Origin of the sequence: Paenibacillus sp. BK033, assembly GCF_004345425.1 — a bacterium.
In the GTDB taxonomy this organism is placed as follows: Bacteria; Bacillota; Bacilli; order Paenibacillales; family Paenibacillaceae; genus Pristimantibacillus.
Map to the genome: position 1 here is coordinate 115,344 of NZ_SLVP01000010.1, position 83,385 is coordinate 198,728.

Below are 83,385 nucleotides of genomic sequence, written 5' to 3' on the forward strand. Positions count from 1 at the left end.
AAGCGCGGCTCCTGCCGCGGCGTCGCCGTCATTGCCGCCTTGCAGCAGCGCTCTCGCGTCGGCGAGAATACGCGCCCAGTCCGCGCTGGCAACACGGTCCAGCGCGATAAAGTCGGCCGTGCGGAAGATGCTGCGCACGCCTTCGATGGCGAGGAGGGCTTTCAGCGGCTCCGGTGCGGATTCGATTTCTTTTTTCGTATAGGATTGTCTGATGCCGCGCGGTAGCGATTCATCCACGTTCAGCTTCATGGAATTCGGACTTGGAGTCGGTTCTATTGAAATAAGTTTCATTTTCATTATGCCTCCCGTTCACTAACTTGAGCTTATAATCATAGTGTACATGAAAAAAACAGCTTACGCGAATACAGCTCCGCAGCAGTTGATTGGACATTCCCAAGTTGGTATCTTTAAATAACAGGGCTAGACAATCTGGGAGGGATGTACGGTTGAAGCAGAATAAATTTACGAAATTTACGAACAGCGAGCCGGTACAGCTGCAAAATTCCATGAAGCATCTACAACGATGGCGCCAGGAGCGTCTCCGTAAAATAAAAACGAAGGATTATTCCTATTCCGTTCCGAGCGTTGAGCCTGACCTTCCATTTTTGCATGAGAATCGGGCAAAGCCAGCTTTGACATGGGTTGGGCATTCCACTTTCTTTATTCAGCTTGCCGGAAAAAATATCATCACCGATCCGGTATGGGCCGGGCAGATGGCTTTTCAGAGAAGATTGGCACCGCCGGGGCTGCCGATTGAAGACGTACCACCGGTTGATATCATCCTTATCTCTCATTCCCATTACGATCATCTTCATATCCAATCGCTCCGGCGTCTTCAGGGCAACAAGCTGCTGCTGGTACCCGCAGGGCTCCGAACGAAGCTCAGGCTGAAGGGATTTACGAATGTAAGGGAGCTGCATTGGTGGGAGTCGGTTGTTATGGACGGCATCCGCGTTACGTTTGTTCCCTCGCAGCATTGGACCCGCCGCAATCTGTGGGATATGAACAGCTCCCATTGGGGCGGTTGGGTTATGGAGCCGATTCGGAAGGATTCCTTGGATCCAACGATCTATTTCGCGGGTGACAGCGGTTATTTTTCCGGTTTCAAGGAGATAGGCAGCCGTTTCGATATCGACGTCGCTTTAATGCCGATAGGCGCTTACGAGCCGGAATGGTTCATGGGACCTCAGCATGTGACGCCGGAAGAAGCGCTGCAAGCGTTCGGGGATACGGGTGCGAAATGGTTTGTGCCGATGCATTACGGGGCGTTCAAGCTTGCCGACGACACGCCTCGCGAGGCTCTGGACCGGCTTGCTAACGAGCGGGAACGAATTGGGCTGGATAAAGAACGCGTCCGAATTCTCCTTCATGGCGAAACTTGGCGCTGCCCAAGCCGCGAAAATAACAAACGAGAACAAGAGTAAGCCAAATAAGCACAGTGACTCTCCGGGGCAGGAGAGCTATACTTATGGATATATTGTTGCAATCGATTATGGCCCATGCCTTCGCAGCATGAATCAGCAGAAATGGCCAGAATATCGCCATTATGGTGATAATTCATTTTAGGAGGAAACTAGAGAACATGAGTCAGCCTATTCGTCTTGGCATAATTGGAGCAGGGGCTATCGGCAAGGTCCACTTGGAAACATTCGCGAAGGTTGGAGCGGAATCGGTCTACGTTGCCGCGATTACCGATGCTTATTTGCCGCTTGCCGCGCAAAGAGCGGAGGAGTTTGGCGTAAGAACGGTTCACGAGAACCCGCAGGCCCTGCTGGAGGATCCGGAAATCGATGCCGTGGTTATAGGCGTTCCGAACCAGTTTCATGCACCGCTCGCCATTGAAGCTTTAAAGCAGGGCAAGCATGTCTTGCTGGAAAAACCGATGGCGATTGATGCCGAGGCGGCCCGTACCATTTATGAAGCGCAGAAAGCTTCGGGCAAAGTGCTCATGATGGCGCAGCAAATGCGCTGGACCGGCATTAACCGTGCGATTAAAGCCCGTATAGAAAATGGCGATTTAGGCCGCATATATAATGTGAAGACGGGATGGTTCCGCAAAAAAGGAATCCCGGGCTGGGGTTCCTGGTTTACCCGCAAGGATATGGCGGGCGGCGGACCGCTTATCGATATCGGCGTTCATATGCTTGATCTGGCCCTTTATCTGATGGGCAATCCCAAGCCGGTATCCGTATACGGCTCCACTTATGCCGAGTTTGGTCCGGAACGCCGCGGTATCGGTACCTGGGGAACGCCAAACTGGGAAGGTTATTATGACGTTGAAGACCTTGCATCCGCGCTTATCAAGCTGGACAACGGCGCAACACTTTCGCTAGAAGTGAGCTGGGCGGCACATGCGGCTGGCTTGAGCCAAGATCCTTTCGTTCACCTTATGGGCAAGGAAGGCGGCGCGGCGCTTATTGGCAATGACGGGAAATTCGTAACCCATGCAGGCGACGAGGTTGTCGAGTCGAACATCGAGCCGCTTGAGGGCGAGGAAGACCGCGTCTTGCTGAGCAAGCATTTCGTGGAATGCATCAACGAAGGCAAGGAGCCGATTTCCTCCGCGCTGTCGGGCTACACCAACAGCCGCATTTTGGACGCGATTTACGAATCGTCCCGCACCGGCAACGAAGTGAAGCTGAACTGGGATTAATAGTAGCATTAAAAAGGCTGCCGAAAGTGGCAGTCTTTTTTGTTTATCTTTTGCCACAAGGTGTAATTGAACGTTCAGACTGTGGTATAATGGTTCGAGATAAATTGAGTTTGGAAGAGAAGGACGGGATTAAATACAATGATTAGTACAAGCGGCATAACGCTTCGCTTCGGGAAGAAGCCACTATTCGAAGATGTAAATATTAAATTTACGCCTGGCAACTGCTATGGCTTGATTGGCGCGAACGGCGCCGGTAAATCGACGTTTCTGAAAATTTTGTCCGGCGAGGTTGAACAGTCCAGCGGCGAAGTTCACATTACCCCTGGCGAGCGCCTTGCGGTACTCAAGCAGAACCATTTCGAATACGATGAGTTCAACGTCCTCGAAACGGTTATTATGGGTCACAAGAAGCTGTATGACGTCATGAAGGAGAAGGACGCCCTTTACGCGAAAGCGGACTTCACCGACGAAGACGGCATGCGCGCAGGCGAGCTGGAAGCCGAATTCGCCGACATGAACGGCTGGGAAGCGGAATCGCAAGCAGCTGAGATGCTGAACGGTCTTGGCATCACTCCAGATCTTCATGATAAGAAAATGTCGGAGCTGGGCGGCAACGAGAAAGTTCGCGTCTTGCTTGCGCAGGCGTTGTTCGGCGAGCCGAACATCCTGCTCCTCGATGAGCCTACCAACCATTTGGACATCGAATCGATCCGTTGGCTGGAGGATTTTCTGTCCGGCTATGAAGGCACCGTTGTGGTAGTCAGCCATGACCGTCACTTCCTGAACACCGTATGTACGCATATTGCGGACATCGACTTTGGCAAAATCCAAATGTACGTGGGCAACTACGACTTCTGGTACGAGTCTTCTCAGCTGGCTCTCGCGCTTCAACGCAGCGAGAACAAGAAGAAAGAAGACAAGATTAAAGAGCTCCAAGCGTTTGTCCAACGCTTTAGCGCGAATAAATCGAAGTCCAAGCAAGCGACTTCCCGTAAAAAATTGCTCGATAAAATTACGCTTGACGACATTCGTCCGTCGAACCGCAAGTATCCGTTCATCCAGTTCAAAGGCGAACGCGAAGCGGGCAAATCTTTGCTGCTTGTTGAAGGTCTGACGAAGACAATCGACGGCGAGAAGGTAATTGATAACTTGACGATTGCCGTGAACAAAGGCGACAAAATCGCTTTCGTTGGACCTAACGGCCTTCCGAAGACGGTGCTGTTCCAACTGCTGATGGGAGAGCTGGAGCCGGATTCCGGTTCGTATCAATGGGGCGTTACAACAACCCAAGGTTATTTCCCGAAAGACAATTCTCCTTACTTCGATGGCGTTGAGCTGAACCTCGTCGAATGGCTTCGTCAATATTCGAAGGATCCGGACGAAACGTTTATCCGCGGCTTCCTGGGCCGTATGCTCTTCTCCGGCGATGATGCGATGAAGAAAGCATCCGTTTTGTCCGGTGGCGAGAAAGTTCGCTGCATGCTTTCCAAAATCATGCTGAGCGGCGCAAACGTGTTTATCCTCGACGAGCCGACTAACCACTTGGACCTGGAGTCCATTACGGCGCTTAACAACGGTCTGACGGAAACGGATTGCACGGTCCTGTTTACTTCGCATGACCATCAGTTTGTGCAAACCATTGCGAACCGGATTATGGAGATTACGCCTAACGGCTTGATCGACAGAATGATGACTTACGACGAGTACCTTGAGAGCGAGGAGATTAAAGCTCTCCGCGAGCGTATGTACGCGGTATAATCGCATAGAGAGAGCTGTACAGTCTTTCCTGTACGGCTCTTTTTTTTCGTGTATGCATAAAAGCGCGCATAGGGTAAACACTGTTTCTTTAGACCCTATGAAATGAGGCCTGTTTACCGCAATGAATCAGTATGAAGAGATCAAGCAGGGCGAGAAGGGAGCCTTGGTGAGTATCGGGGCTTATATCGGGCTGTCGGCCATCAAGCTGGGCGCCGGTTATTGGTTTGCCTCCGGAGCGCTTGTTGCGGACGGTTTTAATAACCTGACGGATATTATCGCTTCGGTTGCCGTATTGATTGGCCTTCGCATCTCCCAAAAGCCGCCCGACAAGGATCATCCTTACGGGCATTTCCGGGCGGAGACGATCGCCGCTCTTATTGCGTCGTTTATCATGGCAACGGTAGGCTTGCAGGTCATTATCAACACGGTACGTTCTCTATTCTCCGGTCAGGAGACCGTGCCTTCGCTGACTTCGGCATGGGTTGCTTTGTTTGCGGCAGCCTGTATGGGTGCCGTATACCTCTATAACCGCAGGCTGGCAAGCCGAATCAATAATCAGGCTTTGCATGCGGCCGCAAAAGATAATTTGTCCGACACGCTTGTCAGTATCGGCGCGGCAGTCGGGATTATCGGCGCCCAGTTCGGCCTGCCTTGGCTGGATCCGGTGGCCGCGCTTGCGGTTGGCGCCATTATATGCAAAACCGCCTGGGATATTTTCTACAGCTCGACCCATGCGCTGACGGATGGCTTTGACGCCAAGGAGCTGATGACGCTGCGCTCCACGATAGAGGGGACGAAGGGCGTCAAATCCATTAAGGACATTAAGGCCCGCGTACACGGGAGCAATGTGCTCATCGACGTGATCGTGCAGGTTGATCCCGGTTTGACGCTTATTGAGAGTCATGGGATCAGCGATGAGATCGAGCGGCGGATGGAAGGCAAACATAATATCATGAGCGTCCATGTGCATGTGGAGCCGCATGAGGAGCCCTATCCCGGTTCCGGGCCTCTGCATTAGTCAAATAACCTTAGCCAAAGGGGCTAAGGTTATTTGGGTTTGAATGCATTATGACTCTAGCCGACTCTCCGGTTGAACCGGTTGTAACGGGCGATTCTGCTTCTTGGGAAGGTTACCGAAGGCGATCCAGTTAAACGGCACATAACGGGCGAAGAAGCCAACAACGATCCAGGATGCAACCAGAGCGATAAAGAAGCCGCCTAGATACCACAGATGAAGCAGCCAGGCTGTACCCGTATCAAGCGGATGCTGTCGGTAGATCAGCAGGAAAAACGGATGAATCAGGTAAACGCCAAACGATAAAACACCAAGTCTTGCGATCAGTCCGCTTAAAACCTTCGGCAGTTTACTGGATAGAATAAATGCCAATTGCAATAAAACAATGGTTGTCAGTATACCGTGAACGTTCCATACAAAATCGAACAACGTAGTATTATACGCAGCCCGGTTAAGCCTAGTCTCATAATACAGATACGCATGCGTTAAGCCGGCAGCGATCCAGCATGTCCACAGGACGGTCCAGGTAACGATCCGGACTGCAGTGGCATGATTCCTTGCGATGATAATCCATGCTTTAAGCTTTGGATAATAGATTCCTAGGGCAGCGCCAAGCAAATAATACGAAAAGTAGGAAAAGGACCAGCTGCCGCGATTCGCCACCGGCGTCTCCAAGCCGTATTTGTTGAGCAGGATGAATCCCCATTGGAGGACAAAACCTGCCGGAACCGCCCATATGACCGTTCTGGAATATTTTTTCATCAGCCATAAGAAAAAGGGGAACATCAGATAAAATTGAATATTGATAAACACGAAATACAGATGCGTATAAGCCTTTCCGGTAAGGATTTTATCGATAAAAAGATGAATTTCTGTCGATAGAGAGCGGTCCGAATAATATAGGTAATGAGATATCGTAAAGTAAAACAAGGAGAAGACCAAATACGGAATAATAATGTACAGCAGCCGCTTTTTATAAAAGCTCGCCAGCAATTGCTTGTCCAGCGGCCTAGAATAATAGTTATAAAAGAGAACGAAGCTGCTGACAAATATAAAGGTGGTTGTACCAATCTTCATGAAAATATTGAAAAAATTATACAGGAAAAAGTAATTCGAATTCACCATTTCGACAGTGGCAAACGAAGTGGAGTGGACGGACAGGACACCGATAATAGCCATCGCCCTTACAAGCGACAGTTCGGGAATAGGGTCTCTTTTCTGAAGGTCTAGTGACATGTGAACATGTATCCTTTCATAATGGCATGCTGTCGACCTAGCCAGTATAGTATAGGAAAGTTTAAGCGGACAACTTATTTTAATCTTAAAAACTTAACTAAAACTTAAGTGGATTTTAAGTATTAAAAGGGATTTCTTCTCGAATTAAGCCTTCATGAAAGATTAAAAGCCCTTGGTCCTTCCGATTGGAGGACCAAGGGCTTTAAGTTTTACAGCTCTGTTTCTTAAGAGATTATCCGTATTTCTTCAACATCGCGAGGAATTTGTTGCCCGAGAGTGCCGGCGTTCCGGCGTTCAGGCGGAACGCCTCGTCCGATCCCGGTCTGTTAATGCCGGGATGCACGGTGAAGAATAAAGTGACGCCTGCATTTTTCTCAAGCTGCTTCGCCGTCGGGCTGAAAGCGCCGTAAGGGAAGGCAAGCATCTGACGCGTATTGTTCAGCTCTTCCTTCAGCCGTTTTTCCATCAGCTGGGCATCCGCTTCAATGCGCGCCATGTATTCCTTCTTCGTCTCTACGCGGCCCTTGTCACGGAGGTAAATCGGATTGCTCAGCATAGGGCCTTTTTTCTTTCCGTTCTTATCAAGCGGAGCATAGTCATGCTGATTGTACGTATGGCTGTAGAAGCTGAAGCCTTCGCCTTTTAGCTTGCGCATCGTGTCCCAGGTCAAGTGCTTCGTGTGTACGTTTTGATTGTCGCTGCTTGAGCCAATGACGAAGTGCGTGGCCGGAAAATTGTACTTTTTCAAAATGGGAACCGCATATTGGTCAAAGCTTTCGTACCCGTCGTCAAAGGTAATAACAACGGCGTTATCCGGCACTTTCGCTTTGTGCTGCATGAAATCCTCGAACTGCTCTATGCTGATTACATGATAGCCGTTTTCCTTCAGAAGCTTCATATGAGTCCCGAAACGGCTCGGCGAAATCGTTGCTCCGCTTTCTTTCGCATCAATATGATGATACATAAGGACGATAACCTTGTTCTTGTAATGCAAAGGTTTGTTGGCGGAAGCCTCAAGCTGGTATTGGGACACCGGCCAAGTGATCGCAATGGCGATGACGAGGAGTGCAGCAATCACTTTCATTCTCACAACTTATTCCTCCTAAGGATGTATTACGCGTCCAGCTGTCTTTCCGGCATAACCGGCTTAGAAGGCCGTTTATTGGGCTTTGGCAGATTGCCGAAAGCGATCCAGTTAAATGGCACATAACGGGCGAAGAAACCAACGACGATCCAGGATGCGATCAGGGCAAGCGCGAAGCCGCCGAGATACCAAAGATGAAGCAGCCATGCCGTACCCGTATGAAGCGGGTATTCCCGGTACAGAAGCAGGAAGAATGGATGAATCAGGTATACGCCAAACGATAAAGCGCCAAGTCTTGAGATGACCTTGGTTAGGACCTTCGGCAGCTTCTTGGACATAACAAACGCTATTTGCAATAAAACAAGTGCCGTTAGCACCCCATGAATATTCCACACCAGATCGAACAATGTAGTGTTGAACGATTTCAGGTGAAGCCTGGTCTCGTAATACAAATACACGTGGGCCAAGCCTGCCGCGAACCACAGCACCCAAAGAGCAATCCATGTTGCGATGCGGGCGTTTGTGGCATGGTTCCTGGCAATAATAATCCATTCTTTGATTTTCGGATAATAGATTCCTAGAGCGGCGCCAAGCAGGTAGTACGAGAAATACGAGAACGACCAGCTGCCGCGGTTAGGAACGCCTGGAGCAGGAAGCACGTGCTTGTTGATAATAAAAAAGGCCCATTGAATGGCGATCCCCGCGGGAATGGCCCATTTGATCGTGCGCGGATATTTTTTCATCAGCCACAGGAACAACGGAAACATCAGATAGAACTGTATGTTTATATACACGAAATATAAATGCGTATAAGCCTTGCCGGTAAGTATTTTATCGATAAAATTATCGATTTCCGTTGACAGGGATCGGTCCTGATAATAAAGGAAATGCAATACCGCAAAATAAAACAAAGAGAAGACCAAATACGGAATAATAATGTACAACAGCCGTTTCTTATAGAAGCTTCCGAGCAGCTGCTTGTCCAAAGGGCGGGTATAGTAATTATAGAAGAGGACAAAGCTGCTTAGGAAAATAAAGGTTGTTGTTCCGATTTTCATGAAAATATTGAAAAAGTTATAAAGAAAAAAATAGTTCGAATCCACCATGGTCACGGTGGCGAACGAAGTGGAATGGACGGACAGGACGCCTATGATAGCCATTGCCCGTACGAGTAGCAGCTGGGGAATATTGTCCCTTTTCTGCAAGGTTGGTGAAGCCGTAGCCATTCGTTATACATCCTTCCTAAGGTTTAAGCTATTAACCTAGTAACCTAGTAACCTAGTCATTATAGTATAAACGAAAGGGCATATACAACAATTTGTCTTAATCTCCCAGTTGAGATTAAGACAAATATTGTTATATTCCTTGTTTTATTCTCTTGGTCTTCTGCGGGCTGCTCCGCTGTCCTGCGCAGCTTGAATCACTCTTTTGCGGACCTCTTCAACCACTCTTGCATTAAAGACGCTTGGAATAATATAGAACCTGCTCAGCTCATCCTCGTTGATGACCGAGGCGATCGCTTCGGCTGCGGCAAGCTTCATCTGCTCGTTGATCGTGACGGCACGGCTGTCCAGCGCCCCCCGGAAAATGCCGGGAAAGCAGAGGACGTTGTTAATCTGATTCGGATAGTCGCTTCTTCCCGTGGCCATGACAGCTACGATATCTTCGGCCAGCTCGGGCCGGATCTCGGGTTCGGGATTGGCCATGGCGAACACGATAGGCTCGGGAGCCATCGATTGAATATGCTCCCGGGTCAAAATGCCGCCGGCGGATACCCCTATAAATACATCGGCATTAGCGAGCGCTTCTGTTAGACCTCCGCTGATTCTCGCCTCGTTGGTATTCTCCGCGTACCATTGCCACATCGGATGGCTGTAGGTTTTGTCTGCCGTCAGAATCCCTTCGCGGTCAACCCCTACAATATGCTTGGCTCCGCCGGCCAGCAGCATTTTCGTGCATGCCGTTCCGGCGGCTCCGATTCCGCAAACGACAAACCGCGTATCTTCGATTTTGCGTTTCGTCAGCTTAAGGGCGTTCAAAAGCCCCGCGTACAGGACGACGGCCGTCCCGTGCTGATCGTCATGGAAAACCGGGATATCAAGCTCTTCCCGCAGCCTGCGTTCAATCTCGAAGCAGCGAGGCGCGGATATATCCTCCAGGTTAATGCCGCCGAAGGCCGGGGCAAGATGCTTGATCGACGCGATAATCTGCTCGGTATCCTGGGTGTCGAGGCAGATCGGGAAGGCGTCCACGTCCGCAAACTGCTTGAACAGCATGGCTTTGCCTTCCATAACGGGCATGGCCGCATAAGGGCCGATATTGCCAAGGCCAAGCACCGCGCTCCCGTCGGAAACGACGGCAACCGTATTGCGTTTGATGGTGAGAGTGAATGCCTTCTTGGGATCGGCTTCAATGGCTTGGCAGACCCTCGCGACATCCGGCGTATACACGCGGGATAAATCATCCCGGTTTTGGATGGGGGTTTTGGGCTGTATCGTTATTTTTCCGCCAAGATGCAAAAGAAAAGTGCGGTCGGATACATGCCGGAGGCGAATGCCCGGCACGCTCTGAAGAGCGGCTTGCAGCCGTTCGGCAGCACCGGCTTCCGCAATCTTGACCGTCAAGTCCCGTATGCTGATCTGCTTGTCGGTTTGAATGACGTCAATGGCTACAATATCCCCGCCTGCCGCTTCGATGGCGGAGACGGCTTTGCCGAAATACGCCTGCTGGGTATCGATCTCGAGACGCAGAATGATTGTTTTTCCGTCCATGCTCCGTTCCTTCATCCTAATCCGCTCCCTTTGCTATTCGACTGCGATTCACGTATCCTTCTCTATAATAACAATAACCGGAAAAGGTTTGTACTATTCGAGCGGGGGAGGATTTGTGCAAGCAAAAAGCCGTCATTGCAACAGCTGCAAGACGGCTTTAGGACAAGTAAGCGGATTATATTCTTCGTTTCTTTTATTGATCAGGGTCTGGCGGTAGCTTGCCGAAGCTTCGGGCTGCTGAATGACGGCCATCCATTTGTCAACCGTTTCGGTCGTCTCCAGCATTTCGCCGAAGCCGTGTTTGATGAAATATTCGCAGTTCTGCTCTTCCTGCCCGGGAATCGGCTCGTAGAACAGCATCGGAATGCCTTTGCTCATCCCCTCCGTGCAGGTCATCCCGCCGGGCTTGGTTACGAGAACATCCGCCACATCCATCAGTTTGCTGACTTCTTTGGTGAATCCGATAATCCGGATGTTGTCATGCCTGAACCTGGGATTCGAAAGCATTTTCTCTTTCACCTTGTCGTTATTGCCTACGCAAAAAATAAATTGAACGCGTTCGCGCCACTCCGTCATATATTCCAGCAGGCTGTCTTCATACATAAGACCCCAGCCGCCGCCCATAATAAGGACGGTAGGAAGCGCCTTAAGCCCAAACTGTTCTCTGATCTGGGCCTTGTCGTAGGTTTTCCAGAAATGAGGATGGACGGGAATGCCGGTTACGGCAATCCGGCTCTCCGGCACGCTGTGTTTAATGAGCTTGTCCTTCACCAGGGAAGAGGAGACAAGGAACTTGTTCACTTCCTGGTTCACCCATGAACCGTGCGCATCGTAATCGGTAATGACGGTGCATAGCTTTATGTCCAGCCCAAGCCGCTTCAGGCGGCTGACAACCGCATTCGGAACAGGATGAGTACAAATAACGAGATCCGGCTTAAGTTGGGCGATAACCTGCGAAGTATGGGTATAGAACATACGGTGGAGCGCAAGCTGCATGAATCGGTTTAGCGATTTTTTATAATTGCTGCGGTACATCAGGCCAACCATCTTGGGCTGTCTGCTCACCGTTTTGCGATAGGCGGAAATAATTAAAGGTCCTAGCACGGGATTAAGAAAATTGCCCAGCTCCATCACGCGGGTCTGTATATCCGGGTTGAGCTGGCGCAGGCCTGCTGCCAAGGCATGCGCGGCTTGCGTGTGCCCTGATCCGAATCCTTCGGAGAGCAGGAGCACTCTTTTCTTACGCATAATGTCACCTACTTTTCTAGTTCCATATTACGACTCTGCTCGATTTAAAACAAGTCATCCTGCTATTGAAGTTGCAGGGAGATAGTCCTACCCTAGGGCTCTCTCCGCCGCAAACGGGAAATCGCGGGTTGCTTTGCAAGAAAACATTCTTATATGATATGGTGAATTTCTGTCGGATGAAGAAAAAGCCGATCAATGTACTAAGCGGTATTATAGCACATTGGAAATAAGTAGCGAGCATTCGAATGTGCAAAATAGGCTAATCAATTTTTTGGGAGGAATCATACATATGCAAGAAAATCGAGATTTTGTCGTTCCGGGAGCGCTGGCCAAGGCGGATGTCAGATCCGGGCAATATATTGGCGAGATTGTCGAAGTAAACGGGCCGCGCGCGGTCTTCAAGGTGCTGGCAGTATCGAAGCATCCGGAGCAGGGAGACCTGCATCATCCTTATAATCCGGACGTGGCGATGTTTCATGAGCGCAGGGCATTGAGCTATACGGAAAAAACGAATGTGCTGCTTCGCGATTTGAAGCCGTTTGAAGGGGAAGTGCCGGACTACAGCGCCTCCCTGCAGGAGGCGGTTGCAGCCCAGATCGCCGCGCTGGACCGTCTGATGCGTTGGTCCGCGCGCGGGCTGGAAATTTTGAAGGAATTACGGAAGGAATATAAGTAACTAGAATAATTTCTTCTACTATAGTGGGAGAATGTCAGCTTGCCGTCTTGTTGATTTATTTGTTTATAAAGGCGGTTTGCAGGGTGCCTCGGTATGTGACCTGGAGGCCAAGCGCTTCGGACAGCGCGGCGAGCGGAAGGTAAGTTTTCGATTCCTTTCCGGATTTCAGCAAAAATGCGGGAGGCGTTGTCAGCTTGACCTTCTTGCCGTCGATCGTTGCGTATGCGGAACCGATCGTAAAGGCAACCGCGTGATTGTTATAAGAAACCGTCGCGCTCTGAGCCGCGTTATTCCAGCTCAGCTTTGCGCCTAAAGCATCCGTTATATCCCTCATGGCGACAAAGCTGCGATTGCTGCGAAGGACGGGCGGGGCTGCCGAGGCGGGAAGCTCCTTGCCGTCAACGACAACGGACATTTCAACATTGGCCTGGCGCGGGCGGACGGCCCTGTAATCGCCCCAAATCGCGGTAGCGAAAGCGCGTCCGATTGCCGCGTAACCTTGATGGTTCGGGTGAATGTCGCCTTGAGCGATGGAGGTGTATTCCAGCTCATGGCCGACAAACAAGCTGCTGACGTCCGCTACCTGAAGCTTGATGCCGTCGGCAGCAAGACGGGTGCTTACCAGATCTAGCTTGCCGCGGAGCTTCGTTACACCGTCGAGCAAAAGCTTTCGCTTTGCTTCGGGATACAGCTCAATGGTCGTCGATCCGAATTGCAAAGGCGCGGGAACCGGCAAATATTGATCCGACATGACGATTTGCGTTTTGGGGTTCAGGGCGGCAATCGTTCGGATTGAAGCTTCGAGATCTTTTTCGTATTGATCCAATATCGTTTGGATGTAAGCGGAAATTTCGTCGTCGGCTGCTCCGGAATCCAGCTTGGCCATCACCGGCAGCAGATCGTTTCCTCCGATCGTTAGGATGATCAGGCTGGCGGAACGTATGGATTTAGCCATTTGGGCGGTTTGCCCTGCAAGGGTCTCCTTGCGGGGATCCTGCAGCTCCTTCTGAATGTCGTCCGCCTTCACGGTACGGCCGTCGGAAACAGCCTGGAGCAAGCGGTTCAAACCTTCGGCCTTTAGTCCGAGAATCCCGTAATTGACGTATTCCGCGCGGAGTCCATGGAACAGCGACTGCTCGTACACTTGCTCCACATACCCGTAGGGAACGGATTTTTCGGTATACCCATGCTCGTAACCCGCAGTTAAGGAATCGCCGAGAGCAACGATCCGATAAGGCTCCGGCACCCCCGATTCAGCCCTAGCCGGCGACCCTCCCCAGGCCGATGCGGCCAAGATCGCGAAAGCCAACAGCGCCATAATAGATTGGATTTTCCTTGATTTGCTATACAAATGTTCATCCTCCTTTTGATAAAATGTTAGGCATAGTATAAGAACACGAACAATGTGCTGTAAAGTAAAGTTTTATCACATTCATAAAAATATTAAATTGATTCCCTTTTGGCCTGATGTTAAAATAATATAATAACCGCAATGGCGGAACACGGCCCGGAACATGGTCAATCTTAAACGAAAGCTTCATGCAGCTAATCATTTTCGACCAGATACGAACGATTTCCTTTAAAAGCTTCGGAAAAGTTTGTGTCCGCGGATAAGATGCCATAAAGCCATCACGTTTAAGCTCGCAAGAACGGCAAGCAACAGGCCGGTGCGCCTCGATTGCTGCCGTTCGATACCGTTATTGAGCTATGCTTGCCCAAAAATCTTCTGATAGAAAGGTTGCACACGATGAAAGAGAAAATTTTTGGATTACCGCCGAAACAAGGTCTATACGATCCGCGCTATGAAAAAGACGCATGCGGCATGGGATTTGTAGCAAACATCAAAGGAAGAAAATCGCATACTGTCATTCGTCAGGCGCTGACATTGCTCGAGAACATGGAGCATCGCGGCGGTCAAGGCAGCGAACCAAATACGGGGGACGGAGCAGGCATCCTGATTCAAATCCCGCATGATTTCTTCGCACGTGAATTGAAAAAGCTTGAGATTGACCTTCCGCAAGAAGGAGAATATGCCGTCGGCCTGCTGTTTATGCCCCACGATGAAGCGATCCGCAGCTCGTTCGAGCGCGAACTGGAGAGCATCATCCGCGAAGAGGGCCAATCGCTGATCGGCTGGCGTACGGTTCCTACGAACGATTCGAAGCTTGGCCAATCCGCTCTGTCGGTGAAGCCGTTCGTTCGCCAAGTGTTTATCGCGAAGAATCCTGGCATTCAGGACGAATTGTCCTTTGAGCGTAAGCTGTACGTTATCCGCAAGCGCGCCGAGATCGCAATCCGTTTCGGTGGCAAAGAAGGCGGGGAAATGTTCTATTTCACCAGCCTTTCGAGCAAGAAGATCGTCTACAAAGGGATGTTGACTACCGAGCAGGTACGCTCGTTCTACCAGGAGCTGAACGACGAAGCTGTCGTGTCGGCTATGGCGCTTGTTCACTCCCGTTTCAGTACGAATACCTTCCCGAGCTGGGAGCGCGCTCATCCTTTCCATTATCTGATCCACAACGGCGAGATCAATACGCTGCGCGGCAACATCAACTGGATGCATGCCCGTCAGACCTTGTTCGAAACCGAACTATTCGGCGAAGACATGGAGAAGGTAAAACCGATCATCAGCCCGGACGGTTCCGATACGGCGATGTTCGACAACGCGCTTGAATTCCTGCATTTGTCCGGCCGTTCCCTGCCGCATGTTGCGATGATGATGGTACCGGAGCCTTGGTCGAACCATGAGAGCATGGACGACAAGAAGAAAGCATTCTACGAATACCACGCGACTCTGATGGAGCCGTGGGACGGACCTGCCGCAATGGCGATTACGAACGGTACGCAAATCTGCGCTTACCTCGACCGTAACGGCCTGCGTCCAGCCCGTTATTATGTAACGAAAGACGATCATATCATCCTCGGTTCCGAAGCCGGCACTGTCGAAATCGCTCCGGAAGAGATCGCGTACAAAGACCGTCTGCGTCCAGGCCGCATGCTCGTTGTGGATACGAAAGAAGGCCGCATTATTTCCGACGAGGAAGTAAAAGCGCAAATCGCGGCTGAACAGCCTTACCGCGAATGGCTCGACGAGCATCTCGTCGATCTCGAAGCATTGCCTGACGCGCCGGAGCTTCCTGAACTGGATCACGCTACCGTGCAGCAGCGCCAGCAGGCATTCGGCTATACGTTCGAAGATGTTCGCAAGGTGCTCGAGCCAATGGCGAGCAGCGGCCAAGAGCCGATCGCTTCCATGGGTTACGATGCGCCGCTTGCCGTATTGTCCGAGCGTCCTCAGCGCTTGTTCAACTACTTCAAGCAGCTGTTCGCGCAAGTGACGAACCCGCCGATTGACGCGATCCGCGAAGAGATCGTTACATCGGTAAGCACCACAATCGGGCCTGAGCGCAACCTGCTGAAGCCTGAACCGGAAAGCGCTCGTCATATCAAGCTGGATACGCCGATCCTGTCCAATGAAGAGTTCGCGAAGCTTCGCCACGTACGCCGTCCAGGCTTCAAGTCGATTACGCTTCCGATCTTCTTCCCGGCTGCCGAAGGCGAAAAAGGCCTGCGCGCAGCGCTTAAGCTGATGTGCGAAGCAGCAGACCGCGTTATTGATAAAGGCCATAATATTCTTATTTTGTCTGACCGCGGTATTGATAAAGACAACGCTGCAATTCCGTCGCTGCTTGCCGTAGCGGCCCTGCACCATCACCTGATCCGTCAAGGTACGAGAACAAAGGTAGCGATTCTGCTTGAATCCGGCGATCCGCGCGAAGTGCATCATTTTGCACTCCTGCTCGGCTATGGCGTCAATGCGGTAAACCCTTATCTCGCGTTCGAGACGCTGGACGATATGATCCGCCAAGGCATGCTGAGCAACATCAAGCATGAGAAGGCCGTTAAGAACTTCATTAAAGCGGCAACTAAAGGCGTAGTAAAAGTACTGTCCAAAATGGGTATTTCTACGATTCAGTCCTATCGCGGCGCGCAGATTTTCGAAGCGCTTGGCCTGCAGGAAGAGCTGATTAACGAATACTTCACATGGACACCGTCGCGTATTGGCGGTATCGGTCTCGATATCATTGCTCAAGAAGCACTGAAGCCTCATAACAAAGCTTACGCCGACCAAGAGGGCGGGGAGAAAGAACTTGACTCCGGCGGCGATTACCAATGGCGTAAAGACGGCGAAGACCATTTGTTCAGCCCGCAAACGATTCACACGCTGCAAATGGCATCCCGTAAGAACGACTATAACCTGTACAAGAAGTTCTCGAACATGGTTCAGGGCGAAGACAAGAAGCATATGATGCTCCGCTCGCTGCTCAAGTTCAAGGAAGGACGTCAATCGGTACCTATCGATGAGGTTGAACCGATTGAATCGATCTTCAAACGTTTCAAAACAGGCGCAATGTCGTTTGGTTCCATCAGTAAAGAAGCGCATGAGAGCCTCGCAATCGCGATGAACCGCATTGGCGGCAAATCCAATACCGGCGAGGGCGGCGAAGATCCTGCACGCTTTATCCCTGATGCGAACGGCGATTCCCGCCGCAGCGCGATCAAGCAGGTCGCATCGGGCCGTTTCGGCGTAACGAGCAACTACTTGGTGAATGCCGACGAAATTCAAATCAAGATGGCGCAAGGCGCGAAACCGGGTGAAGGCGGCCAGCTTCCGGGACGCAAGGTTTATCCTTGGGTTGCGGAAGTTCGCGGTTCCACTCCTGGCGTAGGTCTCATCTCGCCGCCGCCGCATCATGATATTTATTCGATCGAGGACCTTGCCGAGCTGATTCATGACCTGAAGAACGCTAACCCTCGCGCACGCATCAACGTGAAGCTCGTATCCGAGGTTGGCGTAGGCACGATCGCAGCAGGCGTTGCGAAAGCCCGTGCCGACGTGATCATGGTTAGCGGTTATGACGGCGGTACAGGCGCATCTCCAATGAACTCGATCCGCCATGCGGGTCTGCCATGGGAGCTTGGTCTTGCGGAGACGCATCAAACGCTGATGCTGAATAACCTGCGCGACCGCGTCGTAATCGAAACGGACGGTAAAATGATGAACGGCCGCGACGTTGCGATTGCCATCCTTCTCGGCGCCGAAGAATACGGCTTCTCGACTGCACCTCTTGTTGTACTGGGCTGCGTCATGATGCGCGTATGTCAGCTGGATACTTGCCCGGTTGGCGTTGCAACGCAAAACCCTGAGCTTCGCGCGAAGTTTATGGGCGATCCTAGCCATGTCGTGAACTACCTAACCTTCATTGCGCAGGAGCTTCGCGAAATTATGGCCGAACTGGGCTTCCGCACGATTCAAGAGATGGTCGGCCGCGTCGACATTCTCGAATCGAAGAACCTGGTTGACCATTACAAAGCAAAAGGCATCGATCTTAGCCTTCTGCTGCATACGCCGGACGTACCGCAAGACGCAGCGCGTCATAACGTACAAGAGCAAAATCATGGCCTCGAGCTGTCGCTCGACATGCAGGAGCTCGTTCCGGGTGCGCAAGCAGCTCTGGAAAACGGCGAACGCGTTCGCGGCACATTCCCGATCTGCAACACAAACCGCGTAGTAGGTACTATTCTGGGCAGCGAAGTAACCCGCCGTTACGGCGCGAAGGGCTTGCCTGAAGATACGATTTCGTACCACTTCGTTGGTTCTGCGGGCCAAAGCTTTGGCGCGTTCGTACCGAAAGGCATTACGCTTTCGCTCGAAGGCGACTCCAACGACTATGTTGGTAAAGGTCTCTCCGGCGGTAAAATTATCGTAGCTCCGTCTCCGAAAGCTACGTTCGTAGCCGAAGAGAACGTTATTATCGGCAACACGGCGCTGTACGGTGCAACGGATGGCGAAGCCTATATCCGCGGTATCGCAGGCGAACGCTTTGCGGTACGTAACTCCGGCGTGAAGGTTGTTGTCGAGGGCGTAGGCGACCATGGCTGTGAATACATGACCGGCGGACGGGTTGTTGTCCTTGGCGGCACAGGCCGCAACTTTGCGGCAGGTATGTCCGGCGGCGTTGCGTACGTGTTCGATGAGAAAGGCGATTTCTTCAACAACTGCAATATCGAGATGGTTCTCCTTGAGCGTCTGGAGACAGAAGAAGATGTTGCCGAGCTTCGCGGCCTGATCGAGCGCCATGTCGAGTACACCGGCTCAGCAGTTGGCTCGCGCGTTCTGAACGATTGGGAAGGAAGCCTCGCGAAATTCGTAAAGGTTATTCCGAAGGATTACAAGAAAATGCTGGAGCATATCCGCAAAGCGGAGGATGCCGGCTTGAAGGACGATAAGGCGCTTCTCGCTGCTTTCGAAGAAAGCATGAAAGAGCTGGCTCGTACCGGAGGATAATGGGTAACAGGCTGGGCAATTGCTCAGCCTGTTTTTTGTTATTTGGAGAGTGTGGGATGATCGGGAATGACGGGAATGTATCTCCTTACGGCCGCTGTTGAAATCGTGGGGCTTTGAATCAATTAGGCTAAGGTAATCCCACGATTTCAAAGGCGAACGCTCCGCTCCTCCAGGAGATACATTCCCTCTATTCCCTCCAACCACATCACAAAAAACAAAAATAGCAGGCTGCGCAAAATGCCGCTCGCCTGTTGAAGGGAGGGGCAGGGAAGGGCGAAGAGCAAGAGCAAGAGCAAGGGCAAGGGCAAGGGCAAGGGCAAGGGCAAGGGCAAGGGCAAGGGCAAGGTAAATACTTTGCCCAACTCCAGGAGACAAAACGATTAAAATATATTGTAAAACAATAAATGAGGAATTATAATAACACTGAATCTAGACGATGAGGTGGTTATTATGAACCGCGTGCCCACTTTTTTTCTAAAGATGGCTGTGTTATTAATGGCAATACCTGCGATCGCGGTATGCGTATTTGCGGTAATTGCTTTAATCCGGGATAATCCAAACCAATTTCCAGGCAGGATGCATCCATCGGATATCGGCTTTTTCGCTGCTATGATCCCGTATTTTATTGCTTTAGATACGGCCATGAAGCTGCTTGGATATATCGATAACAACACTGCGTTTTCGGAGCTGTCCTTACGGGCCTTAAAGAAGATTAAGTATTGCGGTGTATGCATGGGGATTCTATTGTCGGCTATGATGCCGTTCGTATTTATCATGGCCAGGCAAGAGGACGCGCCGGGTATTATCCTAATAGGGTTGGCTGCAGCTTTTGCTTCATTCGTAATCGCCGGGTTTGGCGCATTGCTCGAGCGTTTGCTGCGAAATGCCATACAACTCAAGTCGGAGAATGAACTCACCGTTTAATCTCAGGGCATCGCCCAACATAAAATAACCGTCTCCACGGAGACGGTTATTTTATGTTTTGGACTTGCATAGGATGAAAGCAGTAGGAAACAAGCGCCCAAGAATACCTATCTATGAAAAAAAGGTTAGGAGCCCGCTATCTGTCTCTAACCTATTTCTAACCATTTATTATTGGATCTTACAAAGGCTTCCAAGAAACCGAAGCTGGAATTTTACGAAAAAATGGGCCGATATTCCTATTTTCGACAAAAAAAGAACTAATCTTACCACACTTTCCGACATATTCCAGTCGTACTGTTAGGTATAATAACGTTATTGTTTTACTTTATTAGAAGTAGGGAGTCGGATAAAATGAGAGATGCAGAAATGCAAGTAGCAAGCACCGAAGATACACGTACGGAGCTAAATATTAGGGAGATATTAATTCAACTCAATATTCCGCCGGAAAAATGGCCAGCGGATCTTATCCAACCCTAACAAATTATCCCGATTCTAATTCATCATTCGTTCCGCGCGAACGAATGCAATAAATCGTTTCGTCTCTTCAGCCGTAAGCTTACGACCGTCCACGCTTAAATTATACTTCTCCAGCAGCTCTTCGTCGGATAGCTCCAGATGATCGACAAAGCTACGAATATCTTCGCTTAACGCCGCCTGTGTATTCGTCGTTCTTCCTACCAAATAATCTATGGTAACTTGATACAGGTCAGCAAACTTCGCCAAGGTCTCCGTATCAGGCTCTCTGCGGTTTTTCTCGTAATGAGATAATGCAGCCCTTGATATGCCGAGCTTTGAGGCGGTTTGCTCCTGTGTCCATTTTCTTTCTTCCCTCAAGCCAGCAATTCGGTTTCCTATATTCATCCTTATATCCTCCTAAAATGACTGACTTCCGCTACACCTATATTAATACGTAGAAGTTAAAATTTCATTTGTTGCAACAAAACGTCGCAAAATATCCACGTTATCTTTATTTCCACTTGACATGTTACAAATCGTATCGTAAAGTGAAGGAAATGCTAGATACGTATTGTATCATCAATCCTCAGTATTCACACGTCTCGCCGCCTTTATTCCTCTCTGCCAGCGTAACCGAAAGTTTAGGTCTCGCGGGTGAAAATCTGGTAAGGAGATGCTTCCGCTATGGGTGCCGACCCGTTTATACCACGGTCTAATATTCGTATTCACCTGAATGAAGGGATAACCGCCATGGCCGGTCTGCTGGATGAGCAGGGCCTTCTGCTTACGGCTTCGACATGTCCGGTGTTGATTCTGAACATCAGCCGTCATGGACTGTGCTTTTTGTCGGGACTGCGCTTTCCTGTGCATAAAGGCTACATGCTGGATTTCCAGATGAAAATCTCCGGCGTGGCGATCAATCTTCGCGGCCATGTCGTTTGGCGCAACGCGAGGGAGAACCAATATGAATACGGCATCATCTTTCATCCTCCGGGCAGGCTACGGGCCGTGTTGGTCCGCATGCTGAATCAGGAGCTTCTGCGTCAAAGCCCGCGGCAGTACAAGATTCATGCATTATATCGGGCATTAAGTTATAAGGCAATTCAATAATAGCTGGCAGGTGGTAAACCCGTGCAACAATCCGTATTGGAAAATAGCAAGCTGATCACGACGAGCAATCCCGATTCCCCTATTGCCGAAGCGTACCGTTCTTTACGCACGAATATTCAATTTTCTTCAATAGATGTACCTGTGAAGACGTTGATGGTAACGTCCTGTCAGTCCGGCGACGGCAAAACAACAACGATTGCGAACCTTGCGGTTGCATTCTCGCAAGAAGGCAAACGTGTTCTTTTGGTTGATGCGGATTTGAGACGGCCTACCCTTCATACGGTATTTATGCTGTCCAATCAGTCCGGATTGACGAATGTTCTGGCAAATCAGATGGATTGGCAGGATGCGGTGCATTCCACCTCGGTAGATAATTTGTTTTTTATCGGCTCCGGACCTACTCCGCCTAACCCGTCGGAAATGCTGGGCTCCAAAAAAATGAATCAGCTTATCGAGGAGCTGTCCGCCCATTACGATATGATCCTGTTTGACGCTCCGCCATCTCTGGTTGTTACCGACGGTCTTGTGCTTGCTTCCAAGTGCGACGGCGTAGTTGCCGTCATCAGCGTTGGAATGACCAAGCGCCAGCAAGCGAAAAAGTTGTACGCCAGTCTTGAGCATGTAAAAGCGAAGCTGCTCGGAGTCGTGCTCAACAATAAGAAAAAGAAAAGCAAGGAACAGTTGTATTACACCTATTACGGAACTAACGGGAGGATGTAATGGGAGAGCAGCAAGTAAGACTCGTATTATTAGCCGGCGGTCAAGGCAGACGGATGTGGCCGCTTTCTCATGCGAAGCGCGCAAAGCAGCTTCTGCCCCTGCTGTCTGGACCGAATGGTGAAAGAGAGTCTTTGCTGAACAGGCTGTGGCGGCAGCTGGACCAGGTTGGTCTGCAGCAGGATGCGTTTATCGCGATCAGCCGCAATCAGACGGATATCCTGCGCGACCAGCTCTCCATCAATCTGAACGTGATTCAGGAGCCGGAAGCGAAAGGCCGTTATCCCGTGGTTGCCCTTGCTGCTTCCTATCTTTATTCGGTTGCTTCCATTCCTCTCCACGAGACGGTTGCCGTGTTGCCGGCGGACTTGTATGTGGAGGAAGAAGACTGGCTTGAAACGCTGAAGGAGCTGCCGGAACAGCTTCGCAGACATCAATTAGATCGTGCGTTGACAAGCGATGAGAGCGGCATTATCGTCTTCCGGTTGGAAAGCGTAATTTCCGCTTTGACGGAAGAAGGTCTTCCCGTCCGGTATGAGCAGCTGTTCCGTCATTACGGGGAGCTTCATAGCCGGCTGGAAAACGGAATGACCCGATTATTTGAAAGAAGCCCCACCTTCCGGATGCCGGAGCAGCCCTTCTGCCGCATTGACAGCTGGAGTGCTCTTTCTGCCGCGTTCCCGGAAAACGCTTCTATTTATAATGATTCGGCAGCTCCCGTAATTATGATGGGGCTGAGCAATATTACGGTGGCGGTTTCTTCCGCGGGCATTCTCATTGCCGATCAAACAGCCTCTATTCCTGATGAACAGGTACGGAACCTAAGCGCGGAGCAACAACCGCTGGTCCCCGGTTATGAGGCAGGCAGGTGGGGGAAGGCAATCGTGATAAGCTGCATGTCCAGCGAGGAAGGGCAGCAAGCCATCACGAGAAAGCTCGAAGTGGTGGAAGGCGGGTTTCTAAGCTATGCCTTTTATCTTCGGCGGAAAATCGTCTGGACAGTGCTGGCCGGTGCCGGAGAGCTGATCCGCAATGAGAAGAGAAGCATCATTAAGACAGGCGAAGTCGTCGAGCTTCTGCCGGGAGAGCGGCATACCGTTGTGGCCGGATCCGGACTGACGCTTCTGGAAGCGCATATCGGAACGGATCTAACCGAAGATGACCGGATTGTGCTCGGAGATTTCGGGGAGGAAGTCAGCACGGCCATCTAGGTGCAGCGGTCATGAAGAAGGGGGAAGAAAAGGGTGAGACGGGGCTGGAGAAGAGCGCTAATCGGCATTGGGGCGGGATTAGTTATCCTTGCTGTCGGGACGGCCGGCTATGCCTGGCATCTGTACGGTTCGGTGAAAGAGACGGCGGGCAAAATCTATGAGCCGATAAAGCCCACGGTATACGTAAGCAAGGATCCGGAGGTAACGGTCAAACCGCAGCAGGCGGCTCAGGCTTTAATCGAGAAGCGGCATCCTTTTACGGTATTGGTTATGGGCGTTGACGAGCGGGAGAACGATAAAGGACGCTCCGATACTTTAATTGTGCTTGCGGTTAATCCGGAGAAGAAATCCATCCTCATGTTCAACATACCTCGCGATACAAGAACCGAAATCATCGGTCACGGCACAACGGACAAAATCAATCATGCGTATGCCTTTGGCGGCGTATCGATGGCGAAAAACACGGTCGAGCATTTTCTGGATTATCCCATCGATTATTACATCCGGATCAACATGGAAGGCTTCGCCCATCTGATTGACATTCTCGGCGGCGTCGAGGTAAACAATCCGTTTGCCTTCTATTATGAGGATCACCAATTCGATAAAGGCACGCTTAAGCTGAATGGCGAGCTTGCGCTCAAATATTCCAGAATGCGTTACGACGATCCAAGAGGGGATCTTGGCCGGAATGCCAGACAGCGGGAGATTCTGACGGAGGTCATGAAGAGCTCGCTTCAGTTCTCCAATATTACTCAGATTCAAAAGATACTGAAAGAGCTGGGGAGCAGCGTCAAAACAAACATTACGTTTGACGAGATGAAGACCTTTATGACCGATTACCGGGAAGACCTCGGCAGTATCGATACCGTTGAGATTAACGGTTCGGGAAGCATGATCAATAAAGTCTGGTACATGCTTGTAAGCAAGGAAGAGAAAGAGCGGATTCACGAGCTGCTAAAAGAACAAATGGATACCAATCAGACGGCGTCTTAACAGGACGCTGTTTTTTGCAGCCGAACTGTAAACGCTTACACGTTAAAAGGCGACAAATTGCATACAAGTATTGACAACTTTCGCTAAATCCAATAAAGTAAAGATACGAATTGTAACAACTATTCGATATTGATACAAATAGTATTGTGAGCGGGGGAGTAATGATGATGCAATTGGAAGAATGCTTTTATTGCGTGGGCTGCGGAAAAATGGTAAAGGTGCATGATGCAAAAGCGCTTTTTCGGACCGGCTTTTTCCGTGTTGTCCTACCGTTAGGCTGCTGCTCGGATTGTTCACGGGTCTAAGCGCAAACGGCTGCGCCGTCCTCTAAATAAAGTCTTAATAGGCTGTTCACTTTCCCTCCCCCTTCTAATTCGCTATAATAGACGGACGATACATAGAACTAGATTTTGGAAAATCAAGCAATGATTCATCAAGCGATGATTCATTCAAAGGGAGGGTATCATGGAGCAACCGATCGTACAGCTGCAGCAAGTGACGAAGCGAATCGGGCAGAAGACGATTATAGACAATCTGACGCTGGATCTGCCTTTAGGCGAAGTGTTTGGTTTTCTTGGGCCCAACGGCTCCGGCAAAACGACCACGATCCGCATGATGGTCGGCCTCATGGCCATGACCGCGGGCGAAATCAAAATCGGCGGCTACAGCATCCGGACCCAGTATCAACAGGCTATTCGGAATGTGGGAGCGATTGTCGAGAATCCGGAAATGTACAAGTATTTGACGGGTTATCAGAATCTTATCCATTTCGCGCGGATGATCGAGGGTGTGACGCCCGAAAGGATTCAGGAGGTCATTACCCTTGTTGGGCTGGAATCCCGCATTCATGACAAGGTGAAAACTTATTCTCTCGGGATGCGCCAAAGACTGGGGGTCGCTCAAGCGATTCTGCACCGTCCTAAGCTGCTTATCCTTGACGAGCCAACCAACGGATTGGATCCGGCCGGTATCCGCGAGCTTCGCGATTACCTCCGCCAGCTGTCCAAGGAAGAAGGCATCGCCGTATTCGTCTCCAGTCACCTTCTCTCCGAGATGGAGCTGATGTGCGACCGGGTTGCGATTATTCAAAGCGGCAAGCTGATCGATGTGCGGACTATCCACCAGGGAGGTCTGGATGCCGCTAGCAATGTGAATATGCTCTTTGAAGTAGACAAGCCTGCGGAAGCATCCGAAGTTGCGGCGGGGCTTGGCAAAGCTGCGTTCAGGGAAGGCGACAGCCTTATTATTGAAGCGAATCGCGAGTTCGCGGCGGATTTTAACGCCCGATTGGTCGCCGCAGGCATCAAGGTGTACGGCATCCGCGTCCAAACCAAGTCGCTTGAGGATCAATTCCTTGAAGTAACGGGGGGTGAGCGCATTGTTTAATTTTTTCAAGCTGGTTCAGAATGAGAACATGAAAATTTACCGCCGCCCTCGGACGTATGTCATGCTGGGCATCTTGCTTGCGTTAATCGCGGCAATATCGATTATCGGTTATTTCGTGGATCAGAATCATACAACCTCCGCATGGAGCATGATTATGACGGAAGTGATGATCTCGTATACGCTGATTACCGTATTTACGATCATAATCGCTTCCTCGGGCGTAGCCGACGAGTTTACGAGCGGCACAATCAAGCTGCTGCTGATTCGTCCGTGGACAAGGTCCAAAATTCTGCTGTCCAAATACATTGCCGTTCTCCTGTATGCGCTAGGCATGGTTATCGTTATGCTGCTGTTTGCCATCGTGCTGAATTTGATTCTGTTCGATGCCGGCGATAATACGGCAACCGATATCATTTCCCCGCTTGTGTCGGGATCCATGGCGGCTTATTTGATTAAATACGCCCTGCTGAAGTACGTGTCGCTGATCGTCACAACAACGCTTGCCTTTATGCTGGCGACCGTGTCCCGCAGCGGCGCGCTCGCTATCGGCTTGTCGCTGTTCCTGATTTTGGGGGTTAATTCCTTTACGCCATTGCTGGCAGCGCTCAAGTATAAATGGGCGGATTACATTCTGTTCATCCACCTTGACCTTACGCAATATTTGAACGATACGCCATTGCGCGACGGTTCAACGATGGGCTTTTCCATCGCCGTCCTGGCCGTCTATTACGCCATCTTTGTCGCTCTGGCCTGGTATGTCTTCAAGAAGAGGGACGTAGCGGCTTAATAGCGAAAAAACTCCCATTCGGTTCTTCCTTCCGGAAGAGCAGAATGGGAGTTTTTCGTGACCGGCCGTATAGGTCCGATCAGACGGCCTGGCGGGCTTTTTCCTTCTCGCGGCTTTGTTCTTTGGCTGGCTCGGACAACGGGCGGGTACGCTCGGTTTGGCGCTCCATGTGGCAGGTACCGTTCAGCATGCCGCCGTCCTGTACAATAATGCCTTGAGCGGATAAGCTGCCGGTCAGCTGCCCGGTTGCGGTAATGGTCAGCCTTCCTTTGGCGGTTACCTCGCCGTATACCTTGCCCGCAATCGTAATGTCCCTGGCGGTTATGTTCGAGCGTGCCATACCGTTTTCTCCGATAATGACATCCCCCAGACATTCAATGTCTCCGCTATGTTCTCCTTCAATGCGGAGGTTCGCCTCGCAGACCAGCTTGCCCTCGATATGCGTTCCGAGACCAATCAACGTATCGGTCGCCGAAACACGCTTGTTATCCTTGAACATGGGATGGGTTGATCCTCCTTCCGCTCGGCCGGATTTGACGTTCTATTGACTTTTATTCTCGCAAAGCTCGAAACATGCCAGAATTATCTTTCGGCGATAGGAGAAAAGTGGCGTATACCTACGGGTCAGTACGAGTTTGTCGAATATAATGATAGTGCCAGAGTTCTGATTGAACAGGATGGTGAGGCATGAACGTAATGGAAACAAGGCTGCCGGGAGTGAAGCTGCTGGAGCCGCCTGTATACGGCGATCACAGAGGATTTTTTACCGAAAGCTATAACGAGAAGACGGCACGAGAGAATGGCATCCTGCATGCTTTCGTTCAGGATAATCATTCGTTGTCGGTCGAAGCGGGGGTTCTCCGCGGCCTGCATTATCAGCTTCAGCCGAAAGCGCAGACCAAGCTGGTCCGGGTTACGGCGGGGGCGATCTACGATGTCGTTGTGGACATACGCCGCGGCTCGCCAACCTTTGGGCAATGGCAGGGCTTTATTCTGAGCGCGGCCAATAAGAGACAGCTGTTAGTTCCGCAAGGCTTCGCCCACGGCTTCTGCACGCTGGTGCCAAACTGCGAGGTGCAGTATAAGGTGGACGCCTTGTACGCCGCGGAGCATGACAGGGGGATTGCCTGGAACGATCCTGCGCTTGGCATTGACTGGCCGGTATCGAAACCGATTCTGTCGGACAAAGACGCTAAGCATCCCGTGCTTGCCCAGGCGGAAATCAATTTTGTCTATGAGGGGTGAGCATTCCGCAATGAAACTGTTAATTACGGGCGGAGCGGGGTTTATCGGGAGCAACTTCGTTCATTATATGCTGAGCCGTTATCCCGATTACGAGATTATTAACGTCGATGCCTTAACGTATGCGGGCAACCCGGAAAATCTGCGGCAGGTGGAGAAGCATCCGAACTATACGTTCGTCAAAGCGGATATTGCCGATCAGGCGGCGCTTACCCCGCTGTTTGAATCGGGTATTGACGCGGTCATTAACTTTGCCGCGGAATCCCATGTGGACCGCAGTATTTTGCAGCCGGGACTGTTTGTGCATACGAATATCGTCGGGACGCAGACGCTGCTTGATTTGTCCAAGACTTTTCGAGTGCAGAGATACGTGCAGGTGTCGACGGACGAGGTATACGGTACGCTTGGGGCAGAGGGACTGTTTACGGAAAGCACGCCGCTTGCGCCGAACAGTCCGTATTCGGCAAGCAAAGCCGGGGCCGATCTGCTTGTCCGCGCTTATCACGAGACCTACGGCCTGCAGGCTGTCATTACGCGTTGTTCGAATAACTATGGACCGTATCAGTTCCCGGAAAAGCTAATTCCGCTGATGATCCTGAACGCGCTGCAGGATAAGCCGCTGCCGGTTTACGGCGACGGTCTTCAGATCAGAGACTGGCTGTATGTCGAGGATCATTGCAAAGCGATCGATCTGGTGCTTCATCGGGGCCGGATCGGGGAGGTGTACAACGTTGGCGGCAGCAATGAACGAACCAATCTTCAAGTCGTGCAGACCATTCTGCAAGAGCTGGGCAAGCCGGCTTCGCTGATCCGCCATGTGCAGGACCGTCCGGGCCATGACCGGCGTTACGCGATTGACGCGAATAAAATCAAAACCGAGCTGGGATGGACACCGGAGCACAGCTTCGAGAAAGGCATTGCCTCTACGATTGCCTGGTATCTTCGCAACGAAGAATGGCTGGAGAAGGTTGTATCCGGCGCTTACATGCGCTATTACGATACGCAGTATGCGAAAAGGCTGGAGTCCGAATGACCGGAACGGAGGAGAATAGAAGGCTGAAGGTAGCCGTCACGGGAGCAAACGGACAGCTGGGACGCGAGCTCGCGATGCTGGACACCGGAGGCCGGTTCGAGATTATTGGGCTTAGCCGCTTGGAGCTCGACATTACGGACCTGAAGCAATGCCGAAGCGTAATGGCAAGGCTTCGTCCGGATGCCGTTATTCACTGCGCGGCCTATACCGCGGTGGACAAAGCGGAAGCGGAGCCCGATGAAGCCTTCCGCATTAACGCTGCCGGTACGCGTAATATAGCGGTTGCAGCAAGGGAGATCGGCGCCAAGCTGTGCGCGGTGAGCACCGATTACGTGTTTGACGGAACGGGCACGGTTCCGTATAAGGAGCATGACCGGACCAATCCCCGGACGGTGTACGGGCAGTCCAAGCTGGCCGGCGAGCAGGCCGTGTCGAGCCTGCATGACCGTTATTATATCGTCAGAACCTCCTGGGTATTTGGGGCTCATGGCAATAACTTCGTAAAAACCATGCTCAAGCTTGCTTCGGAGCGGGAACAGCTTAAGGTTGTGGCGGATCAGTGGGGCTCGCCGACCTACACCAGGGACTTGGCCGTCTTCCTGCTGGAGCTGGTCAGCACCGATTATTACGGAATTTATCATGCCTCCGGCAGCGGATTCTGCTCCTGGTACGAGTTTGCGCAGGCGATTATGGAGGAGAGCGGCAGCAGCACCCGGATCGAGCCTTGCGCGACGGAGGAGTTTCCCCGGCCGGCTCCCCGCCCGCATTATTCGGTCATGGATCATGGCGCGATTCGCAGCAATGGCTTTAAGCCGCTCCCGCCTTGGCGGGAAGCGCTCCGCCGTTATTTATCCAATGTCCAATCATCGTATTGAGGGGTAACTGCCTGTCTGCCGGAATCACCGGGCAGACAGGCGGTTTTTGCGTTCTTCTAGTATACGCTTAAGGCGGGTCGACCAAACTAAATGAATGGGAATTTTAGCAGCGGGGTGAGAGGATGATCGGTTGGTATATCGGAATAATCCTATTTTTACTCCTGTATAGCGCTCAATCTGCTGTCATTGTATGGATCGAAAGGCGTCTTCCGGCCAAGGCGGCCGCTTGGATTGTCATTGCGCTGGCCGTTCCTGTTCTTGGTTTTGCGGGATATTGGATGATTGGCCGCTCGAGACGCGTTAAGAAAGGACAGGCCGTCTCGAGAGAATACGAACAGGCTGCCGAGCGGTTGTCCGTTTGCGCCGACGGTCCGGGCGAGCTGGGGCAAGCAGGCCTGCTGGAGCGGGAACAGCTGCTTCGGGTCCTGCGCGTATCTTCCGGCAGACCGGTTACGTTAGGCAACCAGGTGAAGGTGCTGACGAACGGGAGGGAGACGTTTGCCTCCATATTGGAAGAAATGAACCAGGCCAGACATCATATTCACCTGGACTATTACACGATCCGCGATGACGGGATTGGCCGTGAATTTTTGAAGATCCTGACCGCCAAAGCCCAGGCGGGCGTTGAGGTTCGCGTATTGTATGACGGGATTGGAAGCGTCAAACTAAGCAAGCGGTATGTCCGGGAGCTGAAGCGTTCTGGCGTGCAGGCAAGCTGTTTTTCCCCGCCGGGGACCGCCTTGCTCAATCGGCTCCTGAACAGCCGCAATCACAGCAAGATTGCCGTGATTGACGGGAAAGTCGGATTTGTAGGCGGCATTAATATCGGAGACGAGTATCTGGGCAAGGACAAGAAGCTGGGCTTCTGGCGGGATACGCAGCTTCGGCTGGAAGGGGACGCGGTTTATTTTCTGCAGGAGCTGTTTATGAAGGATTGGGAGCTTGCCGCCAAGGAGCGTCTGCCGGTGAATGCCGGTTACATGCCCGAGCATGATCCGGATGAAGCCAAGCAAGAGCCGGTAATGATTGTTTCCAGCGGTCCTGACCGGAACGGGGAGCCGATCCTGGAGACGGCGTTCGCCGCCGTGAAAGCGGCCCGTACAAGCGTCTATATTTCAACGCCTTATTTTATTCCGGATGAGAGCCTGCTGGCCGTACTCGGGAGTGCCGCGAAAAGCGGGGTAGATGTGAGGCTGATTATCCCGGGCGTGCCGGACACGCGGTTCGTTCTATGGGCGACCTTGTCGTTCGTGGAACGGATGCTGGAAGCAGGAGTCCGGGTGTACCGTTACCAGAAAGGCTTCATTCACGCGAAAGTGATGGTCGTGGATGATCTGCTTGCGATAGTGGGAACGGCCAATATGGACATGAGAAGCTTCCACAGCAATTTCGAGCAAAATGCGGTGTTGCTCGACGCGGAAACGGTCAAGCGTTTGAGGCGGGATTACGAGCAGGATCTGCTTGACAGCCGCGAGCTGGAGCTGGAAAGCTTCCGGCAAAGAAGGAAAAAGGAAAAGGCAGCGGAGGCCGCTGCCAGACTGTTGTCGCCGCTCTTGTGAGGGGCGGCTTATTTTTTTGCTTGAATAAAGCTGAGGACGTGGCTCAAATCCTGCGGCTTCTCCAGATCGATCAAATCGCCGTAACGCTGCAAACGCTCCCCGATGTTCAGAAGATGGAAGTCAGCCGGCTTAATGCCCCCGGCGTATACTTCTTCCCACTTGAGCGGCGTCGAGACGGGAGCGCCATAGCGCGCTCTTGGCGTATAGGGGGCTGAGATGGTTTTGCCCTTGTAATGCTGAAGGTAATCGACATAAATCAGATCGCCGCGGTTTTTGGTCAACCGCTCCACGGTGAACAGCTGCGGGTAGGCGCTGGACAAATAATCTCCGACAAACTGGCCCAAGCCTCTCAATTCATCGAAGGTGTATTTCTGCTGCAGCGGCACGACAATCTGGACGCCCGTTGCGCCCGAGGTTTTGGGAACGGAGCGGATGTTCAGCGATCCCAGCAGCTTTCCGACAAGCGCGGCGGCTTCGATGATGCGCGGTTCCTCCTCGCGGGAAGGATCAAGATCCAGAATCCATTCGGTCGGATAGTCCGGATTGCTGATCCGGTCGAACGAAGCATGGAACTCCAGGCAGGCCAGGTTGCCAAGCCATAGCAGAGTCGGAAGATTATCGAGATGCACGTACGAGATCCCTTCGCTTGCTGCGATACGGACAAAATCCGGCTTTGGTTCGGGACAGTTTTTCTGATAAAACGATTTGCCCGAGTAACCATGGGGATAGCGGATGGTCGTCAAGTAACGGTCTTTGCAATGCTTGAGCAAAAAAGGCGACAGCATGGCAAGCTTCTCCAAATACATCAGCTTGGTAATCCCGTGCTCGGGCCAAAGCGGTTTTTCCGGATTGGTGACGGTGATTTCCTGTCCTTCCACCGTAACGGTTGCGGGCCGCTTGGCGGATGAGCTTGTCTTGTTCATGAGTGTCCTCCTAATGGTTTTAGGCCAAAGGATACAAGCTTGGGATGTCTTAATAATCCGGCGGATGTCAGCTCGAGTCCGGTAACCCGGCAAGGAAGCGGGGAGGGCAGCCAAACGATGCTCTCGCCCTTAAGCTCCGCCGGCAAAGCCGGAAAAGGCATCGGCCACGAGGGAGCGTCGCTTCTCCGCAGCTGCAGCGTTTGACCTAGCGCTTCCCGCATCGCTTCGTCAAGACCAAGCGAGACGCTGCCGATAAAACGGCCCTGATCGGACATGATCAGGCTGGCTGCGCGGCCGTCTCGGCGCTTTACGCCTACGATGCCGACGTCAAGCAGGAGCGCCCTTTTCTTTTTCAGCCAATCGCGATGGGCTTTGCCTTCCTTATAAGGACTATCAAGCCTCTTGCTGACGATTCCTTCCCACTGATGCTCATCGACCCATTTCCATAAAGCATCCGCATCCGTATAGAGATCGGTTATGAGAAGCCGGTCGGACTGGACGGGCTCCAGCTTGGCAACCAGCCGTTTATGCCGCTCCGCATAGGGAAGCGGGCGCAGGTCCTCCTCGCCGTCCTGCAGCAGGTCGAAGAGAACATACAGCACCTTCCCTTTGCTTGAGGAAGAAGAGAGGTCCCCGCCGAAGCTGCGCTCACGGCTAAGCACCATTTGAAAATTCGGGCGTTCGCCATCGTAATAGACGATCTCGCCGTCCAGCATGCAGGGACCAAGCGCTTCCGCCTGCTCCTGCAATGTCCGGCGGATTTCCGGGTAAACGGCATTTTTGTTCAGCAGCTTGCGCGAGAACAGGTCTATTCTTCCATCCTCATGAACCGTCGCGACGATTCGGACGCCATCCCATTTGATCTGATAGATCCAGCCGGACTCCTTAGGGATACGGTCATCCGCGACAGGAATCATCGGCTCGGCAGGAAGCGTAAAGACCGTCATTAAGAGACGGTCTCCTCTGCTTTAGGCTTCTTGGTTCTAGGTTTGCGCGGCTTTACAACCGGTTTGTCCGCGGCGGCTTCAGGAGCTGCGGCCGCAGGTTTGCCGGCACCGGTATCGAGACCCACTCCGCCCGGAGGCAGCTTGGCCGCGTCAAGGCTCGCCTGCAGCGCGGCCATCAGATCAAGCACGTTGGTTTGCTCCTGCTGCGGAGCTACGCGTATTTCCTGGCCCGCCACTTTATTATGGATGGCCTGAAGCATGTTGGCCCGGTAATCATCGGTATATTTGGACGGTTCGAACGGAGTGGACAGCTGCTCGATCAGAAGCTTGGCCATCGTCAGTTCTTTATCGTTGATGGCAAACGATTCGGGAATTCCGGGAACATGGGAGATCGAGCGGATCTCATCCGGATAATAAATCGTCTCCATTGCCAGACAGTTATCAATGACCCGAATAGCGGCTAAGCTGCTTTTCGAACGGATCGATACTTTGGCTACGCCGATCTTGCCGGTATCGGACATCGCCTGAAGCAATAAGCCGTAAGCATTGCTTCCGGCCTGATCCGGGGACAAATAATACGTCTTCTGGAAGTAGACGGGGTCGATTTCCTCGAGCGCGACAAAATCAAGAATTTGAATCGTGTGAGACTTTTCCCCGGCCAGCTGCTCCAGCTCTTCCTTCTCGAACAGCACATAACGGCCTTTCTCGTACTCGTAGCCTTTAATGATATCGTCCCATTCCGCCTCTACGTCGCAATTCGGACAGCGCCGTACATAGGCGATCGGACTGCCGCAAGGCTTGTGGATCATGCGAAGCGAAATATCCTTATCCTCCGTAGCGGTAAACATTTTCACTGGCACATGGACAAGCCCGAAGCTGATTGCGCCTTTCCACACCGTATGCATCTGGTTACTCCTCCTAAAATGATTATTTATTTTTATGCCTTCATCTATTTCTTTATTGTTCCCGCAATGCATGAGAATCAATCAAATCGGGCATATTTTGCTTGAACCAACAATGCTTGCCGCAGGGAGGAGTGAAGCGACTATGATGGAATTCGACGACTTGGAAAACAAAGAAAAGGCGCCGGCTGACAAATGGGACGAAGGCCGCGACAATTACTTTATGGATATTGACCGTATGGTGAATGAAGGCTTGGGCGGGGGCACCGTGTCCGAGCATAACGGGCTAATCGATGAATCGACAACCGATTACATGGTTCCCGAAACGAAGGACTGACCTGCAAAGGCAAGTGCGAAGGAGGCCGCGAAGCCAATGGACGTTAACCGTGCCAAACAAATTTATCAATCAGAGGAATCGATCAAGGTCCATCTTGATGACGGGAATTCCGTATGGATTGAACATGTAGACGAAGCAAGCGGTACAGCGACCGTACAGGTCGGAGGACATTCCAAGACGGTACCCGTAGACCGTCTGCAAGAAGGTTAATGGCTTGAAATGAAGGAAGCCGTCTGGGTCTCGGGACCCGGACGGCTTTTTTATTTTGCCGGAAGCATAACCTTTTTGGCGGGGATGCCATTTTATATTTGTAAAAAAATTGAAACCTTTGCCCCTTTCCCATCGTCTATACTAAGGTGTATTTTTGGAAGTGATTTCTATTTTAGTGAAGGTGAGGAAAAGGGATGAGGAAATCGATGAAGGGCAAGCTGCTTGCCACGGTCCTGGCGCTCAGCTTGCTTCCGGTTGGAAGCCTTGCTTATGCGGCGGATTCAGGGACAATGACAGTTGTTGCCTCCACTGGCACGGGAGCAAGTACAGCCCCGGGCGGCATTCTGGACGAAAGCCTGGCGAAAATTTCAAAGGATGAGGCCGTTGAACGCTTCAGGAAGCTGTTCCCTGAGCTGAAGGATGCCGAGGTGACAAGCATAGACCTTGGTAATCCGAATCAATACCCGCCAAGCAACGAAATGGTCTGGACCATTCAGTGGAACGTAACCGTCGAGAACGGAAGTTATGGCTTTGATTCCAGAATCGATGCGATTACCGGAGACATCATTAACTATTATAATTCGCTCCCTAGGGAAGAAGCTTATTATCCGGCTAAAGTATCGAGGTCAGAAGCCGAGAAAATCGCCAAGGCGTTCATTTTGGTTGCTTCCCCTTCCATGAAGTCGACGGACAAGCTTCAGCTTAAGCCCGTAGAGAGCGATTATCCGCAAGCTTTGTTTGGCCCGGTTCAATACAGCTTCAGTTATCAGGCACAAGTGAACGGCATTCCGACAACCAGCAATCAAATTCAGGTGGTTGTTGACGGTAACGGGAATATTATTAATTATTACGGTTTTAGCACGGGTAAAGATTACCCGTCTCCGGATACAAACCTGACCGCGGAACAAGCCGCCGACAAAATGAAAAAAGAATTGAAACTGCAGCTGGCCTACGTTCCGGGCGCCGATTATTACGTGAACCAAACGAATACATCGGCTTACCGCCTTGGCTATGTTGCGGTAGGGGGGATCGGCCTGATTGATGCCAAATCGGGCAAGTTCCTTGATGATCAAGGACAGGCTATCGATTCCTTTCCGGCAACCGGCTACTCCTCTATTTCCTCTTCGGCAGCTGCTTTCAAGCCTCATACGGGAGGGGAACTGACGAAGGAGGAAGCGATTGCGGTTGTAACCTCGGTTGTCGGCAAGGACGCCTTTGAAGGAACCCAGCAGGCTTCCTCCAGCACGGACCGCGACGGCCGCAAGACTTGGTCGATCTATAACGGCAGCCCGTTTGGCGGTATTCAAACCCATGCTACAGTGGATGCAAAAACGGGCCAATTAATCGATTACTCTACTTTTTCATATCCGACCGGTGATTCCTCCGCCGCCGATGAAACGGCAGGAAAGCCATCGATTACGGAAGCGCAAGCGAAAGTTAAAGCCCAGGATCTCATGACTTCGTTATATCCGAATGCCTCCGGCAGCCTGAAGCTGGTCGAACGCTCTGGAACGGGCTCCTATAGTCCGGATACGGCCTTTATTTACAGCTTCCAGCAGTTCTACAAAGACAAGCCGATTCAGCCGGCAGCTGTTCAGATTAATCTGGACGGACAAGGAAATCTGACGAACTATTATAATATGACTTTACCGGAGGATAAGCTTGGGAAGCTGGATTCCTTGACCGCGAAAATCACGGAGGAACAGGCCCTTAAGCTATACCGTGACTCTATTCATGCCGAACTGCAGTACACCACGGTCGGAGGCAGCTACGTGGATGGCAAGCTCCAGGAGCAGCAAGTGAAGCTTGTGTACATGCCCAAATTAACGAATGACAATAACTGGGGCTTCCTTGTAAATGCGGTTACCGGCAAGCTGGAGCAGCAATATATTTTCCCTGGCACAACGGTGCAGAAGGGTGAAATTCCGGCGGATGCCAAGAAGCATTGGGCGTCCAAATCGCTGCAGGTCATGTTCGACTACGGCATTATCAAGCCGGAAGCGGACGGACTTATTCACCCGGACCAAACCGTTAACAACGGAGACTGGGTGAACATGCTGCTGGACGGCTTTACGGGGGGACAAAGCTATACGACTCCGCAGAAGCAGCGGTTTGCCGACATTCCTGTCGACAGCCCGTACGCTTCGGCGGTAGAATACCTGGTGCAGAGAGGCTTCCTTAAAGCATCTCCAACGCAAAAGCTTAACCCCGAGCAGGCTTTGACGCGCGGCGACTTGGCGGTATGGCTGACCAAACTGCTGAAATACGACAAGCTGTCCGAGTTCATGTCCGGAGATGCCGATGTGACCAAGCTGAAGGATGCTGCCCTCATCAAAAACAAAGGCGCCGTAACGGTTGCCATGAAGCTGGGACTGTTAACGGCCGAGAACGGGAAGTTTAACCCGAACGCTCCGGTTACGAAAGCGCAAATCAGTATCGTTCTGCTTAGACTTGCGACCTTGCAGGACAAAGTGGATTCGCCGATTATGAACAGCAATTATTATTGATAGCCTTTTAAATGCAACAAAAAAGCTGCCGGGAGACCGCAATGTCATTAACGCCTTAACGAAATGACATTGCGGGAAACCGTCAGCTTTTTTATTCTTATCTTTATCCCCCGAAAGCATCGCGGAATGCCCAGCGGAGCTTGGCGACATCAACCTCCCACAGCTCGGCGATGTCGCCGGCAACGTTCTCGTCCCACCAGTCGGACAGAACCTTGCGGTTTTTTTCATTCTCTGCAATAAAGATCAGATTCATGATGACCTTTTTGTAATACAAGTCCTCGGCCTGCTCCATCTTCTCTTTGGGTACCCATACCTTCAACCGTTTGACGGTTCGATACAGTTCATTGCTGCAGGCTCGGCGGATTTTTCTTGCGGACGGCAGGCCGGACGTATGCTTCTGGGTAGCGGACTTCATCGTGAACCGACTCCTCTCTAACTCATAAATATGCGCCCGAGTTTGAGACGGTCACTTCGTAAGCCGCGTATTACTGGTTGTTAATGGACCTCGATGTAGCCAACCATCGGTCCGCCATTGTTCATATCGGTATGAACCTGGCATATAATGGGGTAGGTGCCGGCTTGTTCGGGAGTAAATCGGACAACCGTGGTTTGTCCTTTTTTCACCTCGCCTTTAATGCCGAGACCTTCAATGACAAAAGGATGGCTGCTGCCGTTTACGCCGCTGATGCGAAGCTCGACGGGCTCGCCCTTGCGGAGGCTGACGGTGCCCGGATCCCAGCGGTATACCTCCAGCTTTTTGCCGTCTTCGGTCGTTGTGCTGAATTCGCCCGTTACGAGCTGGATGGTCTGTACCTTTGCCATCTGGCTGCTTGCCGTGCGCGTACGGTCCCAGCTTAAATAGACGGCTGCCAGGAGGAGGATAAGCAGGGCAAACGCAAATAGCTGTAGATGTTTTTTATTAATAATAAATACACGCGACACAGGGATTCCTCCTTGTTACTCTTTTAATGAGAACGGACTCGAAGTTATGCTAGTGTATGCGGCGGCTTGTCCCGGCATGACACCTTTCGTCGCATGGACAAGCCCGACTATAGCCGGGTGGATGCCTATCCGCTTCGTATGGTAGAATACAGTCAATTGCTATTATTTAGGATCGGGGAAGGCGGGATGGAATGGATTTGATAAAGGATATTTTGCACGAAATTCTAGTATGGATTGAAAGTCTTGGTTACTTCGGGATACTAATTGGATTGCTCATAGAGGTGATTCCAAGTGAAATAGTATTGGGTTTCGGCGGATACTTAGTGTCGGAAGGGAAAATATCATACCTGGGCGCTATTATTTTCGGCGTGCTTGGCGCCGTTGGACAGAACTGGATATTATACGCGATTGGAAGATTCGGCGGCCGTCCTCTGGTCGAGAAATACGGCAAATATATTAAAATCAAAATGAAGCATGTCGATATCGCGGAAGGCTGGTTCAAGAAATACGGAGCGGGTATCGTCTTTACCGCCCGTTTTATCCCGGTTATGCGCCAGGTTATCTCGATTCCGGCAGGGATGGCCAAGATGAACTTCACCTTGTTCACGCTCCTGACGGCGCTTGCTTCCATCCCTTGGACGATATTATTTGTTCATTTGGGCAAAACATTAGGTGAGAATTGGGAAGACGTCGATCAGAAGGCTGCCCAGTACGTACAGCCGGCTATTCTGATTGCCATAGCATTGCTGATTGTTTATGTGGTGTACAAGTTTATCCGTTCGAGAGGCAAGTCCGTATAATAAACCGATAACAGAAAGAGGGATGAACATGAGCAGAAGCGTAGCCGAAAAATTAAACAAAGGGATTAGCCCCCAGCAGTTTGTTGAAGGAATGACCAAGAACAAGGAAGCCTTCCAGGGCTGGTACGACAAATTTGAATGGGCAAACGACAGCGACCGCGAATTTTTCGAATCGCTGAAAAGCCGCAATGACCTGCGCGTCTTTATTCTGATGGCGGATTGGTGCGGCGACGTTGTCCGCAATATTCCGGTTGTATTCCGTGCGCTGGAGACGGGGGAAGTTCCGGTTGAGGTTCTTATCATGGAAGAAAATCTCGATACGATGGATCAATTCCTGACGATGGGAGGCCGCTCCGTTCCGGTTGTTATCGTAACCGACGCGGAAGGCAAGGTGATCCATGGCACATGGGGGCCAAGACCAACCTACGTCCAGGAGCCCATGGTGTCTTTCAAGAAAGAGAATCCGGACCGCGAAGCAGCGGACTACCAGGATAAGCTTGCGGAGACCCGCAAGGAAATTATGCGCCGTTACGGGGAAGGCACCGGTTACCACGCTTTGGTTGTACAGGAACTTAGAGCGTTAATAGAATCGATTTAAACCGATCGGATTGGAGTATGGCGAACATGCGCATTGAAACGTTTACGCTAGGCCCGCTGCAAACCAATGCTTATTTATTGACGGAAAAAGATGAGCAGAGCGGCGAAGAGCGCGGAATTATTATCGATCCGGGAATGGGGCCGAAGCGCCTGCTGGACCGGATCGCCGGAGTTAAAATCGAAGCGATTCTGCTTACTCACGCCCACTTCGATCACATGGGCGGCGTAGAGGAAGTAAGAACCGCTGCGGGTTGTCCGGTATACCTCCATGATCTAGAGGCGGATTGGCTGACGGATGCCCGCCAGAACGGCTCGATGCGGTGGTCGGACGTAACGCCGCCGCTGACGACAGGTCCAGCCGAATACGCGCTGGATGAAGGGCAGACGCTGGAATTTATCGGCCATACGTTTAAAGTCCTGCATACGCCGGGTCATTCTCCGGGCAGCGTCAGCTTCCTCTGCGGAAATGATATCTTCTCGGGGGATGTTCTGTTCCGGCAATCTGTCGGCCGGACTGACCTGCCGGGCGGACGGGAACGGGATTTGTTCGATTCGATTCAATTGAAGCTGTACAAGCTTCCGCCTGAAGTTAAGGTTTACCCGGGGCATGGGCCCAAAACGACGATTGGCTATGAAATGGCCAATAACCCTTACGTGAGATAGCTTTTCAAGCGAACCGCCGGCTGATTTCTGCCGGCGGTTTTGCTGCTTTTCCGGTTTCGTTTCCGGAAATATGGAAAAGCGGATTCAAATCTGAGACAATATAGTTATGGCCTTTTTGTAAATGATAAGTTTGAAGGGACGGTGCGGTTGTTTGGCGGATACTAAAGTAAAGCATGTGGAAGAGGAAGCGGCAGGCACGGGCAAGCGGACACCCGAGCAGGCTGCTGCCGAGAATGAACAAATCATAAAAAGCATGGCATCGCAGCTGTCGATTCCGATCACGAAAGTGAAATCGGCCGTTGCTTTGCTTGATGAAGGCAATACCATTCCGTTTATCGCGCGTTACCGGAAAGAGATGACCGGCGAGCTCGACGAGAATGATCTCCGGGCGATTGAAGAACGGCTGCAATATATGCGGAATCTGGAAGATCGCAAACGCGAAGTGATCCGTCTGATTGACGAGCAGGGCAAGCTGAGCGATGAGCTTCGCCGCTCGATCGAGGCTTCGGGCAAGCTGCAGGAGGTTGAGGATCTGTATCGTCCTTACCGGCAGAAGCGCAAGACGCGCGCCAGCGTCGCGAAGGAACGCGGGTTGGAGCCGCTTGCCTTGTGGCTGTGGGCTCAGCCCCGCCAGGGCGAACCGCTTGCCGAAGCGGCAAAATATACGAATGAGGACAAAGGCGTAGCGTCGGCAGAGGATGCTCTTCAAGGCGCCATGGACATCCTGGCCGAGAATATCGCGGATGACGCCGCCATCCGTTCTTGGGTGCGGAAGCATACCTTTGACCAAGCACTGCTTAAGACCGAAGCGAAAAACGCGGATGCCGAATCCGTCTACGAGATGTACTACAGTTATCAGGAGCCGGTCCGCAAGCTGCCGCCGCACCGCGTCTTGGCGATTAACCGCGGGGAGCGTGAAGATATTCTGCGCGTTTCGTTTGAGCTTTCCGCGGAACGGATCCATGAGTTTATCCAGCGCAAAGTGCTTCGTCAGCAGACTGCGCCCGCCGTTCGCGATGTGCTGGCGGCTGTCATTGAGGATGCCTACAAACGGCTTATTTCCCCTTCGATCGAGCGGGAAGTTCGCGGCGAGCTGACGGAGAAGGCGGAAGAGCATGCGATCTCGATCTTCTCCGAAAATTTGCGCAACCTGCTGCTCCAGCCGCCGGTGCGCGGCAATGTGGTATTGGGCGTTGACCCGGCTTACCGGACGGGCTGCAAGCTCGCCGTGATTGACGACACCGGCAAGCTGATGGAAGTAGCCGTCACTTATCCGACTCCTCCCAACAACAAGGTTGCGGAAGCGGAGAAAATCATCAACGGTCTGATTGACCGTTACGGCGTATCGCTTATCGTGATCGGCAACGGGACGGCTTCCCGCGAGACGGAGCAGTTTATTGCCGGCCTGATCGGCAAACGCAAGACAGCCGGACAAGCCGAGCTGAGATATATTATCGTAAGCGAAGCGGGGGCAAGCGTTTATTCCGCTTCGAAGCTTGCGGCGGAAGAATTCCCCGATCTCGACGTAGCCGAGCGCAGCGCGGTCTCGATTGCGCGCCGCCTGCAGGATCCGCTCGCCGAGCTTGTGAAGATCGAGCCTAAAGCGATCGGCGTCGGGCAATACCAGCATGACGTCAGCCAGAAGCGGCTCGACGAAAGCCTTGGCGGCGTAGTTGAATCCGCCGTTAACCACGTCGGCGTAGACGTAAACACGGCATCCGCGTCGCTGCTTTCTTACGTTGCGGGGATCAATGCGACGATTGCGAAAAATATCGTCAAGTACCGCGAGGAGAACGGCCGGTTCGCGAAACGCGGCCAGCTGCAGAAGGTGCCGCGCCTTGGCGCCAAATCCTATGAACAATGCATCGGCTTCCTGCGAATTCCGGAGGCGGCGAATCCGCTGGACAGCACGCCGATCCACCCGGAATCCTACGAGGTTGTCGGCAAGCTGTTTGCCGAGCTTGGCTTGAAGCAGAATCAGCTTGGAACGGATGAGCTGAAGGAGAAGCTGTCGGGAATCGATCCTGCAGCCCTTGCGCCTTCGCTTGGCGTAGGGGTTCCAACCTTGAAGGACATTATCGACAGCCTGCTCCGTCCTGGACGCGATCCGCGCGAGGAGCTGCCGCCGCCGATATTCCATACCGATGTCCTCAATATTGAAGATTTGACTCCGGGGATGGAGCTGCAGGGAACGGTACGGAACGTTATCGACTTTGGCGCCTTTATCGATATCGGCATCAAGAATGACGGACTTGTCCATATTTCGCAGATGAGCGACAAATTCGTGAAGCATCCGATGGATGTCGTATCCGTTGGCGACAATGTCACGGTATGGGTGCTTGGCGTTGATTTGAAAAAGGGCCGGGTTTCCCTTACCATGCGCAAGCAGGCATAATTTCGGGCTTGCTGGCTTCTCGTGAGGGATTCTATAATACAGATGTGCCTCTAAGATCCTACTAAGGAAGGAGAGGATGGACATCATTATGCAGCCCGATAACAATGCGGTGCAAACGGACAAGGAACGGAGCAGCAGCGCACCTAACCATAAATGGTTTGGTTTGTCCCTGCAAGCGCTTGTCGTGTTGTCCCATAAACCTAATGCGTGTACAAGCGCTGAACTAGCCGGCCATATAAAGTCGGAAGCAACGATGCTCCGGCGCGTATTGGCCAAGCTGGCCAAGGAGCAGCTGCTTGAGACGAGGGAAGGACGTGACGGCGGTTACCGCTTGAAGCGCGCCCCTGAGACGATTACGCTTGCCGACGTGTATTTGGCTTTGCGCGTGGGAGCGCCTTTATGCAATGGCATGATGGATACAACCGGCATTCATGATTTTGGGCAGGAGATGCGGATGGCTTTTATGGAGATAACCGACGAAGTGGAGCGGAAGACATTGGAAGTGCTGCGCCAGGTTACCATTGCTCAGCTCTCCGAGAGAATTTGCACGTTGAGACGGATGGATTTGAATAGTTGAAAAGGGCGGCGGAAAAAATAGTCACACGAACCCAGTTGACTTTCCGCTGTCACGATTTTATACTGTTATCAAAACTGTTACAGATGCGAGCGTACTTACATCATAAAAGGACCCATTTGCATATTTGTAACTGTGTTAAATTATTCGCAGTTTAATCCGCGGTTTATTTTTCGCAGTCAACCTTTTTCCTGAAGCCTTTTATTTGGTTTTAACTGAGCAATCTGGTACACAGATCATTTCATTATTGGAGGGAACCAACAATGGCTATCGAAACGCAAGCTGGCAAGGAATTTACGGAAGTACTGACATCCCGTCGCTCTGTTCGTCATTATGATCCGTCTTTCAAAATCTCGGACGAAGAAATCAAAGAAATTCTGGCGCTTGCGACGAAGGCTCCGTCTTCGGCGAATACGCAATCCTGGCGCTTCCTGGTAGTTACGGACCAAGCGCTGAAAGATCAATTGCTCCCGATTGCGAACAATCAGCAGCAGGTTGTCGACGCATCGGCCGTCGTCGTTATTCTGGGCGACCTGGAGTTCTACACTAGGCTTGGCGAGATCAACGGAGCGGCCGTTAAAGCCGGCTATATGACCGAGGAGATTGCCCAGCGCTTTACGGATCATTACACCAATCTGTTCCCTTCCATTCCGAAGGAGCGCGTGACTGAGATCGTTGCCTTTGACGCCGGTCTTGTCTCGATGCAAATTATGCTGGCAGCTAGGTCAAAAGGGTATGACACGGTACCGATGGGCGGTTACGACCGCGACAAGCTGAAAGCTTTCTTCGAAATTCCGGACCGTTACCTGCCGCTTCTTGTTCTGCCAATCGGCAAAGCAAAAGAGGAAGGCCGTCCAACCGTACGTCTTCCGCTCGACGACATTACGTTCTGGAACGGCGTGAAGTAATGCGCAAAAAAACTCCCGCAGCAGCTCGCTTGCGGGAGTTTTTTATTAAGACTTTAATGTAAAGTTATTTCGGGACGGCTTTCGTCTTCGTTTTTTGTCGTTTGCTTGCTCCGATAGAAATACCAGCATTCATTCAGCAGCTTAATCTGCCTAAGGTCCTTCTTCTGAAAAGCACGCATCATTTGATTGCAAAGCCATTGTGGCATTCGTATCTACTCCTTCCGGCCATACCTGATGTACTACTACAGTATGGAGAAGGGCGAATGTCCGTGCAGGTCCTACCACAATAGAAATTCTCAGTTCCGAATCCGCGGAAACCGAAATTCTATTCGGCGATTAATCCTACCTTTAAACGCGGTCGCTCATCTTCGAAAAGCCTCGATTGAGGATTATTCATTTCAGAGTTCTTCTTCCTCGTACCATTGTTCAAGCTGGGCTTGAAGGGCGCGAATCTCGGTGAGAAGGGCGATCAACGGGTAAGCCGATTCCTTGACGGCCGCGAAATCGCGTTCCAGTTCATTAATGTAGTCCAGACCGGAGACGATCCGGATGGAGCTGTCATGCAGCTCGACATTGTCGCATTCCGCAACCGCGTACGGCAGCTGAGGCACGTGATCGGCTGTAAGCTTGTCCATTTCTTTATGAAGGCGCAGGTTCAGCGCGCTGAGCTGGTAAGCATGGGATTCCGGCATCTCAACAAAGAAAATCCGGCTGCTGCCGTTCATAAGGACGTAACGCATTGTAGGCATGGTGAAAATAAACTCCCCTCGTAGACCATCTATAATGATTGCTACTTGACAGTGTAGCGTATGAACGCTTTAAAATTCAAGTACTGGGGGAGAATACAATGACCATGAAAATGAATGATGAACAGCTGCAGCAGTGGGTTGAGCGCGTATCGCTCGAAAGCTTTGGACGCCCCTTCATCCATCAGGCAACCTTTAACGGGCGTTTAAAGGCAACGGGCGGGCGTTATTTCACGAAGTCGCATAACATCGAGATCAGTCCTCATCAATTGGAAGCGTTTGGGGAAGAAGAAACCGAAAAAATTATCAAGCACGAGCTATGCCATTATCATCTTCATCTTATGAAGAGAGGGTACCAGCACCGGGACGAGGATTTCAAAAAGCTGCTCGCTTATGTCGGCGGATCCCGTTACTGCAAATCGCTTCCGGAGAGGGCGGCAAAGGCGCCAACCCCTTATAAATACATGCTTGTCTGCCGCAGCTGCGGTACCGAATATCCGCGTAAAAGAAGGCTTGATCCGGCCCGTTATGCATGCGGAAAATGTCGCGGAAAACTTTTTTTAAAAAACGCTTGACCTTCTGAAATGACCGTGATATATTATTACTTGTCGCCGCGGTAATCAAGCGGTTGAAAACGAAAGAAAAAGAGCAAGAAATTGAAGTATTCCCTGATAGCTCAGTTGGTAGAGCACTCGACTGTTAATCGAGTTGTCACAGGTTCGAGTCCTGTTCGGGGAGCCATGGAGAGATACCCAAGTGGCTCAAGGGGACCCTCTGCTAAGGGGTTAGACTGCGTAAGTGGTGCGAGGGTTCGAATCCCTCTCTCTCCGCCATAATTTTCTTGGTGGACAAGTCGCTCGAGAGAGATGACGATAGGAACAACAAGTAAGCGAGGCCCGTTGGTCAAGGGGTTAAGACACCTCCCTTTCACGGAGGTAACAGGGGTTCGAATCCCCTACGGGTCACCATTTCCTTAATGTAGCGGCTCTCGAGAGTTCGTTTTACAGCATGAGAGCCATTAGCTCAGTTGGTAGAGCACCTGACTTTTAATCAGGGTGTCGAAGGTTCGAGTCCTTCATGGCTCACCATTTTACTTCTCCCTCGAAGTGATGGTATGAAGGAAATGAAATTAAATGTGCGGTAGTGGTGGAATGGCAGACACGCTATCTTGAGGGGGTAGTGGGCGTACGCCCGTGGAGGTTCGAGTCCTCTCTACCGCACCATAACTTAACAGATACATCCCTTACGAGTGTAAGGGATTTTTTTATGTTTTCTTCTTGTAATCGGATTGTACTTTGGACTTTGGAACAAGCGCGACTATAATGAAAAGAATAAGCCATATAGAATGAAACCTGCCGGTGTTAAGGAAAGCCCGAACAAGGAGTGATAAATCGCATGATAAAAGTGCTTGTTGTAGACGATGAAGTGAGTATCTCCAGCGCGATCGCTTATGCATTGCAGCGTGAAGGATTTACGGTGGAGACAGCCGGCGACGGGATGGAGGCGCTTGAGAAGGTTGCTGCCTTCAAGCCGGATGTTATGGTGCTTGATGTGATGATGCCCAAGATGAACGGTTACGAGGTATGCCGCAAGCTGGAGGCGGGCGACCGACCGGCCATTATGCTGCTCACCGTAAAAAACGATATTGTAGATAAAGTGCTTGGGCTTGAGCTTGGGGCCGATGATTACATGACCAAGCCGTTTGATATCCGGGAAGTCGTCGCCCGCGTGAAGGCACTGTACAGACGCCGTCAGTTTGAATCGCCGGAACAGGGTTCGGATAAGGAAGGCAGACTGGAGCTTGGCGGAATTGCGATAGAATTGTTAAGCCGCACGGTCAGGGTTGACGATGAGATTGTGGATCTTACGCCGAAGGAATTTGATCTGCTGGCGCTGCTGGCAAAGCATCCGGACCGGGTATACTCCAGGGAAGCGCTGCTTGAGCAGGTTTGGGAGATGGATTTTGCCGGCGGTACCCGTACCGTGGACATTCACGTGCAAAGGCTTCGCAAGAAGCTTGGCGAATGGCAGGGCTTAATACAAACCGTTTATGGTATCGGCTATAAAAGCACGAGGACAAACGGATGACCCGAGCTGCCGGTTCCCGGCATCGGTTCAGGATTGGTTTAAAGGGCAAAATTACCGTTTTTCTCGCTTCGCTGCTCGCTTTCGTGGTGGTGCTGCTCAGCACGCTGGTGCTAGCGGGTATCCGAGAGGATCAGCAGAGGAGGATGGAACAAAGCTTCTCCCAGCTGGCGAATTCCGCGAATCTTCGCGTACGCGAGGAGTATTTGACGGGTGAACGGGTGTCGCCGGATGAATTTATGGAGCGCAACGGACAGAGCCTGGCGGTAGATCTCGGGGGGCAAAGCGGCATGGCGGTTACGCTGTACAGCGCTGACGGGGAATTCGCCGGGACTTCGCTGCCGGTACAACCCGTGACCGACGTGAAGGATGCGCTTGCCCATACCGCGAAAGGCCAGGAAGCCTATATTACGCTTGGCAATCAAGTGCTGTATCTGGCACCGCTATACAATGCCGATCAATTTCTTGGCAGTGTACAGTTCCATGGCTCCCTCCAGGAACAGAAAATGTTCTACGGCCATATCAGGGATTTGTTTATCGGTACGGGGGCTGCCGTATTGGCGGCCGGTCTCTTGCTTGGTTATCTGTACGTGTGGCGGCAAGCCTTTATCCTTGGCAAGCTGAACCAGGCGGCCAAGGATATCGGGGAAGGCCGTTACCTCGACAAGCCGCCCGTGCGCAGGCGGGACGAGATCGGCGAGCTTGCGGAAGGCATTTACGATATGAGCGGCAGCATCGCTTCGTATGTCGATGAACTAAACGAAGAGAAGCAGAAGCTGCTAACGGCTATCAAACGCCTGCAGGAGCTCGAGCAGCAGCAAAAGCAGTTTATCGGCAATATAAGCCATGAACTGAAAACGCCCTTAACTTCCATTCTGGCGTATTCGGATCTGCTTGGCATGTACAGCGATGACCCGGTTTTGCTGCAAAATGCCCGGACCCAGATCAGCAAGGAAGCGGAACGCTTGTATGCGCTGATCGAGAAGGCGCTTCAGCTCTCGTCGATGGATATTTACGATTTTGAGACCAACGCCGCTCACTTCCAAGTGAAGCCGCTGCTGGAGGATGCTTTAGGCCGTCTGCAGATCAAGGCGGAAAAGCAAAGGATCACGCTCTCGTCCGATTTGAAGGACGACCTCGTATGGGCGGATTCGGATAACCTCATGCATATGGTTACCAATCTGCTTAGCAACGCGATCAAGTACAACCGTCCCGGAGGATGGGTTCGGCTTTCCAACCGGTCCGAAACGGGGGCTACTGGTGAAAGACGCGTTATTATCGAGGTTGCGGACAGCGGTATCGGCATACCGGAGGAGCTTCAGAACCGGATCTTTGACCCGTTCTTTACCGTTAGCGACGACCGATCCCGGGAAACCGGCGGTACGGGGCTTGGCTTAGCTTTGGTCAGGAGCTTGGCCGAGAAGCAGCACGGCACCGTCAAACTGGCCGAATCAGGACCGAAAGGCTCCCGATTTGTCATCTCCCTGCCCGGTGAGCCCGCAGCCTTAGAGACAGGGCCGCTAGAAGAGTAAAAACAAGCCTGGACATTGCATGGTCCGGGCTGTTTTTTGATTTGGGCATTCTAATAAAAAGTTGTTACAACTTGGATACAATTCAGATATGTTTTCGACATAGAGGCCTTCTATACTGATGGAAATTGGTAAATATCCGGGGGGATAACGATGAAACAGATCATTAAATTAGGCGCCGCGTTGTCGCTCGCCGCCGCAATTGCTGCGTGTTCCTCTGTCCAGAGCGGTAATCAAGCCAGTAACGGCAATAACTCGAATAAACATGGGGAATTAACGGTTGTAAAAAGCCCAGAGAAAAAACCAAACCAGGACGTCATGGTGCAGCGGATACATCGCTTTGAGGGGGCAAGCATGGATAAATGGCTGTCCGATGATCGGGTGCAGCTCATGTACACCAAGCTTGTCAAGCAGGCTACAGCGACGGAAGAGGCCAAGTACGAGTACAATACCGCAGAAGTGGATTTAAGCAACAACGAGCAGAAATCGGCTGAGGAACCGGTGAAGAACGTTCAAACGGTCGAGAAGGAACAGCGGTCTCCGGATGGCAAGTATGCATTCGTCCAGCAGTGGAAGGATAAATATACGGCACGCAATTTTATCAAGGAAGTCAGCACCGGGACGATGACCGAAATCAAGGGCAGCAACTACTTGGAAAGCGGCGGCTGGCTGAACGATACGACGTATGTTCTAGCCGCAGGCTCGATGAGCGGGCTTGGCGATATCCGCCAAATCAAGGTAGACGGGACCGTGTCCCTGCTGAAGCTGGATGACCCTGCTCTCGGAGATCAACCGTTTGCGAATTTCGGAGTAGGCCATGGGCGTATCTATTACACGGATAATAACCAGACCGTAAAGCAGTTTGCGCCCGATGCTCCGAAGCCGACCGAGCTGGTCAAACACGCGATGACGTTCCAGGTATCGCCGGATGGCAAGCATCTCGCGGTCGAAATCCAGAAGCAAGCCGGCGAGGCAGGCAGCGAGCTTCGTATTTTCGACTCGAACGGAAGCGCGGAAGGGCTCTCCATTGCCAAGGGCGATCTGATTCCGTATATCGCTTGGGCGCCGGATTCCTCCAAGCTGGCAGCTGCGCTGTATACCGAGAATCAGAGCGGGATGAACGGGGTGTATATTTTCGACTCGGCCACCGGCAAGGTTTCGCCGATTGGTCCAAGTTATTTTCCGCAATATCCGTTAAGCTGGAATCCTTCGGGTACGCGGCTTGGCGTAACGGTCGCCGATAAGGACAGCATGCCCGTTACGCATATTATCGATTTTCAATGAAAATATCCTCATGAGCAAGGTAATCCGGATCACGCGATCCGGATTTTTTTGTGCCCATTTGGTTGGGTGAATGTTACAGCTTCGATACAAGCTCGAAATTTTTTCGATATATCTGCTTACTATACTAAGTTCATCGGCAAGAAACAACAACGAAGGAGAGAGCGGATGAAATAAAGATCATTCATATACATCAAGCAGAAATGTTTACAGGTTCGTTACAAGCCCGAAATTATTTGGAGATAACGTCACTCTATACTGAAGTCAGTAAGGAGCTTCAAATAAAGTCAAACAGGTTATAAAAAGACAAAGACAGAGAGTAAAAAGGTTAGAAGTTCGGAAATAAAAAAAATAAACTAGACTCTAAAGGAGATCATTGAAATGAACAAAAACGTGAAAAGAACAGTCGCAACAATGATGATCGCTGGCATGACCGTATCCGGAGCAGCTGGAGTGTACGCCGGTACAAACATGGAAAAAATAAGCGCGTTCCTGAACCACGGCATCGGGTTTAAAATCAACGGCAGCACGTACATTCCGAAAGACGAGAACGGCAAAACGCTTGCGCCAATCACTTACCACGACACCACTTACCTTCCGGTTCGCGCGCTTTCGAACGCACTGAACACGCCAATCCAGTACGACAGCAAAACCAATACGATCTACATTGGTACAAGCACGACGGATCAATGGGTATTGACCAACTACTCCGCAGCGCAGCTGGACGAGATCAAAAAAGCATTTGCCGGCTTTGAAGGGTTCGGAACGGCTTACGCTCCGCAAATCATGATTAAAGGCGACGCTCTGCAAAAGGTAGCGGCAACGGCTGACGGCGTAAACCTTCTCTTCAAGAACATGACGGTAAACGTATCGCCGCGCGATTACTCTTTCGAATACGACGGCACAAACGTAACGCTGTCCAATGGCGCTAAAGCAAAATGGTACAACGTAAACGGCACAGACATGCTGACCGTGAAAGTGGATGATCGCTATGTGACCGTTAGCTCGCCTAACAAAGCCTTGAGCAAAGCGCAAGCGGAAAAAGTAGCGGTTACCGTTGCCAGCGTTGGCGTCGTGCAATCCGATATGGCCGCTGCAACGTACACTGCCGCTCAGCTGGATGAAATGAAAAAGGCATTTGCCGGCTTTGACGGCTTCGAAGCAGCCTACGCGCCGCAATTGACGGTTAAAGGCGATGCCCTGCAAAAAACAGCAGCTACTGCGGACGGCGTAAACCTGCTCTTCAAAAACATGACGGTAAACGTATCGCCGCGCGATTACTCCTTCGAATACGACGGCACGAATGTAACGCTGTCAAACGGAGCAAAAGCAAAATGGTACAACGTAAACGGTACGGATATGCTCACTGTAAAGGTAGATGACCGCTATGTAACGGTTAGCTCGCCAAGCAAAACGTTGACCAAAGCGCAAGCGGAGAAAGTAGCCGTTAGCGTAGCTAAAGTAGGCGCTGCGCAATCCGACCTGGCAACCGTAACGTACACGGATGCCCAAACGAAAGCGATTAAAGACGAATTTGCGAAATTCGACGGCTTCACGGCGGCTTATGCCCCAACAAAAATGGCTAAAGACGACGCGTTCCAAAACGTAGCGAGCGGTGATTCCGTCATCTTCTGGTTCAAACACATGAACGTTCAAATCTCGCCGCGCGACTATTCGTACGGTTATGACAGCACGGCAGTAACGTTGGCAAACGGCGTAAAAGCGAAATGGTTTGCACCAAGCGGCACCGCTATGCTGAGCTTCCAAATCGACGACCGTTACGTGACAATCAGCTCGGCGGATAACAGCCTGACGAAGGCTCAAATCGAGCAAATCGCAACAGGCGTAGCGAAATTGAAATAAGCATTCTCGGCACTCCCCGCGCGGCTTTCCAGCTGTGCGGGGAGTTTTTTTGTCCTCGAAATATCCATACAGCCCGGACAAAAAGGTTTACAGCTTCGTTACAGGCTCGAAATGGTTTCGAGATAACGCGAATCTATACTTAAGTCTGTAAGGAGCTTCAAACAAAAAACAAATTCAACTCTAAAGGAGATTATAAAAATGAACAAAAACGTAAAAAGAACAGTCGCAACGATGATGATCGCAGGCATGACCGTATCGGGAGCAGCCGGGGCGTTTGCCGGAGCAAACATGGAGAAAATCAGCGCGTTCCTGAACCACGGCATCGGCTTTAAAATCAACGGCAGCACGTATATTCCAAAGGATGAGAACGGCAATAAGCTTTCGCCAATCACGTATCATGACACGACTTACCTTCCGGTGCGCGCGCTTTCGAACGCATTAAACACGCCAATCCAATACGACAGCAAAACCAACACGATCTATATCGGCACAAGCACGACGGATCAATGGGTACTGACCAACTACTCGGCTGCCCAGCTAGATCAGATCGTAAAAGCATTTGCCGGCTTTGCGGGCTTCGAGCAGGCTTACGCTCCTCAAATGATGATTAAAGGCGATGCTTTTCAAAAGGCAGCAGCGACAAGCGACGGCGTCAACCTGCTCTTCGGCAATATGACCGTAAACGTGTCGCCGCGCGATTATTCGCATGACTATGACGGCACAAACGTAACGCTGTCAAACGGCGCAACAGCAAAATGGTATAAGGTAAACGGCAAAGACATGCTGACGGTAAAAGCAGACGACCGTTACGTAACGGTCAGCTCGCCAAACGGGAAGCTAAACAAATCCCAGGTAGAAAAAGCAGCAGCCAGCGTAGCGAAGGTAGGCGTTGCTCAAACCGATCTGGTAAAAGTATTGTACACAGCCGCGCAGCTTGAGGAGCTCAAGAAAGCCTTTGCCGGCTTTGACGGCTTCGAAGAGGCGTATGCTCCGCAAATGATGGTTAAAGGCGACGTTCTGAAGAAAACCGCAGCTTCAGCGGACGGCGTAAACATCCTTTTCGAGAACATGACCGTAAACGTCTCGCCGCGCGATTACTCCCACGATTATGACGGTACATCAGTCACTTTATCGAACGGCGCGAAAGCGAAATGGTACAAAGCCGGCGACACTCTTATGCTGACGTTAAAAGTGGATGATCGTTATGTTACCTTGAGCTCGCCAAATGCCAATCTGACGCAAGCACGTTTGGAAAAGGTAGCCGTGACGGTAGCGAAAGTGGGCACCGCGCAATCCGATCTGGCAAAAGTGACGTATACGACAGCTCAAACAAACGCGATTAAAGACGAGTTCGCGAAGTTCGACGGCTTTGAAACGGCGTATGCTCCAACCTTGATGACGGAAAACGACGCCTTCCAAAAAGTAGCGGGCGGAGATTCCGTTAACTTCTTGTTCAAGCACATGAGCGTTCAAATTTCGCCGCGCGATTACTCGGTTGGTTACGACAGCACAGCCGCAACGCTGCCAAACGGCGTAAAAGCGAAATGGTTTACGCCAAGCGGTACCGCTATGCTGAGCTTCCAGATTGACGACCGTTATGTCACAATCAGCTCCGCGGACAAAAGCCTGACGAAAGCTCAAATCGAGCAAGTGGCAACTGGCATAGCAAGATTGAAATAAGCTCTTCTACAGCATTCCCCGCACGGCTTTCGTCGCTGCGCGGGGGATTTTTTATGTTATAGATCCTGCTCCTGGAATGTTTGCAGGTTCGTTACAATCCGGAAACGCTTTGGAGATAACGGCTTTATATACTGAGGCAGTAAAGAACCGAATCGCGTTTCAAGGAGGAATACGTAGTGAAATGGAAAGGGATTGCCGCACTGCTTGCTATCGCGATCGTAATCGCTTGGCCGGTGCCCGTCAACCAGCTTGACGCTGCTTCCAACAGCGCCGCACATTATAAGAATAAAGTTATTGTCCTCATGTACCACCATCTTGATGCAACGGAAAGCGGGGCAACGATATCCCCGAGCCGATTCGGCACGCAAATGAAGATCCTGAAGGATAACGGCTACCATGTCATCAGCATAGAGCAATTCGCGGACTTCATGCGCGGCAAAGGAAAGGTGCCGGATAATGCCGTTGTGATTACGTTTGACGACGGTTACGAGAGCTTTGACCAATACGCGGTTCCGATTTTGAAAAAATATAAGTTTACCGCCGCCCACTTCATCATTGGAGCAAGCAGCGACAAGCAGAACGTTCATACCAAGCATATGACCTGGGATACGATGCGGAAGCTTAAGGCGGAAGGCTTCAGCTTCTACAGCCATACGTATAACCAGCATGATTACGCCCCGCTTGATAAAAAAGGCCGTAAGACGGGGCCAAAGCTGAGCAATCCGATCTATCTGCCCGGCAAGGGCCGCGTGGAGACGAAGGCGGAATATAAAGCCCGCATTGAAGCCGATGCACGGCTGGAGGAAAAACGGCTGAAGGAAGAGCTCGGCAACACGTACCAGATTATCGCTTTCCCGTATGGCGTGTTTAACCGGACGGCCAAGCAGATTGAGAAAAACGCCGGCGTATCTTTATTTTTCACCACGCACCCCGGCATTAACAAGCCGGGATCCGATGAAGCATTCCGCCTTAATGCCGGAACGCCAACGCTTACGGGCAGCAAGTTTCTCCGGATGCTGAAGAGATACGGCTAAGAACAATTTGTCCCTTGGGCCAAGCAGGACTATAATGAAGGAGGTATTTATAGCCGATCATTGGAAACGGGGAGGGCTTATTCGTGAAATTAGTCAGTTTCAAGGAAGAGGCAGCAGCTTCCGCTTACCGTTTGGGCGTACGGACGGATAAAGGCATCATTGATGCCGGTCATGTAACCTTAAACGGTTTATTGCAAGGCGGAGAGGCTGAACTTCGCGAGCTTCAGCAATTCGTTGAAGAGGCGAAGGAGCGGCATGTCCGGTATCTGGACGAGTCGGAGGTTGTTCTTGGGCCATGCGTGCCGGAGCCGGGGAAAATCATCTGTATCGGTCTTAATTACAGGAAGCATGCGGAGGAGACGAATATGCCGCTGCCCGAATACCCTATTCTGTTCAGCAAGTTTAACAACGCGCTTGCCGCGCATGGCGAGGATGTCCCTTTGCCCCAGTCGACGCAAAAGGTTGATTATGAAGCAGAGCTGGCCGTTGTAATCGGACGCGAGGCGAAAAATGTATCGGTGGACGAGGCGCTCGATTACGTATTCGGCTACAGTGCGTCAAACGATCTGTCCGCCCGGGATCTGCAGACCCGGACAAGCCAGTGGCTGGCGGGCAAATCCTGCGATAAATTCGCCCCTCTTGGTCCATACCTCGTATCGAAGGACGAAGTAGGAGATCCCAATGCTTTGCGGATCAGCTGCACGGTGAACGGAGAGGTCCGTCAGGACTCGAATACGTCCGATATGATTTTTAACTGCAAGGAAATTGTCAGCTATATCTCGCAATGCATGACGCTGTCGCCCGGAGACATTATTCTAACCGGCACGCCGGAGGGCGTCGTGATGGGCTATCCGCCGGAGAAGCAGGTGTATCTCCAAGACGGAGATGTCGTCACGATCGAGATCGAGAAGCTTGGGGCGCTTACGAACCGGATGGTTGCGGAAGCCTAATATGCCGCGGTTAAAACAAGAAAGCCGTCTTGGCCTGAAGTTCAGGTTAAGACGGCTTTCCGCGCATCAGCTTGCTTAATTTCTCCTCCGTATCGCTGTCCGGCGCGGGGGTGTAAATGCTGCAGCGAAGATCCGATCCGCCTTGCAGCTGCAAGGACGTCAAATGGAAGAGCATTTTCCCCGCTTTGGCATGCCGAAATTCCAGTACAACCTCAGGCGCCGTCCGTACCTCGCTATGCTCCCACAGCTCCTGAAAGTCCGGATGCAGCTCCGTCATCTCCTTCAGAAACCGATCATACCAGTTATCCTCTACATATTGCCCGTAATAAGCCCGGAAGATCGACAAAAACCCGCTTGCGAACTGCTTCCAGTTAACGGCTAAGCGGCGAAGCTCTTTTCTCGTGAATATGAGGCGAATCATATTCCGCTCCTGCTCGGGGATCTGGGCGAAGTCTACAAAGACATGGGCGGCAGCTTCGTTCCAGCCGACAATCTGACAGCGGCGGTCCGAAATAATGGATGGACATTGCCGGAGCTCTTGCAGGATTTTGCGCAGAGGAGGACTAACAGCATCCGATGAGTACGCGGGCATTTCGGCCGCCAAGGACGGGCCAGCACCGGGTTCAATCGCCAGACCGTACAAATAATTGCGTTCGTCATGGGTTAAACGCAAGGCGGATGCTATAGCATCCAGTACATTCGGCGAAGCTTGAATGTCCCGGCCTTGCTCCAGCCAGGTATACCAGGTGGTGCTGACGCCGGCAAGCGCCGCAACCTCTTCACGTCTTAAGCCGGGCGTCCTTCTCCGGCTGCCGGGAGGAAAACCAACCTCCTCGGGAGTAAGCTTGGCCCGTTGCGTTTTTAGAAAGCTGGAAAGCGCAGTGAGCCGCGTTTTGTTATTCATATTAAGCCGTACCTCCTTAGGGGTGATCCTGTTACTCATTATACTAGGATAAACGACAACTTGTAATAGGATACTTCATGTGGCAACATGATTTAATATCAGGTACTAATTTTAAGGTGTACACATACATTTGAGGAGTTGATCTTAATGGAACGTGTAGTAGTTACGGGAATGGGCGTTATTTCGCCGCTTGGACAATCGGTTGACGAATTGTGGTCCCGGATGAAGCGGGGAGAGTCGGGTATTTCCCGCATAGATGCGTTTGATGCGTCAAGGCTGAAAACGAAAATCGCGGGAACCGTTCAAAATTTTGATCCGGAAGCATTGTTTGGCCGCAAGGATGCAAGGAAAATGGACCGGTTCGTGCAATTCGCCGTTGCCGCCGCGGATCAGGCGATAACAGATTCCGGGCTTAAGCTGGATGAGATGGACCGCGATCGTATCGGGGTCTATGTCGGTTCGGGGATTGGCGGATTAAGCACGCTGATGGAGCAGGACGAAATTTTGCGCACCCGCGGTCCCGAGCGCGTAAGTCCGATGCTGGTGCCCATGATGATCGCCAATATGGCGGCAGCCACGATCAGTATCAGGTACCAATTAACCGGTCCTACGCTTGCGCCGGTTACGGCCTGCTCCATCGGAAATACCGCTATTGGCGAAGCGATGAGGCTTATCCGCCTCGGTGTAGCCGATGTGGTTATCGCGGGCGGCGCAGAGGCAACGGTAAATGAACTGTCGCTTGCCAGCTTTGGCAACGCGCAGGCTTTATCCTCGCGTAACGAGGAGCCAACGAAGGCGAGCCGGCCTTTCGACCAAAGCCGTGACGGATTTGTCATGTCGGAGGGAGCGGGTATCGTTGTGCTCGAGTCTTTGACTCATGCGAAGAAGCGGGAAGCTCGGATTTACGGCGAGGTGTTGGGTTACGGGGCAAGCTCGGACGCTTATCACATTGTTGCCACCCATCCGGAAGGAACCGGTGCGTACACGGCAATGAAGACAGCCCTTGCGGACGCTGGTATTCGTCCCGATGAAGTGGACATCATAAGCGCGCATGCCACAAGCACGGGTCTTGGAGACCGTTCGGAAGGCCAGGCGATTAGCCGGGTGTTTGGCCAGAACGCCAGCAAGATTGCCGTTACGGCGAACAAGTCGATGCTGGGCCATATGCTGGGAGCGGCAGGCGGCGTTGAGGCGATTGCCCTCCTTCAGAGCCTGCGCGAAGGAATCGTGCCGCCAACCATCAATCTGGAGCAGCTTGATCCGGAATGCGCTCTGACTAATGTTCCTGCAACAGCCCAGTCCGCTCCGCTGCGCATCGGACTTTCCAATTCATTCGGCTTCGGCGGACATAACGCCGTTATCGTGCTTAGCCGTTTCGAGGGCTGACGAATAGCCGTAGCGGGCTAATGATTTCTGCGCCGCTTCGCGCATCCGGAACTTCATGTAAGGATGATCGGTTACGCGGACGCGCAGCCCAAGAAAACGGAGCTTGGACAGCACGTATTCCGTTTCGTCGCCAAGAAAAGTCAGTCTGATCGTATAGGTATCCGATAATTCATCATATTGTACCTGCTTGTCAAAGCAGGAGAAGGCATACAAAATCCGGGATAACTCCTTGTTATAATCCGGAATAATCTCAATCGTGGCGTGCTGCATTCGCTTATCCAGCTGCTGGACAAGCGTCGCAGCCGCCTGGTTGAAAAATTCCTCGCTTACCGGCATTTCTTCCACGCTATGAATACTCCGCAGCCTGGTTGTCATCAGGGAGCGCGTTCTCCGGTTATACCAGAGCAAATACCATTCGCGCTTTACCATCGAATACTCCAGTTTATACGGTACGCCGGCTTGGCTGGGAAGGAGAAAGCCGTCTTTGCGGGTATGGCTCAGCTGCATGCCCGATTTCTTCACGATCATCTGCCTTAGCGTTCTCAGCAGAGGGTGGTAGAGGGAAGGGGAGGCACTGCCTGCTTTCTCGACAATAATGGATCGCAGCGAATCATAGCGTTCATCCGAACCGTCAAGACATTGCCGGAGCTTCTCCAGCGTATCCGGCGACAGGGCAGCTGCCGCCTCCGGATGCTCCAGCATCATCAGAAGCCAGCGGCGTTCCTGAGCCGTAACCGCCAGGGCGCCATGCTCGTCAAGCTGTGCCATCATCCTGTAATTGAATATTTTTTCGAACAGGTTCATAGTATTCCGCCAGCTCCTTCCATTCTTTGATCAATTCCCGTCTTAATGAAAGCGGCTCAAGCACCTCGCAGCTTGATCCAAAGCTGCGCAGCCAAGGCTTGATCTCCTGCGTGCCGTTCACCGTAATTTCGAACAGGAATGAAGCTTCGTCCTCCTCCGTAATAACGCCCCATTGCCCCTGCAGCTGCACCCGGTCCTTGATAAAGTTTCTTTTTGCCCCTTCCGGATTAAAAAATCTAACCTTCACCGAGGCAGGTCGGCCCAAATCGACAAGCCAGCTGAAACTCGTGTTGCGCTCCAGCGCTGCCAGCTTTGCCGCATATTCGTCCTCCGTTACAAGGCTGCTTTCCTCAAGCTGCGTTATTCCTTCCATTCTAAAAATCGCGACCTGGGACCGGCCTGAGCTGTAGCCAAGCAAATACCATCTTCCGTATTGATGGTCGTAAGCGACCTTAAGCGGCAGCATCTCGGTGAGCCGGCCTTCGGAGGGCTTGAGGAACATGGGATTCGTATTATTGGAATGATAGCTCTGATTGGATTTGGGCGTGAAGTAATGGAAGCTCAGCTTCCGCCTTGTCTCAATCGCCCTCATGATCGTGTACAAATGCGCTTCGTCCAGAATGCGCGAATGGTAATGGTATTTGTATAAGAATAGATCGCCTGCCCCGTCCGGCAGCTGCCGCCGCTTCATCGCTTTCTTCAAGCTGTCGCGCAGCAGATAGCCCTGAACGGAAGGCACCTGCGTGTTAGCCATCACATCAACAAAAGCATACAGATCCGACAACTCCTCGTCGGAGAGCACATTCACGAAGTCATTGTGGGCCGTATACTTGTAGGGTCTTCCGCCCGGAAGCCGGCGGATGACGCCAGCCAGCTCCAAGTATTTGAGATCGGAGCGGACGGTCTTCTCATCCGGCAGCGCAAGCTCCTCCGGCATGCCTTCGCAGCATAGATCGAGCAGCTCCAGCGGAGTGAGCGACTGCTCCTGAAGGGCGGAGATCAGGAGAGACAAACGGTAGCTCTCGGATTCCTTCAGAGATTTGGAGCGGAACAAGAAGAGCAGCAGCGGATCGGCCGTTTCGTAATAGCTGGTTCGCAGCATGTCGGCTATCGCTTTATTTTGTTCTTCGGCTGCCGGCTGCTGGACGGTTTCGGCGATATCCTTCAGGCGCCGGATGGTCTTGTCGAAGGTATGTACGGAGATGCCAAGCCGGTCGGCGAATTGCTGCCGGTTATAAGCGCCGCTAGTGAGCACCAGCATCCTCAGAAACTGGATTTCTTTATCGAAGCTTTCTTTAGCCACGGTTCATAAGCCCCTTTCATTGCCGAAGAGGTAGTTAGCTCTATTGTAACTTGGCACGGTAAAAGAGGATAGGCAATCATTCGTTGTATAGCGAGATACTTGCTCTTAAAGTCCCGCCTCTCGCCAACGTTGCACGAAAAGCAGCATAATAGCGTGATCTAGTCCAGTAATCCAATATATCATGCACGGAATGCAGGATATCGGAGAAAAATGTCCTCAAATCGACCCTTATAGCCGCAACATCCTGCATTCTGTGCAATATAACGCGTCCATCATTTCTCAAATGGGCGAAAATCCTGTATTTCGTGCAACGATAGCTAAGTAACATCACAGGGCGGCACCTGAGGGAGCTGCGTCGATTTGAACAGAAAAAGAAATTCATTTTTTCCGTTTCGCCATACTTTTACCATGTTCCGGAAACCGAGCATCGAAGATAATGAGGATGTAAAGCAACGGCCGGGCTGAACCGGGCAGGGATTTCGGTAGGATTCCCGCAGTGCCCGTACAGTCTCTGTACGCGGTATGCTGTCGGACTGGGTACGTACTTTACGCCAAGTTAAGGAGGTTCGAATCCTCCATCGTCCTCACGGAGACGATCATGGTTGAATTTAACTCGACTGCAAATCGAGTCCAATCCAATTATTCAAGTTGCCTTGGGAAAATGCTCAGCAGGCTTATACAGCTGCACCTTGCGCCGCAGCTTTGCAGTCCGCGGATACCGGACGGGAAGAAACCTGCGCGAAAGGCCGCTGCCAAAGGCACCGCGGACAGACCGGAAGCAAGAAAAGTCTGCCGCGCTGCCGTAGGAGCTGGCCGGCCGGCAGGTAAAATGCCGTTCTTAAGCGGGTCTCCGCCGCGGGTACGGGAGCATTTTCGCCAAACAACGCCCGAAATCAAAGGAGGTTATATACCTATGACTGCATATATAAACAAAATTACGATTCAAAACGATCAACGCGGGCTGCTGTTTAAGGACGGAAGCTATGTAAGGCTGCTGGGCCCTGGCAAACACCGCTTTCCGTTGTTCTCGAAAACGACGGTAACGATCATGGATGTCACCAAGCCGTTTGCGGTGCCTGGCAAGGAGCTGGTCTTGTTCCTGCATGACGAGAAGCTGCTTGAGGAGCTACATGTCATTGACGTTGCCGATGACGAATACGTGCTTCATTACGAGGACGGCAGATGCAGCAGCGTGTTGAAAGCCGGCAAGCATGCTTACTGGAAATCCGCCATCAAGCATACGTTCAATCGAATGAATACGCAAAGCCTTGTGCTGCCTGCTTCCTTAAACGCGGCTGACCTGATGAAGCTGAACGGTCTGTACAACACGTATGAAGTAGCCGGTCATGAGAGGGGCTTCCTGTTCTACGACAATAGGCTGCAGCGCGAGCTTGGTCCGGGTAAATACCGGTTCTGGCGTACGCCGGTGTCGGTTATCGTGCAGACGATGGATACTCGCCGGCAGCAGCTCGACCTGATCGGGCAGGAAATGATGACGGAGGATAAAGTGACGCTTCGCCTTAACTTTGTCAGCCAATACGTACTGCACAATCCATTGACGGCGCTTCAGATTAAGGGCTATGAAGAGCAGCTCTACATCCAGCTTCAATTGATTTTGCGGGAATACGTAGGGACAATGAAGCTGGATGAGCTGCTGCGCACGAAGCAAGAGATTGGGGCTTTCGTGCTGGAGAGGCTGGCGGCAAGGAGCGGGGAGTATGGAGTAACGTTCCTGAACGCGGGCGTGAAGGATATCATTCTGCCGGGTGAAGTAAAAGACATTATGAATACCGTGCTTCTGGCCGAGAAAAAAGCGCAAGCTAACCTTATCACGCGCCGGGAAGAGACGGCTTCCACGAGAAGCCTTCTGAATACGGCGAAGCTGATGGATGAGAACGCCACGCTGTACCGCTTGAAGGAGCTCGAGTTTCTGGAGAAAATTTGCGATAACGTCGGAAGCGTATCGCTCACGGGCGGAGGCAATCTGGTTGAGCAATTGAACCAGCTGCTTGGCGGCAAACGTTCGGGATAGGGAGGTGAGCATAATGGATGAGCAGTACCGGTTAAAAATCGAAGCCGAGCTTGCGCGCATGGAAGCGGAAGAGAATATCCGCATCCTCTATGCCTGCGAGTCCGGCTCACGGGCTTGGGGTTTCTCGTCCAAAGACAGCGATTACGATGTCCGCTTTCTTTACGTGCGGCCGGTGGAATGGTATCTGTCCGTTCGCGAGCGCCGGGACGTGATCGAGCGACCGATCAGCGATATGCTGGACATTAACGGCTGGGATCTCCGCAAAGCGCTGGCGCTGTTCAACAAGTCCAACCCGCCTTTGCTCGAATGGCTGCGGTCGCCAATCAGGTACAAGGAGCCCTATTCCACGGCGGAACGTATCCGCAGCTTGTCCGGAGCAACCTTTTCGCCTAAGTCCTGCATGTACCATTATCTTCATATGGCTAAGGGCAATTACCGGGATTATCTGCAGGGCGAAACGGTCCGGGCGAAAAAATATTTTTACGTGCTCCGTCCGCTGCTGGCTTGCGGCTGGATTGAGAAATATAACGCGATGCCGCCGATGTTATTCGAGGAGCTCGTGGAGGATTTGATTCCCGCCAATCGTGAGCTCCATAGCATTATTGCGCATCTCCTCATCCGTAAACGAGCCGGAGACGAGCTTCGTCTGGAGCCGCGTATCGGGCGGCTTAATGATTATCTGGAGGAGCGAATCGGTTATTTTGAGCAGGCGGCCGGAGCCTTGGACACGGCGGAAGGCTTGTCGGACGAACAGCTGGACCTGCTCTTTCGGGATGCCCTGCTGGAGGCATGGGGAACAGTAAGTGTATAATGGGGGCAGAGAAGGAGGGAAGCCGGATGCCAAGGGAAGTTCGGGTCAGCGAGCTCGCCGCGCTGAAAGAAATCGCGGAGATGCTCAACACGACCAATGACATGGATCAGATGCTCAGCGATGTGCTGGCGAAGCTGCTTGAAGTAACGGATTTTACGACGGGTTGGATTTTCCTGATCGATGACGACGTGCCGGGAAATACTTGCGCTGCCCATCATAACCTGCCTCCCGCCTTGACCGCCGGAAACTATGCGCTTATGTGCGGGGAGGACTGCTGGTGCGTGGAGCGCTACCGCCAGCGCAAGCTTACCCATGCCGTTAATATTATTGAGTGCAAACGCATTACGTATGCGGTAAGCCATCAGCTTGGCAGTACGGACGGCATTACCCATCATGCCACGGTACCGCTGAAGGCCGGCAAGGACCGGTTTGGGCTCCTCAATATCGCGCAGGCGGGCAAAGAGCATTTCAGCGAGGAGGAGCTGGCGCTGCTGCAGGCTGTTGCTCTGCAGATCGGGACGGCGATTAACCGGATTCGCCTGTACCAGACGCAAGAGCGGAACGCGGTGCTGTACGCCAAGCTAGGCGATGTGATCCAGCGGATTAACGGCGTCCAGGATGTTAATCAGCTGCCGATCAAGGCCGTTCAGTATATAGGAGACGCCTTCAGCTGGCCGAATGTCTCCTTGTTTATGTATGACGGACAGCAGCTGTCGCTCCGGGCTTTGTATTCGAACGGCCAACTGACCAAGGAGTGGCAGACGCTTGCGGTTGAAGCTGCCGGTCCGATTAAAGATTCGCTCAGGGACAACAGGATTGTTATCGAGTCGTCCTGCATGGAAGGCAATGAATTGGACTCCGTCGGCATTCCGCCTTACCGGTCGGCAGCTGCTATTCCGCTTCGCGTGCGCAACCGGACGATTGGCGTCATGTTCATCAGCAGTCCGGATCAGCGGCAGTTCGACGATCTTAACGAGGACTTTATGTACTCGCTGGGGGATCATTTTACGTTATGCGTGGAAAACCTCCGTATTTACGAGCACCGCAGCGAGCTTGCCCGGATGGAGGAGCGGAACCGCATGGCGCGGGATCTTCATGATTCCGTCGTGCAAAAGGTATTCTCCTTGTCCTTCCTCGCGAAAGGGGCGGAAAACGTGCTTGCCGGGCGCGATCCCGTCGTGCAGCGGTCGCTGAGCGAGATCCAGCAGCTGTCGCAGGAGGCGCTGAAGGAAATGCGCACGTTGATCTGGCAGCTGCATCCGGCAGGCCTCGAGAATGGGCTGCTGCCGGCGCTCAAGCAATACGGGCAAGGCCTGAACCTGACCGTCTATGACCGGACGGACGGGGTGCAGGAGCTGCCGCGCGCGATTGAAGAAGCGTTCTGGCGGATTGGCCAGGAGGCTCTGAACAATGTAAGGAAGCATTCCGGCAAGGAGACGGCCTATATCCGGCTGATTAAACAGCAGGACGGGGCGGCAGTGCTGGAGGTTAGGGACGAAGGGATCGGCTTTCAGGCTGACCGGAAAAAAGGACGCCAGACGATGGGGATGCGCTCCATGCGGGAGCGGGCGGAAACGCTTGGCGGCTCGCTGACGATTACGAGCGGACGGGGAACACCGACCATTGTCCGGGCAACGATTCCGCTGGAATCGGTACAAGCGCATTGCATGGAAGAGAAGGGAAGCAGCGGTGATTACTTAATATGAAGATCAAAATTTTACTCGCGGACGATCATCAGATCGTTTTGAAAGGAATATCGTTTTTTCTTGCGTTGCAGCCGGATTTCGAATTGGTCGGCGAGGCCCACAACGGCAAGGAAGCGGTCGAGAAGGCCGGCGAGCTTCAGCCGGATATCGTCCTGATGGATTTGAATATGCCGATTATGGACGGCATTGAGGCAAGCGCCTTAATCAAGGAGCAGCATCCGCATATCAAGGTTCTGGTGCTGACCAGCTTTGCCGACCAGAGTCATATCGTCCCCGCGCTGCAGACCGGCGCGATCGGTTATATGCTGAAGGATGTGGAGCCGGACCAGCTTGCCGAAGCCATCCGAAGCGCGTACAAGGGAAATATTCAGCTGCATCCGGATATTTCGCGCGCCCTGCTGAGCCGTCCGGAACGGGAACCGGAGCAAAGACCGGAGTCGGTTCTCCGGAGTTTGAATAAGGATAAGTCGCTGGAAGCTTTGACGCCAAGAGAGCTTGAAGTGCTGGAGCTGCTGACGAAGGGGCTGAGCAACAAAGATATTGCGCAAACGCTGGTTGTAGCCGAAAAAACGGTAAAGACGCATGTCAGCAGCATTTTAAGCAAGCTGGATTTGTCAGACCGCACGCAAGCCGCCCTGTTTGCGGCACCGCTCTTTCAGAATAAGGGGCAGATGGCTTAAGCGGGTCTCAGCCTATAGTCGTAAGACCAGTCTCGCTTTATTTTTCCGCCTATTTGCCGATGCTGGCGAAAGTAAAACTCTATAAAATAAAGACAGTTACAAAAAGTTAACCACACATTATTTTATGGAGGGAATTAATAAGATGAGTACTGTACTGTTCGTAAAAGCAAATGACCGCGGGGATATCGCTGTCAGCGTAAAACTGTATGAAGCCTTCCTCGCTAGCTATAAAGCAACTCACCCGCAAGACACTGTAATTGAGCTGGATCTGTTCAAGGAGGAGCTTCCTTACCTGAACGCCAACCTGATTAACGGCGGCTTCAAAGCGGCTCAAGGCCTTGAGCTGACTCCCGAAGAGCAAACTGCCGTAAGCATTGCGGACAAATACCTGAATCAATTTATCGCCGCAGACAAAGTCGTATTCGGCTTCCCGCTCTGGAACTTCACGATTCCTGCCGTTCTGCACACGTACATCGACTACCTGAACCGTGCGGGCAAAACATTCAAATATACGGCTGAAGGTCCTGTCGGCCTGCAAGGCGACAAAAAAGTGGCACTGCTGAACGCACGCGGCGGCGTATATTCCGAGGGTCCTTTCGCGGCAGCGGAAATGTCCCTGAACTATGTGAAGAACATCATGGGCTTCTTCGGCGTAACGAACTTCGAGACGGTTATCGTTGAAGGCCACAACCAATTCAGCGACAAAGCGGAAGCAATCATTTCCGAAGGCGTTGCAAAAGCGGAGAAAGTGGCAGCAAGCTTCTAATTTAGGTTTTTGAAAAGCGTAAAGAGTGTATAAGTGTAAAGTCCCATGTATTCCTTTTTAATAAAAGGGAATATGTGGGATTTTTACGTCTAGATGCGACAAATTTTGACAGATCCCCGTAGTGGCGTTAAAATAAATTGGGACTTAAGATGCATCTAGATGCTAGTGGCGGAGAGGGTAGCGGATGAGATGAACAAAGAGTTTTTTGCGGAAATGAGAAAAATCAGCCACGAGGACGAGCTTCGATCCAAGCTGCTGCTGCATGGCGTAAAAAGGATCCTGGAGGAGAAGCAGGAGAAGCGAAAGAGCGGCTTGCTTGGTTTTTTAAGAAGAAGAGCGGACAAACAATGACGGTGTACATACATATAGGCGGTCAGGCCCTTGGCCTGGCTGATTTTTTTATTCGTCAGCACACAAACCCTTTAAGCCTCTTCTTAGTATAAATATAACTATAACCAGAAGATCAGCTGCAAAGGAGTGAGGCGTATGTTCGAGACGATCCAAGTCGATATGATTCCCGCCGGCCGTAACAATCGTCCCGGCACTCCGATTAACGGCCCTTATTTTATTACCGTGCACGATACGGCGAATCCGGGAAAAGGCGCGAATGCCCTGATGCATGCCAAATATTTGAAAGGCGAGGCCGCCGAGGCTTTGCCGGTATCCTGGCATTTTACCGTTGACGATACGCGGGTGGTCCAGCATTTGCCGATAACGGAGCATGGCTGGCACGCGGGTGACGGGAGCCGGGGAGAGGGGAACCTAAGCGCCATCGGGATTGAAATTTGCGAAAACGAGGACGGCAATCGCGCGGAGGCCGAGGCTCGTGCCGCTAGACTGATTGGGGATCTGCTGTATAAGCTGAAGCTTCCGATCGCGGCGGTTGTTCAGCATAACCACTGGAGCGGGAAAAACTGCCCGCATCTTATAAGGGCCCGGAAGAACGGCTGGGAGAGCTTTCTAGACGGGGTCCGGAATCAGCTGAATGCTCACTTGGGGGAGGAAGATGTACCGATGACGGAAGCGGAAAGAAAGCAGTTCGAAGCGTTGGCAAGCCGTGTAGCCGAGCTGGAGGCGCAGCATAACATGAAGGTTCCCGCCTGGGCAAAACCGGCGGTAGACCGGGCCGTTGAGCTGGGGCTTATCGAAGCCCCCGCGGACGGAAACTCCCGCGATTTCTTTAGAATTCTGACGATTATCTATCGCAGAGGATTATTGAAGGATGAATAGCCGTTAATTGGAGGCGCGTAAACCCCTGGCCGGAGGAGGCCAGGGGTTATTGTCGTTTTATGCCTTACGAAACTTTTCGGGCATGGAGCTTGCGGCGCTTTTGCCTCAGCTTCGCCGTGACTACGGGTTTTAATTCCAGCCGATTCATAAGCTCCTCTTGCGTGAACGGCTTTTCCCTGCCCCATTGGATGACCTTGACCATATAGGGACTTTCGGGATTTTTCATATGGTAGAACCCGGGTATGCGCATAACCCTGGATAAGTTGGTGATCATCGGATCGGACTCGAAGGTTCGGGCTAACGCTTTTTGAATAGAGACGAATTTGCTTATGTCTCCGCCTTGCATGACCCAGTAGATGTGAAAACCGTTTTTCGTTTCGACGATCATCGTATCCTTGACGCGCTCTGCGTGTTTGTTCATGAATTGTTTTTTCAATTCGGCTACTCGTTGTCTTGTCCGCTGGGCTAAGAGCTGGTATTGGCCATTTTTGTTTTGCGTGAGCGTAATGGATTGAAGCCGTTCCGAAGGGTCGGAGAGAATGGATTCTATCTTCTGCTGGATCTGTTCTTTCGTTTTGCAGCGCGCGGTAATTTTGTTGAGGTCGACATCGATGAACTGTGCTCTGATCGCTTTGAACGGGCTGTCCTTCGCCGATTCCCGGCCGTTAATTTCCACGAAAACGGCATACCCCTTCTTATTAAGCCACAATACGTTAACGAGCTTGTTCCTTCTTGAAAAAAGCTTGATTTGGGGAACCCGCTTTTCCAAGGAACGAAAAGGCTTCCGCAAGGTAATTGCGGGAAGCTCGGTAGCAAAGCTATAGCCCCGGTTTTTGCCTTTGGCGTCAGAGACTAATAAGAAATGCAATTGATCGTCCGGCTTGCAGCCAAGTTTTTCAAGAAACCGGTAGGCGTGACCGGAATAGAGCTGAACAGGTCTGGAAACTTTCGCCCGGCTTTGCGTCATTCAACCACTTCTCCTTGTAAGCTCTCGTAACCTGGGAGGTTCGTATCTAAACAATCATATTCCCATAAGAGGTTATTCGTGTGGATAGGCCGTACCCATTTTTTAATTGGGAGCCCGGCGCAAGCTCTCGCGCAGTGTTAACGCAATCGCTTGCTCCTAGCCCAAGCTCTCGCAGTGCGACCCTAAAAAAGAAAAGCCGCCATGGAAGCAGGCGGCTTACATCATTCCTTTTCAAGAACCGGGTGCGAGCGCGGAGAGAGAGCTTGAGGCTGAGGAGCGTGAGCGACCGCCTTTGTTTTTGAATCTCGACAACTACAGTCAAATTCAGGAGATTCAAAAACAACAGCGGCCGAAGCCCAAGCTTTCTCGCAGTGCGACCCTGCGGTTCAACCAGAGTTAAACTGTATCCAAGTTACAGTTCAACCTAGATCAAAAGCACAAGAGAAGCCACAGCCTCACTCCTCGCCATCACCAGGTTCGCCCCTTTAGAACAACCACAGTTAAATGAGAGTCGTTTTTGGCTCATTAGAATCAAGCGCTTTCACAATGCCGCGTGCTAGAATGGAGAAAGAGATTCCTTATTTCATCAAGCATGGAGAGGGTGTAATCATGGTACGTATCGGTATCGTCGGTTTAGGAAACATGGGGACGGGGCATGCCCATTATTTGATTAAAGGCGGCGTCAAAGGCGCTGAACTGACAGCAGTATCCGACGTTCGTCCGGAACGTCTGGCAGAGGTGAAAGCAGAGTGGGGCGAGCACATCCAAGGCTTTTTGAGCCCGCAGGAAATGTTCGAATCCGGCGCGGTAGACGGCGTAATTATCTGTACGCCGCATTACGATCACCCGGAGCAGGCTGTCGCGGCATTAAACGCGGGACTGCATGTATTGATTGAAAAACCGGCAGGCGTCTATACTCGCTCTGTACGCGAGATGAACGATGCCGCCGCAAAAAGCGATAAAGTATTCGGCATCATGTACAACCAGCGCACGAATCCGCTGTACGCAAAGCTGAGAGAGCTGATTGCTTCCGGCGAGCTGGGCGAGATTCGCCGCACGAACTGGATTATTACGGACTGGTACCGTTCGCAAAGCTACTATAATTCCGGCGGCTGGCGCGCAACCTGGGCCGGCGAAGGCGGCGGCGTTCTGATTAACCAGGATCCGCATCAGCTGGATTTGTGGCAGTGGACAACGGGGCTTATGCCCAAACGCGTGCGCGCGTTTTGCCAATTCGGCAAACACCGCGATATCGAAGTCGAAAACGACGTTACGGCTTATGTCGAATACGAGAACGGCGCTACGGGCGTGTTCGTAACTTCGACGTTTGAATCGCCGGGTACGAACCGTTTTGAAATATCGGGCGACCGCGGCAAAATCGTGATCGAAGACAACAAGCTGACCTTCCATCGCCTGCGCGTGTTGGAATCCGAATTTAACGAGACGTATACGGGCGGATTCGGCCAGCCGGAATGCTGGAAGTTCGAGATTCCGATCACGGGCAGCGGAGGCAGCCACCAAGAAATTACGCAAAACTGGGCGGATGCGATTAACAAAGGAACGCCGCTCGTAGCGCCGGGGGAGGAAGGCATCAAGGGTCTCATGATCTCGAACGCGATGCTGCTGTCCACCTGGACGGATAACTGGGTAGATCTGCCGATCGACGAAGATCTGTTCTATGAGAAGCTTCAGGTGCAAATCGCCAAGTCCGATTCGAAGAAAAACGCCAACGAATACCGCACGCTGGACGTATCCGGCACGCACTAATCAGGAGGCCTGACAATGTCGAAAGCAAACGGAATGAATTACGCGCCTCATGGAAAGCCGCGTCCTGTCGTACAGCAAGGCGAATTTATTTTTGCCGCGATGTCGCTTGATCACGGTCATATATACGGCATGTGCAACGGCCTCCGCGAAGCGGGCGGCACCTTGAAATGGGTGTACGATCCGGATCCTGCCAAGGTGGAAGTATTTTGCCGCGCGTACCCGGAAGTGAAAGTCGCTCTTTCGCAGGAACAAATCTTTCAGGATCCCGAAGTGCGGCTGGTTGCCGCAGCAGCCGTAACGAACGAGCGCGGGCCGCTTGGCGTAAAAGCGATGAAGCACGGCAAGCATTATTTTACGGACAAAGCTCCGTTTACAACGCTGGATCAGTTGGCCGATGCCAAGAGAACCGCTTCCGAGACGGGCAAAAAATATTCGGTTTATTACAGCGAGCGCCTTCACGTGGAAAGCGCGGAATTTGCGGGGCAGCTTATTAAAGACGGCGCGATTGGCCGCGTTCTGCAGGTAATCGGCTTGGGGCCGCACCGCCTGAATGCGCGTATGCGTCCCGAATGGTTCTTCCAAAAGGAGAAATACGGCGGCATCCTGTGCGATATCGGCAGCCATCAGATCGAACAGTTCCTTTATTACTCTGGCGCCAAGGATGCTAAAGTGCAAAGCAGCAAGGTGGCTAACTATAATAACAAGCAGTATCCGGAGCTTGAGGATTACGGGGACGCTACTCTTATCGGAGATAACGGGGCGACCAACTACTTCCGCGTAGACTGGTTCACGCCTGACGGCCTGTCCACATGGGGAGACGGCCGGACGATGATTCTTGGCACTGACGGTTACATCGAGCTTCGCAAATACGTGGATATCGCCAGAAGCAATACGGGCGATCACCTGTTCCTCGTGAACGGCGAAGGCGAGCATAAAATCGAAGTGAAGGATCAAGTAGGCTTCCCTTACTTTGGAGCACTTATCCTTGATATCTTAAACGGCACGGATCTCGCGATGCCGCAGGAGCATACCTTTAAGGCTGCTGAGCTGTGCCTCGAAGCGCAGAGACAAGCTGTCAAAGTCGAATAGAACAATAAAAAGCGAAAGAGGGATTCTGATCATGAAGCTGTCCATCTTTACAGTAGCAACGCCCGAGCTTTCCCCCGAGGAATTGGTGCGCGTGGCAAGCGAGGCCGGCATCGACGGCATTGAATGGCGTTACAAGGAAGCTCCCGAGAATGCGTCCGAGCAAAAGCCGTCCTTCTGGGGGAACAACCTGTGTACGCTGCTTCCTTCCGGCGGGGAAGAAATGGCGGACCGGTTCCGCGAAATCGCGGCAGCGCAAGGCCTAAGCTCGATCAGCGTAACGCCGTATTTGACGGCAGGCGATTTGGAAGCAACGGAGGATGTACTCCGTAAAGCCAAACGAGTAGGCGCGCAATTTATTCGCCTTGGCGTTCCGGGCTATGACCGTTCCCGCCCGTTCGGCGAGCTGTTCACCTTGGCGCGCCGATATTTGAAGGATGCGGAAGGCTTATGCCGCCAATACGGCATCAAAGGGCTGGTGGAGACTCACCATCAGACAATCGCTCCAAGCGCATCGGCCGCTTACCGCCTTGTCGAAGGCCTTGATCCTTCCTTTATAGGCGTCCTGTACGATCCGGGCAATATGGTGCATGAAGGCTTTGAAAATTACCGAATGGGAATGGAGATTCTTGGTCCTTACCTCGCCCATGTCCATGTGAAGAACGCTGCCTTCGCAACCGACGGCATGGCCGAAGACGGAAGCGTGAAGTGGAAATCGGAATGGAGCGGCGTCAAGGAAGGCGTCGTGCCTTGGAAACAGGTTATTGCCGATCTGAAAGCGGTAGGTTACGACGGTTATCTCGGCGTGGAGGATTTCAGCGGACAATTCCCCGAGACTCAGCAAATGCTGAAGCATTTTGTATTGTACATGCGCGAGCTGCTGCAAGCCGAGGGTTAATATGCTGGATTTGCATTACTGGTCAGACCAGCCGATCGAGCCGTTTTTTCACTCCCATATGCATTACGAGGTTTATTACTTCCATGGAGGCAAATGCAATTATCTGATCGGCGACCAGATTTACGAGCTTGCACCGGGCGATTTGATCCTTATGTACGGCATGACGCTGCATTGCGCCAAGGCGGATCCGTCGAAAGAATATATCCGTTCGATCATCCATTTCGAGCCGACCTCGCTGCAGCCCTATCTCGAATTGCCGCATGCCCGCAATATTCTTCAGCCGTTTCAGCAGCTGAACAATTACCGGCTGCGTCTTCGGGGAGAGGATAAAGCGGAGGTGGAGCGGATTCTGGCCAGAATGGACGAATACCAGAAACGCGGCGATGCGGTTGGCGACAACCGCTTCCGGCTGGCGTTTGTGGATCTGCTCTATATGATCCTTGATCATTGCGAGCAGCCGCTTCTGAACCGCAACAGGCAGGAATACAGCTCCGAGAAGGAAGCGACGGTGCAGCGCATTATTTCGGTGCTGGAGGAAAATTATACCGAGGATCTGAACATGGAGCGGCTGGAAGAAAGGCTTCACTTAAGCAAATCTTATCTTTCCAAGCTGTTTAAAGAAGTAACAGGCGTTACGATCTTTCATTATATTTATACAAGAAGGATCAATGAGGCAAAAATCCTGTTCCTCATGCAGCCGGAGCTGTCCGTTACGGAGGTATGCTTCCGACTGGGCTTCAAGCATCTGGCTCATTTCAGCAGACTGTTCAAGCAGTATGCCGGCATGCCGCCGGAGCAGTTCCGAAAGCGCGAGCAAGTGCAGGTGTGATTCTCTAAACGGCTCGCGAGCTTCTGCATAAACTAATACCTTTGAACTAAACAACATGACAGCCGATCACAAGATCGGCTGTCATTTTTATTGAAGTGTTGAATCATTATCCGATGACAATTCGATCAGCAAGACCGCGTAAATCGCAGATTTTTTATGTTATGGGCTAATGTCGCTATTCAATCACGAAATACAACTTTGTACTCAATTATTTACTAGTTAACAATCATGAAACAAAACTGATTTATGCTAGTACGGAGTCGATTAAATAGAAAGAGGAGAGAGTGAAGTTGAAAAATAGGTTGCTTATAACCACTATTATTGCGCTAACTATGATGTTTAGTCTGGCTTACGGTGCCTGGGCTGCCTCTAATCCGCAGCTTAACGACAGCTCGAAACAAGCGGAACAGGATAATCACGGACAGTCCAAGAAAATAACTCCACTTGGCTTTTCGTCTAACGCAAGAACGTCGGATACCTTTTCGTTTAAGACATCTTCAACGATAGACGTATTGAACATGACAAGCGGCAGTGTTCCTTCTTATATTTCTATAAGTGATGGAACGAATAAACTGGATTTGTCTAAAGCTAAAATGAATGTACTAAAGGGCACGGACGGAATAGCCTACGCGATAACTAATTTACCAGCCGTTAATAAAGCTAAGTCGTACAGGCTGGAAATTAATCATTCTAAAATTACATTAAAAAAAACTGACTTTAAACCGGCCAATTCCTCCAACACGGATCTCCGAATGCTGAATAACGCTATTCACCTATCAAGCATCGACAACGCCAGAAGCACGATTTACATGATACCTCAATCTGATGTGGAACAATTGCTTGCTGAAATTGACTCAACCGACCATTCGATTCAGCAGTATTCGGTGACAGATCGTTCGGGAAACGAAAAGAAGCTGTCTGATGAGATCGTAAATACGGATAGACTAACTGTAGTTGCTGAAGATGGAACATCGAGGCATTTTACAATCGAACTATCCACTTTGAAGGCCAACCTGCAGCAATATACAATAGGTCAAACTCAAGATGTAATATTAGAATACTCAATCAATAGAACCACCCCGGAAAGAAAATATTTATACGGGACGTTAACCTTTCATTTGCCGGACGGAATAAGAGCCTCCTCAACGGATACGTTCGATTTAATTGGCCGAGGCTTCGTGCAATTAAATGATGCGGCTATCGCGGCCGCAAAAGACTATAACCATTCGGGAAGAAACTGGGCTAGAGATATTGATTCAAATGAAGATTTGCGAACCAAAGTGGAAATAACGGACGGGGGAAAGACGGTTTCTATAAAAAATACGGATTTTAGCGCCTACAATGGCGTTGACGTTACGCTTGTTCTGAAGAACAAGAAAATGCCAAGTCATGGCGGAACCTTCAGCGCAACCTTTAGCGGCACGGCTTATTCAGGGACACCTCGCGAAGCTGATTATACGGAAACAGGGAAGGCAAACTTCAATGTAACTTCTAATGTAACAAATTTAGTCAGAAAAGCTGCTGATGTGTCCTATAGCACTCCTACAACTGTTGTGCTGGAAGCGGACTCTTTGACTAAACAAGCGGATGTGTATGCAAGTTTAGACAAAGGTTTAACTTGGGTGAGAACAGGAGCCGTATTCAAATCTCAACAAGCGGTACTTACGAACCTAATACCGGAAACAAATTATTACTTTAAGCTGGTAACAGCCGATGGAAGCTCCAACATAGTAAGCTATTATTCAGGCAATTATGACGTAATGGACTATGGCGCGGTTGCTGACGCAAAAGTATCGGACAGCGAGGGCGGCATTATAAAATATACCGGATCGGACAACGCTGCTGCTATTAATGCAGCCATTATTGCAGCAAGCAAAAATGGCGGCGGAACGGTTTACTTCAAAGGAGACTCCAATTTCGCCTCTAACAGCATCCATTTAAGAAGCAACGTACATTTATATTTGGACAAAAATGCTCAACTTATCGCTTTAGACCATATCGATGCAAGAGAAGCCACTTTAAATTATCCATTTGCATTGGGGCAGGATGACGGCCATGGCTATTGGGAGGACGCTCTTTTGTGGGGGGTTCGCGTAGAGAATATCAAAATCATCGGCAATTCAGCCAAAATATACGGAAATATGAATTTATACACGGGCTATAGTGAACCTTATGTTCCTGGCAACGGAACAAAAACCATTTCGCTCAAACTATCGAAAAATATCGTGATCGGTGGAACGGATGAGGATCATGTTTTGACTATCGAGCAAGGCGGCTGGTTTTCTGTACTGACAACCGGCTGCGATAACATTCGGGTTCAGAATATCTTATTGCCTGACTCTGCATCCGGTCGTCAAAGAGACACCTTTAACTTTATGGAAAATAACAACGCGTCCGCTTATAACATTACAACATTGAAATCCAGTAACGACGTAGCCAAATTAGGAAGCGACTTTTCTTTAGGATTTATTAGGCATGTTTCCAACAACGATATCGAAAAAATTGTTGCCGGTGACATTGCAGGCGGAAATGTGTTCCAATTAGGCTCCGAAACCGTTGGAGATATGGAGAATATTACCGCGAAAAATTTAACGTTAACGACAAATGCGAATAAAACCGGCGTTGCGATCTGGGTTAACGACGGTTCAAACGTAAGTAACGTCACCTTGTCGGATCTGCATTTAGAAAACACTTCCGGCGGAATTGCGTTTGGCGTTTCACCTCGCTTTGAAGGCGCCGGGTTCGACGAAGACGGAAGTCTCCAAACCGCAAGGCTGCCTCAAGGAATAAGAAGACCCGGTTCGATTTCAAACGTAACGGTTGACGGGGCTGTTTTATCCAAGAACGCAGGGGGAGACGGAGCTTTTCCTATTGTGATTCAAGGCTATAAACGTTTTCCAAGCACCGGATCCGCAGGCCAGGTTGACGTTGGTTCCGTAGGATCGATTGTGGATGGGGAAACGTATCCCGTTCGTAATGTAACGATTAAAAACCTGGAGCTTACGGCATCCTATAATCCTGCCAAACCTGCTTCCAAGCCCGTTTTATCAAACACGACGGAAGTTATAGCCGAAGCTAAAAACGGGGGGAACTATCGAACATCGTCCTATTCAAATGCGAGCTCATTCCCTGCCTATGGCATACTTATGAAATACGTCGACCATGTCACGATTCAAGACAGTTCAATCCAATATGAGGACACGTTAAGAAATGACCGATTTGCGATTGTTGTGGACAATGGAACTGACGTTCATCTAAGTAACCTAAATATTCTGCAAGGCGGGTTAATCGGCAGTGCCGTACAAGTTAGAGGGAACTCCAGCTATAATTTTAGCCATATTGCTATTAAAACGTTCAATAAAAATTATAAAACGCAAACGGCAACGGTGTATCCTGACGCGAACGGCAGTACCAAGTTCGATAGTTCCGTCCAGGCAAATCTGTCACAGTCCTACGTATTCCCGAGCATTGCCACTGACAGAGCTGTAGATATTGCCTATACAAGCACGCATCTTAATTCCATTTCAAGCCGCGCAATTGTCATTAAGGCTGGAACTACGGCTGGCAATGTGTTAGACGAGTTAATATCCTTGAATGGTGTCCAGACGATTTCCGTTGTAGATGGTAGTGGCCATGCCGTTGCTTCAACCGAAGCTATTACAACCGATCATGGTCTTAAAGTGACTTCAGCCGATGGAACCCAAATGATCGTCTTGCCGTTTGCGATCGATAGTGCCGTTAACTCTGTTGCGGATCTAGGTCTTGTATTACTACATGAAGCCGCTTAAGCGCAAGGCGCTTGCCGGACTGCAGGATGACACGGTCGTTTAATCCCGGTTTAGAACCTTGATAAATCAAGGTTCTTTTTCATTTATATGTATTTACTTGTCGTTTTTATGGACATGAGAATCCATATTGCGCCTCCAAGTTATTCGTTTTACAGGAATTCTAACGGGAAAATAGTAGTTACATGCACCTCCATATCATTAACCCATTTTTCTATAAATAGTTTCCAGTCTAGCTAATAGTAGTTATTGGTCCATGCTGAAGAATAACAACTCACGTACACTGTACAATCTATATAGGAGGTGTCATGGTTGAGTTGTTCCGATACAAAAAAACGGTGCAAAAAGAAACCCATTATTGTATGCCATCCGAAAGGAAAGAAAAAGAAACGTCATCCGCATAAAAAGCATGTTTGCATAAAGTGTCCCCCGCTGAACGGACAGCAATTATTAAGAGGACTTGCTGACGCAATTGTAGATGCTGGGCCTCAAGGACTTGCGGGAGCACTTGGACCTCAAGGATTAACAGGACTTGTGGGAGCAATCGGCGCACTTGGACCTGAAGGATTAGCAGGAGCGCTTGGACCCCAAGGAGCAGCGGGCCTAGCAGGAGCGATTGGCGCACTTGGGCCCCAAGGAATCGCAGGAGCACTTGGACCCCAAGGAGTAGCGGGCCTTGTAGGAGCGATCGGTTCACTTGGACCTGAAGGACTTGCAGGAGCACTTGGACCCCAAGGAGCAGCGGGCCTTGCAGGAGCGATCGGTTCACTTGGACCTGAAGGACTTGCAGGAGCACTTGGACCCCAAGGATTAGCGGGGCTTGCAGGAGCAATTGGCGCAGCCGGATTGACGGGTCTAACAGGAGCAACGGGACCGGCGGGTCCAGCAGGACCTGTAGGGCCGGCTGGTGGAGTATTAGGCTTTGCAGATTTCTTTGCCTTGATGCCTCCTGACAATGCAGCAACTGTTGCTCCCAATACAGATGTGAGTTTTCCGCAAGATGGCCCAGTTAGTGGGACTGCGATAACCCGTATAAATGCGAGCTCATTTAACTTGGCTGCAATTGGCACCTATCAGGTTTTGTTTCAGGTAAATGTAAATGAAGCGGGCCAATTGCTTTTAACACTAAATGGTGCTGACCTAGCTTATACGGTGGTCGGACGTGCAACAGGAACAACTCAAATAGTAGGAATGGCGCTAGTGCAAACAACAGTCATTAATTCAGTACTCACAGTTCGAAATCCTGCAGGTAATTCCACGGCACTTACTATCACTCCATTAGCTGGAGGGACCAGGTCGGATTCCGCGCATCTTGTTATTATGCAGATCGCATAAAGGGTGATAATTGTATGCACCGGACAGAAGGGTAAAGAAAGGATGCTCTTTATTTCATATAGAGAGCATCCTGTTAGATTTTTGTTGGTATTGGTACATAAATGAGATGCCATGCTTCTAACAATGGTTATCTCAGCTGTCATTCTGTTTGAATTTTTTTTGAAACAACTCATCCAATAACATAATTTCCGCTTTTTGGCTGACAGCCAATAACGATAAACGATATCGCCCAGAGAGCTACCATTAACCGAGCTACCTTCTATGCCCATTATGAAGATAAGTATGCTTTGCTGGAAGAGATCACAGAACAGGCTTTTCGGGAAATGACGCCAAAAGAAGTGATGGATGCACTTGAATTTACAGATGAAGTATGTGATCAACTGATCTTGCTCACTTACCGCTACATCATGGATTTTTATCGGAAATGCAGAATGGATTCCAAATCGATGGCAACGATTGTAGTTGATAAAATAAAGAAAATGCTGCAGCAGACAATAGTAAGTATTGTATTGAAAGAGGATAACTTCCATAGAACGGATCGTTACCGTACAGAGATCATTTCGGCCATGACAGGCTCAGCAATTTATGGCGCAACACTTCATTGGTTAACGGTTGGGGAAAATGATCGGACCGATTTGCTTCTAAACATTGTTCGTCCCTATGTTATGAATAGTCTTAAGTTGAATGGCAACAATGGCTACATGGATGAGAATAATGGCTGCCATTCGAATTGATCTAAAAGAAGAGCAGGAGGGGCACTAGAAATTGTCAGATAAACGATACTATTTATCGAAAATGAGCATTTTTGATGTGCTGACTCCTGATGATTTAAATGAACTGGACCAAATAACACCGATGAAGCATTTTAATGCTCTGCCTAAAGGTAGTATCATACAGAAGCCGGATACTGCCCGAGACGGACTGTTCTTTATAAAAGAAGGGAAGGTCCGCTTATATAAAATGACTTCGGAAGGAAAACAATTCACGATAGTGATTTTGGGAAAAGGCAATGTCTTTGGTGAAATCGATACCTTTTCTTTTGGAACGAAAGGTTTTTACATCGAAACAATGGAGGAAACGTTAATATGTTCGGTGCCTAAACAAGAATTTGAAAACTTCCTAGCCGAACGTCCGTTGCTTGCCATGAAAATGTTGACCGAATTGAGCAAGGTGCTTAAGTTCAAGGATGAGATGCTCGAAAAGTTAGCCCTTGGCGATGTCCGTGACCGCATACTCTATCTATTGCTCAATCTTTCCGAACGATTCGGTGTCGAGGATGAGGGGAATATAAGAATTGACTTGCCGTTAACGCATCAGGATGTTGCGAATATGGCAGGTGCCACGCGCGAGGCGGTCTCCGTAATCTTAAGAACGCTTGCGAAGAACAATGTTATTCAGACCGGACGGAAATCGATTTCCATTTCACCCGTTAAAGTAGCGGAAATACTGGAGTTAACATATTCGTAGCAGCGCAAGCAACCGATGTTGATGCACCATTAGAAATAGAAATGCTGATTGGCTAAAACAAACGAAGTGGATCGCATGATGAGGGCATTGACGCGCCGAAACGGCAGGATAACGATGGAGAAACTGGGGAATGTTTAAACGTATGGAACTTGGTATTTTACCGTTTAAACCTATGACGGTGGCCTTCTGTAATTTACATTACAGAACAAGTGCAGCTTATTGAGCTAAGATGGCGACATACCAAGGAGGGATACGCAATGAACAGAATCGACAATCAACAGCAATTTCAAGATGAAATTGCGCAAGATAAATATACCATTATGAAATTCGACGCAACCTGGTGTCCGGATTGCAAAAATTTAGACCGATTTATCGGAGATATCGTGAGCGAGCATAAGGATAAATCGTTCTTTGCCGTTGATTCGGAACAATTCGATACGCTCGCGGAAAAATACGACGTACGAGGAATTCCAAGCTTGCTCGTATTCAGGAACGGTCAAAAATTGGATCATTTGCATAGTAAATTCGCGAAAACGCCGACTCAAATCAGAGAATATCTGAATAAGCTCGCTGTTTCCTCTGCAGGGAAGTAAACGAAGATTATGGAACAGAACAAAAAGAAATTATCAATATTATCTCGGATCAAGCTATTCGAATCGCTTCCATCGCACATTATCCATGAGATCGAACAGCTGGCTAATGAATCCAATCTGAATGCGTATCCTAAAAAAACCATTATTCAAACGCCTGGTACCGAGAAGACTGGATTGAGCTTCGTAATCGCCGGCAAGCTTCGATCCTATAAAACCGATTCGGACGGTAAACAATATACGGTTTGCATCCTTAGCGACGGCGGAATGTTCGGTGAAGTTGAATCGTTTTCTCTCGGCATAGGCGGAACTTACGTAGAGACGATGGAGGAAACGATGATTTATTCGATCCCGGCTGAACAATTCGAGCCGCTTTTGAGCAAGTATTCCGAACTTGCATTACGATTTTTATCGGAAATGAGTAAGAGATTACGAGAGCAGGCTGAATTAGCGGAAAAACTTGTTTTTAGAAATCTTCGAGGAAAAGTGTTGTACTTTTTAAACCGGCTATCCAAAAAATTCAGCATTGAAGAAAATGGATATCTGAAAATCGATATCCCGCTTACTCATCAAGAATTGGCGAATATGATCGGTGCAACACGAGAAGCGGTGTCACTCACCTTACAAGAACTATCGAACGAAGGTATTATCGTTACCAGCCGAAGGATGGTTATGATTCATATCGAAAAAGTCATGAAAGAATTATCTTGATTTGTATGATGGGGAAATTTCCCTCTTATTGCTTCATGTTTAGGTAATCTATATTACTGAGGAATTATTCATCTAGGATTATGATTAATTCATCCTTTCGGAGAGTTGGGGAAAGGAGTCATACCTGATTATCGTTCATCCGTTAGGCCAATACGATATGCGCTCACGGAAATGCGGTACATCTAACTAGCCTAAAGGAGGAATAAAACATGTCCAGTCAGCTAGTCCAACTAAAGCAATAGCTGGCCGGAAGAATTTTTCGAACCTTAGAGACTTAGTGATTTTTTGGAGAAAATAACTTTTTGACATTAAAGGAGATACTTTTCATGACAACACCTAAAAAACTTCTTTCCACATATAATCTAGGAAATCTCACCTTGAAAAACCGAGTAGTACTTGCCCCGATGACTCGCATTTCTGCCGAAAAGAATGGTAATGCAACCGATAGAATGGCGAGATATTATGAAAGCTTTGCTGCGGGTGGATTTGGTCTTGTGATTACCGAAGGAACATACCCAGATGAAGAATACAGTCAAGCGTATATTGGGGAGCCAGGAATCGCAAATGCTGAACATGTCAGAGCATGGAAACAAGTAACTGAAGCTGTTCATGCTAAGGGTGGTAAAATAATATTGCAAATTGCCCATGCTGGTGCTCTTTCTATGGGTAATGTTTATAAAAAAGGGACAGTGGCTCCTTCGGCTGTTAAGCCATTAGGTGAGCAATCACCAGCATTCGGAGGTGAAGGCGAGTATTTAACGCCGAAAGAACTTAGACTGGAAGAAATCAAAGCTATCATAGCCGGTTTTGCGGAAGCAGCTTTAAGAGCCGAACAAGCAGGCTTCGACGGGGTAGAGGTTCACGCGGCAAGCGGTTATTTATTGGACGAATTTTTGACGGATTTCACAAATCTGCGTCAAGATGAATATGGCGGATCAACGGAGAACCGTGTACGTTTTGTAACCGAAATTATTAAAGCCGTCAAGGAGAAAGTTGGTCAACGCCTTGTTGTCGGCGTTCGAATATCGCAGGCTAAAGCCAATTACTTCGTGCACAAGTGGGCGAACGGTGAAGAAGATGCCCGAATCATTTTCGAAGCCATTGGCGCAGAAAGGCCCGATTATATCCACATCACGGAATATAATGCCCTTTTACCTGCCTTCGGGGATAGCGGTTCAACACTAGCTGAATTAGCGAAAAAATATGGAAATACGACAGTTATTGCTAATGGGCAACTGGATCAGCCAGAGGATGCCGAAAGGGCGCTGGAGGCAGGCTCAGATTTGATTTCACTAGGAAAAGCCGCACTAGCTAATCATGACTGGGTGTTCAAAGCAGAGAATGGTCTTCCGATTGAATCATCTTTAGATAATATTCTGGCTCCTACACCTAATCTAAAGGACCAAGAATTATATGGGCATGCGGAGTAAAGAATATCCTGATTGAGGAACAATAACGAGTAAAATGAGGATTTGCACAAAATAGATTTCGTGAAAATGAAATAAAGATATGAGGACAGGCCGCGGTGCGGGACATGCCTCGTAATCACTTTTGTTATATTGTGACTCGGAGAAAAAGGAAACGGACTAGCGTAATATCGAACGCTAGTCCGTTTCATTTTGTTCATTTTTCCCCTTTTTGAGCTGCTTTCGCTCAACATGGGCCACTCCCCATTGATGCAAGGTTTCCAAAATGGGAGACAGGCTCATACCGTATTCCGTGATGGAGTATTCTACTTTCGGCGGGATTTGCGGATAAATGACTCGAGTAACAATCTCTTCCTCTTCCAATTCGCGCAGATGGAGCGTAAGCATCCTTTGAGTGATATCGGGCAGCAATCTTCTTAGCTCATTGAACCGCAAAGGTTTACCTTGAAGCAAATGATAAAGGATAATCGGCTTCCATTTGCCGACGATCGAATCCAACGCTACAACGAATTGACATTGGACAGGGTTCTTTTGCATACATAGGCCTCCGTTTACAGTACCTTTTTTAATACTATACCACATTATTGTGCGTACTTAAAATATGTAAGTATATATAATATGATTATCCTTGAAAGTATAACTGATTACAGAAGGGAAGTTTTGGTTCATGGCAACCTTATTGTACATCACCGCACACCCTCTCGATCCTCAATCATCGTATAGCCTCGCGGTAGGCAAAGAGTTTATCGAGGCGTACCGCAAGGCAAACCCGGGAGATAAAGTTATTCATTTGGATCTCTACAAAGAGAATATTCCGCAATTTGATGCTGATGTTTTAAGAGGTTGGGAAAAACTTCGGTCGGGTTCATCTTTCGATCAACTGACTGATGATGAGAAGTCAAAAGTAGCTTGTCTTGAAGCGGTTGTTGATCAATTCGTTGCTGCCGATAAGTATGTATATGTTTCCCCGATGTGGAATTTCTCGATCCCACCGGTTTTGAAAGCATACACTGATGCGACTTCAATTCCGGGTAAGACTTTTAGGTATACCGAAAACGGTCCTGAAGGTTTGTTGACCGGTAAGAAAGTCTTACACATTCAAGCCAGTGGTTCTGTTTATTCGGAAGGTCCTTTAGCTCCACTTGAAATGGGATACAGCTATCTAAATAAGGTTTTACAGTTCTATGGGATTCAATCTATTGAGGCAATTTTTATTGAAGGAACGGCATTAACATCACAGAAGCAAGCTCCAGCAATTAAAGAAAAAGCAATTGCACATGCTAAGGAGGTTGCCAGAAGTTTCTAATAGGGCGGCGTTCTCAAACCGGAATCCATAAGAGCAAATCGATCAAAAGTGAAGTAATGCTGCGAAGCTGATTCCGACTACGTGTCTGTGGGCTCCATACCAACGATGACGCTGTTAAGTTTTTAGGATTTGTAAAGATCTGAATCCGATGTGCGAACAAATTAAACCCTTCACGATGGTTACCGAACTCGTTCCCAAAGCAAAGCAATTCCTCGAAAGCTGACCGCGAGAGCTACATGGACTTCTTGTACCCTATCTATGCCGATAACCAAGTGATTAACGGTAATGTTTCAATGAGTTGATATACAGAGGAGCTCGTTTTTGTTCAAACTCCAAATTATTCGTTATACAGGAATACGAAAGGGCAGCATTCCTATAATGAAGAAATACGAGGTTTGAGAAACAAAAAGACTCCTTGGTATGATGTTAATGGGTCCACGACGCTGGCCAGCTACCGGATCCAAAAACAAGCCAAGGAGACTACAAGATGAATTCTACTCAAAATGAACGCATTAATCAAATCACTTCTTCTACCTTAATTGTCGGTGTAGACATCGCTAAATTTAAACACGTCGCTCGAGCACAAGACTACCGCGGAGTGGAGTTTGGGAAGCCCATTACGTTTGAGAACAATCGAGA

77 protein-coding genes, 5 tRNA genes and 1 pseudogene (1 of these 83 cut by a window edge) are annotated in these 83,385 nt (G+C 50.7%); 62 read left to right on the top strand and 21 right to left on the bottom strand.

Annotation, left to right across the window (positions count from 1 at the left end; genetic code table 11):
* Positions 1-291, bottom strand: partial view of a virulence factor gene (locus EV294_RS25440; RefSeq protein ID WP_132312014.1) — the 5' portion only. It extends 858 nt beyond the left edge of the window; the window shows 291 of its 1,149 coding nt (coding positions 1-291); the start codon lies at positions 289-291; the stop codon falls past the left edge of the window.
* 215 nt (positions 292-506) lie between these two features.
* On the opposite strand from EV294_RS25440, the gene EV294_RS25445 reads away from it, so the two are divergent.
* The 4 genes from EV294_RS25445 (at position 507) to EV294_RS25460 (ending at position 5,429) form a co-directional block, all read left to right on the top strand.
* Complete coding sequence (locus tag EV294_RS25445; protein WP_132312153.1) at positions 507-1,424, top strand: MBL fold metallo-hydrolase; 918 nt, start codon at positions 507-509, stop codon at positions 1,422-1,424.
* A gap of 158 nt (positions 1,425-1,582) precedes the next feature.
* Positions 1,583-2,653, top strand: coding sequence for a Gfo/Idh/MocA family protein (locus EV294_RS25450; RefSeq protein WP_132312016.1), 1,071 nt, complete (start codon positions 1,583-1,585; stop codon positions 2,651-2,653).
* 138 nt (positions 2,654-2,791) lie between these two features.
* Complete coding sequence (locus tag EV294_RS25455; protein ID WP_132312017.1) at positions 2,792-4,411, top strand: ABC-F family ATP-binding cassette domain-containing protein; 1,620 nt, start codon at positions 2,792-2,794, stop codon at positions 4,409-4,411.
* Between the two features lie 121 nt (positions 4,412-4,532).
* A complete protein-coding gene (locus tag EV294_RS25460; protein ID WP_132312019.1) occupies positions 4,533-5,429 on the top strand; it encodes a cation diffusion facilitator family transporter in 897 nt (298 codons plus the stop codon).
* 48 nt (positions 5,430-5,477) lie between these two features.
* Here the strand turns inward: EV294_RS25460 and EV294_RS25465 are convergent, their stop codons facing one another.
* From EV294_RS25465 to EV294_RS25485, 5 genes are all read right to left on the bottom strand, one after another.
* Positions 5,478-6,662: an acyltransferase gene (locus EV294_RS25465; protein WP_132312021.1), complete on the bottom strand. Its 1,185-nt coding sequence runs from the start codon at positions 6,660-6,662 to the stop codon at positions 5,478-5,480.
* Positions 6,663-6,894: 232 nt separating this feature from the next.
* Positions 6,895-7,746, bottom strand: a complete 852-nt coding sequence (locus EV294_RS25470; RefSeq protein ID WP_243711801.1) for a polysaccharide deacetylase family protein — start codon at positions 7,744-7,746, stop codon at positions 6,895-6,897.
* Between the two features lie 29 nt (positions 7,747-7,775).
* A complete protein-coding gene (locus tag EV294_RS25475; RefSeq protein WP_132312025.1) occupies positions 7,776-8,972 on the bottom strand; it encodes an acyltransferase in 1,197 nt (398 codons plus the stop codon).
* A 144-nt stretch (positions 8,973-9,116) separates the two neighbouring features.
* Positions 9,117-10,532, bottom strand: coding sequence for an NAD-dependent malic enzyme (locus EV294_RS25480; RefSeq protein WP_132312027.1), 1,416 nt, complete (start codon positions 10,530-10,532; stop codon positions 9,117-9,119).
* Between the two features lie 117 nt (positions 10,533-10,649).
* Positions 10,650-11,765: an MGDG synthase family glycosyltransferase gene (locus EV294_RS25485; RefSeq protein WP_132312029.1), complete on the bottom strand. Its 1,116-nt coding sequence runs from the start codon at positions 11,763-11,765 to the stop codon at positions 10,650-10,652.
* Between the two features lie 289 nt (positions 11,766-12,054).
* On the opposite strand from EV294_RS25485, the gene EV294_RS25490 reads away from it, so the two are divergent.
* Complete coding sequence (locus EV294_RS25490) at positions 12,055-12,441, top strand: kinase-associated lipoprotein B (RefSeq protein WP_132312031.1); 387 nt, start codon at positions 12,055-12,057, stop codon at positions 12,439-12,441.
* Between the two features lie 55 nt (positions 12,442-12,496).
* Here the strand turns inward: EV294_RS25490 and EV294_RS25495 are convergent, their stop codons facing one another.
* A complete protein-coding gene (locus EV294_RS25495; protein ID WP_132312033.1) occupies positions 12,497-13,792 on the bottom strand; it encodes an SGNH/GDSL hydrolase family protein in 1,296 nt (431 codons plus the stop codon).
* Positions 13,793-14,188: 396 nt separating this feature from the next.
* On the opposite strand from EV294_RS25495, the gene gltB reads away from it, so the two are divergent.
* From gltB to EV294_RS30950, 3 genes are all read left to right on the top strand, one after another.
* Positions 14,189-18,790: a glutamate synthase large subunit gene (gene gltB, locus EV294_RS25500; protein WP_132312035.1), complete on the top strand. Its 4,602-nt coding sequence runs from the start codon at positions 14,189-14,191 to the stop codon at positions 18,788-18,790.
* Positions 18,791-19,285: 495 nt separating this feature from the next.
* Positions 19,286-19,714: a DUF2975 domain-containing protein gene (locus EV294_RS25505; RefSeq protein WP_481856091.1), complete on the top strand. Its 429-nt coding sequence runs from the start codon at positions 19,286-19,288 to the stop codon at positions 19,712-19,714.
* Between the two features lie 351 nt (positions 19,715-20,065).
* Positions 20,066-20,191 (top strand): hypothetical protein, encoded by a 126-nt coding sequence (locus tag EV294_RS30950; RefSeq protein WP_279513609.1) that lies wholly within the window; start codon positions 20,066-20,068, stop codon positions 20,189-20,191.
* 15 nt (positions 20,192-20,206) lie between these two features.
* Here the strand turns inward: EV294_RS30950 and EV294_RS25510 are convergent, their stop codons facing one another.
* Entirely contained in the window at positions 20,207-20,575 is a 369-nt protein-coding gene (locus tag EV294_RS25510) for a helix-turn-helix domain-containing protein (RefSeq protein ID WP_132312039.1), read from the bottom strand.
* Between the two features lie 279 nt (positions 20,576-20,854).
* Here EV294_RS25510 and EV294_RS25515 point away from each other — a divergent pair, with 279 nt between their 5' ends.
* The 6 genes from EV294_RS25515 to EV294_RS25540 all read left to right on the top strand — a co-directional run bounded on the left by EV294_RS25515 (position 20,855) and on the right by EV294_RS25540 (position 26,374).
* Positions 20,855-21,280, top strand: coding sequence for a PilZ domain-containing protein (locus tag EV294_RS25515; protein WP_132312041.1), 426 nt, complete (start codon positions 20,855-20,857; stop codon positions 21,278-21,280).
* A 21-nt stretch (positions 21,281-21,301) separates the two neighbouring features.
* The gene (locus EV294_RS25520) at positions 21,302-22,000 is read left to right on the top strand and encodes a CpsD/CapB family tyrosine-protein kinase (RefSeq protein ID WP_132312043.1); all 699 of its coding nucleotides are present in this window, start codon (positions 21,302-21,304) and stop codon (positions 21,998-22,000) included.
* Positions 22,000-23,208 carry a sugar phosphate nucleotidyltransferase gene (locus tag EV294_RS25525; protein WP_132312045.1) on the top strand — a complete coding sequence of 403 codons (1,209 nt, stop codon included), beginning with the start codon at positions 22,000-22,002 and terminating at the stop codon, positions 23,206-23,208. Before EV294_RS25520 ends, EV294_RS25525 begins: the two co-directional genes overlap by 1 nt.
* Positions 23,209-23,241: 33 nt before the next feature.
* A complete protein-coding gene (locus EV294_RS25530; RefSeq protein ID WP_207918195.1) occupies positions 23,242-24,201 on the top strand; it encodes an LCP family glycopolymer transferase in 960 nt (319 codons plus the stop codon).
* 465 nt (positions 24,202-24,666) lie between these two features.
* Positions 24,667-25,587 (top strand): ABC transporter ATP-binding protein, encoded by a 921-nt coding sequence (locus EV294_RS25535; RefSeq protein WP_132312047.1) that lies wholly within the window; start codon positions 24,667-24,669, stop codon positions 25,585-25,587.
* Entirely contained in the window at positions 25,571-26,374 is an 804-nt protein-coding gene (locus EV294_RS25540; RefSeq protein ID WP_243711797.1) for an ABC transporter permease, read from the top strand. Before EV294_RS25535 ends, EV294_RS25540 begins: the two co-directional genes overlap by 17 nt.
* 79 nt (positions 26,375-26,453) lie before the next feature.
* On the opposite strand, the gene EV294_RS25545 is transcribed toward EV294_RS25540, so the two are convergent.
* A complete protein-coding gene (locus EV294_RS25545) occupies positions 26,454-26,873 on the bottom strand; it encodes a bactofilin family protein (RefSeq protein ID WP_132312051.1) in 420 nt (139 codons plus the stop codon).
* Between the two features lie 188 nt (positions 26,874-27,061).
* On the opposite strand from EV294_RS25545, the gene rfbC reads away from it, so the two are divergent.
* The 4 genes from rfbC to cls all read left to right on the top strand — a co-directional run bounded on the left by rfbC (position 27,062) and on the right by cls (position 31,083).
* Positions 27,062-27,619, top strand: a complete 558-nt coding sequence (rfbC, locus tag EV294_RS25550; protein ID WP_132312053.1) for a dTDP-4-dehydrorhamnose 3,5-epimerase — start codon at positions 27,062-27,064, stop codon at positions 27,617-27,619.
* A 10-nt stretch (positions 27,620-27,629) separates the two neighbouring features.
* On the top strand, positions 27,630-28,649 hold the full coding sequence (gene rfbB / locus EV294_RS25555) for a dTDP-glucose 4,6-dehydratase (RefSeq protein ID WP_132312055.1): 1,020 nt from the start codon (positions 27,630-27,632) through the stop codon (positions 28,647-28,649).
* Positions 28,650-28,672: 23 nt separating this feature from the next.
* Positions 28,673-29,524 carry a dTDP-4-dehydrorhamnose reductase gene (gene rfbD / locus EV294_RS25560; RefSeq protein WP_132312156.1) on the top strand — a complete coding sequence of 284 codons (852 nt, stop codon included), beginning with the start codon at positions 28,673-28,675 and terminating at the stop codon, positions 29,522-29,524.
* Positions 29,525-29,646: 122 nt separating this feature from the next.
* Positions 29,647-31,083 (top strand): cardiolipin synthase, encoded by a 1,437-nt coding sequence (gene cls / locus EV294_RS25565; protein WP_132312057.1) that lies wholly within the window; start codon positions 29,647-29,649, stop codon positions 31,081-31,083.
* A gap of 8 nt (positions 31,084-31,091) precedes the next feature.
* Here the strand turns inward: cls and ligD are convergent, their stop codons facing one another.
* The 3 genes from ligD to ku are packed head-to-tail and all read right to left on the bottom strand — an operon-like array spanning position 31,092 to position 33,858.
* The gene (gene ligD, locus EV294_RS25570) at positions 31,092-32,006 is read right to left on the bottom strand and encodes a non-homologous end-joining DNA ligase (protein WP_132312059.1); all 915 of its coding nucleotides are present in this window, start codon (positions 32,004-32,006) and stop codon (positions 31,092-31,094) included.
* Entirely contained in the window at positions 32,003-32,953 is a 951-nt protein-coding gene (locus EV294_RS25575) for an ATP-dependent DNA ligase (protein ID WP_132312061.1), read from the bottom strand. Before EV294_RS25575 ends, ligD begins: the two co-directional genes overlap by 4 nt.
* Positions 32,953-33,858 (bottom strand): non-homologous end joining protein Ku, encoded by a 906-nt coding sequence (ku, locus tag EV294_RS25580; RefSeq protein WP_132312063.1) that lies wholly within the window; start codon positions 33,856-33,858, stop codon positions 32,953-32,955. Before ku ends, EV294_RS25575 begins: the two co-directional genes overlap by 1 nt.
* A gap of 145 nt (positions 33,859-34,003) precedes the next feature.
* Between ku and EV294_RS25585 the strand changes: the two genes are divergently transcribed.
* The 3 genes from EV294_RS25585 to EV294_RS25595 all read left to right on the top strand — a co-directional run bounded on the left by EV294_RS25585 (position 34,004) and on the right by EV294_RS25595 (position 36,909).
* Positions 34,004-34,192: a hypothetical protein gene (locus EV294_RS25585; protein ID WP_132312158.1), complete on the top strand. Its 189-nt coding sequence runs from the start codon at positions 34,004-34,006 to the stop codon at positions 34,190-34,192.
* A gap of 36 nt (positions 34,193-34,228) precedes the next feature.
* A complete protein-coding gene (locus tag EV294_RS25590; RefSeq protein WP_132312065.1) occupies positions 34,229-34,402 on the top strand; it encodes an H-type small acid-soluble spore protein in 174 nt (57 codons plus the stop codon).
* Positions 34,403-34,596: 194 nt separating this feature from the next.
* Positions 34,597-36,909 (top strand): S-layer homology domain-containing protein, encoded by a 2,313-nt coding sequence (locus tag EV294_RS25595; protein WP_132312067.1) that lies wholly within the window; start codon positions 34,597-34,599, stop codon positions 36,907-36,909.
* Between the two features lie 103 nt (positions 36,910-37,012).
* Here EV294_RS25595 and EV294_RS25600 read toward each other — a convergent pair whose 3' ends face one another.
* Together EV294_RS25600 and EV294_RS25605 are read right to left on the bottom strand one after the other, a co-directional pair.
* The gene (locus tag EV294_RS25600; protein WP_132312069.1) at positions 37,013-37,324 is read right to left on the bottom strand and encodes a dehydrogenase; all 312 of its coding nucleotides are present in this window, start codon (positions 37,322-37,324) and stop codon (positions 37,013-37,015) included.
* Between the two features lie 80 nt (positions 37,325-37,404).
* Positions 37,405-37,851: a cupredoxin domain-containing protein gene (locus EV294_RS25605; RefSeq protein WP_132312071.1), complete on the bottom strand. Its 447-nt coding sequence runs from the start codon at positions 37,849-37,851 to the stop codon at positions 37,405-37,407.
* Between the two features lie 191 nt (positions 37,852-38,042).
* On the opposite strand from EV294_RS25605, the gene uptA reads away from it, so the two are divergent.
* From uptA to EV294_RS25635, 6 genes are all read left to right on the top strand, one after another.
* Positions 38,043-38,651: an undecaprenyl phosphate transporter UptA gene (gene uptA / locus EV294_RS25610; RefSeq protein ID WP_132312073.1), complete on the top strand. Its 609-nt coding sequence runs from the start codon at positions 38,043-38,045 to the stop codon at positions 38,649-38,651.
* A gap of 28 nt (positions 38,652-38,679) precedes the next feature.
* Complete coding sequence (locus EV294_RS25615) at positions 38,680-39,249, top strand: thioredoxin family protein (RefSeq protein ID WP_132312075.1); 570 nt, start codon at positions 38,680-38,682, stop codon at positions 39,247-39,249.
* A 26-nt stretch (positions 39,250-39,275) separates the two neighbouring features.
* Complete coding sequence (locus tag EV294_RS25620) at positions 39,276-39,911, top strand: MBL fold metallo-hydrolase (RefSeq protein ID WP_132312077.1); 636 nt, start codon at positions 39,276-39,278, stop codon at positions 39,909-39,911.
* A 151-nt stretch (positions 39,912-40,062) separates the two neighbouring features.
* Positions 40,063-42,306: a Tex family protein gene (locus EV294_RS25625; protein ID WP_132312079.1), complete on the top strand. Its 2,244-nt coding sequence runs from the start codon at positions 40,063-40,065 to the stop codon at positions 42,304-42,306.
* A gap of 76 nt (positions 42,307-42,382) precedes the next feature.
* On the top strand, positions 42,383-42,883 hold the full coding sequence (locus EV294_RS25630) for an Rrf2 family transcriptional regulator (protein WP_132312081.1): 501 nt from the start codon (positions 42,383-42,385) through the stop codon (positions 42,881-42,883).
* A gap of 260 nt (positions 42,884-43,143) precedes the next feature.
* Entirely contained in the window at positions 43,144-43,788 is a 645-nt protein-coding gene (locus EV294_RS25635; protein ID WP_132312083.1) for a nitroreductase family protein, read from the top strand.
* 53 nt (positions 43,789-43,841) lie between these two features.
* Here EV294_RS25635 and cmpA read toward each other — a convergent pair whose 3' ends face one another.
* Both cmpA and EV294_RS25645 read right to left on the bottom strand, forming a co-directional pair.
* Positions 43,842-43,994 carry a cortex morphogenetic protein CmpA gene (gene cmpA, locus EV294_RS25640; protein WP_015846520.1) on the bottom strand — a complete coding sequence of 51 codons (153 nt, stop codon included), beginning with the start codon at positions 43,992-43,994 and terminating at the stop codon, positions 43,842-43,844.
* Between the two features lie 192 nt (positions 43,995-44,186).
* Entirely contained in the window at positions 44,187-44,537 is a 351-nt protein-coding gene (locus EV294_RS25645; RefSeq protein ID WP_132312085.1) for a hydrolase/acyltransferase, read from the bottom strand.
* Positions 44,538-44,647: 110 nt separating this feature from the next.
* Here EV294_RS25645 and EV294_RS25650 point away from each other — a divergent pair, with 110 nt between their 5' ends.
* The 13 genes from EV294_RS25650 to EV294_RS25710 all read left to right on the top strand — a co-directional run bounded on the left by EV294_RS25650 (position 44,648) and on the right by EV294_RS25710 (position 54,956).
* On the top strand, positions 44,648-45,109 hold the full coding sequence (locus tag EV294_RS25650) for a SprT family protein (protein WP_165930810.1): 462 nt from the start codon (positions 44,648-44,650) through the stop codon (positions 45,107-45,109).
* Positions 45,110-45,199: 90 nt separating this feature from the next.
* Positions 45,200-45,275, top strand: a tRNA-Asn gene (locus tag EV294_RS25655).
* A gap of 1 nt (position 45,276) precedes the next feature.
* Positions 45,277-45,367: transfer RNA gene (locus tag EV294_RS25660), tRNA-Ser, on the top strand.
* A gap of 60 nt (positions 45,368-45,427) precedes the next feature.
* Positions 45,428-45,502, top strand: a tRNA-Glu gene (locus EV294_RS25665).
* 44 nt (positions 45,503-45,546) lie between these two features.
* Positions 45,547-45,622: transfer RNA gene (locus tag EV294_RS25670), tRNA-Lys, on the top strand.
* A gap of 49 nt (positions 45,623-45,671) precedes the next feature.
* A tRNA-Leu gene (locus tag EV294_RS25675) sits at positions 45,672-45,757 on the top strand.
* A gap of 172 nt (positions 45,758-45,929) precedes the next feature.
* Positions 45,930-46,622: a response regulator transcription factor gene (locus tag EV294_RS25680; RefSeq protein WP_132312089.1), complete on the top strand. Its 693-nt coding sequence runs from the start codon at positions 45,930-45,932 to the stop codon at positions 46,620-46,622.
* Positions 46,619-48,151, top strand: a complete 1,533-nt coding sequence (locus EV294_RS25685; RefSeq protein ID WP_132312091.1) for a HAMP domain-containing sensor histidine kinase — start codon at positions 46,619-46,621, stop codon at positions 48,149-48,151. The genes EV294_RS25680 and EV294_RS25685 overlap by 4 nt, the downstream gene beginning before the upstream one ends.
* 150 nt (positions 48,152-48,301) lie before the next feature.
* The gene (locus EV294_RS25690; RefSeq protein ID WP_132312093.1) at positions 48,302-49,432 is read left to right on the top strand and encodes a TolB-like translocation protein; all 1,131 of its coding nucleotides are present in this window, start codon (positions 48,302-48,304) and stop codon (positions 49,430-49,432) included.
* Between the two features lie 378 nt (positions 49,433-49,810).
* Complete coding sequence (locus EV294_RS25695) at positions 49,811-51,292, top strand: hypothetical protein (protein ID WP_132312095.1); 1,482 nt, start codon at positions 49,811-49,813, stop codon at positions 51,290-51,292.
* 198 nt (positions 51,293-51,490) lie between these two features.
* Entirely contained in the window at positions 51,491-52,972 is a 1,482-nt protein-coding gene (locus EV294_RS25700; protein ID WP_132312096.1) for a hypothetical protein, read from the top strand.
* A 176-nt stretch (positions 52,973-53,148) separates the two neighbouring features.
* A complete protein-coding gene (locus EV294_RS25705) occupies positions 53,149-54,006 on the top strand; it encodes a polysaccharide deacetylase family protein (protein ID WP_132312098.1) in 858 nt (285 codons plus the stop codon).
* A gap of 83 nt (positions 54,007-54,089) precedes the next feature.
* Positions 54,090-54,956 (top strand): fumarylacetoacetate hydrolase family protein, encoded by an 867-nt coding sequence (locus tag EV294_RS25710; protein WP_132312100.1) that lies wholly within the window; start codon positions 54,090-54,092, stop codon positions 54,954-54,956.
* Positions 54,957-55,002: 46 nt separating this feature from the next.
* Here EV294_RS25710 and EV294_RS25715 read toward each other — a convergent pair whose 3' ends face one another.
* On the bottom strand, positions 55,003-55,860 hold the full coding sequence (locus EV294_RS25715; protein ID WP_132312102.1) for a helix-turn-helix transcriptional regulator: 858 nt from the start codon (positions 55,858-55,860) through the stop codon (positions 55,003-55,005).
* A 147-nt stretch (positions 55,861-56,007) separates the two neighbouring features.
* Here EV294_RS25715 and fabF point away from each other — a divergent pair, with 147 nt between their 5' ends.
* The gene (gene fabF / locus EV294_RS25720) at positions 56,008-57,246 is read left to right on the top strand and encodes a beta-ketoacyl-ACP synthase II (protein WP_132312104.1); all 1,239 of its coding nucleotides are present in this window, start codon (positions 56,008-56,010) and stop codon (positions 57,244-57,246) included.
* Here fabF and EV294_RS25725 read toward each other — a convergent pair.
* Both EV294_RS25725 and EV294_RS25730 read right to left on the bottom strand, forming a co-directional pair.
* Positions 57,190-58,050: a WYL domain-containing protein gene (locus EV294_RS25725; protein ID WP_132312106.1), complete on the bottom strand. Its 861-nt coding sequence runs from the start codon at positions 58,048-58,050 to the stop codon at positions 57,190-57,192. The two genes, fabF and EV294_RS25725, sit on opposite strands and share 57 nt — an antisense overlap.
* The gene (locus EV294_RS25730) at positions 58,001-59,353 is read right to left on the bottom strand and encodes a helix-turn-helix transcriptional regulator (RefSeq protein WP_132312108.1); all 1,353 of its coding nucleotides are present in this window, start codon (positions 59,351-59,353) and stop codon (positions 58,001-58,003) included. The genes EV294_RS25725 and EV294_RS25730 overlap by 50 nt, the downstream gene beginning before the upstream one ends.
* 602 nt (positions 59,354-59,955) lie before the next feature.
* Between EV294_RS25730 and EV294_RS25735 the strand changes: the two genes are divergently transcribed.
* From EV294_RS25735 to EV294_RS25765, 8 genes are all read left to right on the top strand, one after another.
* Complete coding sequence (locus EV294_RS25735; protein ID WP_132312110.1) at positions 59,956-60,159, top strand: hypothetical protein; 204 nt, start codon at positions 59,956-59,958, stop codon at positions 60,157-60,159.
* A gap of 107 nt (positions 60,160-60,266) precedes the next feature.
* A complete protein-coding gene (locus EV294_RS25740; RefSeq protein WP_132312112.1) occupies positions 60,267-61,385 on the top strand; it encodes a slipin family protein in 1,119 nt (372 codons plus the stop codon).
* Positions 61,386-61,398: 13 nt separating this feature from the next.
* Positions 61,399-62,196 carry a nucleotidyltransferase domain-containing protein gene (locus EV294_RS25745; RefSeq protein ID WP_132312114.1) on the top strand — a complete coding sequence of 266 codons (798 nt, stop codon included), beginning with the start codon at positions 61,399-61,401 and terminating at the stop codon, positions 62,194-62,196.
* 26 nt (positions 62,197-62,222) lie between these two features.
* Positions 62,223-63,902 carry a GAF domain-containing sensor histidine kinase gene (locus tag EV294_RS25750; protein ID WP_132312116.1) on the top strand — a complete coding sequence of 560 codons (1,680 nt, stop codon included), beginning with the start codon at positions 62,223-62,225 and terminating at the stop codon, positions 63,900-63,902.
* Positions 63,899-64,582: a response regulator gene (locus tag EV294_RS25755; protein WP_132312118.1), complete on the top strand. Its 684-nt coding sequence runs from the start codon at positions 63,899-63,901 to the stop codon at positions 64,580-64,582. Before EV294_RS25750 ends, EV294_RS25755 begins: the two co-directional genes overlap by 4 nt.
* Positions 64,583-64,724: 142 nt before the next feature.
* On the top strand, positions 64,725-65,348 hold the full coding sequence (locus EV294_RS25760; RefSeq protein WP_132312120.1) for an FMN-dependent NADH-azoreductase: 624 nt from the start codon (positions 64,725-64,727) through the stop codon (positions 65,346-65,348).
* Positions 65,349-65,537: 189 nt separating this feature from the next.
* Positions 65,538-65,699 (top strand): hypothetical protein, encoded by a 162-nt coding sequence (locus EV294_RS30445; protein WP_165930807.1) that lies wholly within the window; start codon positions 65,538-65,540, stop codon positions 65,697-65,699.
* 135 nt (positions 65,700-65,834) lie between these two features.
* Positions 65,835-66,578 carry a peptidoglycan recognition protein family protein gene (locus EV294_RS25765; protein ID WP_132312122.1) on the top strand — a complete coding sequence of 248 codons (744 nt, stop codon included), beginning with the start codon at positions 65,835-65,837 and terminating at the stop codon, positions 66,576-66,578.
* A gap of 64 nt (positions 66,579-66,642) precedes the next feature.
* On the opposite strand, the gene EV294_RS25770 is transcribed toward EV294_RS25765, so the two are convergent.
* Positions 66,643-67,545: a DNA-primase RepB domain-containing protein gene (locus EV294_RS25770; RefSeq protein WP_132312124.1), complete on the bottom strand. Its 903-nt coding sequence runs from the start codon at positions 67,543-67,545 to the stop codon at positions 66,643-66,645.
* Between the two features lie 609 nt (positions 67,546-68,154).
* Between EV294_RS25770 and EV294_RS25775 the strand changes: the two genes are divergently transcribed.
* From EV294_RS25775 to EV294_RS25825, 11 genes are all read left to right on the top strand, one after another.
* On the top strand, positions 68,155-69,312 hold the full coding sequence (locus tag EV294_RS25775) for a Gfo/Idh/MocA family protein (protein WP_132312126.1): 1,158 nt from the start codon (positions 68,155-68,157) through the stop codon (positions 69,310-69,312).
* A gap of 15 nt (positions 69,313-69,327) precedes the next feature.
* A complete protein-coding gene (locus EV294_RS25780) occupies positions 69,328-70,401 on the top strand; it encodes a Gfo/Idh/MocA family protein (RefSeq protein WP_132312128.1) in 1,074 nt (357 codons plus the stop codon).
* Between the two features lie 31 nt (positions 70,402-70,432).
* Entirely contained in the window at positions 70,433-71,296 is an 864-nt protein-coding gene (locus tag EV294_RS25785; RefSeq protein WP_132312130.1) for a sugar phosphate isomerase/epimerase family protein, read from the top strand.
* Between the two features lies 1 nt (position 71,297).
* Positions 71,298-72,125 carry an AraC family transcriptional regulator gene (locus EV294_RS25790; protein ID WP_132312132.1) on the top strand — a complete coding sequence of 276 codons (828 nt, stop codon included), beginning with the start codon at positions 71,298-71,300 and terminating at the stop codon, positions 72,123-72,125.
* A gap of 290 nt (positions 72,126-72,415) precedes the next feature.
* Positions 72,416-75,913, top strand: a complete 3,498-nt coding sequence (locus EV294_RS25795) for a hypothetical protein (RefSeq protein WP_132312134.1) — start codon at positions 72,416-72,418, stop codon at positions 75,911-75,913.
* Positions 75,914-76,213: 300 nt separating this feature from the next.
* Positions 76,214-77,245 carry a collagen-like domain-containing protein gene (locus EV294_RS25800; RefSeq protein ID WP_243711799.1) on the top strand — a complete coding sequence of 344 codons (1,032 nt, stop codon included), beginning with the start codon at positions 76,214-76,216 and terminating at the stop codon, positions 77,243-77,245.
* Between the two features lie 224 nt (positions 77,246-77,469).
* Positions 77,470-77,979, top strand: coding sequence for a TetR/AcrR family transcriptional regulator (locus tag EV294_RS25805; RefSeq protein WP_279513611.1), 510 nt, complete (start codon positions 77,470-77,472; stop codon positions 77,977-77,979).
* Positions 77,980-78,010: 31 nt separating this feature from the next.
* Positions 78,011-78,712, top strand: coding sequence for a Crp/Fnr family transcriptional regulator (locus tag EV294_RS25810; RefSeq protein WP_132312140.1), 702 nt, complete (start codon positions 78,011-78,013; stop codon positions 78,710-78,712).
* 257 nt (positions 78,713-78,969) lie between these two features.
* Positions 78,970-79,305, top strand: coding sequence for a thioredoxin family protein (locus EV294_RS25815; protein WP_132312142.1), 336 nt, complete (start codon positions 78,970-78,972; stop codon positions 79,303-79,305).
* A gap of 9 nt (positions 79,306-79,314) precedes the next feature.
* Complete coding sequence (locus EV294_RS25820) at positions 79,315-80,013, top strand: Crp/Fnr family transcriptional regulator (RefSeq protein ID WP_132312144.1); 699 nt, start codon at positions 79,315-79,317, stop codon at positions 80,011-80,013.
* 326 nt (positions 80,014-80,339) lie between these two features.
* Positions 80,340-81,443: an oxidoreductase gene (locus EV294_RS25825; protein WP_132312145.1), complete on the top strand. Its 1,104-nt coding sequence runs from the start codon at positions 80,340-80,342 to the stop codon at positions 81,441-81,443.
* A 174-nt stretch (positions 81,444-81,617) separates the two neighbouring features.
* Here EV294_RS25825 and EV294_RS25830 read toward each other — a convergent pair whose 3' ends face one another.
* Positions 81,618-81,977 (bottom strand): winged helix-turn-helix transcriptional regulator, encoded by a 360-nt coding sequence (locus EV294_RS25830; RefSeq protein ID WP_132312146.1) that lies wholly within the window; start codon positions 81,975-81,977, stop codon positions 81,618-81,620.
* Between the two features lie 130 nt (positions 81,978-82,107).
* Between EV294_RS25830 and EV294_RS25835 the strand changes: the two genes are divergently transcribed.
* Together EV294_RS25835 and EV294_RS30820 are read left to right on the top strand one after the other, a co-directional pair.
* Positions 82,108-82,746 carry an NAD(P)H-dependent oxidoreductase gene (locus tag EV294_RS25835; protein WP_132312147.1) on the top strand — a complete coding sequence of 213 codons (639 nt, stop codon included), beginning with the start codon at positions 82,108-82,110 and terminating at the stop codon, positions 82,744-82,746.
* A gap of 487 nt (positions 82,747-83,233) precedes the next feature.
* Positions 83,234-83,385 (top strand): annotated as a pseudogene (locus tag EV294_RS30820) (IS110 family transposase); the annotation flags it as partial.

Bases quoted from the DNA above. Each gene is read 5' to 3' on its own strand.
- EV294_RS25745 (WP_132312114.1), top strand. From the start codon at position 61,399: ATGGATGAGCAGTACCGGTTAAAAATCGAAGCCGAGCTTGCGCGCATG.
- EV294_RS25775 (WP_132312126.1), top strand. From the start codon at position 68,155: ATGGTACGTATCGGTATCGTCGGTTTAGGAAACATGGGGACGGGGCAT.
- EV294_RS25785 (WP_132312130.1), top strand. From the start codon at position 70,433: ATGAAGCTGTCCATCTTTACAGTAGCAACGCCCGAGCTTTCCCCCGAG.
- EV294_RS25700 (WP_132312096.1), top strand. From the start codon at position 51,491: ATGAACAAAAACGTAAAAAGAACAGTCGCAACGATGATGATCGCAGGC.
- EV294_RS25690 (WP_132312093.1), top strand. From the start codon at position 48,302: ATGAAACAGATCATTAAATTAGGCGCCGCGTTGTCGCTCGCCGCCGCA.
- EV294_RS25825 (WP_132312145.1), top strand. From the start codon at position 80,340: ATGACAACACCTAAAAAACTTCTTTCCACATATAATCTAGGAAATCTC.
- EV294_RS25835 (WP_132312147.1), top strand. From the start codon at position 82,108: ATGGCAACCTTATTGTACATCACCGCACACCCTCTCGATCCTCAATCA.
- EV294_RS25545 (WP_132312051.1), bottom strand. From the start codon at position 26,873: ATGTTCAAGGATAACAAGCGTGTTTCGGCGACCGATACGTTGATTGGT.
- ligD (WP_132312059.1), bottom strand. From the start codon at position 32,006: ATGAACAAGACAAGCTCATCCGCCAAGCGGCCCGCAACCGTTACGGTG.
- EV294_RS25475 (WP_132312025.1), bottom strand. From the start codon at position 8,972: ATGGCTACGGCTTCACCAACCTTGCAGAAAAGGGACAATATTCCCCAG.
- EV294_RS25535 (WP_132312047.1), top strand. From the start codon at position 24,667: ATGGAGCAACCGATCGTACAGCTGCAGCAAGTGACGAAGCGAATCGGG.
- EV294_RS25485 (WP_132312029.1), bottom strand. From the start codon at position 11,765: ATGCGTAAGAAAAGAGTGCTCCTGCTCTCCGAAGGATTCGGATCAGGG.
- EV294_RS25445 (WP_132312153.1), top strand. From the start codon at position 507: ATGAAGCATCTACAACGATGGCGCCAGGAGCGTCTCCGTAAAATAAAA.
- EV294_RS25460 (WP_132312019.1), top strand. From the start codon at position 4,533: ATGAATCAGTATGAAGAGATCAAGCAGGGCGAGAAGGGAGCCTTGGTG.
- EV294_RS25590 (WP_132312065.1), top strand. From the start codon at position 34,229: ATGGACGTTAACCGTGCCAAACAAATTTATCAATCAGAGGAATCGATC.
- EV294_RS25740 (WP_132312112.1), top strand. From the start codon at position 60,267: ATGACTGCATATATAAACAAAATTACGATTCAAAACGATCAACGCGGG.
- EV294_RS30445 (WP_165930807.1), top strand. From the start codon at position 65,538: ATGAACAAAGAGTTTTTTGCGGAAATGAGAAAAATCAGCCACGAGGAC.
- EV294_RS25600 (WP_132312069.1), bottom strand. From the start codon at position 37,324: ATGAAGTCCGCTACCCAGAAGCATACGTCCGGCCTGCCGTCCGCAAGA.
- EV294_RS25830 (WP_132312146.1), bottom strand. From the start codon at position 81,977: ATGCAAAAGAACCCTGTCCAATGTCAATTCGTTGTAGCGTTGGATTCG.
- EV294_RS25790 (WP_132312132.1), top strand. From the start codon at position 71,298: ATGCTGGATTTGCATTACTGGTCAGACCAGCCGATCGAGCCGTTTTTT.
- EV294_RS25480 (WP_132312027.1), bottom strand. From the start codon at position 10,532: ATGAAGGAACGGAGCATGGACGGAAAAACAATCATTCTGCGTCTCGAG.
- fabF (WP_132312104.1), top strand. From the start codon at position 56,008: ATGGAACGTGTAGTAGTTACGGGAATGGGCGTTATTTCGCCGCTTGGA.
- EV294_RS25510 (WP_132312039.1), bottom strand. From the start codon at position 20,575: ATGAATATAGGAAACCGAATTGCTGGCTTGAGGGAAGAAAGAAAATGG.
- rfbC (WP_132312053.1), top strand. From the start codon at position 27,062: ATGAACGTAATGGAAACAAGGCTGCCGGGAGTGAAGCTGCTGGAGCCG.
- gltB (WP_132312035.1), top strand. From the start codon at position 14,189: ATGAAAGAGAAAATTTTTGGATTACCGCCGAAACAAGGTCTATACGAT.
- EV294_RS25770 (WP_132312124.1), bottom strand. From the start codon at position 67,545: ATGACGCAAAGCCGGGCGAAAGTTTCCAGACCTGTTCAGCTCTATTCC.
- EV294_RS25645 (WP_132312085.1), bottom strand. From the start codon at position 44,537: ATGCCTACAATGCGTTACGTCCTTATGAACGGCAGCAGCCGGATTTTC.
- EV294_RS25695 (WP_132312095.1), top strand. From the start codon at position 49,811: ATGAACAAAAACGTGAAAAGAACAGTCGCAACAATGATGATCGCTGGC.
- EV294_RS25620 (WP_132312077.1), top strand. From the start codon at position 39,276: ATGCGCATTGAAACGTTTACGCTAGGCCCGCTGCAAACCAATGCTTAT.
- EV294_RS25585 (WP_132312158.1), top strand. From the start codon at position 34,004: ATGGAATTCGACGACTTGGAAAACAAAGAAAAGGCGCCGGCTGACAAA.
- uptA (WP_132312073.1), top strand. From the start codon at position 38,043: ATGGATTTGATAAAGGATATTTTGCACGAAATTCTAGTATGGATTGAA.
- ku (WP_132312063.1), bottom strand. From the start codon at position 33,858: ATGCATACGGTGTGGAAAGGCGCAATCAGCTTCGGGCTTGTCCATGTG.
- EV294_RS25470 (WP_243711801.1), bottom strand. From the start codon at position 7,746: ATGAAAGTGATTGCTGCACTCCTCGTCATCGCCATTGCGATCACTTGG.
- EV294_RS25455 (WP_132312017.1), top strand. From the start codon at position 2,792: ATGATTAGTACAAGCGGCATAACGCTTCGCTTCGGGAAGAAGCCACTA.
- EV294_RS25525 (WP_132312045.1), top strand. From the start codon at position 22,000: ATGGGAGAGCAGCAAGTAAGACTCGTATTATTAGCCGGCGGTCAAGGC.
- EV294_RS25505 (WP_481856091.1), top strand. From the start codon at position 19,286: ATGGCAATACCTGCGATCGCGGTATGCGTATTTGCGGTAATTGCTTTA.
- EV294_RS25680 (WP_132312089.1), top strand. From the start codon at position 45,930: ATGATAAAAGTGCTTGTTGTAGACGATGAAGTGAGTATCTCCAGCGCG.
- EV294_RS25725 (WP_132312106.1), bottom strand. From the start codon at position 58,050: ATGAACCTGTTCGAAAAAATATTCAATTACAGGATGATGGCACAGCTT.
- rfbB (WP_132312055.1), top strand. From the start codon at position 27,630: ATGAAACTGTTAATTACGGGCGGAGCGGGGTTTATCGGGAGCAACTTC.
- EV294_RS25465 (WP_132312021.1), bottom strand. From the start codon at position 6,662: ATGTCACTAGACCTTCAGAAAAGAGACCCTATTCCCGAACTGTCGCTT.
- EV294_RS25755 (WP_132312118.1), top strand. From the start codon at position 63,899: ATGAAGATCAAAATTTTACTCGCGGACGATCATCAGATCGTTTTGAAA.
- EV294_RS30950 (WP_279513609.1), top strand. From the start codon at position 20,066: ATGAGAGATGCAGAAATGCAAGTAGCAAGCACCGAAGATACACGTACG.
- EV294_RS25490 (WP_132312031.1), top strand. From the start codon at position 12,055: ATGCAAGAAAATCGAGATTTTGTCGTTCCGGGAGCGCTGGCCAAGGCG.
- EV294_RS25635 (WP_132312083.1), top strand. From the start codon at position 43,144: ATGGCTATCGAAACGCAAGCTGGCAAGGAATTTACGGAAGTACTGACA.
- EV294_RS25820 (WP_132312144.1), top strand. From the start codon at position 79,315: ATGGAACAGAACAAAAAGAAATTATCAATATTATCTCGGATCAAGCTA.
- EV294_RS25815 (WP_132312142.1), top strand. From the start codon at position 78,970: ATGAACAGAATCGACAATCAACAGCAATTTCAAGATGAAATTGCGCAA.
- cls (WP_132312057.1), top strand. From the start codon at position 29,647: ATGATCGGTTGGTATATCGGAATAATCCTATTTTTACTCCTGTATAGC.
- EV294_RS25615 (WP_132312075.1), top strand. From the start codon at position 38,680: ATGAGCAGAAGCGTAGCCGAAAAATTAAACAAAGGGATTAGCCCCCAG.
- EV294_RS25760 (WP_132312120.1), top strand. From the start codon at position 64,725: ATGAGTACTGTACTGTTCGTAAAAGCAAATGACCGCGGGGATATCGCT.
- EV294_RS25780 (WP_132312128.1), top strand. From the start codon at position 69,328: ATGTCGAAAGCAAACGGAATGAATTACGCGCCTCATGGAAAGCCGCGT.
- EV294_RS25595 (WP_132312067.1), top strand. From the start codon at position 34,597: ATGAGGAAATCGATGAAGGGCAAGCTGCTTGCCACGGTCCTGGCGCTC.
- EV294_RS25650 (WP_165930810.1), top strand. From the start codon at position 44,648: ATGAATGATGAACAGCTGCAGCAGTGGGTTGAGCGCGTATCGCTCGAA.
- EV294_RS25630 (WP_132312081.1), top strand. From the start codon at position 42,383: ATGGACATCATTATGCAGCCCGATAACAATGCGGTGCAAACGGACAAG.
- cmpA (WP_015846520.1), bottom strand. From the start codon at position 43,994: ATGCCACAATGGCTTTGCAATCAAATGATGCGTGCTTTTCAGAAGAAG.
- EV294_RS25450 (WP_132312016.1), top strand. From the start codon at position 1,583: ATGAGTCAGCCTATTCGTCTTGGCATAATTGGAGCAGGGGCTATCGGC.
- EV294_RS25765 (WP_132312122.1), top strand. From the start codon at position 65,835: ATGTTCGAGACGATCCAAGTCGATATGATTCCCGCCGGCCGTAACAAT.
- EV294_RS25685 (WP_132312091.1), top strand. From the start codon at position 46,619: ATGACCCGAGCTGCCGGTTCCCGGCATCGGTTCAGGATTGGTTTAAAG.
- EV294_RS25515 (WP_132312041.1), top strand. From the start codon at position 20,855: ATGGGTGCCGACCCGTTTATACCACGGTCTAATATTCGTATTCACCTG.
- EV294_RS25750 (WP_132312116.1), top strand. From the start codon at position 62,223: ATGCCAAGGGAAGTTCGGGTCAGCGAGCTCGCCGCGCTGAAAGAAATC.
- EV294_RS25715 (WP_132312102.1), bottom strand. From the start codon at position 55,860: ATGAATAACAAAACGCGGCTCACTGCGCTTTCCAGCTTTCTAAAAACG.
- EV294_RS25575 (WP_132312061.1), bottom strand. From the start codon at position 32,953: ATGACGGTCTTTACGCTTCCTGCCGAGCCGATGATTCCTGTCGCGGAT.